This window comes from Paenibacillus sp. VCA1 (genome assembly GCF_031583795.1).
Classification (GTDB): Bacteria; Bacillota; Bacilli; order Paenibacillales; family Paenibacillaceae; genus Paenibacillus_AQ; species Paenibacillus_AQ albilobatus.
The window spans coordinates 1-115,343 of the sequence record NZ_JAVLSX010000003.1; the positions used below are offsets into that span (position 1 = coordinate 1).

Below are 115,343 nucleotides of genomic sequence, written 5' to 3' on the forward strand. Positions count from 1 at the left end.
GCCTTATAGAGGCTTCTGGAATACCCAACTCTTTCGCGACTCGCTTATATCCGAAGCCATGTTCGAGGTACATCTGAACAGCTTTATATTTCGATTCAGTTGAATGTGTGTGTTGGACTCTGGCCATATAAAAATCCCCTCCAAGTTAACAGTAAGAGTCAGTCTCTTATCTGTCTACCTAAAGGGGATAATATCAGGAAACCGCGCCAGCTCTCAGCTAGGTGTTTTTTTGAATATTTTTAAATCTAAATTATTTAAAAGTCTCTTATTGTATAATAATTAGCTGCTAGACTTTTTTTACTAGAGCTTCTAACCATTCCTGATTCTTTATATACCAATCAACTGTCTTTTTTATACCAACTTCAAAATTATACTTTGGTTCCCACCCAAGTTCAGTTCTTATCTTTGATGCATCAATTGCATAACGTCTATCGTGACCAAGCCGATCAGTAACAAAGGATATTAACTCGTTGTGATTTTTATTGATTTCATTTAGGATTGTATTTACAATTTGTAAATTGGTTCTTTCATTGTTCCCGCCAATATTATAAACCTCTCCGTCCTTCCCTTTATGAAGAACTAAGTCTATAGCACTGCAATGATCTTCAACATATAACCAGTCACGAACATTTAAACCATCACCATATACAGGTATTTTTTCATTTCTCAGTGCCTTGGTTAAAACCATTGGTATTAACTTTTCGGGAAACTGATATGGACCATAATTATTGGAACAACGTGTTATACTTACTGGAAAATGATATGTCTCGTAATAGGCCCTAGCTATCAAATCTCCCCCGGCTTTACTCGCAGAATAAGGACTATTAGGTGCAAGCGGTGTGTCCTCTGTAAATAGACCTTCTGCCCCCAAGGTACCATAGACCTCATCCGTTGAAATCTGTACAAATTTACTTACACCAAATTTTTTTGCTGACTCAAGTAATACATGAGTACCTAAAACATTTGTTTTCAAAAAAACGTCCGGATTTTGTATACTTCGATCTACGTGCGATTCAGCCGCGAAGTTTACCACCTTGTCTATTCCATTGGACATAATCTGTTCAACAATCTGTCTATCGGTTATATCTGCTTGAATAAAGGAGTAATTCGGATTGTTTTCAACACTAGCCAAATTTTGAATATTTCCGGCATATGTTAATGAATCCATATTTACAACTTCATAATTAGGATATTTATTCAACATATATAAGATAAAATTACTTCCAATAAATCCAGCTCCACCAGTGACTAAGATTCTCAAATAAAACAATCCTTTCTCCAATTATATTTTAAAATTAATTTCAGCATTAACTAATTCAGGATGATTCTTATCTTTGTCCGACAAAATTGGATTAGATACAGGCCAATCAATGCTAAGATTTATATCATTCCAAGCAATTCCTCTATCATGTTCCGGTGAGTAAAATTCATCAACCTTATATATTACTTGAGTGTTAGTTGTTAACGTGCAGTAACCGTGGGCAAATCCCTTAGGTATTAAGAGTTGACGTTTATTTTCTTCACTCAAAATAACTCCGATCCACTTTCCAAAAGTGTCAGATCCCTCTCTTATATCAACAACAACGTCATAAATCGCACCAGCAGTTGCTCTAATTAATTTAGTTTGCGCTTTTGGAGCTAACTGGTAATGTAACCCTCTAATTACCCCTGCCTCTCGAGAAAGCGCGTGATTATCTTGTATAAATTTATAATGCAGCCCTTTTTCTATAAATATCTGTTCATTATAGCTTTCCATAAAAAAACCTCTGGAATCCTGGTGAACAATTGGTTCGATTAAATATACTCCTTCAATTTCCATAGGTGTTATTTTCAAAACAAATCCCCTCTTCCTTATTTATTAAATACTCCTAAATCAATATATTCATCTTCACCTCTAATTTTACTTAATGCTCTAATATTCATATTTTTATCGGAAATTTTTATATAACCAATCCATCCATTATCATCCACATCCTTCTTTCCTAATGCTTCGGATAAACCCTTCCGATTAATACCATGGACCCCTGCTCCAATAACCATGTTCTTTTCATTTACAAAAACAATGTAATCAGGTTTTTCCTTTTGTGTAAGTAACCATCCTGAAGCTACAAATAAATCGCTTTTTACATTTGAAATAGTATCAAAATTGCCCAGTACTCCAGGATCTTTTTCTATTTTTGATGAGTCAATAATCTGATCTTCCTTATAGCTTGAATTCAAACTACTTCTAGTATAAAGATCTTCATATTCGTCTTTTAAAATTGATAGTATACTTTTATTTTCACTTGATGTACTTGAAACACTTAATGTTTCAGGATTAGTTTTGTGATGATTTTGAAATTCTGAATTTACAAGAATGATTAATAAATAGACTAATACTGCATTAAAAAGAAATAAGAGTATCTTAATTTTGGTTTTCATTGATTTTCCTCATTTATAATATCAAATTAGTCTTCCCGCAAAAACAGAACTTTTCTTCCTACCTAATTTGTCAAAAAGGACCCATTCATAAAGTTTTAAACCCCAAGTTTGAGGAGACATTCCTATAAATCTAATAATAAAATTTTTATTAGCTGAATTTTCAATATCTTCAAACACAATAGCTGTAGGCTCGTTATGTTTGATTTGTTGACTATCTAAAATAACAGTTCTTAATATTTGTTGGCTCTCACTTAAAACCTCAAACGCCAGATATTGACCCACATTATTCGTTTGGTAATTAACAAATATAGACTCTATACCATTCCAATTATTATGATTTGGAGTTACAGTATAATAAACTATTTTTTCATGTGATATTGATTCACCTAGGGTCAAAACGTGATCGTCTAAATTAGATTTCGAATGTATAATACTGTAATCAATAGTTTCCTTACATAATTCATTGATTTGGTTACTTAAATCTCCAGAACGGTTACTTCTCATTCGTCTTAATCGTTCAGTTAACCTTCTCCATTTACTGCCCATTAATAATTCATTCTGAACCCACAATTCACTAAGCTTCAGTTCAGTATTACTATCCGGTAGTAATAATTCATTTTCTTCATGAGTTGCAGCTGTTTCGGTACCTTGAATTATCTCTATGTTTTTTTCTAATAAGGACTGTAACGCAATATTATGAGAGGAGATATCTTTTAGATCTTTTACTTCTTCAGTTAATTTATTTATTTTTGCGAGTAATATTTCTTCCTTTTTTATAGAATTCTGTAAATTTGATAGTTGCTGGGATAGTTTATGAATTTGGGAGTTGGACTCTTCTCCTTCTTTATATAAATCTATTAATTTACCATTTAAGACTTCTATATCGGCAACAGCATCCTCATAACTTTCCTTTAATCTTCGAATAGTTACATGATGTGGTTCTTCTAATGGCGCTCTAGATAAGCTTATCAATTCCTCCTGTGATATTTGATCTTTTACAACAACCAAATGAATGAGAATTTGATCTACAATATTCATCGAACTCTGACGTAATTTAGCTTTTTCGTTTTTATCAAGTCTTCTATATTCGGGGAAGTAAAAATACTCTATTTTTAAACAACGAAAATCTATTTTCAAGTTACTATTATCGCTTGCCCCTAACCCCCACACTGGAGCGTGAGGAAAATAATAATCCTCCTCCGGTATAACTGAAAAAGAATCAGTTGTAAAAAATCTTGCGGTATGCTCATTAAAAACTTGCTTATGATATGGATTTGCTACATTTAGGCTTGTATTATAATAAGGAGCAGCAATGCATATAATCGCTTTATGTTTACATATACGATAAATCTCCTCCATTGTAGCCATTAAATCTTCGCAATGTTCCAAAAAATGGGATGCCATTACATACTCAACAGAATTATCTTCAAGAGGTATTCCTCTATCAATATCGCATACTATTTTGGTATCTGGTGTCTCAAATCGATCTATTCCAATGTATCCAGATTGCTTATTATACCCACATCCAATATCGATTTTCATGTAATACCTCCAACCTCAAAATTGATAAATTGCTTCCATCCCCATTAGTTTCACATGATCTTTTGTGATTCGAGATGTTTTATTTGTTTTTATACTGATGAGAAAGTCAATATTTTTAGCTTGATAAATGGGTTTATCAAACAATATCTCTTGATAAGAATTACCATTATTCTGATCAAAATAATGATTAAATGTTCTTAATACCATTGAACCTCTATTTGGCGTTCTTAATTCAAAAGACATTTCCAACCCATGTAATATGTCCAAATTATTGACACGAATCCCTGCCAGAGTATCTCCCAGACAAGTAAAGGTTAATGTTAAATCTTTCGAGTAGATTTGTATCTTATTTTCGTTTAAAGGAATAGATATTAGTTTATTAACAGCTTCTTTGCTACTGTGAGTTCTTGTAGTGTATTCATCTTCGAATTTATTATTAAATCTATTGATATGTTGAGTGTATAACTTTAACAATAGAGAGTAAATTTCTTTACCTCTAACTCCTTCGATCGAACACAATGTTTCAAATGAATTGTTTTGTAAATAAGGTAGACTTTCACGATAACAGTACCATTGAATCAAGTCATTATTGGTGAAGTCATGTATTAATCCAACTCTATTGTTGCTTGCAATTTGCACTATTTCTTCTATATTGCAGCTGTAATAATCCCAGTTGTTATCAACAGCCAATTTAATAATATCCTGGGAAAGTTTTTTTCCTAGCATTAAAATCGGTTCAATACCAAGTCTTGTAATTTCCTTTAATTGTTCAGGGTTAAAATTCTCACCAACAACGTATGCTACTTTTCGATTACTTGTAGAATAGTTAAACTTCACAAGTTCAATCATTTGTATGAATTTGTAAAAATTGGATTCAGTTGTGTATTCATTCTTAACAATGTCTAAGGCGTTTTTATGAATTTCTAAAAGTTTTTCATTGTCTAATTGAAGTATTTCTCGAACTTTTTTAATTAATTCGCCCGGTTTATTTGAAATCATAAAACCAGTTACTGTATCTGAAATCATCTCATAAACAATTTCGTTAGAATATATCCCCAATGCTCCCGAGGCTGTTGTTTCTAAAAATTTTATTGGGCTCTTGCTATTTTTAAAACTTGAATTCTCAATTACAGATACAATTATATCGAATGAATGATCCTTCAATGCCAATAAATACTCTTCATAATCATCTATTCTATTAATGAATTTATATTTTGATTGATCTACATTCTTTAGTGGGATACTCCCAATAAAATAGAATTCCACCTCATCTGAAAGCGACTTAGCTATTTCATCAATATCTTCCGAAAAAATTACTAACTCTTCTTCCCTTGACTCGTAACCGATCCAAGCCACTTTTAATTTCCCATTGCGTGGAGAAAAATCGTTTAATTTTTCTCCCAAAATATTAGTAGGGATTTGAAAAATGTTTTCGTTATAATTTTTAATTTTATGTGTCAAATTTTTATTGGGGGTTAGTATCAAATCACTTGACTTGAGATAATTAACAATTACTTTATAGTTCTCTGTATTTGGCTCAAATATTTTAAACTCTTCCCTTGGTAGTGTGTATAATTCCAATAAGTTATCATCCATAAGGTATATTGTTGGCTTTTTATTAATTAGTCTTTTCAATTCAGGTGTTATAATAGTCAATCGTTGCAAAATAACTACATCAGCATAATCAATTAATCTATGATCTAAATGATTTATCGAAACAAACATTGTATTGAACTTATTTTTGAGGAATTTAACAAAATTTGTAATCATTATATTAGTTGTCCCATTGTAGTCCTGTATTACTACTACTATTGTTTCTTTTCTAACAGATATAGGTTCAAATTGATCTGATATTTCCAACTTATTCCGATACCAAGGTAATAAATGTTCTACGTACAACAACTCTTTTAGAGAAGGTTTATCAACTATTTCTATACTATCCACGATACAATATTCGGTATTATCGACTCTTAATTGATAATTTCGCTCATCATTTTTGGTCTGTAGATATTTAAGAATTGATTGATCTAGAACGGCGGTTCTTCCCAAGGAATCAATCTGGTTTCCTTCTACCAAACTTACAATATGATCGACATGATGAATTGATATTTTTTCAGACCAACGAAGCCATAAATCCCAGTCACAAAGCCTTTTCATTGATACATGCATCTCATAGCCGCCATAGTCAAACGCTATTTGTCTGTGGTGAAGGACTGTGTTATTAGCTATAGTATTCGTGAGTCTTAACATATTGAAATTAAATTTTTCGCCAAAAATTATTTCGTGCTTTGAAAGAAGATCCACAAACTTACACTTGCCATACACTAGACAAGGTTCATCGAATTTGCTAATACTATTGAAAAGAACTTGCATAGCATCACTGTACCACTGGTCATCATCAAATTGATAAGCTATATATTTTCCCCTTGAATGCAAAATGCCTTGATTAACCCTTAGAGCAGGCAAACCAGAGTTCACATTATTGCGGATATACACAATTCTGTTATCCATACTCAAATATTCCATCACAACAGACCTAGTTTTATCTATAGATCCATCATCTACAATGATCAGTTCTAACTCTCTAAAAGATTGGTTTAAAACAGACTCGATAGATCTACTTAAAAGCCCATTGTCTCCCCGACAATAAGTAGGTAAGACTACACTAATTTTAGGATTATCAATTAAATTTTCGGATTGATAAATTTCTGTATCCTTTAAAAAATAGCTTGCTTCAATCATTGATGAGTCTCCTTATTTAATAAGCTATTTGAATTGGAAATATACGCATCTGCAACTTCTTGAGGAGTGCCCGTCATTTTAATCCCACCATTTTCCAGCCATATGCATTTATTGCAAAATTCAAAAGCAGATGCCATACTGTGTGTAACATAAACTAATATTTTCACCCTATCTACTAATTCATTTAACCTATTTTGGGCTTTTTTTAGAAACCTTGCATCACCTGCAGCAACAACTTCGTCTAAAAGGAGAATATCCGGTTCAATAGCTGTTGAAATTGAAAATGCTAACCTAATGAACATTCCAGAAGAATAGTACTTTACCGGAATATTTAAATGTTCCCCCAACTCACTAAACTCGGCAATTTCTTTCATTTTTCGTGAAATTTCTTTTGGGCTTTCGCCTAACATTAATCCTCTTAATTTAATATTTTCCCACCCTGTAGCTTCCATCTCAAAGCCAGTTGCAAGTTCGAATAAGCTTGCGATTCTACCCTCGACTTTTAGTGCTCCACTAGTAGGTGGATAGATACCAGCAACTACTTTTAAAAATGAACTTTTCCCGGCCCCATTATGTCCAATGATCGCTAGTCTATCCCCATCATATAAAGAAAGATTAATATTTTGTAATGCATGGATTGATTTTGCACCGGTAACTACAGATAGTCTCTTTTTTCTAGGTAATAATAAATCTTTAAGGCTATTATCTTTTAATATTTGATATTCCAGGTTAATGTTTTCCATCTCGATATAGCTCATATAATCACCACATCACAATCTAAATGTGATCTTTCTACCAATTTTATTAATTAGTAATATTGCAATCTGACAAAGTATAAGCGTTAAGATAACACTGATTCCCCAACTTTGAAGACTAGGCAGTTCTTTTCCCAACAACGGCCTTCTAATAATCTCCAACATATAGTAAAAAGGATTTAAAAGATATAACCATTGGAAGTTTTCAGAGTCCAACATTTCAGGTTTATAGATAATAGGACTTAAATAAAATAATCCTTGGATAATCAAAGATTGAAGAGGTTGGAAGTCCCGGATATACAGATTAACAATCGCGGAAATAGTAGCCCAGGCCGAGCAAAATAACAACCAAATTATTAACGCAGGAATTACCAGCAGCATATTAAGACCAAAATTATTGGGATTAATAAATATATAGATTAAGAAAAAGGCAATAATTGAAATCAACAGGTTAACAAAATTTACCAAACTAGCTCTGAGGGGAAATATTTCTATCGGCACTTGAGTTTGTTTTATATAACCCTGAGAACTAAGAAATGATAAAGATCCCCCTTCAGCGCTTGCGGTAAAAAATAGCCATGGTAATAACCCGGAAAACAAATAGGGAATAAGTTCTTCCATGGATGTCTTGAAAACTACTGAGTAAACTATTCCTATAATTAGGACAATCCCTAGTGGTGACAAGAAATTCCATGCTACACCTAATATTGAGTTTCTATACCTATTTTTTAAATCTTGTCTAGTAAGACTCACTAGAATATGCCTTGCAGAGATTAGATTTTTAAAATAATCCACAAGCAACTACCTCTCTACCATCTATTTATTTTAACTTCATAATAATTTTTTTGATTATGATATAAAAGGCACTTAAACCATGATTCTGAAAAATGCGTTTTATTTTAAACAAATACATATTGTTAGTTTCTCTTGTCAATTTAACTTCTTTTGATGAACAGTAAGGAGCTTTGTAAGAACAGATCTCAGGAATTTCAGATAGAACTTCTTCTGCTATCTTTTCTGAAGTAAAAGCTTCTTGCAACTGTTTATAACTTTGCTCTTTTATTTTTTCACTTAATTCTTTATTATTTATTAGGGATTCAATAGCCCTTAACCAATCCTCATAGTTATTATCTGATAGTAGCCCCGTTTTTCCTTCTTCTACTACAAAAACATAAGGTTCAACCTTTGAGTAAATTCCAGGAGTTCCAATTGCCCCGTACTCTAGATACTTATTGAAATATTTACATGAATGAAATTCTGTAGACTGAAGTGGAGCTAAACCAACATCCCAATTTCTTGATTTCATTATCTTTTTATATTCATCATAATTATTGGCATAAGGAATATGAAGGATACGATCGCTTAATTCAATAAAATCAGGCTTAGCTCCAAAAAATTCAAAATAAACATTGTTCGGATATAACTCTAATACATCAAATACAATCTGCTTAAGAAAATCATTTAGGTATGATCCGTGGTCGATACTACCAGCGAACCCGATAGTGATTTTATCGTCATTCTCTTTAGTAGGAAAAGATACCTTGTTCTCCAATAATAAAGATGGGGCGTTTATAGTAACTGCCGATTCTACATATGATTCATATTTTTTTAAAAGGTTAATATTTGTTGTCCATAAACAATTTGAAAGTTTTATTATTCCTAAAATATTATCTCTTATATGCGGAAGATCAAAGTATAACGCAGAAGCTGAATTTTTAGGAATATTCAATAAATCATCATCCATAAAGTATATAAGAAATTTCCCTAGTCGCTGCCCCTCCTTCATTATCTCACGTTCAATATTCTCACAGCCTCGGATACATACTATGATGTCGGCCCAAGCCACTTCCTGTTCAGTGACCGCCAATGTTTCCTTGAAACAAAAATCGATGTACCCCTTTTTTTCCAAAACATTAAGCGAAGATACAACACCTACAGTAGCAGATGGAATCTCTTTTAAGCAGAAAGCAAGTACTTTAGTTTTCTCCATCTCGCCCACCGAATAACACCATTTTTAAAACCTCTCGATTTTCACTGAAGTACTTATCGTATACAGTAAAACCAACTTTTTGATAAATATAAACAGCCTTATCGTTATCAGAAAACACTTCAAGAGTTATTTTTGATAATTTAAAATCATTAAAAGCAAATTTGCTCAATATTCGAAGTACTTTCTCTCCTATACTTTTACCCCTTGCCTCTTTTTCTGCAATCAGCAATCTTCCAAATTCAGCACTTCCTTCATCATGATTGACATGGTAAAGTGCTACTGTACCAACATCAATATTGTCTAATTCTATTATGAACATATAATCATCGGTTTTATTGATGTACGATTGGTACCATTTTTCTTGCTGCTCCGGGCTAATTATTTCACTGTTTAAAAAAAAAGACCTCGCCCAGTCAGAGTTTCTCCAAGATCTCATTTTCATAAGATCACTCGATAAGACTGGTCGAAGAGTTATTTCGTTAGATGTTATTCGGATTTTCTTCTTCATAATAAATCTCCTTATCGTAGTCAGCCCTTAATTCTTTTAACGTATTTCTCTAATGATTCTTCCCAATTGGGCATTCTAGCTTCTACATTAGATTCCAAAAAATGATTACTCAAAGCCGAAAAGCCCGGCCTTTTAGCCAAACTATTAAACTCTTGTGATGAAATTGAGTTTACCTTAGTTTGAATTCCCAATTGTTTTAATATGCTTTTAGCAAAATCATATTTTGAGCAATATCCGTTTCCGCTACAATGAAACAGACCAAACAATTGTTTTTTTAACAAGATTCTTATATGACTCACTAAATCAGGTAAATAAGTAGGATTCCCAACTTGATCATTGACAACATTAATCTGTTTATGTGTTCTAGCAAGATTTACTATGGAATTAAAAAAATTTTTTTTTGAACTTCCGTACAGCCAAGAGGTCCTGAGAATAATATATCGTTCACAAATCAGCTGGACAAAACGTTCACCATTTAATTTTGTTCGACCATAAACATTAATTGGATTAGTGGGACTAGTTTCATGGTATGGCACTCGTGTATTACCATCGAATACAAAGTCTGTAGATATATGCACCATCGTAATTCCATATTCATTAGAAATTTCAGCGATATTCCTAGGCCCAATTTCATTGACCATCATTGCAAGGTCAGGGTACTTTTCTGCATTATCAACATCATTATAAGCAGCGCAATTAATAATAATCTCTGGTCTTAATTCGTGAACTACTTTCTGAATATGATCTCTATTAGTTATGTCTAGTTGCCTTGAGTTTAGCCCAACCACTTCATTTTCGCTCATTAGTTCTTCAACAACCAGCCGTCCTAACTGTCCTTCTGAACCGGCTACTAAAATTTTCATCTTAGGACCCTACAAAAACTTCACTAATTAAGTTCTTCAAATATAGTCCGTAGTTCGTTTTCAACAATGGTTGTGCTAACTTTAACAATTGGTGCGAATCAATCCATCCATTTCTGTAGGCAATCTCTTCAATACAAGCAACATAATTCCCTTGCCGTTTCTGTACAGCCGCAACAAAATTAGATGCATCTAACATTGAATCATGAGTGCCTGTATCTAGCCAAGCCATTCCTCTACCCAACAGATTTACATTCAATTGGCCAGCCTCTAAGTAAAGGAGGTTCAAATCTGTAATTTCAAGTTCACCACGTCGTGATGGTTTCAATGATTTTGCTTTATCAGAGACTGAGTTATCATAAAAATATAACCCAGGTACAACATAATTTGATTTCGGTCGCTCTGGTTTTTCTTCTATTGACAACACTCTTCCAGAACGGTCAAATTCTACAACACCATAATGTTCAGGGTTTTGAACATAATATCCAAATATTGTTGCTCCTACATCTAAAGAAGATGCAAGTTTAAGGCTGTTCGTTAATCCGTGCCCCCAGAAAATATTATCTCCTAATACCATTGCAACATTTTCATTATTAATAAACTTTTCTCCTATAATGAAAGCTTCTGCCAAACCATTCGGAGATGGTTGAACAGCATATTGGAAATTCATCCCCAGATTTTCTCCATCTCCAAACAGTTCCATAAAGCCAGAAATATCCCTCTCTGTCGAAATAATTAAAACTTCTCTTATTCCAGCAAGCATCAAGGTAGAAAGAGGGTAATAGATCATAGGTTTATCATATACTGGTACCATTTGCTTAGACATTGCTTTGGTAATAGGATACAATCTAGTTCCAGATCCTCCAGCCAAAATTATGCCCTTCATTAAATTTACCTCCATTAGTTCAATATAATAGTCAATAAGCAACTGAAAGAATTGGAGCGACGAGCATGACTGTTAAACAGCCCCATAAACACCTAGATTGCTCGTCGCCCGATATAAACAACAGACTTTTTTGATTAAAAAACTTGAAAATTAATAGGTATATTTAATAACAGTCTCACTTATAAAGTCGATGTCTTGTTTTGTTAATTGCAGGTGCATCGGTAACGAAATTATTTTCTCAGAAATGTTGTGGCTATTTGGGCACGTTCCATGTGCATAATTATACATTGAGTAATCTGTGTTATCTCTGTAATGTACACCAGGGTAAATTCCGCTTTCATTTAATGCTAGCAATAACTCATCCCTATTATCAACAGCTATTACATATAGGTGTCTAGATGATTCGCAATTCTCGGCAACGAATACAGGTTTAATTTTCGAATGATATTCTTTGAAATTTTGGTTATACCATTCTGCCAATTGTCTTCGGTATGCATTATCCTGGTCTAGATATTTTAATTGAACTAGCCCAATGGCAGCCATAATTGAATTGCCGTGATATTTATAACCTACATATTCGACATCATACTTCCATTTATAAGCTCCCTTATCATTTGCTCTCGCATAAGTATCCTTATTAATACCTAACCAAGTCAGTTTTCTGCATAATTCATCAAGTTCAGACTCCTTAAAACAAATCATTCCAGAGTCAGCAGTAGGAAGGTTTTTTACGGCTTGGAAAGAATAAACAACAACATCTGCTTCTTTACCTGGTATGATACCGTTCAATCTTGTTCCAGCCATGTGGGCTGCGTCTAAAATCAATTTTAAATTATATTTCTCACACAGCTCGACAATTTCCATATAACGTCCTGTATTGCCCCCTAGCCCTACAAACATTATTGCTCTAGTTTTAGAGGTTATTTTTTTCTCAACATCTCTTGGGTCTAGACACAGATATTCATCGACATCAGCAAAAACCGGCTGAAGATTTTCGTACATAATGGCATGGTTTGTAGAAACAAACGTTAAAGGTGTAGTTATTACTTCATCTCCATCCTCCCATTTGTATTCCATTTTTAAAATTTTCAGTGCCAAACTTAGGCCAACCGTAGCTGAATTTAAAAAGTGTGCATTGGGAAGCCCGGTATATTCTTTCCACTTATTCTCAAACTCTACTGTTTTAAAACCGAGACCAGTCCACCCCTTTTCCAAACATTCTCTAATCTCTTCTAAGCATTCGTCTACGCGAAATGTAGGTGTGAATAATTGAATTGCCAATTTAATCCCTCTCATTCTTATTTAATGATAATCTTGATTAAACCCCTGACAACAGGGAAAGAGAATAATGCATCCAGTATACGGTAAAAGTATTTGTACGTCGAGATTCAGTCGAGAATGTTCTATATTTACAACAGTGGAATGCTCAGAGAATTTATAAGCTTTAACCATTTAGAAATGGTAACCAGTTGTTGCTAGATACTCTCGACTAAATTATGTTAAAATATTGTCGAATCTCACAAAAAGGAGAATGGAAACTTTGTCTAATCCAGTATACGGTAAACAGGCGAAAAGGTCGAGTAACGTCGAGAAAAAGCCTGCGCTTCTATTAGTGTTAATTGTTGCCATCATAGCATATTTAGTTTGGACTCCCTTTCAAGTAGCGCTTTTTAACGGTCAGATGCTAGAGTTTGAGAAGCCTTTGTTTTGGGCGATTGCCTTAGGATCAATATTGTTATTCCTGTGGATCGCCAACTACTATAAGAGTTTTAAGCTCGACGAACAGCGGGACTGGCTTCCTCTAGCGGTACTATTGCTCCCTATTACATACCTATTGTCGTATTTTGGAGCAGCTTCGCATTATTTGGCGATGAATATGGTGCTGATTGAATGCCTGTATGCCATCATGTTCATCATTAGCATCTACCTGCTCCAGGATCTGAGAGCGAATAAGATCATTCAAACGACGATCATGACGGTTGCTTATATTATCGTGTGGTTTGGTTTCCTGAACTGGTTCGGGCATGGGAAATTTGCAGGGACGCTTGTCGTTTGGTTTTCCAATGCCGTACTGAACGGAAAATACACGGATGCGGTGATGACGGATTCCAACGGTTTGCGTTTGACCTCCGTCTTCCAGTATGCCAATACATATGCGGCATTCCTCATGGCATTTTTGTTTGCTGCCGTATTCTGTCTGATTCGCTCGAAAAAATGGTACGGTCAGGCCATTCACGCCTTTATGCTGGTACCAATTATTGTGTCGATATTGCTCACGCTTTCCCGTGGCGGTTTGGTGATGCTGCCTGTTGTATTCGTTCTTTTGCTTCTTTTTATTAAGCCGGCTAAGCAAATTCTTTGGGTTGTATACTGCGCGATTGCAGGTATTGCTTCCCTCGCCATCTCCAAAGAGGTTACCGACCTGGGACTCCAACTGAACCAAAAATTCGAGGCTGGCGGAGCAGCCAAAGGATGGGCATTTCTCTTAATTACCTCTGCTGTTGTTGCTATCATCGGCTGGGTCATTCAAGCATTTCTTGCTCCTAAGATGGAACAAGGACTGGTTAAGGTTTCAGCTAAAAAGCTTGCCAATCTGTGGATTCCGGTCGGATCTGTTATCGTGGTGGGCATCGTTGCCTTTTTACTTATCGGAACCAGCGTACGCAATGTTTTGCCGCAAAACATCAGCACGCGCCTTGAGAATATTAACTTTAATCAGCACAGCGTGCTGGAGCGGATTACGTTTTATAAAGACGGCATGAAGGTTGTTAAAGATTACCCGGTTCTCGGTGCCGGCGGCGGCGCTTGGGCTGCATTATACGAGAAGTATCAGAACAACCCGTACACAAGCCGTCAGGCGCATAACTTCTTCGTTCAGTACTTGTTGGAAGTAGGGATTGTCGGTTTCGTTATTTTCATGGCATTTGTCCTGTTTATTTTCTATAAATATATTCGCGGATATATCCAATCGGATGGGGAAAGAAAAGAATCATATTTTCTGTACCTCATACTGACTTTGTCCATTCTTATTCACAGTATTCTGGACTTTAACATGAGTTACGTATTTATTGGGATGTTGGTGTTCATAGGACTTGGCGGCATGGCCGCTGCAATGGACAGCAAACCGCTGAAGAAGATTGCTTGGAAAACGGAGCACACAGGATGGATCTATAGTTTGGTGGTCGGCTTTTGCGGGATCATCGTGCTGATTACTTCTGTTCGATTTGCACAGGCAAGCAATGCCGGTCTGGAAGCCAAAAAAATAGCGCAAACAAGCACCTCTTATGAGGAAATCAAAGCGGCGCTGGATAAAGACTTAAAGATACGTCATAATCATCCGGATTCTGTGCTGCTGATGTCTTCGCTTTATCAATCGGTGTATAAACAGACTCAAAACGACGACTTTTACAATGCGGCGAATTCGCTCCTGACGGATGCGCTGAAAAAAGAGCCTTACAATAAAAGCATGATCAACCGCCTCATTACCAACTATCAGTTGAAAAATGAAAACGATAAGGCCTATGAAACTCTGGTTGCAAATGCACCGAAGTTCAACTGGGATATCGAATGGTATGAGAACATGATCACGCAAGGTTATGAACTTGGGTATGCGGCGCTTGGTCAAGGCGATACTGCTGAAAAAGAGAAGTACTTTAAATCAGGAATCGCCGCCTTTGAAAAGGTTCAGGCTGGTCTGAAGCATCTGGCTACCCTGCCAAAAGAGCAAATGGCTGGTCGTCCGTTTTCCAACTCGCCGGTTATGATCCTTGATACCGGAAAAATGTACTACATGACAAACCAACTGGATAAAGCTGCTGAAACGCTGAAGATGGGCGTTACCCAGGACTTTAGCGATGCGACGAACCGCGAAACTACTCGTTGGTATTTAGCAGCTTTGCTAAAGCAGGGCTCTAATGATCAGGCTGTTTATGACCAGTTCGTTAAAGCCGATCCAACAGAAAAAGAGTCGATTGAAAAATTAGTGCAGATTAATTTCTAATCTGGATCGAAAAAGAGCAGTCCACTTCAAAAGTGAGCTGCTCTTTTTATTAGAAAATTATCCATTCCAGCAGGACATTTACGCAACGCAAGTTATGTGTTCTGACAGCAAATTGAAGGCACACTGAAGACATTTCAAATGTACGCCAAATTTATATTAAACTATAAGGTAAATTTCCGATCCCTCTCCACAATCTCCCTCATAAACTCCAGCAAATCCTCCTTCAACTCCCCATGCTGCAGCGCGTAATGAATGGTTGTTTTGATGAATCCGAGCTTCTCGCCCACATCATGACGCAGTCCATCAAAATGATAAGCAAAGATCGATTCCGTCTCACTCAGCTTGGAGAGCGCATCCGTTAACTGGATTTCGCCATTGACGCCAACGGATTGCTCTTCTAGAATCGTGAAGATTTGTGGCGTCAGGATATACCGCCCCATAATTGCCAGATTGGATGGCGCCTCAGACGGCTGTGGTTTCTCCACAAGCGCGTTTGCACGGTAAACCCGGTCATTCACTCTCGCCGCATCGACCACGCCATAACGGGAAACCTCGGACCATTCCACAGGTTGCACGCCGACGATGGAAGATTCGTGTACGTTGTATATATCGATCATCTGTTTTAAACAAGGAACTTCAGACTCGACGATGTCGTCGCCGAGCAAAACCGCAAAAGGCTCGTCCCCAATAAATTTGCGCGCGCACCAGATGGCGTGGCCCAAGCCCTTAGGTTCTTTTTGCCGTATGTAATGGATGTCAGCCATTTCTGAAGACTTGCGGACCTCGTTCAGGAGATCCCATTTCTTTTTTGCGGTTAAGTTATGTTCGAGCTCAAAGGAATAGTCAAAATGGTCCTCGATCGCGCGTTTGCCCTTACCGGTAACGATGATGATATCTTCGATGCCGGAAGCAACGGCTTCTTCGATGATATATTGGATGGTGGGTTTATCGACGATCGGCAACATTTCTTTCGGCATCGCTTTTGTCGCCGGAAGAAAACGCGTGCCCAGGCCTGCCGCAGGAATGATGGCTTTTCTAATTTTCATCTATATACTCCTTATCCGGAAGTTCTATGTAACACACGATCTATTACCCTATTATATCGGACTTTGCTCAAATTCGCTTGAATGTAAAAAAAGCCCCCGCTTGATCAGAGACAAATGATCAATGCAGGGGCGATATCGTTTTTATTTCACCAATTGCCCGCGCGTTACCCCGAGCTGGTTGGTGGCTTTCAGTGTTTTCCATACCTGGGTGCCGCTGATTTCACCGCGAAGCGCGCGGTTATAGAGGTCGATGACCTCATGTACCTGTTCTTTCGTTTCCTCGAGGAATTCGACGCGGTAGTGGGATACGCCCAGGTCCATGAAGTTGGTCAGGTATTCGGCGCCGGATTGCTCGATGGCGTTATAGACCGTGTTGCGGCAGCCTTCGTCCACCCGGACCGGGTGGGACATGCCGATGCGGTCCTGCAGCGATACCCGGTGCTCTTCACACGGGCGGCCGCAGTTGGTGTAGTCCGTGCCTTCGCTCAGGAAGGTACAGTATACGCAGTGCTCGGTATGGAACATCGGCAAATGCTGATGGATGACGATTTCCAACCGCGAAGTTTCCGAGCGCTCAAGCAGATCGATCATCTGCTGAATGTTCAGGTCGTACGACGGCGTGACGATGTCGCAGCCGGCTTCGAGGAACAGGTTCACCGCTTTATGGTTGGCGATGTTCAGCGAGAAATCGCCGATCAGCTGCGGATGTTTCGCATCCGGGTTTTGCATCCGCTCGCGCAGGTAGAAATACAGCGCGCCGGTGTTGCGCACCAGCACGGCGTCCGGCTGGAGGCGCAGGATGTTTTTGTGGATGCCGTTCTCGATCGGCATATGGATGCGAGGCGTCACGAGCGCAATCCGCTTGCCGGCCGCATGAACGAGCTCCACCGCTTCCTTGAACTGCTTAATGAACTCGAAGTCGGCGTAGATGAATTCGACGCCGGCTTCCAGCGCAGCCTCCACCTGCGGGAGGCTGCGGCACAGCGCGGTGAGCTTCGCCTCACCGCGCGCCACTGGCGATGCGCTGCGCGCCGCATCGCCGAACACGTCCACCGCCCGTTTCACGTACACGGGCGGCTTCGGGCGCTCGCCGGCGAGCAGCTCCACCGCACGGCGGCGGATGCTGTTCAGCTCGCGCATGGGCACGATGACATCGCCTTGCAGGTCGACGTCCAGCTTCTCCAGCTGGAACACGGTGCCGCCCAAACGGCCGAACTGCTCTTCGAGCAGCGCATAATCCATCGGCCGTTTCTTGGCGACTTCCAGTTCCAGCTCCGAATCCACCTGGACCGTCGTGCCTTTCTGCACATCGGTCCAGATCGTCGTCAGCAGGCCGCCGGCATGGCCGAATGCTCTCACATGCACCGGAAAGACCCGGTACGGCTTATCCGTCTCGAACGTTTGACGCAGGCGCTTGTCCAGCGCCGGGTCGTTCGTTTTCCAGATGCGGTCGCCGACATGCACCTTATGCAGGTCCACGTCGCTGCGGCCTGGTACGATATCGACGATCCAGCCCTCGTCCGCTTCGCCTTCGATCTTGACGCCTTTGCGGCGCAGATCATAGATACGTCCGCCTTCTTCCGTCTTGGTCGGATCTCCGGCGTCAAACACGATGCCGTCGCCGCGCTTGAGCGGCGCTTCGATTTTGCACACGACGCCGTCGCGCAAAATTTTCTCCACGCGTCCGACATACACGCCGCGGCTTTTCGGGAACGTGCCGTCTACCAGCTTTTTATTGTTCGTGCCCTCCAGGAAGCCATGCGTAAACCCGCGCGAAAAGCTCTGCTGCAGCTCGCGCATCTCCTCCTTGCTCGGCTTCGTGTCGTCTCCTTCGAAGTAACGGTCGATCGCTTTGCGGTATTTGCTGACCACGTTCGCGACGTATTCCGGACTTTTGAGGCGCCCTTCGATCTTAAAGGAGGTAACCCCCGCTTCGATCAGCTCCGGCATCAAATCGATCGCCGCCAAATCCTTCGGCGAAAGCAGATACGCAACGTCGCCCATCGGCTTTTGCTCACCGTCGACCATCAGGTCGTACGGCAGACGGCATGCCTGCGCGCATTCGCCGCGGTTCGCCGAGCGTCCGCCCCACATTTCCGAAGTTAAGCACTGACCGGAGTAGGAAACGCAAAGCGCCCCGTGCACGAAAACCTCCATCGGCAGCTTCGCCTGCTCCCCGATTTTCTGGATTTGCTTCAAATTGTTTTCGCGGCCCAAAACGACGCGCTCCATACCCCAAGGTTTCGTAAACTCGACCGCCTCCGGCGAGGTGATCGTCATCTGCGTGGAGCCGTGAATCGGAAAGTCCGGAGAAATCTCGCGGATCATTTTGACGAGCCCCAGGTCTTGGACGATGACGGCGTCGACGCCCGCGTCGATGCAAGCATCGATCAGCTCTTTTGCATCCTCCAGCTCGTTTTCGAACACCAAAATGTTAAACGTCAAAAACCCTTTTACGCCGTAGCTGTGCAAAAACGACATGATTTCCGGAAGCTCGGCCATCAAAAAGTTGTTGGCGCGCGCCCGGGCGTTAAACTTCTCGACGCCGAAAAAGATCGCGTCCGCCCCGTTCGCCACCGCCGCCCGCATGCAATCCCAATCGCCGGCCGGCGCAAGCAGCTCCACATCTTCCCTGCGCAATGTTTTTGTACTCATGTATATCCTCCCAAACCGGACATTGCCGGTTGTTCCAGTTTTGTTTTTCCATCGAATGAATTAGACCATCGTTTATCTTTGAAATGATGTGAAAACTGCTTATGTTTCCCTGCAACTTTTTCACTTCATCTTCAACTTATCTAGTTTACCAGACATCCTGCAATCCTTCTACTACGTCGGAGCGATCTGTTGGTGGAGGATTTTGCAAACCTGTTTTCTATCATTTTGGTCAAAACAGAAGCCGGCCATTCGGGCGTCTGAAGGCGTGAGATAAAGAGGCTTTCACATAGGTCGAAGGATTCTGCCGCTGCCCCACCTCATAAGAAAAACGTCTTTCGACATACTTTCACGGAAGAAAAGCGTCTATCGACGTACTTTCAGAGAAGACTGACCGCGCTTAGCGGAAATTTTCCTTGAGATATAAGGGAGCCATCGCTCCGAACGAAGTCTCATATCATAAAAAACCGCAAACAGCCTTAATGTGAAGGCCGCTTGCGGTCATGCCAATATTTTATGAGAATGAGAGCATCTATAAGTATTATTTCGCTTTTTCCGTAAACGCAAAAGAATTCAGCGTCTGCTCCAGCGCAGTCTTTTGCGGTTCCGTCGCGTTCGCGTCGTTGAGGGACATGCTGATCGTATACACGATGTCGTCCTTTTGGAACAAAATCTGGCGCGCACTGTACGGAATGCCGTCCTTGACCTGATGCACCGTGATCGAGACGGCCGGTACGCCGGCGAACGTGATGTTCTCCGTTTTTTCCACCTTCAGATCCTTTTGGACTTTGGCCGCCTCGGCATAATACGTCTTCAGCTGGTTTACCGTCGAATCCAGGACGCCCGACTTCTCAGCCCCAATCCGGAATCTTCCGCCCACGAACTGATAGTCTACAGGCGATTTATCGAACTTATCCTGGTTGGCGGTCCAATACTGCGGGATATTGATTTTGTAGCCGAACGCCTTCGATTGTTTGGTCGTCGTTTTCGTTTTGCTGATCAGGAAGGCGTCTTCTTCCATTTTGCCAAACGTGTCGGAGACGACGTCAAAGTCGATTTCGATCGATTTCATCAAATCCTTGAATTTGTTCAAATCTTCTTTGTTTTTCTCCGGCACGGCATATTCCGCGTAATAGCGGTAGCCGTTATGCAGCACCATCACTTCGTATTCGGTCACCCAGCCATCGCCGTAGTTGTACCGAACCTCGTTCACGAGTCCTTTTTCCCCGGAAACCTCGATCGGCGACGTACCGACGATTTGGTAGGCGTCCTGCACAAACGACTCTTTCACCCATGTTTTTAACTCCTCGCTCCACTGCTCGAGGTTTTCGCCTTTTGGCGAAGAGGACACATCCAGCTTGAGATAGCTGCCCTTTTTGCTTTCGTAATACATGTTGCCATTGTCTACGTTCCAGCCTGCAGGCACGTCCAAGGAAACGCCGTAATCGTCATTCGATTCATGGCGCATGCCGTTTTTGACGGTAGACAGATCTTTGACCGTTTTATCCGAACCGCTGTAACCCGTGCTGAACGAATTGAGGAACCCGGCGTATCGTTTCAAGTCTTTGTAGTTTGTTGCTTTCAGGTCGGCAAAATACACCTCATATACCCGGTCATTCGCATAATACATGCGGTTTTCCCAGAACGTCCCGTCCCCGTCTTTGCTGATGATTCGCGCGTACGGCACGTTGGCCTGCGGGAAGCTTTCCCGGTCCACGACCAGCTCTCCGCCATCCTTCGCATCGCTGATGAGCTTTTCCAGCAGCTCGTCCGCCCCGAGTTTCACGTCCTGATCGATCGCGTGTACCTCGACGTAATAGGTGTTCTCCGCATCGCCAAACGACACGATGCTTTCATCCAGTTCGGAATCGCCCAGCAGCAGCCCGCTCGGGTAATTCATCGACCATTGATAATAGCTGTTGCCGATTTTCGTTTTGCCCTGGTCGGTATCGATTCCGGTATCGTCCGGCTCGACGGACGTGTCCGACGGGGTAAGGCTGACGACAACCGCACCCGTGCTCCCCGGCGCCAGTTCCGCCCCGATGCCTTCGGCCACCACCCTGAGCGGCACCATCAGCGTCCCCGAAACCATCGCCGGCGCGGCATCCAGCTTCACCTTACGTCCGTCCACCCAAGCGGTTTGGCTTCCGATCGTCATGGAGACCGTATGAGCCCCGTACATGACCTTAACGACGTTCCCGCCTTCAAGCCGAACCTGGCTGCCAAAAGCGCGCTTGAACAAACCCAGGGGGACCATCACTGTACCGTGATCCAGATACGGTTTGGCGATGGTTTCGTCTTTTCCGTTCATCCATGCCGAGGTGCTGCCCGTTTTGATCTTAAACGACAGTTTGTCCGCCGCATTGTCGGCCCATGCCGGCACCGCCGCCGAAAATACGATGCTGCCCGCCAAAAGCGCGGAGCTTACTTTGAAAAGCATATCTCTCTTCATCCGTGCATGTCCCTTTCCCTATTTAAAATTCATCCCCGGCGTCGCCCGCGGCCGCCTCATAAAGCGAATCCGCCCCATTGTCCAGCGACAGCACAAGCTTGCGCACCACGATATCCCCGTCGCTTTGCATCAGCAGCTTGACGGTTTGCCCCGGCATGTAAGACTTAAACAATTCATTGATGTCCACCACCGAAGTGACGCGTTTGCCGTCAATGCTGTATAATACGTCGTTTTCGCGTATGCCCGCTTTTTTTGCTTCGTCGGAGACGACTTTCGTGATGGTCAAAGGATCCTGCGTTGGCAGCCCCACGATGGCGGACCAGCTTTCCTCCATATTAAATCCAAGGCTTGGCCGCATGACTTCCCCGTACTTGAACAACTGGTTGATCACGTACTGTACGGTTTCCGACGGGATTGAAAATCCCATATTTTCCACGCCGATCGCTGAAAATTTCATGCTATTGATCCCCAGCACTTCGCCTTTCATATTGACCAAGGGTCCGCCGCTGTTGCCCGGGTTGATGGCTGTATCGCTTTGGATCAAGCGGTAAGAGGCGTTAATGGCCCGGTTCAAGCCGCTGACCACGCCCACGGTTGCAGAATTGCGAAAGGAGAAGGAAATCGGCGTGCCGATCGCCACAACCTTTTCACCGACCTGCGAGCTTTGCGCCGACTTGGCAAAAACGGCCGGCTTCAGGTTTGACGCATTGATTTTGATCAAGGCCAAATCGCTGATTTCATCCACATATGTATCGGTAATCTTATACGTTTTGCCGTCCGATGTGACGACGACCGTGCTTTGAAGTCCGTTGACGACATGGGCGTTGGTGACGATCCATCCGTTCGAACGAATGATAACGCCCGTACCATGCATCAAATTGTTGCGGTCCGCTGTGGTTTGCCCTGCCGGAGCCCGGCCGATGATGCCGACGACGGACGGCGAAATGTTTTTCACGATTTGCGGAACCGGATCCGCAGCCACCTGCATCTGATCGCTAGCCGCATTTTTTTGAGTTTTTGCCGCCGTTACAGCGGTTGTTGCCGCTTTCGTCTTCGCCGCCGCGGTCTGCTTGGTTGGGCTTTGCGCTCCGGCTTCGGCCGCCCCGCTGAGCAGCAGCAGGCTGCAAAGCAGCGTAATGACCCTCTTTTTCCCCATAGGCTTCATGTCCTCACCTAGCCTCTTTTTTCTATTTTTTCGCAATATTGGTGGTTCTCCCCTGAACCTTAATGCCAAATGTAACACAGAAATAGAAACTGGACAATTCATCCCAAGCCCTATCTTTTTGAAGCAAAAACAACAGGTAACGACAGCGTTAGCGCCCAATACGGCCGCTTGCCATGCATGAATATACCGGTTGGCCTCCATGAGATGTTTGCAGCGCTTTATGAATTTGATAGGAATAAAAAAAGACCCCTTTTTCGCTTCGGAGCGCAAGGTGTCTTCGTCTAACTTTTTTATGTCGTCCTAGCTCAGCCAGTTTTGAACCATGGCGTAGTCGGACAAAAGGAAAACCAACAAACAAACGATGCTGAATCCGATTGCAAACTTGTTTTTGACCGGCTGTCTGATCAAACGAATGGTTCCGATCAAAATAAGCAGCGTAAACAGTATCATAAAAATATCAAAGGTGTTGAATTTGGATGCAGCTGATGCAGCAGCTTCTGCAAGCAACATGATTGGACCTCCTCTATGAACGTTCGCTCGTTTTTACATATCTCTCTACATGTTATCCTTCCACAGTGACAGATGCAAGACTTTCCACACAAAAAATTGAAATTGTCATGAATTTGCCTATATTTGGTTGTTGACGCTGTGAGCGGTTGGGCTACAAAGAAGTTGAATATCGCTTTTATATAAGTATGAACGTATTCTTCCCAAAATATGTTCGGTAGCAGCTAAATAACGGGAAAAGCGGTGCCTTGGCTTCCAAGCCGATTCAGGTATTTTCGGATGAGTCAGATTTATAAAAGGATTTTATAAAAGGAATGAAAAAACCGCCGGAGTCATCCTCCGACGGTATTCTGGCATTTACAGCTTCAGCCTCCGTGCTCAGCTGCTTACTTGCAGCGCTTCTGTGCGGGCCGTATCCCGTTCCAAAACAGGTTTGAGATATTTCCCGGTATAGGAATCCTCCACTTTCACGAGCTGCTCCGGCGTTCCCGTCGCGATGATTGTTCCGCCGCCGCTGCCGCCTTCCGGCCCCAAATCGATCAAATAGTCGGCCGTCTTAATGACATCGAGATTGTGCTCGATCACAAGCACCGATTCGCCCGAATCGACCAAACGATGCAGCACGGTCAGCAAACGGTCGATGTCGTCCACGTGAAGCCCTGTCGTCGGCTCATCGAGGATGTACATCGTTTTGCCGGTGCTGCGGCGGTACAGCTCGGAAGCGAGCTTCACGCGCTGGGCTTCGCCCCCGGAAAGCGTCGTCGCCGGCTGGCCCAGCGTAATGTATCCAAGGCCCACGTCAAGCAGCGTCTGCAGCTTCCGGTGGATTTTCGGGATGTTTTTGAAAAACTCCGTCGCATCCTCGACCGTCATTTCCAGCACATCGGCGATGCTTTTGCCTTTATATTTGACTTCCAGCGTTTCGCGGTTATAACGTTTGCCTTTGCAAACTTCGCAAGGCACGTATACGTCCGGCAGGAAGTGCATTTCGATTTTTATGATCCCGTCCCCGCGGCAGGCTTCGCAGCGTCCGCCTTTGACGTTAAAACTGAAGCGGCCTTTTTTGTATCCGCGGATTTTCGCTTCGTTCGTTTGCGCGTAAATGTCGCGGATATCGTCAAACACGCCCGTATAGGTCGCAGGGTTCGAGCGCGGCGTCCGTCCGATCGGCGATTGGTCGATATCGATGACCTTCTCCAAATGCTCGAGGCCCCTAATTTCCTTATGCGCCCCTGGACGCACCTTAACGGCTTTGTTTAGCTCTTTCGCGAGCGTTTTATACAAAATCTCGTTGACCAGCGTCGATTTCCCGGAACCCGAGACACCCGTCACCGCCGTAAAGACGCCGACCGGTATTTTGACGTTCAGATTTTTGAGGTTATTCTCGCGCGCCCCGCGGACTTCCAGCCAACGTCCGTCCGGTTTTCTCCGGTTCGGGTTCACCGGGATGAATTTCCGGCCGCTCAAATATTGCCCGGTCAAGGAGTTCGGGTCGTTCATGATTTGCTTCGGCGTTCCTTGCGCGATGACGCGGCCGCCATGAATCCCCGCACCCGGCCCGATGTCGATGATGTAATCCGCGGCCAGCATCGTATCCTCGTCATGCTCGACGACGATCAGCGTGTTGCCGAGATCCCGCATATGCTCCAGCGTCGCGATCAGTCTGTCGTTGTCGCGCTGGTGCAAACCGATGCTCGGCTCGTCCAAAATGTACAATACGCCCATCAAGCTGGAGCCGATTTGCGTTGCCAGCCGGATCCGCTGCGCTTCCCCGCCGGACAAGGTGCCCGCCGCACGGCTGAGCGTCAGGTATTGCAGACCGACGTTTACGAGGAATCCGAGCCTGCTGTTGATTTCCTTCAAAATCAAATGTGCGATGGAGCGTTCCTTCTCGGACAGCTCCAGCGAATCGAACACCTGCATCGCTTCGCCGATCGACAAGCTGGTCACGTCGGCGATATTATGCCCGGAGACGGTAACCGCAAGCACTTCTTTTTTCAAACGATGTCCTTTGCACACCTCGCAAGGTTTGGCGCTCATGAAATTCTCGATGAATTCGCGGATTCCGTCCGAAGCCGTCTCACGGTATCGGCGCTCCAGGTTGGGGATGATGCCCTCGAATACGACATTCGCTTCCTTCCGCTGCCCGAAGTCATTTTCGTAACGGAAGCGGACTTTTTCGTTGCCTGTTCCGAACAGCAGCTTGTCCATGTCCTCTTTTTTCAGCTGGCTGACCGGAACGTCCTGCGGGATGCCGTAATGCTCGCATACCGAGCTCAGAAACTGCGGATAATAATTGGAGGTGCTACCCGTCCATGCCAAAAATGCCCCTTCTTCGATGGATTTCTCCATGTCCGGGATGAGCAGTTCCGGGTCGACGATCATTTTGACGCCGAGGCCGTCGCATTCCGTGCAGGCGCCAAACGGGCTGTTGAACGAAAACATGCGCGGGGACAGCTCTTCCATGCTGAATCCGCAAATCGGGCAGGCAAAATTGGAGCTGAAACGAAGCTCTTCCTGACCGATGATATCGACGAGAATCTGCCCGCCCGATAGCTTAAGCGCCGTTTCGATCGAGTCCGCAAGCCGGGTTTCGACGCCTTCCTTGATGACGATCCGGTCCACGACCACTTCGATCGTATGTTTTTTGTTTTTCTCCAGCTCGATCGTTTCGGAAAGATCGCGTATCTCCCCGTCGACGCGCACCCGGACGAAACCTTGCTTGGCCACGTCGGCGAACAGGTTTTTATGCTCGCCTTTGCGTCCCGAGACGATCGGCGCCATCAGCTGCAGCCTCGTTTTTTCCGGATACGACATGATCCGGTCGACCATTTGTTCCACGGTCTGGGACGTAATTTCAATGCCGTGCTCAGGGCAATGAGGATGCCCGACTCGGGCAAACAGCAGGCGCAGATAGTCGTAAATCTCCGTTACCGTTCCTACCGTGGAACGCGGGTTGCGGCTTGTCGTTTTCTGGTCGATGGAAATGGCCGGGGACAGGCCGTCGATCGAATCCACGTCCGGCTTCTCCATTTGGCCTAAAAATTGGCGCGCGTACGCGGACAGAGACTCCACGTAACGGCGCTGACCTTCGGCATAAATCGTATCAAAGGCCAGGGAGGATTTACCCGATCCGCTTAAGCCGGTCAGAACGACAAACTTATCCCGCGGAATGGTAATATCGATATTTTTCAGATTGTGAGCCCGTGCACCTTTGATGACGATATTTTCGCTTGCCAATGCTCGTTCATCTCCTTTGGTTCATAAAGCCGGCTTTCCGCCGGCTTTATGGCATCAGTTTGTGTATGATAACGCCAAATGACGTTTCTAATATCCACAAAGAGAACGACCTGAAAATATGGGCCGTTCTCTTCTCCATTCTGTCCTTGCAATTATTCCGCCTTCAGCTCCAGCAAAGCGTCGCGAAGTTCGGCGGCACGCTCGAACTGAAGGTTTTTGGCTGCTTCCTTCATCTCCGCCTCCAGACGCTGAATGACGGATTGACGTTCCTTCTTCGACATTTTGCCGGCCGCGTCCGTCAAATACTCCGCCTTCGACTCGGCGACCTTCGTCGCTTCGATGACGTCGCGCACTTTCTTCCGGATCGTCTGCGGCGTGATGCCGTGTTTTTCATTATACGCAATCTGCAGCCCGCGGCGGCGGGCCGTTTCCTTGATCGCTTTGTCCATCGACTCGGTAATCTGGTCCCCGTACATAAGGACGAAACCTTCCGAGTTCCGCGCCGCGCGGCCGATCGTCTGGATCAGGGACCGCTCGGAACGCAGGAAGCCTTCCTTGTCCGCATCGAGTATCGCCACAAGCGAAACCTCCGGCAAGTCCAAACCTTCCCGCAGCAGGTTGATGCCGATCAAGACATGGAACACGCCCAGGCGGAGATCCCGCAAAATCGCCATCCGCTCTAGCGTTTTGATATCCGAGTGCAAATAACGGACCTTGATGCCGATCTCTTTGAGGTAATCCGTCAAATCCTCGGCCATCTTCTTCGTAAGCGTCGTCACCAGCACGCGTTCGTCACGATCGATCCGCTCCCGGATTTCTCCGATCAGATCGTCGATTTGCCCTTCGGTCGGACGCACCTCGATAACCGGATCCAGCAGACCCGTCGGACGGATGATCTGCTCGACCATTGTATTGCAATGCTCCATTTCGTAAGGTCCCGGCGTGGCCGATACGTAAATGATCTGGTTCACTTTGTCCTCGAACTCCTCGAATTGAAGCGGACGGTTATCGAGGGCCGAAGGCAGCCGGAATCCGTGATCGACCAGCACCGTCTTCCGCGCCCGGTCCCCATTGTACATGGCCCGGATCTGCGGGATGGTGACGTGGGACTCGTCGACCACGATCAAAAAGTCGTCCGGGAAATAATCCAGCAGCGTATAAGGCGTTGCGCCGCGTTCGCGGAAAGTCAGCGGACCGGAATAGTTCTCGATCCCGGAGCAGAAACCGATCTCCTTCATCATCTCGATATCGTAACGCGTACGCTGCTCGAGCCGCTGAGCCTCCAGCAGCTTGCCCTCGGAACGGAAATATTCTAGCCGTTCTTCCAGCTCGCGCTCGATGTTTTTCAGCGCGACCCGCATCGTCTCCTCTTTCGTAACGAAGTGGGAGGCCGGAAAGATGGCGACATGCTCACGCTCTCCGATCAATTCACCCGTAAGGACGTCGATTTCCGTAATCCGCTCGATTTCGTCCCCGAAAAACTCGACCCGGATGGCGTGTTCGCCTTGCGACGCCGGGAAAATCTCAAGCACGTCACCGCGAACGCGGAACGTCCCCCGGACGAAGTTGATGTCGTTCCGCTGGTATTGAATATCGACAAGCCGGGACAGGATCTGGTTCCGCGGTTTCTCCATGCCGATGCGCAGCGACAGCAGGAGGCTGGAATATTCGGAAGGCGAACCGAGGCCGTATATGCAGGACACGCTGGCCACGATGATGACGTCGCGGCGTTCGAACAGCGAGCTCGTCGCAGAGTGCCGCAGTTTGTCGATTTCCTCGTTGATGCTCGAATCTTTTTCGATATAGGTATCGGATGATGGGATATAAGCTTCCGGCTGGTAATAGTCATAGTAGCTGACGAAATAGTCCACCGAATTGTTCGGGAAAAATTCCTTGAATTCGCTCGCCAGCTGGGCGGCCAGCGTTTTGTTATGGGCGATGACCAGCGTCGGGCGGTTTACCTTGGCGATCGTCTGCGCAATGGTAAACGTTTTGCCGGTCCCCGTCGCGCCAAGCAAAGTCTGATGTTTTTTCCCCTGCTCAAGCCCTTCTACCAGCTCCGCGATCGCCTTGGGCTGGTCGCCCTGCGGCTTGTAGTCCGATATCAGCTCAAACGGTTTCGTACTAACGACAATATCGCTCATTGCCCAACATCACCCTCATCATCTAAAATAGATATTCTAAACTATATGTCGAGATTTCCCGATAATATGAATAGGAAATCCTTGCTTAAATAGGAATGCTTGTTCCCGTCTATTATACTCTGAACGATTGCGCTATGCAAACCCTAACTCATGGATAGGAGTGGTAACGATAACATGGAAATTACAACGATCATTGGCATTCTGGCAGGCCTTGCCGCACTGGTGGGAGGCTTCTTATGGGAAGGGGGCCAAATTAATGGACTTATGCAGGGAGCGGCGGCGCTCATCGTATTCGGCGGCACCATCGCTGCCGTCGTTATCAGCTTCCCGTTGGCAAAGCTTAAAACGATTCCCAAAGCGCTGCGTTTTGCTTTCACCCGCCAGACGGACAATACCGAGCAGCTGATCGAGGACTTGGTCAACATGGCCACGTCGTCCCGGAGGAGCGGAGTTCTTTCCCTCGAAGGGCTGGTGGAGAACCATCCGAACCCCTTCCTTCGCGAAGGCATACAAATGGTCGTCGACGGAACGGAAGGAGCGCTGCTGCGGCAGATCATGGAATTCGAAATCGATGCCGTCGAGCACAAGCACGAAAGTTATGCCAAAATCTTCGAATCCGCCGGCGGGTACGCCCCGACGATGGGGATCATCGGCACGGTCATGGGTCTCATCCACGTGCTCGGAAGCTTGACCGAGCCAACGGAGCTCGGGCCTTCCATCGCGGTGGCTTTTACGGCCACGTTATACGGCGTCGCCATCGCCAATATTATCTTTTTACCCATTGCGTCAAAAATTAAGTCGCGAAGCGCCGATGAAATTCAAACGATGGAGCTGCTGATCGAAGGCATTTTGGCCGTGCAGAACGGCGAGCACCCGAACCTTGTACGCAAAAAACTGCTGTCCTTCACGCCCGAAGAACGTAATGCCGCTTCCGCGCCCGCGATGAAGGAGGGATTCCATGAGACAGCGGAGTAACCGGCGAAAACGGGATAAAGGCGGAGAAAACGGCCAGGACCGATGGCTGATTACCTACGCCGACCTGATCACGCTCCTGCTGATCTTCTTCGTGATGATGTTTGCGATGAGCCGGCTGGACACCGAAAAATACAAGGAAATTACGCAATCGCTCCAGCATACGTTCCGTAGCGGCGATTCGCTTCTGAGCCAAGGCTCGGGCATTACGGGCACCGCGGACAAATATACGCACAGAAATCCGGACACCGCACAGAAATCCGATCAGCAAAAAAAGGGGGCCGACCAGCTCTCGGACCGCGAGCTTGCCTTCCGCAAACAGGAGCAGGAGCTGCAAAACCTGATGAAGGTCATTTCCAAATACGTGAAGGACAACAAGCTCGAAGACCAAATTTTCGTCGCCGACCAGCCGAAGGGAATCTCGATTACGCTGAGCGACAAGCTGTTGTTCGACGTCGGCAAGGCCGATCTCAAGAAGGGGGCCATGCCCGTCATGGACAAGCTCGCCAGCTTGTTCAAGGAGCTGCACACCGTCATCAGCATCGAAGGACATACGGATAACCTGCCGATCGTTTATGCATCGCAATATAAAGACAATTGGGAGCTATCCGGCGCACGGGCGCTGTCCGTCCTTCGTTATTTCCTTGATGCAAAGCATTTGGACGCCAACAACTTTCAGTATGCGGGTTATGGAGATACCCGGCCGGCAGCCGACAACCGCACGGAGGCGGGCCGCCAGAAAAACCGGCGCGTGGAAATCATCGTGCTGCGGCAGTTAAAGGAATAGAAAAGGCGAGGAACTTCTTGTTCCTCGCCTTTTTAAGCTGCATGCCCCGCTCATCACATCTGAGCCGAATCCCCTTCATGCGGCTTGCCGAGCTGCACCTCGTTCGTTTTGTTTCTGGCCTGGACCTTCATGGCCAGGAGCTGAAAAATGCTGACCGGCTTCATGACCAGAACGACTCCGGCATCCGGGTCCGGCGCCAGGATGACGCCAAGCTGATGATGATCACCGGCATAAATCGCGCGCTGCAGAAACTTGCTTTCCCCCTGCAAATTGCGCACTTCGAGCTTGCAGAAGGCCGGATTTTTCCGGAGGGCGGCATGCATCTGTTCCTTCGACCGGATGCCGATGCCGTTGATTTTCACGACGGTTTCCCCGGCTTTGATACCCAGCTCATGGGCAGGACTGCCCGGAATGACGCCGAGCACCTTCAGCCCTTGCTGCGGGTGGACAAACATCGGGCTGTTCTGCTGTTCTTCCAGGCGGCTGTACCATAACAGCCCTTCATGAGCAAGGATGCTGACGACCGCGGCAACGATCGCCAGCGGCTTCCACCATGCGGCAAGCAGGCTGAGCCCCAGCAAAACGATGCTGTACGCAAGCAGCCGCTTGAACGTTTTTCCCGCCTTCACCTGCGGCAGCATGCTTTGGGTCATTTCGCTAAAGCCGATGACCACCGGCAGTGCCGCCATGCTGAACCCCGCGCTCCAGCCGTCTCCGCCAAGCAGCGGCGTCCACGGGAGCACCGCTCCGCCGGTGTGAGCCGGAATCAGCAAAAACAGCGGGATCGGCCAAAACGCCTGCATTTGATACGCCCCGACCAGCTTGCCGCGTTTGCTTTCCATAAACAGCGGGTTCGCAAAACCCGCGCCCTGCAGCTTCACGAGCAAAGCCTCGGCCAGGTGCAAAACGGCGACCAATGCCAGCAGCGCAGGGATGTCAAGCCCCCTAACCGTATCAACGGCCGTACCCGCAAGCCCCGCCGGACTGAATTCCGGGAAAAAGCCAAGGACGAATTGGATGACGCCCAAAACGCCGATCGAATAAGCAAAACATAAATACCTTACGCGGAAAAGCAGCAAAATGATCGCAACGATCCAAATGCAAACGACGGCTTCCTGCGAAAGCGAAATGCCGAGGAAAGCGATGACGAGCGACACCGAAATGCCTGCCAGCAATCCCCCGATAAAAGTACGCCATGTCTGAAGCCCCCAGCTGTGAAGCCTCACATGGAAAAGCTTGCGTTCCAGCAGCACCTGCCTGCGGTACATCAGCATCATAAACAGGATCGAAATATAGTAAAACGGCTGCAGCAGCAGCTGCACAAGTGCATCCGTAAAGTTCCATAACAATTCCAAAGCGACTTCCAAATGACGTCACTCTCCTTTCTGGATGATCCGAAACCTTCGATTTCAGCGGACATCGATAGCAAAGAAAAAAAGAAGGCTCAAGGAGCCTTCTTTAATGTTTCGACGCAACTGCCGTAATTTCCTTCTGAACCTCGGCAATCGCTGACTTCAGCTGATTATCGTATTTCGGGTCGCGGATTTTTTTGATCAATTCCGTCTCGAGCGCTTCGGCGGTTTTGGCGTCGACGGCGCCGGTTACCCCGAGCTTCTGCGCTTTCTGGAACGATTTGACCGCGGAAGCGGTTTTCTCGTCAAAATATCCGTCCTTGCGCCCCGGCTTGTAACCGAGGCCGTCAAGCATGACTTGCGCGTTCTTCACGTCGTCGCTGTTCATATTGAACTTCAACGTCGCATTTTTGTTGATCGGCGCCACCGAGAAATAGTCCGGCTGCGCTACCGCAATGTCGGGCTTGAGCCCTTTTTGATGGATCCAGCTTCCGTTTGGCGTCAGCCACTTGGCGATCGTGATTTTCAGCAGGCTGCCGTCGTCAAATTGCTTGTTAAAGCTTGTTTGCACCGTTCCTTTGCCGAAGGAGTTTTCGCCCATCAGCTTCGCTCCTGCCGACTGCTGGAGCGCTCCTGCCAAAATTTCGGACGCGCTGGCGCTTCCTTTGTTCATCAGCAGCGTCACCGGATACGGTTTGCCGCTTCCCTTCGAGAGGGTTTGATCCCGTTTTTTGTTTTTGTCTTCGACTTGAACGATCACTTTGCCTTTCGGCACAAACTGCTCTGCGATGTCGATGACGACGGATAATACGCCGCCCGGATCGTTGCGGACGTCGATGACCAGGCCTTTCATGCCTTCTTTTTCAAGCGTGGAGAGTTCCTGCTTGAAGCGTTCGCCCGTATTCAGCGAAAATTGGGTGATTTCGATGACACCGATCTTGCCCGGCTCCATGTGGGCCTTCACCGTCTCGACGTCGACGTCATCGCGGATAATCGTATATTCGATCGGCGCGGCCGAGCCGCTGCGTTTGATCGTCAGTTTGGCTTCGCTGCCTTTCGGGCCGCGGATTTTGGCTACCGCATCGTTCAGCTCCAGGCCGTGAAGCGATTCGCCGTTGACGGTCAGAATAATGTCTTTCGCACGGATGCCCGCTTTCTCCGCAGGCGAACCTTTGATCGGGGACACCACGACGACGTTGCCGTTTTCGGAAGAAACCTCGGCGCCGATGCCGCTGAACGAACCTTCGATCGTCTCCTCGAATTCTTCGGCCGTCTTTTTGCCCATATAAGAAGAATACGGGTCGTCAAGGGATTGCGTCATCCCGTTGATCGCGCCGTCGAGCAGTTTGGTGCGGTCCACGTCCTGATAATAATTCGACTGGATGAGGTCCAGGGCCGTGCCCAATTTTTTCACTTCATCCGGCTTCAGGCCGCTGGCTGCGCTTGCGAGCACGCCTTGCCCCAGCGCGGCCTGGTTGGCTAAGCTGGAACCCGTCAAAGCGAACGTGAGCCCGCTCCCGCATACCATCGCCAGAAGGACCAGTAATACGACCGTACGTTTTTTCATGTGTGATCACCGCCTTTTATTTTCCGGCCAAGCCTTGTAGGGACCAGTTCTAACCATTGTAGTATATGTCCGGCTTGTACGGAATATTTATGTTCTTACAAATAAGGCATCGGATTCACAGGCGTACCGTTCTCGCGGACCTCGAAATGCAGATGCGGACCCGTTACCCGTCCCGTCGATCCGGATTCGGCAATCACCTGGCCGCGGCTAACGTGTTCGCCGACCTTCACCTTGATGCCGCCGCTTCGGATGTGGCCGTAAAGCGTCCACATCCCGCCTCCATGATCGATAATAACACAGTATCCGTATCCGCTCCACCACTCCGCAAGCGTCACGGTTCCTTCATCGGCTGCGTGGATCGGCGTTCCTTCCGGAACCGCCAAATCGACGCCCGTATGCATTTTGCCGACTTCATGCGTCACCGGATGCACTCGTCGGCCGAATCCCGAGGATACCCGTGCTCCGCTTACCGGCATGTACAGCGGCCCGCCATTGCCGGAGAATCCTCCGGAGCTTGCGACGGATGTGCTGACCTTTTTCTTGGCCGCCGCGGCTCTTTTCGCCGCCGCTGCTTTCGCGGCTGCCGCGCGTTTGGCGGCTTCTTCGGCCTTCAGCTTGTTTTTCTCCTTCTGCAGCGTCGAACGTTTGCTGACCAGGCTTACGAGCAATGCGTCCTGTTCATCGCTGATCCCGTCGGATTCCTCGATCTGTTGATCGTATTTCGCGATCAGAATTTGCTTCTGCTTTTCGTTTTCGTCCAGGATGGCTTTTTGGTTCTCCATCTCGGCGTAAAGATCCTTAGCTTTCGCATACTGCCCTTCGAGCTCTTTTTTCTTTTCCAGCACGAGCGCCTTATCCTTCTTATGCTGCTCCAGCAAATCCTTGTCCTGGTCCACGAAGTTCTTGAGCGTGTCCGCCCGTTCCAGGAAATCGGAGAAGCTTGTCGAGGACAGAAGCACTTCCAGATAAGAAACGCTGCCGTCCGTGTACATCAGCCTGACGCGGGATTCCAGCATTTTTTCCCGGGACTGGATCCGGTCCTCCGCCGCGTCCAGCTGGGTTGCCGTCTCGCGCAGCCTGTCCTGGGTTTCGTCGATTTGGACCGAAATTTTGGTCATCTTGTTGCTGACCTGATCGATTTGGTTCAGCACGTATTGCAAATTTTGCGTCGTTTTATTTTTGTAATGCTGCGCTTCCTGCTTTTGCGACTCGGCCTTTTCCTTCTGGGCTTTGGCCGCCTGCGCCTGCTGTTGAAGCACTCTCATCTCATGTTCGATTTGGTCGACGGTTCTCTTCTTGGCGTAGCCCTCGGAGGGCTGGACAACGGCCGCCGCCAGCAAGACAACGGCAAGTACTGAAGCTATCTTTTTCAACTTGCGCTCCCCATCCTTTTTAAAATAATCTTCCGTATGGAGTCGCCCTAGGCTTGGGCTGTTTTCCCGCGTGAGTCGTCTAAACCTTCAAAAATTTGCGCATAGAAAGGGTTGTGCCCCACATGCCGATCAGGACGCCGAGGACGACCAACAGGCCTCCCCATTGCCAGAGCGCGCTTACGGGAAGCAGCGACATCTGCAGCGTGAAGTCGGAACCGATGGATGCGGCCAGACGGTCGTAACCGACAAACAGGATCGCAACGGTAATGATCGAACCGATCAAGCCGATCAGCGTCCCTTCAACGAAAAACGGCCAGCGGATAAACGTGTTCGTCGCGCCTACCAGCTTCATGATCCCGATTTCCCTGCGCCGCGCAAGGATGGTGACCCGGATCGTATTGGAAATGAGGAACATGGACATGACGGCAAGCCCGGCTACGAAAACAAATCCGATGTTGCGCACCATGCGCGTCACTTTGAACAGCGTTTCGATCGTGCCTTTGCCGTATTTCACCTTCATGATCGGCTGCTGGTCGGCATGGCTCGTATTCAGGGCTTCGATTTTTTTGGCGACGAACGGAACGGTCGTCGGCTCGTATACTTCGATCTTGAACGCGTCCGGAAGCGGATTGTTGTCCTTGTCGAAACCTTCGAGCAGTTCTTTGCCTTCATCGCCCATGCTGTTGCGGAAGTCATCAAGCCCCTGCTCTTTGGAAATGAAGTCGATCTTGCTGACCTCCGGCATGGCGGCAATTTCCTTCTGCACCGTTTCGCGCAGCTTCTGGTCCACGTTCAAATTCAGGTATGCCCGGATCTGGACCTGCTTGTCCGCTTTGTCAGCGAGGGCGTTTACATTAAGTACAAGCAGAATAAATACGCCCAAAATGAATAGAGATACGATAATGGATATAATCGATGCGACGGACATCCAGCCGTTGCGGAATATGTTTTTCGCCCCTTCCCGCAAATGCCGCAAGAAGGTGTTAAAAGTCATATCCGTATTCTCCTCTCAGCTGGTCGCGCACGATGTTGCCATGTTCGATCGCGATGACGCGCTTGCGCATCGTGTTCACGATATCCTTGTTATGGGTGGCCATGACGATGGTCGTTCCGCGGAAATTGATTTCGTCGAGCAGCTGCATGATGCCCCAGGACGTTTCGGGGTCGAGGTTGCCTGTAGGCTCGTCCGCAATGATAACCGAGGGATTGTTGACGATGGCGCGGGCAATGGCGATGCGCTGCTGCTCCCCGCCGGAGAGCTGGGCCGGTTGGCGGTTCGCTTTGGCCTTCAGGCCGACAAGGTCCAGCACTTCCATGACGCGTTTTTTCATTTGTCTTCTCGGGGCTTCGATGACTTCCATGGCAAACGCCACGTTTTCGTAAGCGGTAAGCTTCGGCAATAGGCGGAAATCCTGAAAAATAACGCCGATATTGCGTCTGACGTAAGGAATTTTGCGCTGCTTCAGCTTTCCTATATTAAACCCGTTTACGGAGATTTGCCCTTTGGTAGGGACCTCTTCGCGGTAAATAAGCTTCATGAATGTCGATTTTCCTGCGCCGGACGGGCCGACGACATAAACGAATTCATTGCGGTCAATCTTGACGGACACCCCTTGAAGCGCATGGGTTCCGTTCGGGTACGTCTTCCACACATCCTGCATTTCGATCACTTCATTATCACTTCCTAATTCCATAATCAGCCATTATAATTTCGACACATTCCAGCTAATTCCTTTAAAAATCTTTCGGAATCATCACGATGTTTTTTATTGTAACAAATTTGTTACCTTTTGAGTACCCGATATTTTTCCATTTTCTTTACATATATTTGAAAGACGGCATCAACTGCGTTTAATAAGAAGCGAAAAAGGTGGGAGCCATGAAAAAAATCCATTTGACGCTGATCGTCATCGCCGCGATCATGCTGGTCGGTTCCGTCGCTGCGGGAGGCATCCATATTTATATCGGCCAAAACACGATTCCTCAACAGGTCCGGATCGGCGGTTGGGACGTCGGCGGGATGAAAAAGGACGAGGTGCTCAAGGAGCTGGACACCCGAATCAAAGAGCTCGAGGAACAGCCCTTTACGCTAACAATAGCGGCTAAAAACGCGAGGGACGTCAACATGACCCTGAAAGAGGCGGGCGTCACATTCGAGGCGGATGCCTTCAAAAAAGCGGTTGCTTCCCTCTATGAAGGCAACTGGATGGACCGGCTCAAGGCGCGCAGGCAGTTTGGACAGGATTGGGCGCTGTCTCCGCACTGGAATCGGGGGGTGCTCAAAGAGCGATTTCATCCCGGATGGGAGGAAAAGCAATTCGGCAGCCCCGTCAACGCCTCGCGCCGCATTGCCAAAAACGACAAAGTGGTGTATACGCCGGAAGTATCGGTTTCCCGGATTGATTGGGATACCTTTACCCAAACGCTGACATCCCTCATCCCCAAAAGCTTCCCGGACCCGGATGACACGGGCGTGCCGCTTAAGATAAAGCTTCCTTTATATAGCTTGAAACCGAAAGTGACCATAGACAGCCTGAAGGGGGAAGGCATCGAAAGGAAAATCATCGAGTTCAGCACCGGACTCGGCTCCAGCGCCGAGGGACGGGTATACAATGTCGGTTCCGCCGCCAAGGCGATCGACGGGATGGTCCTGAAACCGGGGGAAATATTCGATTATGCCCAGGTGATCGCAAAAGCCGAGGCAAAATACGGTTTCCGCGAAGCCCCGGTCATTTTGAACGGAAAGCTGGTGCCGGGGATCGGCGGCGGTATCTGCCAGGTGTCCAGTACCGTATATAACGCGGCGCTGCGGACCGGACTCGAGATCGTCGAACGCCGCAACCACTCCTTGCCGGTCAGCTATCTCCCCAAGGGCCTTGACGCCACGTTCGCCGAAGGCTCCATCAATTTCCGTTTCAAAAATACGACCGGCAAGTCGCTGCTGATCCGCGCTTTCGTGGAAGGCAACAATTTAACCGTCAAATTTTTCGGCACGTTCCCGCAAAACACCGAATACGATCTGGAATCGCGAACCATCGAAACGCTCCCCGTTACGGAAAAATACGTCCAGAACAAAGACATTCCGGTCGGCGCCCAGGAAGTGCTCCAAGAAGGCAAGCCGGGGTATGTCGTGGAAACCTATCAGATCAAAAAAGTAAACGGCGAGATCGTTGACCGGAAGCGCGTCTCCCGGGACACCTACCGTCCGCAAAACCGGTTGATAGCCGTAAATTCCAAAGGCGCGGGCACGGACGGCGATTCTTCGGGCTCAAAGGAGCAGATCGTCGAGGACGGAATCAGCGGGCCGAATTTCTAGGCTGCACAGGAATCGGCTACGAAAAACGACAGGCGGCCTTTTGCTTGAAAGCGAAAAGGCCGCCTGTATTCGTTCCATATATAATACGCGGAATAAGTCCGGTCGAGCTATACGATCGTCATAGCGAATGTTCCCTAGCTTACGAGTTTTGCAGGCTGCCCGGCATCGCCAAGCAATTCGTGGTACTTTTGAATGGACAGTTCCAGCTCTTTGGAATACGCGCTCAGCGTTTCGGTCGCGTTTGAAATCTGCTCCATGATGGAGTGGTGCTCTTCTACGGCTTGCGTTACGCTGTTCATTTCCGACATCGTTTTGACCGCGATTTCTTCCGTTTTTTCCATGCTTACGACCAACTGCTCCGCCCCTGCCGCGATTTCTTCCACGGCCGAGGATACCTCCTGGATTTGCCCGGCGACCTCGCCGATCGAAAGCTTGATGAATTCGAAGGATTCTCCGGCTTGGTTGACGACTTTCAGCCCGTCGCCTACCTGCTCGGCTACAAGTTTGGTAGACGCCACCGCCTGAGTCGTTTCTTTCAGGATGACCGAAACGACCTGCGTGACCTGCTTGGCCGAATTGGACGATTGCTCCGCAAGATTCCGGATTTCGCTGGCAATGACGGAAAACCCTCTGCCCTCGTCCCCGAACCGCGCCGCTTCAATGGCCGCGTTCAAGGATAGCAGATGCGTTTGCTCGGCGATCTCCCGGATCATCGCCACGAACGATACGACCTCGCGGGAACTTTCATCAAGCCGGTTCATCATTTCGACCAGGGTATGGACCGTCGTGTTCGCTTCGTCCATCTGTTTCATGGCAGCCACAATCGCTTCCTGGCCTTCGGCGGACTTTTCGGACGATTCGCCCGCCGCCGCAGCGACTTCGTCGGCGCTCCCGGCGATATGCCGAATGGCGTTTACCACGTCTCCCACCGTATTGGAACTCGTCCGGATCATTTCGGTCTGTTGGCTTGCATCCCCGGATACGCCAAGCGTCGCTTCCTTGATCATGTCTGAAACATAAAAGCCCATCTCTGCGCTTGCTTTGACTTCATCGATGGTGCCGGCCATCCGTGAGATACGGGTATTGAACTCATCGGACAGTTCCTTGTATTGAAGCCCAAACTTATGTAAATGGTCTCCCGTACTTCCTGCGTGATGCTCTGCCGAATTTGCGCCGCCGCTTGCGAACAGGCCCTGCGACTGCCCGGCCCCTGCAGAACGCAGCAGCCATGCCGTAATGAAATAGCCGGCCAGCGCCCCGAGCACCAGGCTCGCGATCAACCCCGCCCATACGGGGAGTCCGCATAACAGGCAAATCAGGTTGATGACGACGACAGCCCCCGCAAAACATCCGGCGCCTTTCAGGCCGATCATTCTATACTGCTTTTGCAAGTCGGAATTTTCGACTTTCATGGTGCATCTCCCCCACCTATCCGGTTGCACCCGATGTCCGCGGGACATCGGGTGCGTAATCTATTTCAGGATTTTGCAAAATTCGATTCCGGCCGCTCTCGGGTACAATATATAGACGAACTAAACCGTTTTGCTCTATATATTGCTGATTGAAAGTCGCTCCTTGGATTTTTGCAAAATCCTCGTTTATTAATTTCTCAAAAATTCTTCCGCGTCTTCCATCTTCTCGAACGAATCGACCACTTCGCCGAACATCCGCTTCATTTGAAGCTTGGATACGGCAGATCCCGTATAATAAGCCCATTTAGTCAATCCTTTTTGAACGGAGAGCTCTCCCAGAGGGCTCAGCTTTTCAGCGACGTCCATCGTGAACAGCTTGCCTTCGCTCAAATCGGTCAAACCGGTAAATCCAGGCTTCACTTTTTCAAGCTCTTTTTGGAAGTCTTCGATATACTGGTTCACGTTGTCCTTGTTAATTTCGCTTACCTTGACGGTCACGCGGTTCAATCCAGCATCATAATTAATTGTGTACATGCTCTTCTCCCCCATTTTTGTCGGGACGTTGAACATCCCGAATAGAATATATTGGTTTTAGCATAAGCAAAAATAATAGATTTGTAAAGAAGAATTTACCGAATTATGTAGAATTATGTCGAATTAGATAAATCCTTCTTCTCTGCTATGCTTAAACATCCCATGGATCATTTGTTGATCAAGCGCACTCCACGAAAAGCCAAGTTTCGACAATATCTGCGTCGTTTTGGCCGTGAAGATGGTGAAAAATGTCGTGGAAAGGCTCTCCTCCATCCAGCCGTAATGAAGCATGATCTGTTCGATGATGCGTTTGAAACGGTCGTCGTCGTACCGCTCTCCCAAATAATCGACAAATTTGTCGAACGGCAGCAGCTCGACGGGCTTGCCGAACGGATTCTCCCGCAAAACGGCGCCGATATTCGCTTCATGCGGATTGGCGATATGGAACGTTTCGTTCCGGAGCGCCCCGCAATCGGCAAGAAGAAGGATCGCCTTGCTCGACTGGTCGACGTAGGTAAAGTCGAAGTCGCTAAGCTCTCCCGGCGCGATGCCAAGCTCCAGGAACGATTTCATCGTCGTATAGAACGCGTTGTCCGCGATATTTTGTTGGAATCTTCCCGTTTTGGAATGAAAGACGATGTTGCCGAGCCGGTATATGTTCGTAAAGATCCCCCGCTCCCGGGCAGCCGCCACGAGACGCTCCGCCTCATATTTCGTCTTGGCGTAATAATTTTCGAACCGCTGCCCTTTATCCAGGTCATATTCCGTAAAGCAGATATGCCGTTCCCCTTCCACGACGCCTGTCGCCACGCCGAGCGTGGAGATATGGTGCATATGCTTCGGACGGCCTTCGGCCGCAAAATCAAGCAGATGGGCCGTCGCTTTCACGTTCTGCAGCTCGAAATCGGCGTAACTTCCGTAATGTTTGACATTGGCGGCCGAATGAACGATTGCGTCCGTCCGCTGCGCCAGCGACGCATACGCAGCAGCCTCCAGCCCAAGGCGTTCTTTCGTGATGTCGCCCGCGTAAACCTTGATGCGGCCGCGATACCGATCGAACCAGTCGGGCCCGAAATAATAGTCGCATTTTTGTCTCAGCCGCTCTTCCGCTTCGCCGTCCGACGCGGCCCGGACGATCGCGTAAACGTCCCAATCTTTTTCGGTCATCGCCTCGCAGAGCAAATGGGCCCCCAAATATCCCGTGGCTCCCGTCAGAAGAATGCCGCGGTAACCGTTCACCGCTGCCGTATCGATCGGTTCGTAATCCCGATTACGCTCTTCATAAATGGTTTTATCGGCAGAAACGTCGATATTCTTTAAGCTGGCGTACAGCGCCTTCACTTGTTCCAGCCTGCTGTGCAGATGGCCCGTCTTCGGTTTGATTTTGCCTGCCAGCTCCGCAACGGTCTGATGCTCGAACATATCGTTCATGCCGATTTCGAACTGCTTCTGCAGCCTTGCGACGACAATGGTCGCCTTCAGCGAATGGCCGCCGAGCTCGAAGAAATTGTCGTGGATGCCGACGCGGTCCACTTGAAGCACGGCCTGCCATACCTCGGCCACGGCCCGCTCCGTCTTCGTTCTCGGCGCTGCGTAATCCCGGCTTCGGCCTTGGGACGCATCGGGTTCAGGCAAAGCCTTGCGGTCGATTTTTCCGTTCGGCGTCAGCGGCATCTCCGGCAGCTGCGTGAAGTAGGAAGGAATCATGTAATCCGGCAGGGATTTGCCGATATGCTCTCTCAGCTCGCCGACCGACATGTCGGACGCAGCCGTGAAATACGCGCATAAATAGTGGCCGCCTTTGCCGTCTTCCTTGGCCACGACGATCGTTTCCGACACCGCCGGGTGGTTCAGCAGACAGTTCTCGATTTCGCCCAGCTCGATGCGGAAACCGCGGATTTTGACCTGATGGTCGAGCCGGCCCAAAAATTCGATGGTGCCTTCCTTCGTCCATCTCGCCAAATCGCCGGTTTTGTACATGCGTTCGCCTTGGACGAATGGGCTCGGCACGTAGCGATCCCGGGTCATCTCCTCGTTGTTGTAATAACCCCGTCCGACGTTATGCCCGGCAATGTACAGCTCTCCGGCGACGCCGACGGGCTGCGGCTGCAGATGTTCGTTTACGATGTAAATCTGCGTATTGGCAATCGGTTTGCCGATCGGAGGCAGTTCCGGAATGACGCCGTTTGGATCGATCGTATGCGTCGTCACGACATGCGTTTCCGAAGGGCCGTAATGGTTATGCAAATACACGCCGCGTTTCTTCAGGTACGCCCGGAATTTTTCCGGCACGATCAGCTGCTCCCCGGCCGTGATGACATGTTTCACCGATGACGGGAAGCGGTCCGCATATTCTTTTTCGTTCAAAATGAACTTCAGGAACGATACCGGCATAAACAGGATTTCGATGCCCATGTTTTCGATATGGTCCAGCAAATCCCCGACGCTCATCCGCAGCTCGTTCGTAATCAAATGCAGCGTGCCGCCGGCCAGCAGCGTCGACCAAATTTCCTGGGAGCAGACGTCGAAGCTGATCGTGGTGAATTGAAGCACGTTGCCGCTGTAATCGACGTTGGTCGCCTCGTATTCAAAATGAAGCAGGTTCACGATGTTCCGGTGCTCGATCATGACGCCCTTCGGTTTTCCGGTCGTGCCCGATGTATAGATGACGTACAGCAGGTCGGACGGGCCGTTCACTTGCGGCAGGTTGTCCGTATGGTCGCCGTAAGCTTCTTCGCCGTCGATCAGCAGCGTTTCGCCCCCAAAGGACACTTGGCCGGCCAGATGCGTTTGCGTCAGCAGCAGCCGGGTGTTGCTGTTCTCCAGCATGTAGACGACGCGGTCCTGCGGATATTCGGGATCGATCGGCACATAGGCGCCGCCTGCCTTGAGAATGGCAAGCAGTCCGACGATCATCTCGAAGGAGCGGTCAACCATCAGCCCGACGACCTGATCCGGCACGACGCCTTTGGCGCGCAGCGTGTAAGCAAGCCGGTTGGCGCGTTCGTTCAATTCGCGGTAGGACATCTTGCGCGTGCCGAAAACAAGCGCCGGTTTGTCCGGGGTACGCCGGGCCTGTTCCTCGAACAACCCGTGAATCGTCATCTGGTCGCGGTAAGCGGAATCGGTTGCGTTCAGCCCTTTGACCAGGAATTCCCGTTCGTCCTCGCTCAAAATCTCGAGTTCGCACAGCATTTTGCCGGGATGAACCATCGCATCGTCCAACAGCTTCAGGAAACGGGCTCCAAAGGATTCAATGCTCTCCCGTTCGAACAAATCCGTGCAGTACTGCAAATCGATCCGGATGCCGCTCTCTTCCTCCGTCAAATCGACCATCAGGTCGTATTTCGAAATCGGGTGGACGTACGGATAAAGGGATGTTTCCGTTCCCTCAAGCGAAAGCTCAAGCTTGCCCGTATTTTGCATGACGAACAGCGTGTCGAACAGCAGGTTCCGGCTTGGATCGCGCGGGATATTCAAGGAGCGCACCAGCTCCTCCAGCTCGTAATCCTGATGCTCGAACGTTTCGAGCAGCGCCGTTTTTACTTCCTGAAGCAGCTGCATGAAAGGTTTGCGCTTCTCCGGATAACAGCGGACGGGCAGCGTGTTGACGAACATGCCGATCAGGGCGTGAAGCTCCTCGCGCAGCCGCCCCGCAACCGGAACGCCTGTAATGATGTCCTCCTGGTTCGTGTACCGGGAAAGCAGCGCATGATATCCCGCAAACAACACCATAAACGGCGTAACGCCCGAGTCGAGCGCGAATTTTTTCAGGCGGGCTGCATCTTCCGCTTGAAGCCTCAGCGTGACCGTGTCTCCCGCAAAGCTCTGCTTGGCTGGGCGTTCCCGGTCGGTCGGAAGCTGCAGGATCGGAAGCTCGCCGGACAGCGTTTTTTCCCAATAAGCTTTTTGACTTCCATTTGCCTGTCTTTGGGACGATTCCGCCTCCCACACGGCAAAATCGACAAACCCGATCGCCGGATCCTCGAGCGATTCGCCCCGGTACAAACGGGACAGCTCATCGAAAAAGACGTTCGCCGAAATGCCGTCGACGGCGATGTGGTGGAAATCGACCAGCAGCACGCAGCGGTCCCCATCGCCATAGCGGGTGAGCCATGCCCGCATGAGCGGCGCTTTTGCCAGGTCAAACGGCATGATAAGAGATTGAATGAGTTCATGCATGCCGTCCTCCGACGTTTCCTGCAGCACGAGCTCGAACGGGACCTCGTCATGCAGCCGCTGTACGATCTCTTCGTTTTCCCATTGGAAGGATGTGCGGAAGGCATCGTGTCTGGCGATCATCGCGCGGAATGCCCGTTCTAGACGCCGCTCGTCGACCTTCCCTTCGATCCGGAACGCAAACGGCGCATTGTAGGCGGTGCCGACCTGTTCCATCTGCTCGATGAAGTAAAGCCTTTTTTGGGCGGATGCGACGGGATAGCTGTCGCGCGCGGAAACTTTGAGAATGCGATCCTTGCTTGTGTCGGCCAGCTCGATCCCTGCCGCATGCTCGTTTTCTGAAGATGCGCTTCGAACCGCCTGCTCGATCCATTCGGCTTGCCCGCGGACCGTCGGCCGCTCGAACAGCAGCGTCACCGGGACGGATATGCCGAATTGCCGTTCAAGCTTGGCTTGCAGGAGGACGGCCTTCAGCGAATCCCCGCCCGACGTGAAAAACGATTCGCATGCGTCCACGCGGGCCAGTCCGAGCACTTCGCCCCATAATGCCGCCACTTCTTCCTCACGTTGGCCCACCGGCGCTTCGAAGTTTTCTTCATCGAATGAAACTTCCGGTGCCGGAAGCGCGCGCCGGTCGACTTTGCCGTTGGCCGTCAACGGGAGCTCCGGCAGCATCACCAGCTTGGAAGGCACCATGTAATCCGGCAGCTGCTCCGTCAAAAACGCCTTCATCTCGCCGTAAGAAAACGCTCCGTCCGCCACTGCGTACGCGCACAAATATTTGGCGCCCGAGGCGTCCTCGAGATCGATGACCACGGCTTCGGACACGTTCGGATGCTGCAGCAGCCGATGTTCGATTTCGCCCGTTTCGATCCGGAAGCCGCGGATTTTCACCTGATGGTCGATCCGTCCGAGGAACTCCATGACGCCGTCCTCCGTCCATCTCGCCAGATCGCCCGTGCGGTACAAACGTTCTTCTCCGGTTGTGCCTCCGGGAACAAACTTTTGCATCGTCAGCTCCGGCTGGTTCAAATAACCGCGCGCGAGCCCCTTTCCGGCGATGCACAGCTCGCCGGCGACGCCGACCGGCTGCGGATGGCCGTAGGCGTCCACGATGTAAACTCTCACATGATCGACCGGACGGCCGATCGGAATGTTCGCCGACAGCTCCGTCACCTTATAGGCAGTCGTCACCACCGTGTTTTCCGTCGGTCCGTAGCAGTTGTACAGGTCGTACGTTTGCTTGCTGAACGTCTTCAGTTTATCCCCTCCCGTCAGAAGGACCCGCAGCGTCGGGTGGTCCAGCGTCATGAAATGCTCGCAGAATTGGGTCGGCAAAAAGCTGATCGTAATTCCGTTCTGTTTGAAATATGTATGTAATCTTCCGGAGTCCAGCCGAATTTCTTCGGGAATGACGTGGATGGCCGCACCCGACACCAGATACGGGAACATCTCCCATACGGAGGCATCGAAGCCGAAACCCGCATATTTTGTCGCCCGGTCCCGGTCGGTCACGTTAAATTCCCGGATATGCCACGCGCACAGATTGACAAGCGAGCGATGCTCGACCGTCACGCCTTTCGGACGGCCCGTCGAACCTGACGTATAGATCACGTAAGCCAAATCATCCGGTCCCGGGTATTCACGGGCCTCTAGGGTTTCGACGCCTGCAGCCACCTCAGGAACTGTATCCACGGATGCCTGCGCCGCGCAGACCGTCTCGCCTTGGAAGCGGACTTGTCCGTCCAGCTTCACCTTGGGCTCGGTGACAAGCAGCTCCGTTCCGCTGTCTTCGAGCATGTATGAAATGCGGTCGGCCGGATAGGCGGGGTCGATCGGCATATAAGCCGCTCCCGATTTCAAGATCCCCAGCGTCCCGACGATCATTTCAAGGGACGGCGTCGCGATGATGCCGACGATTCGTTCCCGGCCCGCACCCTTGCGTGCCAATATCCGGGCCAATCTGTCCGCCCGCTCGTTCAGCTCGCCGTAAGTCAAAGATTCGCCTTTGTAAACCACGGCGACCCGATCCGGATTTTTTCGGGCATTCTCCTCAAACCATCCGTGGACCGTCCGGTCCAATCCGGCCGAAGCGGCCGTTTGATTCCAACCGGCCAACAGCGCTTCCTCATCTTCCGCAAGCAGCCGAACGCTGCCGATCGTCATGTCCGGAGCTTGGGCCCAGGCGGTCATGACGTTTTGCAGATGCACGCACATCCGGCGAATGAATTCGTCCGAAAACGCGCCGTCCGCATACCAAACTGCGAAACCGCCGGCACGTTCCCCGTTCAGCGAGACGGCCAGATCAAATTTCCCCTGCAATTCCTCATGTCGGAAGCCGTCACCCGTCAAAACGGCCGTATTGCACACAGCCGATCCTTCATCAGAGCCGGCGCATAGGGCGGCGATTTCCCCGAACGTCGACGATTTCAACTCATGCTCGGCCATGGCGGAGGATACCTGCGTCACGAGCGCTCCGAGCGATGTCGCCCCATCCGCTTTCGCAATGAACGGGTACGCCCGCTCCGCGGAACCGATCACGGCAAACGCCGCCTCCTCCCTCCGCAAATACCGGATCAGGAGAACGCTCCAGGCCGCGCTTAGCAGCGCGCTCGGATCAACCCCCGCGGTTTCGCATGCCTGGCGGATATTCCGACCTGCTTCCTCCGGCCAAGGATGCGTTACCTTCAGCATCGGAATGGACGCCTTTCCGGAATGAATGCGCAGGATCGTCCGTTCCTCGAGTTGGTTCACATACCATTTCCATTCATCCAAATTCGACTTTCCAGTTGTTAGCACCGTCATGTTCATCTTTCCTTTGCTTCTTCATAGGTTTGGATCGTTAAAAAATAAAAAACAAAAAAACTCTACTTGCCGAGAGTAGAGTTGCTTCGATTGCGAAAACATCTTCGGCAGCTGGCTGGCATGGCGTAAAGATCGGGAATCTTGACGCTCGAAGCCCCTTTAGCTTTGTGTCCCTGACTTTCGGCAGGTTTACCTTTAGCTTGAGTTTTCAAAGTACAATATTTCAGATTTTACAGAAAATAAAATGAAATATCTGAAAATACACTTTAAATATATCATGTTTAAATATAAAGTACAGGTTAGATCTTTCCATAAAGAGGTAATATAAGTGTCTATATCCCGAAATTATGGGAAATTCCATAGGTTATCAATGGAAGATGCGCCGTACATCGCTGTCTGAATGACCGTCAAACGACTTCATGCAAGCCAGCATCTCGTCCGGGAACAAACGGCGGCATTGGACCGTTCGCTCGTCGGCCGGCATGCAGACGGCACACTTGTAGTCGGGGTCCAGCGGAACAAGCCGCAGACGCAGCCCGGAATCGACCCGGCCTTGTCGCATGATATGCGCCGTCTCTTGATGCCGGATCGTTTCCAGCGAAGATAATCCGATCGAAAGCCCTTGGCCGACGGCCTTGGCATAACTTTCTTTGAGCGTCCATAACTCATAAAAGAAAGCATCCCTCCTCTCAGGGGGCTGCATCTTCCATTCCGCAAGCTCCCGCGGTGTGAAACACAGCTCGGCTGCTTCCGCTTCGGCGCCGCCGACGCGTTCAACATCAACGCCGATCATTCCTTTTGCGCTTGCGGCGCACACCACCCAATCCATGGAATGGGACACGTTAAAAAAATAGTCCGGAAAGCCCTTCAGGGATGGTTTTCCGAAACCATCCCTGAAGAGCTCGATCTCGTTGAGACGAAGACCGTTTTCCATGCAAGCCGCCACCCGCTTCAGCGCATCCGAAACGATCTGGCGGTCCGCATCCCGTTCCGACCTGTATGTTGCGGCCCGGGTCCTTACCTCGTCGGGCAAGTAGGCAAGCAGCCTCCGAATATGCGCCCCATCCTGCCAATCTTTAAGATTTACGGTATATATCGTTGCGATGCCTTCCACCTTCTTCGTATTTCTGCCGCTCCCGTGCGATCGTCGCCATGTCCCGTCAAGGAATCAGTTTGAGCTTGCGCGCCTGCTCCTCGGTCAAAATAAATTCCTCGGCCGGCCACACCTCATCTTCGTCATCCATGCCGAACATGCCCATGACTTCGGACCAAATTCCCTTTTCCACGGCTTCCTCTTGGGTAATGATAACCTTCATCCTTGACCAGCCTCCTACTGTTGACCGTATTTTATTCAAGTATTACCCAATCCGGAGCCCTTGTCGACCAGAAACCAATAACCGGAATGGAGAATAAGTTCAACGATCCCTTATGCCTTCGATTTCGACGACGCCGGCGAAGGCCCTTTGGCGAACTGCATCCGCCCCGCTCCCATCATCGACACCGATACCAGGGCAAAAAATACCGGGAGCAGCGCCCATAAAAATGCATGGTCGACGGAAAGCGACAGCGCCGCGCTGATTTTTTCCATGACCGGCTGCGGAATGAGCGCCCTCGTCTCGGGCGACAGCAAATGCTGCGGGTCGGCGCTTGCAGGCATCGCTTTTCCCGCGTCTCCCAGCTTTTCCGTCAGCTGGCTCTTGAAATCATTGCGCTGAATGATGCCGAAAATCGTGATCCCGATCGTCATCCCAAGCGAACGCAGGAAGGAAATGGTCGAGTTCGCCGAGCCGCGCTGCCGAGCCTCCATCCCCTGGATGGCCGACATGCTGAGCACGGAAAACGAGAAGCCGATGCCGAAACCGGTAATAATCATATACAGGGTGAGTAAGGTCCGGGACGTGTCAGGCGTAATGGTGGCAAGCAAATACATGCCGAGCAAAAACACGACGGCCGAAAAAACCATGATTCTGCGGAACGTCATTTTGGCGGAAAGCATGCCCCCGACCTGCGAAGCGACAACCGAACTCAGGGTAAGCGGAAGTAGTATCAGTCCGGAGTTAGTCGCACTTCCTCCCATGACGCCCTGGACGAAAATTGGAATGTACACCGCCGCCGTAATAAACGCCGCGCCGTAAAACAATGCAGCCGCGCTGCTTGCGGCGAAAAGCCTTTTCCGGAACATGTCGTACGAAATGATCGGTTCGGCCGCTTTGCGCTCAATGAGCAGGAAGACGATAAACAGCACGGCAAACGCCGCAAACAACCCTATAATGGCGAAAGAATCCCACGCATATTTGCTGCCGCCGAGCTCAAGCGCGAACATGAGGCTGACCACGGAGCCAATAAGCGTTGCCGCACCCCAGACGTCGATTTTTTGCCGCGAGTGCTCATGCGATTCCCGGTAAAAGAATACGACGAGGAAAAACGCGATCAACCCCAGCGGGACGTTAATATAGAAAATCCAGCGCCAATGCCAGTAATCCGTAATGTATGCCCCCATCAACGGACCGAACAGGTTGGCGATGCCGAATACCGCGCCGAACATCCCCGACATCTTGCCGCGCTGCTCCGGCGGAAAAATGTCAAAAATGATCGTGAACGTAATCGGGATGAGCGCGCCGCCCCCAATGCCCTGAATGGCGCGGTAGATGCTGAGCTCCGTAATCGAATGCGCAGTACCGCACAGCATGGAGCCGATCAGGAATATGACGATCCCGAAAATGAAAAACCTTTTCCTGCCATACATATCCGACAGCTTCCCGAAAATCGGCATACCCGCCATTTCGGCCACCATGTACGCCGAAGTCACCCAAACGAACTGGTCGAGCCCGCCCAAGTCCCCGATCATCGTTCCCATGGCGGTCGCCACGATCGTATTGTCGATGGCCGAGATCAAAATGCCGAGCAAAAGCCCGGCAACGATGAATCCCAGCCTGTTCTTTTTCACAGCAGCCATAAAAATGTTCTGCCCCTCCCCAAATTATCCGATTTTGACGGACTGTGAAACGACCGCTTCGCTGTCCTTTTTGAGATCGTCCTTGTACTCCACCAGCCCGATTCGGCAGCCGGCGCCGATAGTGACGCTGCGTCCGCGCACTACGGCTGCTTTGGTGTTTTCCAACACGACCGTATCCCCTTCGATCGTTTCCGCCGTAAGCACGCCGTCCGATCCCATGAACAAACTTCCGAGAAGAGACATGCCGCTTCCTCTCTTGACGGTGATCTGGCTTCCGACCAGCTCGCGCAGCCGGCTGTGCCCGTGTAGTTTGAAATCCGCCTGCTCGGCATTCAGCATGCCGTTTACGTCGACCATTCCCCGGACAGACAGCTCTTCCATCTGGCAATCCGAGTTCGCGCGCAGTTCCCCCGTAATTTTCGCCTTTTCCGCCGATACCCGTCCGCCGACCGTCAACTCGCCGGAGATGGAGACGCTTTGAACCGCCAAGTCGCCGCCGATCCGCAGATCGCCCTGCGTCCGGACGCTTCCGCCGCTTACGCTGCCCGCAACCTTAAGCGTGCCGTTGCAGGATACGCTTCCCGCCCGTAACGATCCCTTCACCTCAGAACCGCCCAGGCACTTGAACATTTCGCATTCCGTATCGTTATTGATGACGGCATCTCCCGTGATTTTGACGTTGCGGAAGAAACCGCCTCCCGATTGGGCGTTCCCGGTAATTTTCAAATCGCCGCGGGTTCCGTTTGGATTTCCGTTCATAGCCATATGTTTGTACCTCCTTGTTATATGAACACATATTACATCTGATGAGCCGTTCCGATCGTCGCATCGTCTTCCCGAATCAACCGGTCTTTATACTCCACGCGGCCGATTTTGCAGCCTTTGCCGATGCGGACGACATTCCCCCGGACGATATCCGCCTCCGTATATTCCAGGTCGATTTCGTCGCCTTCGATGACCTGCGCCTGAAGCCGGGCGGAAAACGCCGGAACAAACTGCTCGAGGACGCTTACTTTTTTGAACCGTTTCACCGAAATCGCATCCCCGCCGATCTCTTTGATTTTGCTGGGGATGCTCAGTTTGACGTCGATCATTCCGGCATTCAGCAAACCGTCGATATTGAATCCGCCGTGAACGTTAAACGTTTCGCACTGCACGCCGCCGCCCGATTTCAAACTGCCGAAGATTTCAACCTTCTCGCCGATCAGCCCGCCCGCGATCGACAGACGTCCGTTGGCCGAAAGCGTTTCATGGCAAACGGCTTGATCCTTAATGGTCACGAGCCCATCCAACATCATGCGGTTCGCGCTGGCCCGGCCTTCGATCTTCGCCGTTCCGTTCATCGTGACGGATTCGCTTTGCAGCGATCCCTCCACCGTTAACGTGCCGTTGCTGTCGAAGGAAATGCAGTCGGTGTCCCCGTTGATTTTGGCCATGCCGTCCACCCTGACATGCGAATAATATCCGCCTTGCGAATTGCCGATCCCGGAAATGCGCATTTCTGTTCTTTCCATCCTCATGCCTCCGTTTCGTTTAATTTCAGTTTCAATTCCTCAATGATGGCCGCAAGCGGCAGCCGAAAAATCCACTTTGTTTCCTGGTCGAAATAAACATGCTCCGCGGATTCCGCCAAAAACAGCAGCGGGACTCCCATTTTCCGCACGAGTGCGAGCTCGCACGGTTTGGCTGCAAGCGCTCCGTAATGCTCCCGCATGACGGCAATCAGCATCCGGCCTTCATCCCTTGTAATATCCCCGCCCTGCAGCAGCTTCTGCAGCACGTACACCGTCAAAATGTCGTTAAAGGGCAGCGTTTCCTGGCTCCCGGCCACTTCCTCAAACAAAGCCAGCGAAATGTTTGTAACAATGTTACGTTTTACAAGCTTTGCCGAAGACATCGACTGGACGTTCGAGCTTGGGGAAAACACGTCCGCCAGCTCATCCAGCGACAGGCCGTCTTTCATATTTTTAATGCGTTCGATTCGCTGCATGATTTTATCTTTCGGGAAAAAGGTTTCCTGCCCCGTAAAAGCCGACTTGCGGACGAACCACTCTTCGGGAATCAAATTTTTGCGCTTCCAGCGGTACAATTGTCCGTAGGAGATCCCCGTCAGCTCCAGCAGTTCCTTTTTCGAAATCAGATCCTCTTCGTTCATGACACCGCCTCCTCGCCTCATAATGTAACATAACATTGTTACGTTGTAAATGGGTTTAAAACATTTTTTATGATTTGCCGGATCGCGGCAATTAAAACCCAAGGAGCAAGGATAGCTTCAAACGAACGATTCGGTACCGGCGGGGTCCGCCCGAAATAGGGAACTCCTCCGAAAATAAAACAAAGAGCAGAATGATGAATTCTGCTCCACTTGCCCGCAGGACGCTGCAAACATCGCCTCCCATCGCTACCGGCTGCCGGTATACGAGCGAACGAAACCGTCCCGATCTCCGCTCTATATGCGCTGGATTGAAAACCTTTTGGGATGTTTGCAAAATCCTACCTTACAATATATTTTGGCGATCCGATGTTATGAGTCCGCTTGCGTCCGCCACACGACAGCCCCGGCACTCAGGGCCCGGCACCGGCCGATCGCTTCTTCCGCCGACCCGACGTCCTTGCTCCATTCGATGAAATAGCGGAATTCGTAAAACCCGCCCAGCGTCGCCTTAAAGTTGGTTTCCCAATAGTTGCTCATGGCCCACACGTAGAGGTGGCGTTCCGTCTCCTCGTTTTGCTGCGTATGAAGCAGCCGTTTCCCGTATTCAAGCGATCCTAACTGCATGAGCGGCGTATCCGGCGCGGCGATCATAATGGCACGGTTTTCTCCTACATAGGACAGTCCTTCCTGAATGCAATAGTAGTCCAGCAGCGTTCCCGGCAGCTGGTCGATCCACGGACGGACGGGCGCTCCGGCTTTATCCAGCCACAACGTTTCGGCTTGCGGCATTCCGGAAGTAAACGGCAATGAAATATAGACGTTTTCCGGTTCCCATACGCTGTCCTTGTGGAAACGAACGGAGACGTCGACCCGGCTCGACGCTGCATGAAGCTTCAGAAATACCGAATAACAGCTCATTCCGAGCGTTTCAAACTGCAGCTCCACCGCTCCATACAACGGGCCGTTTGAAACGGCCTTGGCCTTCGTGAGCCGACCCGCGGAACGCTGGACGTTCATCCCCTTGCGGTTTCGGCCCATCGCGCTGCGCACGGCATACATGCTTCCCGGATTCACGGGGCCATCCGCAGGAGTCACTTCATATACAGGCGTAAACGCGCCGTGTTTCCGGTCTTTGCGTATCAGATCCTCTCCCGTTTCTTTGATGACCCAGGATACGATCCCTTCTTCGTTCCAGCGGATGTTCACATACGGGGATTCAGCGCCATGCTGCGAAAAGACGCATGCGTCCTTCGCCTCGCCCGAAGGGTACATATCCTCGATGTCGTACACCGTATCGGCGCCGACCAGCTTGACGTTGCTTGTCGTTTTTGCCTTTGGCGGCGTTGTGGCGGGACGGATCAGGTATTGCTTCCGTTCCCCGGACATGAGATTCACATCAACCGTGGCGCACTGAACGCCAGGTTGGTGGGGAACAACCTGCCCCGTGCTTTCGTCAACCACTTCCATGCCGTCCTTGAAGCGTTCGTTTTCGAAGCCGTCCCATTCGAAATCCGCCAGCTGCCTTAATGCATGCCGCTCCGTATTGGCCACCCGGTAACGGAAGGGGCGTCCGGGATGAAGCAGAGACCCGCCCAAAGCGCGCTGCACTTTATCCAACGCCCGGTGCGCCAAGCGGCTGGCGTTCGCCGCAAAGGCAAGCTTGCGGGCTTCGAGCATCTGCACGTTCCAGTGCCAAGGCGAATGCACCGAGGCGTGAAATCCCCATGTATGCTCGGCATACATTACAAGCTCCTGCTCGATGTCGGCCAGTTCCTGGATGCTGACGATTTGCTGCCCGGGGTCCAAGCTTTTCACCTTCCGCAGCGTCCGCTGGGCATCCCTGAATAATTGGGTTTGCATCGGCGTGGAGCCGACCCCGTCCGACCACCAGTCCGGCCAATCCCCGCGGTACACCGGAATTTCCGCCTCCTGCTTCTTCAAATGGCTGAAAAACCGGCTTAACGTGGACATTTCCAATACGATTCCATCCCCATACCATTCATTCCACGCTTGAATCGCCCGCGCGATTTCGCCGTTAGGCGAGCCGTTGTCCGTCGCCAGTCCCGATACCATGACAGGAACGAAGTCGTATGGGTATCCTTCCTCTTCCAGCTTGCACAAATACCGTTCGATGCGCGTTTTCATGATCTCTTCCCGATTGTCCACGATCGCCGGCGTCCGGAATTCGTCCCGGATCATGTAGCTGCCGACACCGTCTGGGCACAGCCCCAGCTCGTTGCCGAACATGTAATGCTCCCCGTTCCATACGAGCAGCTTTCTGTCGTCCGGCGTTTCCCACCAGAACGGGGTCTGCTTGCGGCCCAGCGCAAACATGCCGTGATGCGTATGAATGCATGAAAACAGATGCGATATGCCCGCATCCAGCAAGCTTTGCGCATAACCCCAGCTGTAGCCGTTAATGTCGGCGGTCATCGCCGAGTCCACAGGACAGCCGATGGAGCGCCCGTACGCGGCCGCTTTGACATGGATGGAACGAAGCAAGTCCTCGTCGGCAAGCTCCGTCATGTTCAGGTAGGTGCCCGAAAGTTCAATGTCTCCCAGCCGCACCGCCTCCGCAAAATCCCGCTGTTCCTCGCCGCCGGCCTCCTTCAAAAACCGCTCTACCGCCCAAAACGTCTCGCAGGTCCATTTGAACCCTTTCCATTCTTCGCGTTTTCCGGACCGGATGTCTTTGGAAATGTTGACGGCCTGGCGGATAAAATCGACGTGGTACTGCTCGATCCGCTCCTGCCGATCGGTGTAACCGATGTCGGTATGCGAATGGTGAATCACAAACATGCGCCATTTTCGGGTTGGTTTATTCATGAGTACCTCTCCTATCATGAAGATTTTTTAATAAAATCGGAAGAACCGATCCCGTCCCTTCCGTGACTCTCGTTATTTTTAAATCACGAATGATGATGTTGAGCCGAAATTTAAGCATCTCATACCAAATTTCATTCAAAGAATCGGAGAAACTGAAGCGAATACTGCACCCTACATGTCGACAAAAAGCCGGCTTGCCCCTCTGAGGACGCTTATCGACGTATCCGCCGCAATTCGGACCGGAACGCCGCCGAGCTGATCTGAAACGAACAGGTCCGCCGATTTGGCGATTTGCCCGCCGATCACGACCGAATCGGGCCGAAAGGAGCGGAGCCAGGGAAGCAGCGCCTCCGACAGCCTTTCGCCAAAACGGTTGAACAATTGCACGGCCTGCGCTTCGCCGGCATACGCCCGCTCCGCCAAACGTTTCACGTCCTCTTCTCCGGACGTCATCCCTTGGATCCCCAACTCTTTGGCAAGCCGGACGATGCCCCTGCGCGAAATATAATCGTCCAGCACGCCGTCCCGGTAGGGGATCCGGTACAGCCAGCCGCCTTCGGGAACCCCGACGCCCCGTTTGACCAGCTTACCGCGGCTTAAGAAAGCGGAGCCAAGCCCCGTACCGATCGTTAGATACATCGTCCTTATCCCGGACCTTCCCGCGTCAAAAGCGTATTCGCCAAGCGCGAACAAAGCTGCGTCATTTTCAATAACAACCGCCGGGGCGCCGCTCCATTTCCCTTCCAGTTCCGGAATTGCAGCGATTCTGGCCGTTAATTCCTCCTTGAGATTGACACCGTACAAAGCCTCGAACTTGTTCAAGCCCCGGGTGAGACAGACCCCCCGTTCATAATCGAAAGGGCCTGGAAAAGCCAGCCCTACGCCCCGAATGGCGCATCCGTCAGGAATCCGCTTCCCCTGAGTCGCCACCAGCTTCGAAAAATACCGCAGCAGCGCCTCCTTCGGATCGCCGGATCTCGCGGGAAAAGAACGGAGAGGCTCGAACAAGCTCCCGTCGATTCCCACAATGCCCGCCTTCACGTACGTACCGCCGACATCAAAAGCCAACACGCCTTCATTCATCCGCATCCACCAAGCTGATGTTCCACGATTTCGAAACGCCCGCCTTGATCAGCTTGCACGGTCCTTCGCCCAAATTAACGATGGCATAGGCGCCAAACGAAGCCGGGATGATATAGGATTCCGCATAACGAAACTCGGCGTATACCGCTTCGTCCTCCAGCGAAACGATCCGCACGGATTCCCCTTCGACCAGGTTCAGCATGACAAACTCGTCGCCGGTGGCATCCTCCCAACGGTCGTTCAAATGGATGCGGTTGACGTAAAACAGCAGATCCTCCCTTTCGCCAAGCACGTATTCCTCGTTGCTTCCCTGGGTTCCCAGCAGCATCGGGCCCGGGATCAGGTTCTTCCGTACCCACTCCGCTGTTCGCGAAAAATCGATGTTCTCGAAGGCGTAATCGACGTTCAGCGGCCGCGGCTTGCCGTCCAGATCCTTTCGCGCGTAATCGTATATTTTGAACGTAAACCACCAGGTCGTCGCGGAAATTTCCAACACGAAATTGTCCTTTCCCGAGCAGTGGACCGTGCCTGTCGGAATGAGGTACAAGCCGCCTTTTTCGCTCGCCCATTCCTGCACGAAATCCGTGAATGCGATCGGTTCCCCGGTAACCTGGGAACGTTCGGCCGCTTCGCGAAACGCCTCCGGCGCGCATCCCTCCGTCAAACCGAGATAGATCTTGGCATCGCCCTGTTTTTCCATGACATAATACGACTCCTGCTGTTCCATAAACTCGTTGAACCGCTCCCGGATAAAGGGCTGCTTCGGGTGAACCTGGCAGGAGAGATTGTCGCCGTCCATCGTGTCCAGGTAGTCGAACCGCACGGGGAAATAATCGCCGAACAAGCGGACGTTGCGCGCTCCCATCATTTCCAGATGGGCATACGCCATCACAAGCAAAAACGGAATTTCCGCGACCCGCCCTTCATACGTCACGAGCAGCGAATTTTCCGGCGCGATCGGCTCGAAGTTCCAGGCGCAGTTGACCATGTCCTCCGGCAAATCCGCGAGCCGCTTCATGTATTGCCCGCCCCATACGCCCGGCATCATAAACGGCTTGACGCGCAGCGGATAACGCGCGACATCGCGGATAACGGCAAGCAGATCGCGAATCGTCAGCAGGACGGGCCGGTCGGGATCATTCATATCGACGTACAGGTCGAAGGCTTCCAAGCGTTCCTTGCGATAAGCCTCCAAGAGCGGCCATTCCACGAAATAAGCGATTTTGTAGGCTTCCACGGCATCCGCGTTCCACGCGAACCCGAAATTCAGCAGCCCTTGTTTATGGGCTTTCTCCTGGTACTCCCGGGAAACGTCGAGATACATCGATGCATCGCAGCGGCCGTCGCACACCCATAAAGCGCCCGGGCCAAAAACGACGAACAGCGTCGGCTCCGCTGCGGATTCCGATACCTCTGCCGCGTATGCCGCAAAGCGTTCCCTCGCATCGTTCGCGAAATATTCTTCGATGCTCCCTTCCGCGATATACCCGAAAGCACGGTTATCGGTGATGTTCCGCCGAAAGTGGTTCCGGAGCTCCGTGCCCGATTTCAAATAACCGTAGGTATCCGCGGCGGCAAAACGAAACCCTTGCTTTTCCGCGTAAGGGATCAAGCGTCTCAGCAGCGCCTGAAAGTCGGCCCCGTGCGTCCCGTCGATCGCAAGCGTGGCGACATAGCCGCTTTTGCCATGCGCTTGGAAAACCGCCCTCTCCAGCACGGCCTCGTATCCTTGCAGAATCCCGTCTTCAAGCACGGCTTGACGAACCGGGTTCAGCGGTCTTTTTTCAAACATATCGTTCCTTCCTTTCCCACCCGTTCTTTCGATCAAAATTCACATCGGCATCCGGCGCAAGCGCCGCGTTCCCACTTCCTTTTCTTTTTGCGCGATCATCCGGACTGCCGTATTTCAAACGAAAACGAACTCGTGTAACATTGTACAAAAGGACCTTGCGGGCGTCTTTGCATGAACGGGCCATCCTTTTGCAATAAACGGACCAACCCAATGCGCCGCCTTTCCGAATACATTTTAGGGGAGCTTCCTCATGTCCATCGAAACCAGCTTTCGCAAAGCCAACCACATATGCAACCGTCAGCTGACCCGAATCGAAACGGAGGACTTCAGTCTTTCGATTCTTTATTGGGGGTTTATGCCCAAACATTTCGACAATGCCCTGCATCGCCACTCGTTTTTCGAAGCCTGTTATGTCGTCGACGGCAGCGGTTCATACATTGATAACGGCACAGAGTATCCGATCAGCAAGGGGACATCTTTCCTGTCCTTGCCCGGCATATGGCATCAAATCCGAAGCGTCGCGGGACTCACGCTGGTCTATGTGGCCTTCGAGGTGGATGGGGAGCGCACCGGGGCAAGCGCCGTCGAAGATTATCGCCTGCTTATGGAGCGGGCAAAGCCCGTCGTGTACGGCGCGGATGCCGAACCTTTGGGCCATTTATGGGAAACGGTCATATCGATCTTCGATGAACAAAAACCTGTCGTCCCCGCCTTGCTGAAGCACGCCTCCGCTTCCCTGCTGCTGTCCATTCCGGCCCTTCACGGGCCTCAACGGGAAAGCGTTTTGCCGCACCCTGCAGATCATGCCTGGGAAGAAAACATCCTTTTCCGGCAGGCGAAGCTGTTTATTCACGACAATTTGAGCGAAGAGCTGACGCTGCCGAAGGTCGCGGGCCATCTTCATATTTCTCCCCGGCATCTGACGCGATTGTTTCAACGGCATACGAACCAAACCTTTGTCCACTATATCCAGGAACACAGGGTCCAACTCGCCTTGCAGTTGCTGTTACACGGGGATTTGTCCATCAAGGACATCGCTTCCCGGTGCGGATTCCAATCGGTCCACTACTTCACCCGGATTTTCACCCAAAAGCTCGGCGTATCCCCCGCCAAATTCAGGCGCGCGCAGTTTACGGAGGGACGTTCCGGAAAATCTCATTTTACGGAATAACGCCATGTTCCCCGCAAAAAAGAACCTTTGCCCGATGCAGCGCCAATGATGATTCGGACCTTCGCAAAACACGATATAAATTAAAAAGGCTGATACCGGATGATGAATCAGGGTCAGCCTTTTCACTCTGCGGTACGTATGCATCGCTTCCCTGAATCAATGCGGATCGCCTATTGACGACATTTTTAATAGGATTTTGCAAAAATCTATCGAGAGATTCTCGGGAAGACGATATATTAATCATGTGTACGTATTGATATATGCCGTCCTTAAGGCCACCGGCAATGGAGCCGCAAACGGTTGAGGGACGTCCATAAAACCGGGAAGGAAGTGCGCAAACGAGCAGCGTTTTAGAAACTTTCCATATTTTTCAGAAAATCGTAAAGGCAGGCTATCGAAAAGGAGGTGCTAGGACGATAAAAACTCGCCTTGCTCGACGAATCTTGGGCTTTCAGTACTCAAACTCTTTTATGCATAGGCAAGAGACTATATGAGAGGAAAATGACGATGAAGAAAACGTTTATGAAAAGCCGTATCGCTGCGTTGCTGTGCCTGATGCTGCTGCTTGCCCCCTTGTCTCTCCTTCAACCGTCGCAGGCGGAAGCAGCAGGAGCGGGTTTGATGTTCACTTCGGTGGCGACGGAACTGGATACGACGTTGGCGCTGGATTCGGGCGGCCGGATCTGGGCATGGGGCTCCAATCTTTCCGGTCAGTTCGGTAACGGAACAACGTCCGATTCTTACACCCCTCTTCAAATCAATGTAGTGGACAACGGGGTACCGGTGTCATTCAAGGAAATCAAAGCCGGTTTTAATCATGCGATAGCTCTGGACCGCAATGGCCGATTGTGGGGGGCCGGGCAAAACGTGCTAGGGCAGTTGGGACTAGGCCAAACAACGGCGAATGTGATCAACTGGACAAAGATCGACGTAACGGACGGAGGGGCCCCTGTCGAGTTTAAAGACATTGCCGCTACCCGTTCTTCTTCTTTTGCCCTGGACGTTCACGGCAAGTTATGGATATGGGGACAAAGAACGTATACGGCCGATCCAACCGTTCCAACCCAACAGCAGTTAACCTACGCCAACGGCGATCCGGTCGTCTTTGATGCCCTGGAGGGGAATGACGAGCTTGCGATCGCGCTCGACTCCCGGCAGCGCCTTTGGACCCTTTTTCAGCCCGACTATCGTCCTTCGCAGCATATTTTGATAGACGGCGGCCAAGAAGCGAAGTTCCAATCGATTTCTACGGGATCCACTTATGGGACGGGCCCGTTTTTAGGGTTGGCCATCGATACGGACGGAAACGTATGGTCATGGGGAGGCAACGATAAAGGCCAGCTTGGCGATAAAGGTCTCCCAGAAACCTGGATTCCAACCAAGCTCTCCATAACGGACAACGGAACCCCCGTCAAATTCGTCCGGGTTTCCGGGGGACTGAAGCATGTGCTGGCACTCGATGAGCATGGCGGCATGTGGACATGGGGTCTTAACGATTCCGGACAGCTAGGGGATGGCACAACCGTCAACGCCGCTCCCCATAAAGTGCAGGCCTTGGATAACGGAACTCCCGTCAAATTCGTCTCCGTTTATGGAGGTTACGGAGCATCCTATGGACTTGACGCGGACGGACGATTGTGGTCCTGGGGCAAGCAAAATCTCCTCGGAGACAATACTTTCGGGGGCGGCGCGCAAATGACGCCGAAAAAAATCCCCATGAAGCCGCAGCTATCGCTCACCTCGTCGGTGACGACATCCACTTATCTTGAGCCGATCACGTTTACGGGATCCGTGACAGGAGATTTCGGCGTACCTTCAGGCAGCATCACCTTTAGTGAAGGAAACCAGCCATTAGGCAACGTCATGCTGAACGACCAAGGTTACGCCCAATTGAAACTGACCTCCTTGCAGCCGGGACTTCATCATGTCACAGCCGCATATGAAGGGGACGGCCTATACCTGGCAGAGAAAACAAACCCGATCGGTATCACGGTCACCATGCCGGATGCGCCATCCGTCTCGATCCATCCATCGACGACAGGACCAACGACGGACCCTGTCATCATGACGGTTACGGTAGAGACCTACGGGAATTCGAATGCTCTGGCCAGCCTGAAGTGGCTTCCGGGGGACAATAACGCCGCCGCATTCGCGAACGCGGGAACGGATATCCTGATTCCCAAGAGCTTTGCCGCCGCCGGAAACGGTACATATTCCGTGTACGCCAAAGACCTGGCAGGCAACGAAACCGTGCAAAAAATCAATGTAACGAATATCGTGCCATTGCCTGACAACAGCGCGATCGATCCCGCGGTCGCCAGCTTCGATAAATACGAGGGCTCGGCGGCCAACGCTGATGTTACAACGACGCTAATACTAAACGGTAATACACTGAGCGGCATCGCCAATGGAGCAGCCCCGCTTGCGCCAGGTATCGATTACACGTTGTCCGGCGACACCGTTACGATTTCGAAGGCCTACTTGAACGCGCAGCCGGAGGGAACAACCCTGCTGACCTTTACGTTTAGCGGCGGAGCGGACCAGACGATGACCATCGCCGTATCCGATTCGACGCCTCGCAACAGCGCGATCAATCCTTCGGCAGCAACCTTTGACAAGTATGCCGGGGCGACGGACAACGCCGATGTGAAGACAACGTTGACATTAAACGGCAATACGCTGAGCGGCATCGCCAATGGAGCAGCCCCGCTTACGCCAGGTATCGATTACACGTTGTCCGGCGACACCGTTACGATTTCGAAGGCCTACTTGAACGCGCAGCCGACAGGTACGTCGGTCTTGACCTTTACGTTCAGCGGCGGAGCGGCTCAAACGATGACTATTCACGTATCCGATTCGACGCCTACGCCTTCGGGCAGCCATAATAATTCTGATTCAAGGCCGACAACGGGCACGGTAACCGTCCTGCCGAAATTTCAAGTCGCTTTGGAGCCAACCGGCAGTGTCGCCATTTTCGCCGACACCTCCGCCCTCATAAAGGAAAAGGCGGCAGACGGGACAATGACGCAAAAACTGATTGTACCGGCTGAGATCCTCGATCAGGCCCATAGACTGTTGAAGGATGCTTCAAAGAGCACCATCATCATAAAAGCAAACGACTCGGAGCCATCCGTTCAGGTACAGCTTCCCGGAGGGCCTCTTGCGGCGATCGCGGGCACGAATCCAAATGCCGCTATAGGCGTTGAATTGAACGAATCCAGCTTGGAATTCCAACTTAACGCATTGAATTTAGACGGCGCGGCTAAACGCCTGGGTGTTGCGGTATCCGATTTACAGATCACAGCGTCCATGGCACAGGTCAGCGACTCTGTCAAACAGAAGCTGGAACTATTGGGCACGAAGTTCGGTTTCCGGATGCTCAGCCATGCCGTGGATTTCAAAGTAACGGCCTCGGCCAAAGGTCAAACCGTCCAACTAAACGACTCTGTCGGCAAGGCGATCACCCGAGGCCTTGTATATAATGAGGGGACGAAAAACGGCACGGTCATTGCCGTTTATTATGACCCTGGCTCCAACACGGTTTCGTATGTTCCAAGCCGTCCGAGCTTAAGAAGCAGCGAAAAAAATGAAACAATGATAAATGCCTTGCATCATAGCACTTTCGCCGTCATCGAAACCGATAACCGTTCATTTACCGATATGAACGCCCATTGGGCCAAGCAAGATGTGGAGCAGCTTGCCTCAAGGCTGATCGTGGACGGCGTTTCCGCAGACCGGTTTGCTCCGGATGAAAGCATTACGCGCGCCGAGTTCGCTGCCCTGCTCGTCCGCGCGCTCGGCTTATCGAACGAACAGGACGGGGCTTATGGCGGATTTGAAGATGTGCCGTCATTCGCTTGGTATGCGCCTGCGGTGGAAGCGGCGGTTAAGGCCGGCCTGGTCGACGGCATGACAACCGGCTCCTTTATGCCGGACGAACGGATCAACCGGGAGCAAATGGCCGTCATGCTCGCCAGAGCGTTAAGCCTGACGCCTGAGGGAAATAACCTCCCGGATCATCATCAAGCGCTTGCCGTGTTTAAAGATCAAGACGCGATCTCTCCATGGGCGCAAGCTTCCGTGTCGCAAATCGTTCAAGCGGGCATCATCGGAGGAATGGGCGACGGCAATTTCGCGCCGGCCGACGATGCAACCCGCGCTCAAGCGGCAGCAATGCTGAAACGGTTTCTGCACGCCGTTCATTTTATCGAGTAACTTCCGGCACAAACCGGACCGAATCTTGGCAAAGGAGACCCTTCATGGAGGGTCTCTTTTTTGTGCCCCACTGAAAGAAAATGTGTGTTGTCATAATTGGTGAGAAAAACCAACAATGCTTGAATCAAATAAACAAAGCCGAATTCCATAACGAAATTCAGCTTTGTTTAATAATTACCAGTAAAACTGTAATACTGTAGGCAAAGGAACCAATTGAAAAACTTCCCTTGTCTGATTTCTTTCGGGGCTAGAAGTTTTTTGCTATTTCATGCGCTTGTTGGATTGCCTTTTCCTTGAATTCCTCAGCTCGTGCAGGAAACTCTTGTGTTCCTTCAACAAAAATGCCTTGGAAGTTCGTTATACCCAAAAAGTCCATAATGACTTTAACGTGACGGTGCCCCATTTCCCAAGCTTCGTATTTCCCTCCTGAACCTGGTGACAAGATGCTTCCAGACGCTTGAATATGAATGGCTTTTTTGTCGCTAAGGAAACTCATTCTGCTGCCGTCAGAATTATATTTAATCGTCCTTCCTGGAAGGACGATCGCATCAAGATAGTTCTTCAACTGTAGAGGATATGAAAAATTCCAAATCGGAGAGACGAAAATATATTTATCTGCAGCTACGAATTGATCAATAATTTGGAAAATACCACCCATTTTAGCTTGCTCCGCAGGGGTTAATTCACCGAAAGGTACACCTGCTCTCAGTTTGTCCCTCGCATTCAAAACATCACCATCGTGCTGAGGGATATCCATTTTAAACAAATCCAGATGAATGATCTCATCCTCTGGGTTAGTAGAACGATAAACTTGCAAAAATTCATTCCCTACTGTCATCGCATTGGAGCGTTCATCATTGCGCGGGTGAGCTGTGATATAGAGTGCTGTTGCCATAATTTAAGAAAACCCCCTCTTCGATGATTGGCAGCTGTCGAATTAATTGCGGACCAAAACGTCTGCATTTTGACGCGTTGAGACATTAAGCCGGTTGTAAAGGTTAGCAGTGGCGATACCAGCTATGAGTGTGGCGAGTGCCTGTTCATCATAGTGTCGAGCAGCTTCGTTATAGATCTCGTCCGGCACAGGGTCTGTTTGGTCGCTGATTCGGGTAACTGCCTCGCTAAGAGCTAGCGCAGCGCGTTCAGCGTCGTTGAAATTCGACGTTTCGCGCCATGCCGATACAGCAAACACCCGCTCTGTTGCTTCACCTGCCGCCAAGGCATTGTGTGAATGCAGATCAACACAGACACTGTCCCCATTGATTTGGCTTGCACGAAGATAGGCTAGAAACAGCGTTTGTTTCGGAACTCCGGTCTTCTCTGCGGATGCGAACAGGGCTTTGGCCAGATCCTGTAAGGCTTGAAATGCGTCGGGTAGCATCATTGCGGGATTATTCATTCTGGATTGCATTAGAAACACCCCTTCATTTATTCATTGAGGACAATTATTTGGCCCTCACAACGATGACGGATTGAACCTCAGGAAATGTGACAGATTTGCATAATCCCAATTCATTTTGTCGTTTTGTCACATTGACTGCATTTGATTCGTCAAATTTAATAGAGGCTATTTTTAGTTTGAGCAGGAAATAACTACATTTATTAAGATTAGACCGGAACTAAATTTCTTTATGAGAGGGACTTTGAAAAATGAGGGAACAAGATTGGTTGGCAGACCAATTCGAAACGTATCGAAAACATCTTCAGATGGTAGCATATCGTATGCTTGGTTCATTGAGTGAGGCAGATGACGCGGTACAGGAGACGTGGATGCGCCTTAGCCGATCAGATACGCGCGATATCGAGAATTTGGGAGGATGGCTGACCACCGTTGTCTCGCGGGTGTGTCTCGATATGCTGCGTTCACGAAAATCAAGACGCGAGGAATCGATAGGAGCCCATCTGCCCGAGACATTAGCGAGCTATGAGGATAGCAGCGATCCTGAACAAGAAGCCCTGTTGGCTGAATCTGTAGGGCTTGCACTCTTAGTCTTGCTCGACAATCTGAATCCTTCCGAACGCATCACTTTCGTGCTACACGAAGTTTTTGACATTCCATTTACAGAGATAGCCCCTATTGTGGGAAAATCCGAGGCGGCGACCAGGCAAATTGCAAGCCGGGCACGGAAAAAGATCCGTGGAGCAGGAGGAACACCCGAAGCCGCTCTTGCTAGTCAACGCTTAATTGTTGAGTCTTTCATTACTGCGGCGCGCATCGGCGATTTTGATAGCTTAGTAGCAGCGCTCGATCCGGACGTTGTGCTTCGGGACGATCGCAAGATAGGATCCTCAAGAGTAACCCGAGGTGCAAGTACTCTGGCTAAACAAATTTCGGGACGAGCAAAAGCGTCACAAGCAGCCCTCGTGAACGGATCAGTCGGAGTCATTGTAGCTCCTCTTGGAAGATTGCTCTATGTACTTGAATTCTCAATAAGGCATGGTAAAATCGCCGAGGTGGACTTGATCTCTAATCCCACACGCATACGCCAGCTCGACCTAGCTGTATTGGGTGATTAATCATCACCTTGGAGCAAATGGTTAAATAATGTTTACGATCAGCGCAGGTATATCAACATTGCTGTATTTGGAAAGCCGATGTTGCCAATACTGATTTCTTGCGGCGGCTTCAGAACAATCAATCGATATCCAGTACGAGCCGAAGATTCAATCGAATCAGTTACAGTAATCCATCAGCAAGCCGACAAAGCTTACGAATGGCCATCCTGAAAAGGAAACGGTACAAAAAAAGAAACCCTTTTCCTTTGATAAAAGGACCGGGTTTCTCAACAATCTGAGGAGCCAGTTGACTCCATTTTTTTGAAATAAAGGTATTTTATCTACTATTCGGCAAATCAATATACTCGATGCAAAACACGAAATACTATAGTCGAAATTATCTGTTTAGAGGTGACCAAAATTGATAGAAGAATGAAGAATTGCCGCTACCTATGCTCAAAAAGTTAGAATTAAATTAAAGACAGGTGAAGTAATAGAATGTAAGGCCCAATTATCAGGGGATCCGAGTCGGACAATAGTGCGCACTTATGATGGTCCATTATGGATATATTTGTTGAACGCTTAATAAAGCTGAATTGATTGGACCGCCTAATGGCGGTTTTTTTGATAACTTTTGTATGTAAATTTATGTATAATTATTCATTTTCTCATTAATTGTGAAAATATTTCTCATCAATTATGAAAAAAATCATCACTAATTATGACACCACACAGAAAAAGGTTGAATTCGGATTACATTTGCATATAATTAGTACCAAGTACTAATACTTGATATTAAAGTCAGTTGATCATCGTTTCATCGGCATTCCATCATGCAGAGGAGGAAAGATCATAATGAACAGCGTATCATCCAAAGCGGCCATAACGGCCATTGGCACGTACGTTCCCGACAAAAGGCTAACCAATGCAGATTTGGAAAAACTCGTGGAAACAAGCGATGAATGGATCGTGCAGCGGACCGGCATGAGGGAGCGCCGGATCAGCGCCGAGCAGGAGTTTACTTCGGATCTGTGCATCCGGGCGGTTGATGATTTAATACGGACCTACGGCAAAAATGTGGAGGATGTCGATTTGATCATCGTCGCCACCACGACGCCGGACTACCCGTTTCCCAGCGTGGCATGCCTCATCCAAGAGCATTTCAACATCCAAAGCACCGGAGCCTTCGATCTGAACGCGACTTGCGCGGGATTCGCTTACGGCCTGCATGTGGCGAACGGGCTCATCAGCGCCGGACTGCACCGCAAGGTACTGGTCGTCGGCGGCGAGACGTTATCCAAAGTCACGGACTATACGGACCGGACGACTTGCATTCTGTTCGGGGACGGCGCCGGAGCGGTGCTGGTTGAAGCGGACGAAGCCAACCCCGGCTTCATCGCCTCCATCCAAGGGACCGACGGCAGCGGCGGCATGCATCTCTATCGCGCAGGCATGGCAAACACGCTGCACGGCCTTCCGCTTGCAGGCGCAGGAAACATCGTGCAGAACGGCCGCGAAGTTTATAAATGGGCCGTGCGGACCGTCACCGCCGGAATCGAGGAGCTGCTGCCGCGCGCCGGCATGGCGATCGCGGATATCGACTGGTTCGTGCCGCACAGCGTCAACCTCCGGATGATCGAGTCGATTTGCGAGAAAACCGGCATTCCAATCGACAAAACGCTCTACAGCGTCGAATATATGGGGAATACTTCGGCGGCGTCCATTCCGCTGTCGCTTGGCCTCGGCGTACGGGAGGAAAAGCTGAAATACGGCGATACGCTGCTTCTTTACGGCTTCGGCGGCGGTTTGACCCATGCCGGCCTGGTTGTGCGATGGGGAGCGCAGCGGCCGCCTCGGTGAAGCGATGCGTTTTTCAAAACTGGCGGGGAGGGTTATTTTTCGTAAAACTCTTTAATATAGCTTCTCTTCGCAACCTGTTTTCGTTCGTAATCTGCTCCTGGCTTTTAAAGGCAACCTTTCGAGGCTTATTGACCGGAAACAGAATCACCTTTTTATTTTTCATCGCAAAAGACCACCCTTGCTCTTTTAGAATAAGGATGGTCTTTCTCTATCAAATCTATACAACTCTATTACATTATTTATCGCTTTTTTCTGTTTCTGCAGAGGCAGCAGCCTCGGTTTGTCCCTTGCGGATGATTTGGAGCGCCCTTAAAACATTTTGCCGACGCTCACGATTCGCCTCCGTTATCTCCTTTTGGGACGAAAATTCAAATTTGATAGGTTTTGTCATAGGAGTCGCCAATAGATGTCATCTCCTTTTTATGCATCATATCTTTCTGCAAAATCAAGCAAAATGCATGGACCAAACGGTACACTTCTCTAATATCAATAATATCATGGGAGAGTGTGAGGGACAACGCTCTGTCGTTGCTGTCATCAAAATGAAAATTCCAAATCCATACGGCATCATTAAACATGTTCATGCGATATGAAACGATGGTTCTGCCCGGAGAGGACAAATTATACCTCGGATCGCCGTCCGAAGACATCGCCGCATCGACGACAGCATAACGCAGCGCATTTTCCCTGCTGATCTCGTATTGTTCGGGGCTGCTGCCGGTCGTGCCTTTATCGACGATTCTGTACAGTTTGTCTCCTTTCATTTCATAGATCGTATACGCACAAATAAAATCAAGCTCCGAAAAGTTCATGACCCCGTTAGCGATTCTATAGATGGCCGTATTGATCGACTTCAATAAATCGATAAGATATAACACGTATTTTTCATTTTTTTCGATTTCGTCCAGTAAAAATGTTCGTTCTTCCTTGTATGTATCGATATTCGCCTGCAAAAAATCCTGTTGCCCCTTGGCATAATTCAAAATTTGATCGATGCTCACCTCCGTTTTGGGAGACTCGATCAGAAGCGGCGTCATCAAGGCATACAGCCCATTAAATGTGGCGCCGCTATGACGAAAAGAAGCCCACAACGCGTACTCTTTTGGTTTTTTGGCTTTAAAAGCGCCGACATGAAAGTTCTCGCTTGCGATCGACGTCATTTCATGAACGAATCTGCGGACAAGGATCCAGTAGGTTATCAAAATGATGAGGGCCGCTGCACCGATTATGCCCCAAAGGGGCATGTTGGCTAAGTAGCCGCCGATTCCCGCTATAACGGGCCCAATGAGCGGCAAACCCGCCCATTTGATCTTGGCTAAAGCCCCCGCCGACTTAAAGGTTTTCTTCAGCTTCTTTGCAGGCCCTTTCCAAGCTTGTCCCCTCCAACCATTGAAGTCCTGCTCCCGCATTTTCTTTATGATCGGGTCAAAGTCGTTTTTGATCTCTTCCAGGAAGCTATGATAATTTAGCCTGATATCCGGATCGCTCATATCATATGCACCGTTTTCTGAATTTTTATTGGAACGTAACCCAATATTATCCAAATTCAACAAAAGTTAAAAGTGTCTCCCGGCTTATTTTCAAAAAAGACAGGCTGTAACGAGCAAGCATTTCTCTTTACGGCATCAGGCGGCGATATTAGGCTTCGCATTCGTATAGCATTTGCTTTTAATCCGTTTATCAAAAAAAGCCGTCCTCCCGAATTGAGAGAACAGCTTTCCTTTTGCCCATGGCTTTATTGGTGTTCTTCAAGCCACTGCTCGGTCATCCGCAGCAGCACTTCGCTGCGCTTGATGGCGTCCGCCACCTGGTCCGTGGCCGTGCCGCCGTATACGTTGCGGGCGTTGACGACCGTTTCCGGCTGAAGCACTTGGTAGATGGCATCGTCAAACAATGGGGAGAATTGCTTGAACTCTTCCATCGTCAGATCAAGCAAATATTTTCCGTTCTGGATGCAGTACAGGACCGTTTTCCCGATCACCTCATGCGCCTGGCGGAACGGCAGTCCTTTGCCCACGAGGAAATCGGCGATGTCCGTCGCGTTGGAGAAGTCTTTGTTGACCGCTTCGCGCATCCGCGGTTTGTTCACCTTCATCGTGGCGATCATCGGAGCGAACAGCTGCAGGGCGCCTTCAAGCGTCGCCACCGTGTCGAACATGCCTTCCTTATCTTCCTGCATATCCTTGTTGTAAGCGAGCGGCAGCGACTTCAGCACCGTGAGAAGCCCCATCAGGTTGCCGTAGACGCGTCCCGTTTTGCCGCGGACAAGCTCCGGCACGTCCGGATTTTTTTTCTGCGGCATGATGCTGCTGCCTGTGCAGAACGCATCGTCCAGCTCAATGAAATTGAACTCCGTGCTGCTCCACAGCACAAGCTCCTCCGACAGGCGGGAAAGATGCATCATGATGATGGAAGCGTGGGACAAAAACTCCAGAATAAAGTCGCGGTCGCTGACGGCGTCCAGACTGTTTTCGTACACGCGGTCGAACTGCAGCTGCTCCGCCACGAAATGGCGGTCGATCGGGAACGTCGTTCCGGCCAGCGCCCCCGCTCCGAGCGGCAGCACGTTGATGCGCTTGTAACTGTCCATCAGCCGCTCAATGTCGCGCTGGAACATCGATACGTACGCCATCAGATGATGGGCGAACAAAATCGGCTGCGCCCGCTGCAGATGCGTGTACCCCGGAACGATCGTATCCAGGTTGTCGCGGGCTTGCCCGATCAGCGCTTTTTGCAGCTCATACAGCATCCCGGACAGCTCCACCACGCGTTTGCGGAGGTACAGGTGCATATCGGTCGCCACTTGGTCGTTGCGGCTGCGCCCCGTATGCAGCTTCCCGCCGACCGGACCGATTTCGGCAATCAGGTTTTTTTCCACGTTCATATGGATGTCTTCATCCGACACCGAAAACTCGATTTCACCCTTGCGGATTTTTTCAAGCACTTTATTCAGGCCGCCTTTGATCGTTTCCACGTCCTCCAGCGGCAAAATTCCGCATTTGCCCAGCATCGTCACATGCGCCAAGCTTCCTTGAATGTCTTCCTCGGCCAGCTTCTGGTCAAAACCGATCGAAGCGGTATACTCGTCCACCAAATGGTTGGTTTGCTTCGTAAAGCGCCCTCCCCACAGTTTGCTCACTTTGGGTCTCTCCTCTCTGATACGGCAGAGGGCCGCCCCTTCTCGCCCGGAAAAGGAACGGCCGTCACCACCCTGCCGCTATACGTTCATTCATGTATGGGTAATGCTGCGATTATTTGTTCTGCTCTACGCCCGTTCCTACCTTCAGACGAAGCGCGTTCAGGCGGATAAAGCCCGTTGCATCCCCTTGGTCGTACGCTTGCGTCGGATCGGCTTCCATCGTTGCGATATCAGGATTGTACAAGCTGACCGGGCTTTTGACGCCTGCAGCGATGATGTTGCCTTTATACAGCTTCACGCGCACCGTTCCCGTGACGTTCTTTTGGCTTTCGGTCACCAGTGCCTGCAAAGCGAGACGTTCCGGCGCAAACCAGAAGCCGTTGTATACGAGCGTGCTGTAGCGGGTGATGAGGCTGTCGCGCAGATTCATCACTTCGCGGTCCATCGTGATGGATTCCATTTTGCGGTGAGCCGTGAACAAAATCGTTCCGCCCGGCGTTTCGTACACCCCGCGGCTTTTCATGCCGACAAAACGGTTTTCCACCATGTCGACGCGGCCGATGCCGTGTTTGCCGCCAAGCTCGTTCAGTTTTTCCATCACCTGCAGCGGGTTCAGCTTCTCGCCGTTCAGCGCCACGCAATTGCCCTGGACGAACTCGAGTTCGAGGTATTCCGCTTCATCCGGCGCATCCTCCGGGGAGTTGCTGAGCAGGTACATCTCTTTGTTTTCCGGTGCGCTGGCATCAAACCAAGGATCTTCCAGCACGCCGCTCTCATAGCTGATATGCAGCAGGTTGCGGTCCATGGAGTAAGGTTTGGCGGCAGAGGCGGTAACCGGAATGCCGTGTTTTTCGGCAAAAGCGATCATTTCGGCGCGGCCCGGGAAGTCGTTGCGGAACTCCTCCAGACGCCACGGCGCGATCACTTCGATATCCGGAGCCAGCGCGGCTACGCCAAGCTCAAAACGGACCTGGTCGTTCCCTTTCCCGGTTGCCCCGTGCGCAATCGCGGTCGCGCCTTCGGCGCGGGCGATTTCGACCATGCGTTTGGCGATCAGCGGACGCGCGATGCTCGTGCCGAGCAGGTATTGCCCTTCGTACAGCGCGCCGGCCTGGAACATCGGATAGATGAAGTCCTTTGCGAACTCGTCGCGCAAATCGTCGATGTACACTTTGGAAGCGCCTGTTGCCAGCGCCTTGGCTTCCAGGCCGTCAAGCTCTTCCTTTTGGCCGATATCGGCCGTAAAAGCGATAATTTCCGCATCGTAGGTTTCTTTGAGCCACTTCAAAATTATGGATGTGTCCAGCCCGCCGGAATAGGCGAGCACGATTTTTTCTTTTGCCATCATGAACTTCCTTTCGTTTATGCTTCGTGATTCGATTATATCGTCGTTGGGGCTTAGCCCATAGCACATTTTCGTTCGTGTTGACCGCTCCGGGTACGGATCGTTCTTCCGATCGCTGTTGTCATCAGATTTTTTTGATCATATCCTCAAAGGAAAAAATCCGATGACAAAGGCGAACGCTGCCGCTTCTTCAGATCGATTCCGTCCCCTCCGGTGCCGCGAGTACAATGCACTATGCTAACCTTTAAGATCATAAATTAATTAGTTGGCCGTCTTCCTTTATGTCGAACTAACCCAATAGGAGCAACTCCAAGCATAATTCGCCGGTCGGTCAACCACAATTCCCCTAGCCTACCCCATCAACGCCGCCATCAACGCTTTCTGCGCGTGAAGGCGGTTTTCGGCCTGATCAAAAATAACGGAGTTTTTGCCGTCGATCACGCCCTCGCTGACTTCCTCCCCGCGGTGCGCAGGCAGGCAGTGCATGAACAGGTAATCGCTTTTGGCGCCTTTCGCCAGCTCTTCATCGACCTGAAAGTCTTTAAAAGCGGCCTCGCGGATTTTTTGCTCTTCCTCAAAGCCCATGCTCGCCCACACATCCGTATAGATGACATCGGCGTCTTTTACCGCTTCCTGCGGGCTGCGCGTCACGACGATTTCCGCTCCGGTTTCCTTCGCGATTTCGCGGCTGGCCTTCACGACTTCGGCATCGGGCTCATACCCTTCCGGACTGGCCACGGATACATGCACGCCGAGTTTTGCCCCGCCGATCATTAGGGAGTGCGCCATGTTGTTGCCGTCGCCGATGTACGCCAGCTTGAGGCCTTTCAGCTTGCCTTTATGTTCAAGGATCGTCTGGTAGTCGGCCAATACCTGGCACGGATGCGCCGAATCGCTAAGACCGTTAATGACCGGTACGGAAGCGTATTTGGCCAGATCAACGACGTTTTGATGTCCGAACGTACGAATCATGATGCCGTCGAGGTAACGGGAAAGTACCTGTGCGGTATCGCTGATGATTTCGCCGCGTCCGAGCTGGATGTCGTTTTTGCTCAAAAAGAGCGCGTGCGCTCCGAGCTGGAACGCGCCGACTTCAAAGGAAACCCGCGTGCGGGTGGAAGATTTTTCGAAAATAAGTCCGATCGTTTTGCCTTTCAGCGGCTGGTAAACCTCGCCGTTTTTTTGCTTGCGCTTCAGCTCGATCGCCAGATCGAGCAGGTACTGGATCTCTTCCGTGGTGTAGTCGTCCAGTTCAAGCAAGTCCCGGCCCTTCAGGTTCACTTGCTGCAGCTGCTCTGTTTGGGTCATGGGTGTTCCTCCTTTTTTTACATTAGGTTCTTATGTCGCATGGTAGCCGCCGCGGTACGGATCGTTCCGCCGATGACTTCCGGTTTTTCAGAACGATCCCGTGTCCGCCGTATCGCTATTTTGTCAGGTCATTAACGATGAAAATCATTTATCGTATTAATCCTTCTTTACGGCCGTATGGTAATGGATCACGCCGGCAAGGATGCTTACCGCCTGATCGATTTCTTCTTTCGTCACGTACAGGTTCGGCAGCAGCCGGATGACGTTAGGTCCTGCCGTAATAAACAGCAGCCCGCGTTTTTGCCCTTCAAGCACCAGGTCGTTCACCGGCTCCGCACATTCGATGCCGATCAGCAGGCCGAGGCCGCGGATGGCTTTGACATGAGGGTTGCCTGCAAGCTTTTCGGTCAGCTGCTCTTTCAGGTAAGCCCCCATTTCGGCCGCGCGTTGCGGTAGCCGGTCCTCCAGCATCGTTTCGATCGTGGCAATGACGGCGGCCGTCGCGATCGGCGTTCCGCCGAAGGTCGACCCGTGGCTGCCCGCCGAAAACGCATCCCGCAGGAAGGCTTTGCCGAGCATCGCACCGGTCGGAAACCCGCTGGCAATGCCTTTGGCGAGCGTAAAAATATCCGGCTCAATGCCGTAATGCTCATGCGCAAACAGCTTGCCCGTACGTCCCATGCCCGTCTGCACTTCGTCGATAATAAGCAGCAGGCCATGCTCCTTGCACAGCTCCTGAATGGCGCGGAGAAAATCCGCCTCCACCGGAAGCACGCCGCCTTCGGCCAGCACAAGCTCCAGCATGATCGCCGCCGTTTTATCCGTTACGGCTGCTTTCAAAGCGTCCAGATCGTGCAGAGGCACGCTTTTGAAGCCGGCAGGGAGCGGCAGGAAGCCGTCCTTCACTTTATCCTGTCCCGTCGCCGTCAAGGTCGCCAGCGTCCGTCCATGGAACGATTGGAAAAAGGTGATCACTTCGTAGCGGCCCGTGCCCTTCACCTTTTGATGGTAACGGCGGGCCAGCTTGATGGCCGCTTCATTCGCCTCCGCGCCGCTGTTGCAGAAGAACACTGCGTCGGCACAGCTGTTTGCCGTAAGAAGCGCCGCCGCTTTTTCCTGATTCGGAATATGGAACAAGTTCGAAACATGCCACAGCTCATCCAGCTGCGCTTTCAGCTTCGCCGTTACTTTTTCGGGGGCATGCCCGAGGTTGGTTACCGCAATGCCGCTCATGAAATCGAGGTATTTATGGCCTTGGTCGTCCCACAGCCAGCTGCCTTTGCCTTTGACCAGGGTGATCGGGTATCTGGCGTAGTTGGGAAACAGCGAACTGGATTGCCCTTCAGGGATACTCATGCAAAATCACTCCTATCCGAATCAATATTCGATCGTTTTACTACTGCACTTTTCACTCATTATTTCACGATTCTCGTCCCGATCGCTTCGCCCTGAAGCACCCGGCTCAGCACCTTCGGTTCGCTGCCGTTCACGATCACGACCTCCTGCACGTCGCCTTGAATGCAACTGACCGCCGCTTTGACCTTCGGGATCATCCCGCCGTATATCTCCCCGCTTTGAATCATGTCGTCAATCTGCTGCACGGTGACGACGGGAAGCACCTGCTTGACGCCGTCCAGCTCTTTCATAATGCCAGGAACGTCGGTCACGACGATCATCCGATCCGTCCCCAAATGTGAAGCGACGGCTCCCGCCGCCGTATCGGCATTGATGTTGTACCGCTGTCCGCTCTGATCAACGCCGACAGGCGCAATAACCGGCATATAGCCCATGTCCGTAATGCCTTGGATAATGTCGGACCGGACATGCGTCACGTCGCCGACCCAGCCAACCGTATCGCTATTTTCGACCGGCTGCGCTTCGATCAACCCGCCGTCGACGCCCGAGATGCCCAGCGCCTGGCCTCCGGTCTGCTGAATGCGTCTGACGATCTGCTTGTTGATGCTGCCTGCAAGCACCATTTCTACCACGTCGAGCACCGCCTCCGTCGTCCTGCGCAAACCGTTCACGAATTCCGTTTCGATGCCAAGCTTCTCCAGGTTTTCCGAAATGGCCGGTCCGCCGCCGTGTACGATCACGGGCTGAACCCCGGAAGCCTGCAGCTGCTTCAGATCCTCGAAAAAAGAATCCGGCAGCGCCGCCAGCGTACTGCCGCCGCATTTCATCACGAAGCTTTGCAGGCCTGCATTATTTTCAGCCGTTCCGGCCTCACTCCGTTCCAAAGTTTCCACCGCGTCCCTCTCCCTATCTTCCGATCTATTTACGTCCGGTAAGCCGCATTAATGCGGACATAGTCATACGTCAGGTCACAGCCCCAGGCCGTCGCGATCCCGTCTCCCTGATGGAGATCAACGGTAATCCGGACGGTATCGCCCTTCAAATATTGCAAGGCTGCGTCCTCATCGAACGCTACCGGACGGGAGCCTTCCAGAACCGAAATATCGCCGATATGAATATCCACCGTTTCCGGATTTACGGGCTCTCCCGCACGTCCGACCGCTGCAATGACCCTTCCCCAGTTCGCATCCGCGCCGAATACCGCCGATTTCACGAGGCTCGAACCGATCACGGTTTTGGCGATGGCTCGCGCCGACAAATCGCTGACCGCTCCGCTCACCTGCACTTCGACCAGCTTCGTTGCCCCTTCACCGTCGCGGGCAATCGCTTGAGCAAGTATCTGGCACACGTAAGTGAATCCTTCCGCAAAAGCCTCCCAATCCGGATGGGCCGGATGCAGCGCGTCATTGCCGGCCAACCCGCTCGCCATTGCGATGAGCATATCGTTTGTGCTTGTATCCCCGTCGACCGTAATCATGTTGAAGGTTACGTCGGTCGCCTGGCGCAGAAGCTGCTGCAGCGCGTCCGCTTCGATCGCAGCATCCGTCGTCATAAACGCCAGCATCGTCGCCATGTTCGGATGAATCATGCCCGATCCTTTGGCCGCTCCGGCGATCGTTACGTCCTTGCCGTCCACGCGGACCGAAACGCATGCTTCCTTTTTCACCAAATCGGTCGTCAAAATCGCCTGCGAAAAATCCTCCGCCCCGGATGCTTCGCTGCTCAGCCGCTTCGGCAAACCGGCGATGCCCGCCGTGACGCAGTCCATTTTGAGCAGTTCCCCAATCACACCCGTCGACGCCACCGCCACATCCTGCTCCGCCACGCCGAGATGACGGGCAGCTTCCGCCCGCATCGTATACGCATCTTCTTCCCCTTGTTTCCCGGTGCAGGCGTTGGCGTTGCCGCTGTTAACGACAACAGCCTGCAGTCTGCCGTCCTGCAGGCTTTCGCGCGTCACCTTCAGCGGTGCCGCCTGGATCAGGTTTGTCGTATACACGGCCGCAGCGACGGCCGGCACTTCGCAATAAATGGCGCCGAGGTCATGACGTTCGGACTTTTTGAGCCCGCAATGCAACCCGCCTGCGGAAAAACCTTTTGGAGTTATAATCGAACCGCCTTGCACCGCGGTAAATTTCATTTGTCCCATATGCTGTCATCCCTTTCCTTACGGATACACCGGCGTGTATCCCAGTCCGAGATTTTCCTCCCATCCCATCATCAAATTCAGGTTTTGTATCGCTTGGCCTGCGGCGCCCTTCACGATATTGTCGATCACGGAAATAATCGTCACGCGTCCCGTCCGTTCGTCTGCGGCAAAGCCGACATCGCAGTAGTTGGAACCGTACACCTCTTTTGTCGCCGGCCAAATGCCTTTATCGCGTACACGCACGAATGGCCGATCCTTATAATGCTGCCGGTACAGCTCTATGAAATCCTCATCGCGGTATGCTCCGTTCATCTGCACGTACATCGTGCTCATGATCCCGCGCGTCATCGGAACGAGTTGCGTCGTAAAAGTCACCGTCACCGGTTCGCCGGCAACCCGGCTCAGCACCTGTTCGATTTCAGGAATATGCTGATGTTTGTTTACCTTGTATGCTTTAAAGTTTTCATTGATTTCCGAATAATGCGAAGTCAGACTTGTGCCCCGGCCTGAGCCGGATACGCCGGATTTGGCGTCGATGATGATGCTTTTCGGATCAACCCATCCGGCTTTGACCGCCGGAACGAGACCAATCAGCGTCGCTGTCGGATAACAGCCCGGATTCGAAACAAAGTCGACGCCGGCAGCTTCCTCGCCGAATATTTCGCATAATCCGTATACCGCTTTTTCCAAATAACGCTCCTCGGGCGCCGGATGCTTATACCATTTTTCATAAGTGCCTCCGTCCTTAATCCGGAAGTCGCCCGACAGGTCAATGACCTTAAGCCCCGCTTCCAGCAGTTCCGGAACCAGCTTCGAGCTGACGCCGGATGGCGTCGCGGTAAATACGACATCCGCTTTTTCCGCGATTTCCGCGGAATTCACGCCGTCCAGATGTTGCGCGATAATATTCGTTAAATGCGGAAAACCGTCCGAAATCGGCACTCCCGCGCTTGAAGATGAAATAACCGACGTGATCTCCGCCCGCGGATGGGCCTGCAGCAATCGGATCAATTCCACCCCGCCGTAGCCCGTCGAGCCGACAATCGCGATTCTGATTTTATGGGTTTCCCCTTGTTCACCTGGCATCTCTCTGTTCTCCTCTCTCCCCGTCTGACTTGCATCCCTCTCATAAATATGTATTATTATACGACCCTATTTATATAAATACAACACTTCAAGCTGAATTTGCACATGTCCCCAGCGGTTTTATTTTCACATCTCAAAGATGCCGCTCAGCATTTCGAAACCTTAGTATGCAAAAAGGACCTTCGCAGGCCCTTTTTCATAAAAATTTGAATATCCCAATCATGTTGTCATTTCCCCGGTTTACCTTACTTCTTTACCCCGGTAACGATGCGGACCGGAGGAAACATCGCAAAATGCCATTTGGATATCTGCACCTGCTCCAGGCCCGATTGGATCATCACCTGCGCGTATTCGCCGGTATGCTGAAAATCAAGCAACGCGACTTTGCCCGCCGGCTTTAACACCCGGACGATTTCCGCGATGGCTTTCTGCCGTTCCGCCGGATGCGAAATGTTGTGGATGGCCAGGCTTGAAGCCACGATATCAAACGTCCCGTCTTCGAACGGCAGCTGCCGCGCATCGGCCTGCAAGATTTCGACGCGCTCCGTCACCCCTTCCGCTTCCGCATTGCGCAGCGTGACGGTCGGGTGGTTTCCGGATTGGTCTTCGGCGTTCCAGATATCGATCCCCGTCGCTTTCCCGTGTGGAACCTGTTTCGCCAACGAATGCAGCAGAAAACCCCTCCCGCACCCGACGTCGAGAACGCGGTCCGTTTCCTGAACATTCAATTTTTCGATTAACGCTTTAACGACGTAAGCTTTGCCTTTTTTGCTGCTCCATATCATCAAGACCCCTTCCGCCAAACAAACGATGCCGCCGAACAGCAGCAGTATCGCCGCAATCATGCCGATGATCCCGCCAAACCGCAAAACCACAACGCCGACAGCAGCCAAAATGATTCCGATCGTCAGCAAGTTTCGAATCACTTTAGGCGCATCGATCCCATAGGCACCTTTGCCGGCGATCTCCCCTTTCAATGTAGCCATTAGACAGGTCCCTCCTTTTCAGTAGATATATTTGCCGCCTGCGCAATCTATACCTCCTCATCACGAGCAAGACTGTTGTTTATCGGCAAAAGGAGGCTGATCAACCATCCATGATGGCGACCGCCTCCCATTTCCCGTAACTTCTATTTCATCACTCCAAATCCATAACTTCAATTCCGCAACTTCGTTATGCCTCCAGTTTAAATCCTTCCCCGAGCACCTCGTGGGCGCTGCTGATAATGACAAACGCTTTGGGATCGACGGAACGGACCAGCGTTTTGAGGCGCGTCGCCTCGCTTTGACCGATGACGACCATCAGCACGGTACGGTCATCCCCGGTGTAACCGCCCTGGGCATTCAACTTCGTCAACCCCCGGTCAAGCTCATGCAAAACAGCCTCGCTGATCCGATCCGTGTGATTGGATATAATGTACGCCACTTTGGAGTAGCTGAAGCCAAGCTCCACCGCATCAATGACCTTTCCCGAGACGTAAAGGCCTACAAGCGCATACAGCGCTTTTTCGAGGGATAACGTGCAGGCCGCCAACAAAATGACGCTGCCGTCAAGCATCACCACGCACAGGGAAAAATTGAGCCCGCTGTACTTCTGGATAATCTGGGCGACGGTCGCCAGCCCCCCGGTCGATCCTCTGCCGCGATACACGATGCCGATGCCCAGACCCACGGCGATCCCCCCGTAGATCGAAGCGAGGATCGGGTTATCCGTCGGCAGCGGCCAATCCTTCGTCACATAGACGAACAGCGGCAGCACGATGCTGCCAAGCAGCGAACGAACGGCATAATTTTTGCCGAGCAGCAAGAAGCCTAATATAAACACCGGAATATTCAGCGCCCACTGCGTATACGCAGGCTCCAGGCCAAACCACGCATCAAACAGCACCGAGATCCCCGACACGCCGCCGGAGGCAATGCCGTTGGGCAGGAAAAACAAATTAAACCCTAAAGCGATCACAAATGAACCGATGATGATCAGGGCAATATCCGCCGTATGGCGGAGGGGTCCCGATGGTGGGAGGATGGGGGCCTTTCTGCGGCCCGAAACTTCTGCATGCGACATATTCTTTTTTCTCTCCTTGGTCAAAAAAATGATAACTGCTCACGGGCGTGATGAATCAGCCCAATCATGGCGTTGAACGCAAAAAAATTCCTACAACGATACAGGTGAACTTAAGAAAAATAATCCTTCGTTCAATCTATATAGCGTGTAGGAATTTTTAGGTTTTATTCGGTATCCACTTTAATTTGGCTGCGCAAATAACCGTCGATGAACAGGTCCAGATCCCCGTCCATCACGGCGCCGACGTTGCCGGTCTCTACTGATGTGCGGTGGTCCTTTACCATACTATAGGGATGAAATACGTAGGAGCGGATCTGGCTGCCCCAGGCAATATCCGACTGTTCTCCTCGGATTTCATCCAGCTCTTTTTGCTGTTCTTCGATTTTGCGCTCGTACAGCTTGGAACGGAGCATCGTCATCGCCCGCTCTCGGTTTTTGATCTGCGACCGTTCGTTTTGGCAGGTCACCACGATGCCCGTCGGGATGTGGGTGATCCGCACGGCCGAGTCCGTCGTGTTGATGTGCTGGCCGCCCGCGCCGCTGGCCCGGTACGTATCGATCTTCAGATCCTCGGTCCGGATTTCGATCTCGACGTCATCCGTAATTTCAGGCACGACGTCGCAAGATACGAACGAGGTATGGCGCCGGCCCGACGAATCGAACGGCGAGATCCGCACCAAACGGTGAACGCCTTTTTCGGCTTTCAAATATCCGTAAGCATTGAAGCCCTTGATCAGGAGCGTGACGCTTTTAATGCCCGCTTCGTCGCCAGGCAGATAGTCGAGCACTTCGACCTTGTACCCTCTTTTTTCCGCCCATCGCGTATACATCCGCAGCAGCATTTGGCCCCAGTCCTGAGACTCCGTACCGCCCGCTCCCGGATGCAGCTCCAGAATGGCATTCATTTTGTCATACGGCTGATTCAGCAGCAGATTCAGCTCAAAATCCTCAAGTTTTTTCTTAAGATTCGTGACTGCTTCGGTGATTTCCCCGATAAGCGACTCGTCGCCTTCCTCTTCGGCCAACTCGACCATCATGGAGGCGTCGTCGTATTCCTGCTTCAGCTTTTCGTATTGGTCTACGGAAGATTTGACCGCGTTCATCTCGGCAATGATGCCTTGCGCCTTTTCGTTGTCATCCCAAAAATCGGGCGCCGACATCTTTTCCTCGAAGTTGGCGATCATTTCCTGTTTGAGATCTAAGTCAAAGAGACCCCCTAAGGTTGGTTAATTTGGTTGCGATTTCCCGCAAATCATGTTTGACAGATGCATCGATCATGATTGTTCTTCACCTCTTCTATCGACATAAACTCCCTTAAACAAAGGAGCTTGGCGCACCACGCTTCGTGATGCCCAAGGCCTTTGATTCAAGGGAGTCTGTTTCCTTATACATTCTATCCTCTTAAAATGAACCAAAGTTTATTGTCCCTAATCTTCAGTTCAATTTATTCAGTTCCGGTTATTCTTGCCCGTGACAGTGCTTGTATTTTTTGCCGCTGCCGCATGGGCAAGGATCATTGCGCCCGATCTGTTCCCCGACATGCACCGGTTTTTTCTCCGTAGGTTCGCCGTTGGTGGAAATTTTGCTTTCTTCCACGACCGCCTGGCGCTCCTGGTTTGCTTCGATATGAGCTTTCATCACGTAAGTGGCCACTTCTTCCTGAATGCTGGCCGTCATCTCGTTGAACATTTCGAAGCCTTCAAACTGGTACTCGCGAAGCGGATCCGTGCCGCCGTAAGCGCGAAGGTGAATACCTTGGCGAAGCTGGTCCATGGCGTCGATGTGATCCATCCATTTGCTGTCCACGGAACGGAGCACGATGACCTTCTCGAATTCGCGCACGAGTTCGGAGCCGATGCGTTCTTCGCGTTCGTCGTATTTGGTTTTGACTTTTTCGAAGATGAGCTCTTCCATCTCCGGAATTTCTTTGCCCCACAAATCGTCGCGGGTGAGGGAACCTTCATCCAGCAGCTTGCTGTTGACGTAGTCGGCAACCTCCTGCAGCTCCCAGTTTTCCGGAATATCGTCCTGGCAGTGCGCTTCGACGACGCGGTCGATGACCGGCTTGATCATGTCCATGACGATTTCCTTGATGTTGTCGGATTCCAAAATTTCGCGGCGCTGCTTGTAAATGATTTCACGCTGCTGGTTCATGACGTCGTCGTACTGGAGGACGACCTTACGCAGATCGAAGTTGTTGCCTTCGACGCGTTTTTGCGCGGATTCGATCGCGCGCGTGATCATTTTGCTTTCGATCGGCTGGTCTTCTTCAAAACCGAGACGCTCCATCATGTTCAGCACGTTGTCCGCACCGAAGCGTTTCATCAGCTCGTCGCCCAGCGACAGGTAGAATTGCGTGGAGCCCGGGTCGCCCTGGCGTCCCGCGCGTCCGCGAAGCTGGTTATCGATCCGGCGGGATTCATGGCGTTCCGTACCGATGATGTGCAGACCGCCCAGTTCGGCTACGCCTTCGCCCAGCAAAATGTCCGTACCGCGGCCCGCCATGTTGGTGGCGATCGTAACGGCTCCCGGTTGTCCGGCGCCGGCAATGATTTCGGCTTCTTCAGCGTGGTATTTGGCGTTCAGCACCTGGTGCTTGACGCCTTTGCGCTTCAGCATATCCGAAATGAGCTCGGAGTTTTCGATGGATACCGTACCGACCAGAACCGGCTGGTTTTTCTTATGGCGTTCTACGATTTCATCGACAACCGCCTTGAATTTGCCGTTGACGCTCTTATACACCACGTCCGGCATATCGACCCGCTGGTTCGGTTTATTCGTAGGCACCTGGAGCACTTCCAGGCCGTAAATTTTCTTGAATTCTTCTTCCTCGGTTTTCGCCGTACCGGTCATGCCCGCCAGCTTACGGTACATCCGGAAGTAGTTCTGGAACGTAATCGTGGCCAGCGTCATGCTTTCGTTCTGTACCTCGATGCCTTCCTTCGCTTCGATCGCCTGGTGCAGCCCGTCGCTGTAACGGCGTCCGGCCATCAGACGGCCCGTAAATTCGTCGACGATGACGACTTCGTCTTCGGTCACGACATAATCCACATCGCGGCGCATGATAACATTGGCTTTCAGAGCCTGCACGATGTGGTGGTTAAGCGTCACGTGTGCGTGGTCGTACAGGTTCTCGATGCCAAAAGCGCGTTCCGCTTTCGCTACGCCTTTTTCGGTGAGCGCAACGGATTTGACCTTAATATCGACCGTATAATCCTCTTCCGCCTGGAGAGTCTTCACGAAGCGGTCGGCGACGTAGTAAAGCTGCGTCGATTTTTGAGCTTGTCCCGAGATGATCAGCGGCGTACGGGCTTCGTCGATCAAAATGGAGTCCACTTCGTCGATCGTACAGAAGTACAGCGGGCGCTGCACCATCTGTTCTTTATACAGCACCATGTTGTCGCGCAGATAGTCGAAGCCGAACTCGTTGTTCGTGCCGTACGTAATATCGCAGGCATAAGCGGCTTGTTTGTCGGCATGGTCCATTCCGTTCAGGTTCACCCCGACGGTCATGCCCAAAAATTCGTAAATTTGGCCCATTTCCTGGCTGTCGCGCTGCGCAAGGTAGTCGTTGACCGTAACGACGTGCACGCCTTGGCCAAGGAGAGCGTTCAGATATACCGGCAGCGTGCCGACGAGGGTTTTACCTTCACCGGTTTTCATCTCGGCAATGCGGCCCTCGTGAAGCGCCATACCCCCGATCAGCTGGACATCGTAATGTCTTTTGCCGAGAACGCGCTTGGAGGCCTCACGGACGGTCGCAAACGCTTCGGGAAGGAGCTCATCGAGCGTTTCCCCTTTTTCGATGCGCGCGCGGAATTCCGCCGTTTTGGCTTTCAGCTGCTCATCGGTCAGCTTTTCGAAATCCGGTTCTAGTTTGTTAATGATATCGACCGTTTTCATCAAACGTTTGACGTCGCGGTCATTCGTGTCACCAAAGATTTTTTTAACAAGTCCTAGCATGGTTAACCCCTTTCACGCAAAACAAATGTTAAATTAACTTCAAGAAATCAGGGTTATCAACAAATGAAATCGATCCGGAGAACCCACCCTCACAGACATGCGCTGGATGACGGGATTCGCTGACGAACCGATTCATACAGAAATGCAGGTGATTGTCTGAATGAAATTATCCGTAAAACAGAATCGACTTCACCCAGACCGTTATTACGGTTTGAAGTTAATTCGTTGAACTTCTGGATATTGCCAAATCCTTTGGATCATATTCAAGCCTCTACTTATAAAATCCTGAAAATGGCGTTTGCATAAATTGTAACAGTTTGTAAGTAAAGCCGCAACAGTGCGGACGACAATGCACGGGCCGTTTTTGGCCCTACGATCTATATACGTAAGAAGAGCCCAATCCGTTGCAGGATTTGAGCTCTTTTTCGTTATATTCGGATATTAATTTTTACATCATTTGCAAAAATGTACCTTTCAAAGCGGTGCTGCTTAATACGTATCGGGTTCCGTTTGTTCGATCAAACCGTACTTGCCGTCATTACGTTTGTAAACAACGCTCACTTCCTGGGTGTCCACATTGGAAAATACAAAGAAATTGTGTCCGACCATGTTCATTTGCAAAATGGCCTCCTCCACATTCATCGGCTTGAACGTAAAGCGCTTGATGCGGACCACTTCGAAATCCTCATGATCTTCGTCCGTCTGCTGCTCGGATGGTGCCACGCCCGTTGTTGCGGCCGCCTCATCAGCAAACAGCGTCTTCAGGCTGCCTTCTTGACGGAACTTTCGGTTCAGTTTGGTCTTATGTTTGCGGATTTGGCGTTCCAACTTGTCCACAACGGCATCAATGGATGCATACATGTCGTCGCTGCGGTCTTCGGCCCGAAGCATAACGCCCGGGAGAGGAATCGTCACTTCCACGGTGTGCAAACCTCGAACGACACTCAAAGTTACATATCCTTCTGAGGCAAGGGGTGCATCAAAGTACTTCTCAAGTCTGCGGAGCTTCTTGTCAACGTAGTCTTTCAAAGCATCCGTCACATCGATCTGTTGACCTCGAACACTTAAATTCATATGGCACTCCTCCTTTGCAATTCCATTATATCACATTTGTTAACGCAATGTAAAAAGGCATTTCTGTGTACAACGACGCGGCTGTAAGCACTTATGTTTTTACTACTCAGCTTATTGCGAAGGCATGTGCTTTTTACAAAACGAGCGAAATGAACCTAAGGAGGGCATTAAAAAAACCCCGGATTTCTCCGGGGTTTGATGCTATCGTTTTCCAATTACTTAACCATCTAACCGTATATGTAGGTCGGCCTTGCCGGATGATTATAGTTTGATTACGTTAGCAGCTTGAGGTCCGCGAGCGCCTTCGACGATGTCGAATTCAACGTCTTGACCTTCTTCCAAAGTTTTGAAACCTTCGGATTGAATTGCGGAGAAGTGTACGAATACGTCGCCGCCTTCAGCAGTTTCGATAAAGCCATACCCTTTTTCTGCGTTGAACCATTTAACTTTTCCTTGCATGCACAAACATTCCCTTCGTCATCAAATAAAGTGTGACTTTCGTCCACATTCCTGAATATACCACTGAGGCTTGTTTGTTGTCAATTGGAAAGGAAAATGGTTTATTGTAAATTAATTGAAAACGTGAAATATAATTGTTGTATTGATATTGTTATCCCGGTTTAATGGGCCTCGGGATCAAAGGGAGGGGTCTCTGGAATACTTGTCCCTGTATTATAACCATTAACTTCAAACGTAATAATTTTATCAAAGAATACATAATCTTTACGATTTACGAATGGTCCCTTATTATTATTGTGCTTATCTATGGCATACATTGTAGTTCCAGTTCCGTTAGCGCGTCCTTCATACCAGTTAATGAAGGAAACGACTTCAGACATGGATAAGTCATATTCCTTTTCGATTCCATTAATGAGAATAATACGCAGTAAAGCCCGTTCTCCTTCTGGACCTGGAATAGGAGGATTTACAACATCAGCTCTTGGAGTAGCGGAAGCTTCGTTCGAGTTTGCACTTTCTCCTGCTGCTGAGACAGCTGTGACGACATAAAAATAGGTAGTTCCATTGACTACATTATTATCTATGTAGCTATAAGTATCTCCCGTAACGCTGCCAATTACACTATACGGACCACCAGATACCGTAGCACGTTTTACATTAAAACTCATAGCGACATTGCCTGAGTTGTTCCAATTCAATACAACACTTTTGTTACCAGCCGCTGCGGTCAAGTTTGACGGCGCCTCTGGAGGAAGTTCTCCACCTTTTCCAAAAACGTTCCATTCATAGACTCTGGCACTACTTCCTGTGTACTTTAATGCAACGGTCGAGACATTCTGTATTGGAGCAGGGAGTGTCTGAATCTCATCACTTTTCGATAATTCATACCTCTGCAGCAAGTTATTGTTTGAATCATAGAATTCAACCGCTACTGGGTTCAAATATTTCGCTATGACCGCCGAAATTTCTACCGGCGAAGAAAACGTATACCATACAAAATTCCCACCGCTTAAATCGGTAAGAGTGGTCGGGTTATTATCCGTTAAATTCCGAGTAGTGCTTGTCGGAGAGGAAATTGATTTACCGACTTGCAGGGTAAGCCAATCAAGTAGTCCCCCCGTATATTTGGTTGCATCCGGCTTAATCCCTTTTTCGGGGGAATTAGCACTTTCTCCCGCCCGGTTCACTGTTGTAATCACATAATAGTATGTTGTTCCATTGGTTACAGTCGTATCGGAATAAGTTGTGTCTTTTACATTTGCAAGCAATATGTATGGCCCGCCAGGAGAAGTGGCACGCTTCACATTATACGATTCCGCTCCAGTCGCAGCCCAATCCAGTTTGACGATCTGATCACCACTTTGGATCCAATTGATCGTTGTAGGTAACGGTGCAGTTGACGGAGTAGTAAAGACGTTCCATTCGTAGACTCTGGCACTGCTTCCTGTGTACTTTAATGCAACGGTCGAAACATTCTGTACCGGGGCAGGGAGCGTCTGAACCCCATCATTATTCAATAATTCATACCTTTGCAGCAAGTTATTGTTTGAATCATAGAATTCAACCGCTACTGGGTTCAAAGATTTCGCTATGACCGCTGAAATTTTTACTGGCGAAGAAAACGTATACCATACAAAATTCCCACCGCTTAGGTCGGTAAGAGTGGTCGGGTTATTATCCGTTAAATTCCGAGTAGTGCTTGTCGGAGAGGAAATTGATTTACCCACTTGCAGGGTAAGCCAATCAAGTAGTCCCCCCGTATACTTGGTTGCATCCGGCTTAATCCCTTTTTCGGGGGAATTAGCACTTTCTCCCGCCCGGTTCACTGTTGTAATCACATAATAGTATGTTGTTCCATTGGTTACAGTCGTATCGGAATAAGTTGTGTCTTTTACATTTGCAAGCAATATGTATGGCCCGCCAGGAGAAGTGGCACGCTTCACATTATACGATTCCGCTCCAGTCGCAGCCCAATCCAGTTTGACGATCTGATCACCACTTTGGATCCAGTTGATCGTTGTAGGTAACGGTGCAGTTGACGGAGTAGTAAAGACGTTCCATTCGTAGACTCTGGCACTGCTTCCTGTGTACTTTAATGCAACGGTCGAAACATTCTGTACCGGGGCAGGGAGCGTCTGAACCCCATCATTATTCAATAATTCATACCTTTGCAGCAAGTTATTGTTTGAATCATAGAATTCAACCACTACTGGGTTCAAAGATTTCGCAACGACTGCTGAAATTTCTACCGGCGAAGAAAATGTGTACCAAGCAAACTTTCCTCCACTTAAATCGGTGTAAGTAGACGGATTGTTGTCCGATAACTGTGAAGCCACACTTAATGGTTGGCCAATTACGGTTCCTACTTGAATCGGCTCTCCATCCAATAGCCCACCTGTATATTGTGATGCCGCCTGTGCCCCTGACGGGCTAACAAATACTGTACTTAAAACAAAAACAGCAAGTAGTAAAAAATAACTAATTTTTTTCAACTTTTATCCTCCTTTGGATATAAATATGATCCCCCTGCACTAGTAATCTACCATTTATGTTATAATGTGTCCATGAAATAATTTGATATTTATTACTTTTGTAGCAATAATTTGATTTAATTGTTATTCTATAATGGTGCCCTAGTAAAATACCAACTTAATATTGTATTTCCCTATCCACACCTTCAATCGACTGATGTCCGCAATCCCCAATTCTTTGGCTAATGCCGCTGTTGTCATGCCCACTAATCGCATTTGTATTGCTTTTTTTTTTAACTCCTCACTGTAGGTTTCATGTTTCTGTCCCCTTTTTTGTATGATTAAAAGCACCCCTTATAGTATTTCATCGGATTATCACCAGGGTGTTTTTCAACTCCACTATAAGGTACATTCATATTACTTGGGATTCAATTATCGAAAAAAAAGGTACAGCCTCTTCAACTTTCTTGAAGGACTGTACCTTTTTCTATGAAACGGACTTTTTCAGTGACCTGGTTTCCTAGGGTTTCATTGCTTGCGACTCTAATTGTTAACCATCATACATTATTTGTACAGGTCGGCCCAAACAATGCCGGATAATTATAAATTTGATTACGTCAGCCGCTTGTGGTCCACATGCTCCGTTGACGATTTCGAATTCTTCGGATTGGCTTTCTTTCAAAAAGCCTTCACGATTAAAATTCAATGAGCACAAAAGGAAAAAACTCAAAATTAGAAACTTCCTTTAGGGTAGTTGCCACAGGCTCTCCTTCCTGATTTAACAAATAGAGGCGCCCACCGAAACTGTTTAAAATTTCACTTATCAACAGCAGGAATTTTTCGGTATCTTCTCCTAACATAGGTGGATTCCACTCAAAAGTAACTTTCTTTATCTTTTGTTCCTGTAGCAAGCCCATCATCCCTAAGAAAGCGTGGTATTCACCGCCTTCGATGTCGATTTTCACCAGATCGATAGAATCTATATTCTTAAGTTCGTTATCCAAAGCAACAGCTTCGACTTCTTTAGTCGTAAACGTATCCTGTACGTTTTCATCACTTGGCTTTTCATGAAGGGAAGAGTATGCAATAAATCGTTCGGAACTAAGAAACTTCAATAATTTACTTTCAGAGTAAACAGCCTTATTAATGACTTTTACGTTTTCAGTCGTCCAGTTCATCGCCAGATTATCCTTTAGCATCGAAGCAGTTTTTGAATCGGCTTCATACGCAAAAACCTTTCCCGAGCTGCCCACCAATTTTGAAGCAAGTACCGTAAAATAACCGACATTGGCCCCAACATCCACAATGTTATAACCCTGCTTAACATGGCTTAAAAAGTATTTTGTTAGAGGCACCTCAAACATCCCCGTTGTTACAAAAGTAGGCATAAGGCTTAAATCATCGGCCGGAACCGTAATCATCGCATTGTAAGCCAGTTTCACTAACATTTTATTATTTCCGATATATGTGCCGTTCAAGATGCCTCATCCTCTCAAAATGTTGTAATTGTCTGAAGAGATGCTTTGACTTGCTTTTCAGCTAACAAGGCCGTGTCTATGAAAAACTCGGGATAATGAACAGCATCTCCCAAAATTTGAGTAATTCCGACTATATCATCCAAGTCCCCTCTTCCTAATAGTGTGGAAGCTACTATATATAAATAGTAAAAATCAGCATGGTCTGAATAAACTTGAAGTGTTTTTCCGATTAGTTGAAGCGCCTCATGGTCCTTCTCTTGTTCCAAAAGACAAAGGATCAGCCATCGAATATAGGTCGGCCGCATATCCTCTGAGGCTTCATCTAATAATTCTGAAAATATATGGAAAGATTGTTCGTAAAGGCCTGTCTGTAATCCGTAGATGGCCTCGCCGTATGAGCCTTCTATTTTATTGCTGGTTCTCACAAAATATAACGCCCGATCAACAGGTAACCTGTTTTTGTCGCTCCTTTTTCTTCTAGCAGCCGTTTCCCACCTACCGATCCGATGATTTTCAAAAACTTCATAAATTACAGGCAATTGAACTTCGTCACGCTGACTCTGCAAAAGTCGACTTATAAAACGCAAATAGTCATCCATGTGTTCAAACGAATCCTGTGTAACGAATATATCCCAGTCATCTAACGTATTCATTGCTTCTACTTCATGTTCGGCTAAAGTACTATAATAGGCTTCAATCTTTGGAATAATTACCTCCCAAGTGAACGCGGAGGAGGTTTCTAAACCATTTTTGATCAATTCTTCTCTTAATTGGCTATCGTTTATTAAATCAACCATTTGTTCAAATAGACTTCCAGGGTCCTTAATCTCAGCTAATAGGGCATTTTCTCTATGTTTTGCGTACTCCAACACGCCCAAATTATTTGTTGTTATAACAGGGCATCCGCACATCATCGCTTCCATGACTGGTAGAGAAAAAGACTCATAGTGGGAGCCGGATACGAAAAATAGAGCCCCTCTGTACAAGCTGGCAATCTCGGATTGAGACGGGTTTACAACAATTTTACTAATCCATGGGACGTTTCTAATTTCTTCTGCAGGTTCAGTCGGTGTAATCCAAATTAGATCAACTCTATGATGATTTAAACGAAGCATTTGGTAGGCTTCCCATATATCTGATACTCCTTTAAAAGTGGTACTCACATCCCCCATCATTAACATATACGGGTTAGGCCACTCATACTTAGGAACCTCTACGTTAAATCTAGATGAATCCAACCCATTATGAATTACTTTTGCCTCACAGCTATAATGCTGTTTTAGTGATTTGGCTGTTTGTTCTGAAACAGTGTAAACCGCATCTGCAAATGAGATCTGCTTTCGTACATAATGGAGGTCATCCGTACTCATACGATTATTATCAAATAAATGAAAATCTCCTTGCTCAAAATAAACGACCGGAGCAATCCCCGTTCTAATGCAATCGTAGATATGGGTATAGTAGGTGGCTACAATTAAATCGCATTTTGGAATTCCGTCCCCTAAACTCGAGCCGGCAGGTAATTGAATATATGTTGCATTTAAAGGGAACCACTCGGGGCGCGGAAACCACGAAGCAATCGTTATTTGGTAACCCAACAATGTCAAGCGGTTCGCCTGTTCAAAAATGATTTTGACTCCACCGCATATGCTTACATGATTCATTACATAAACAATATGGAAGGTCCCGGTTTTACTGGTTGGCTTTGGGTATAGGTTTCTCTTGTAAAAAGAAATGGTTTTGAAATCTTCAACTTGTTTATGGTGTTGAATTGCTAAGACTTGTCGAAGTATGATAATCCCCCCTTCTGAAACATGGTTGTCGCCACTTCAGTGTCGCTCAGTTTATATTACTGAAGATCTTATAAGTTTTATTAAACCATAATGACTTGGGTTCAAGACTCATAAGTTCTGATTGGACTTCTCTTGCCTCAACGATCTGATTGCAGGTTTCAAGTAACTTTAATAGTTGATAGCCGTTACTATAATTAGGCAAGACGCCATATGCTTGTTTCGCATAATACAATGCATCATCTGCATTCCCCAAATCTCTAAGTATGTCTCTTACCAACGCGTAGATTTCAACATTTTCAGATGGTTCAGAGGATTCAACGATAATGTCAAGGGCTATTTCTTTAAAGCCTTTTTTATTTAATTGATCCGCAATAATAAATCTAAATATAGGCTGACTTGAGGCATGTATTAACTGCTCTAAACTTGCAAATTGCTCCAGCCTGATGAGGATGTTCACCAATTGAATGAGCTGTTCCCTCATTTCTTTTGAGAAAGGCATTTCTGGAAGCTCCTCACCGCAAACAAGACTATTCCACCATCTCCATTCCCTGTTCCTTAAACTAAATACCTGGCGATTCTGTATTAATGGATCAGGATCATGACTCAAAACGCCAAGCAAGATTAAATCCCCGAAAAAGGCATCTCTAACATGCTCAATTTCACTCCAAATTCGTTTCGCCGAAGTGTAGTCCCCTTCCAATGTTGCTGCCCAACCTTCGAATTCCACTGGAACTTTCACCTTATAGCACCGGACAAGATCTAATGCTCCCGGGTGACGAAGACTATACAGTACAGAAACCATTTGCTCTACTCTCTTTAAATCGTTAAATGGCCATATTTTGAATAAGGCATCCACAAATTCGTTTCCTCTTAAACTAGGGAATAACTCAATAAATACCTGTATCAAGAAAGAAAGGTCGGGCGCTTCTTGAACAGCCTTCAAAAAGTGTTTTTTAGCTAACTCATGCTGGCCATTACGTAGGTACAATTCCGCTAGTTTCCCATGTGCAAGATAAGATGCCGTACCCTCATAATGGTTAAATTGTAACGCATTTCTTGCTTCTCCTATTTCCAAGCATTTCAGGAAACACTGTTCCGCATCTTTGTCATAACCAACATTTTCGTATATAAGACCAAGCCGATATTGAAAGTCAGCATGATCGGCATATAAAATTGCGCTGTCTTCCCCTACTGCAACGGCCTCTTCGTTTCTCCCCATTTCGGATAAACTTTTCATTATAAACATCAAAATACGCGGAGCATAGGAAGTCCCTTTCCCAAGACTGTACGCCTTCTGAAATGCTTTTAATGCTTCTGTATGCCGATCTTCAAGAGAAAACTGAACACCAAGATTAAAATAATTAAACGCGTTAGGTTTTTTCTTGACTTCATCTTGAATGATTTTCATATTGCGCTTCTTCTTGGACTTTTCTCGTACAATATCCTCCAAGTAACCATCATGGTAGATGACCGCATCAATTAATCCTGGTTTTAAATGCGGGTGTTTTGACATGTCTACCTGCTCATGCAAAGCTCCCTCATAACGAAGTACGGGATCGTTTCGAAACAGCCGTATAAATCGATGAACTTCGGCCACACCATGGCCAAGGTCGTTTCGAATTCTTACGTAATAATAGTCTTGGTCCAAAGGCATTAACAGGGACTCCTTATTTTTGCCTATATATTCGTCCGCATCGAGATGAAGGATAAAGTCACCAGTAGCATGCTGCAGTGCGTAATTTCTGGCATCGGAAAAATCATTGGTCCATTCGTAATGATATACGTGATCCGTATATTTTTTTGCAATATCTAAAGTGCTGTCCGTAGATCCGGTGTCTACAATGATGATCTCACTTACAACATCCTTAACGCTTTCCAGACATCTTTCTAGACAACGTTCTTCATTTTTTACTATCATGCAAAGGGATATTTTTGATAAGGTCATATTAAGAACTCCAATACTATTGAATTAGTGTATTCAACCTTACTCCGGCCGAGTCGTAGCCAAGTTCCTTGCTTTGGCTGTAATGGTATACAGCTTTGGATATAGTTCCTGTTATTTCAAAATACAGTCCCAGGTTATAATGAGCCAGGAAGCTGCCTACTCCTTTCGTCGTTTCGTATTTTCTGCCATCAGCTTCACCTAGCGAAAGGCAACTCTCAAAAATTTGAGGAATAGCAGGGAACCACTCCACGTTTTGAGATTCAATCACTGCAGTTCCATATATATAATATAAATCGGTATAATCCGGATAAATTTCGAGTGCATAATGAATTATTTCTAAAAATAGATCCCAATTCTTTAAATAAATAAGACATTTTAGCAAATGCAATAGCAAAGTACTATGATAATGAGGAAAAACTGTGCCGCTGATTCTCTCTACAGCTTTATGGTAGTAATAGGACGCAAGTTCCCATTGTCGGTTCTGTTCATATGTTCGGGCCACTTGAAAGTTTATATAAGGATCAATTGGATTGTTTTCAAGTTCCGACATCAGCAGTTTTAAATTCCGTTCGATTTTTTGTTTGCTTTGAATTTGATTATTTAGATAACCATAGTGCTTTAACTTAATAGGAGTATCCCATGTAGGAAATGTCCCCCCACCTGCAAGAAGTTGTTCATGAATACGTCCATGATAACGAAATTCCGGTAGGTTTGGAAATAATCTAGTAGCCCATGTAATGACAGAACCATTATTTGTAACGTTCTGAATCTCTAATCTAGCAGCTGTACCTGGATGATCTCTCATTTGTCTACAAGCTGCATGGAGTGACTCCAAATCGGAGTCCAATGTCTCGTCTGCATCCATTATTAAAATGTAGGGATGATTAGCCTTTGTAATGCTAAAATTTCGAGCCGCTGCAAAATCGTCTTTCCATGGCTGTCTGAAAACTATAGCTCCTGCTTCTTTGGCTAGATAGGGTGTTAAGTCCGTTGAATTATGGTCTACCACAATGATCTCTTCTACAAATGGCCTTACGGAACTTATTGCCCTCGCGATGTAGTTCTCTTCATTTTTTGTGATCATACATACACTTATTGAAATATTATCCATTTTTCAACCACCTTATGAATTAACGGGTGCCGCTTAGGACACCCGTTAATTTCAGTATCATCATTTAATTGTACGTAAATCCGTTAACTGCCTCGAAAATCTGTCCGTCTGCATTTTCTACTTTAATCGTGACTGGCCCCGTTACAGATGAGGCAGGCACTCTGATTAATAATTGTGTTGCACCATAAAATGTAGAAGGAGCAATAACATTATTTACATATACTTTCGTTGTGCTTGCAAAATTGGTACCGTAAACATTGATAATATAGCCGCCTGCTTTGGAACCATTGTTCGGAGAAATTGAAGTAATGGTTGGCCCAGGTTTCGGCGCTGGGGCTTTATAGGTTAACCCCCCTGTTGCCACCACAAACTGACCATCATTAACATTGATTACCTTTACATCTACCGGGCCTACCACTGTCGATGCAGGCACTCTCGCACGCAAATCCGTAGAACTGTAAAGTGTGGTTGCTGCTTCCACATTATTGATAAATACCTTGCTTGATGAATTAAAGTTCGAACCGGCAATAGCAATGATATCTCCACCCGTATTCACAGCAGAATTTGGAGTTATCGAGGAAATCACCGGCGGAGGTCCTAAAACAAACTTCAAACCTCCATTCAACACCCCGATTTGATTATCTGGATTTTGCACGGTGACGTCAACAGCTTCCGGTTGGGCCCACACAGGAGTTTTAATAGCCAGTTGAGTTGAACTCATAAAAGTAACTGCCACATTGGTATTTCCTAACTTTACCTTCGCACCATTGACAAAATTTTTACCTGTAATGGTAACAATCGTTCCACCCGTAATGGCCACTTCTGAAGGCGAAACAGATTGTACAACCGGTGCTGGAGGCGGAGGTGGCAGGATGAAAGTAAATCCGCCCGTTAAAATGGCCTCTTGATTATCGGGGTTTACGACCTTAATGTTGACAGACTCTGCTTTTGGCCAAACAGGCGTTTTCACTTTTAGCGTTGTTGAGTTATAGAATGTCGTGGCAGCTAAGGTGTCATTAAAATATACCTTTGTACCTGATTCAAAATTCTGCCCCGTTACATCAATGATCTGTCCACCCGTTGTTTCACCTTCGGAAGGTTTGACCTCAATAATGATTGGCTCAGGTTTCTTTGGCGGTGCATTATAAGTAAAGGCATCTTTTAGCATGACTTCCTGTTGATCCGGATTCACGACTCTGATATCAACGGACTCAGCTGTTGTCCACGCCGGACTACGTACAATCAACTGCGAAGAACTATTTAGAGTGGTTGCTACAGAAATACTATCAAAGTAGACTTTCGCCCCACTGACAAAATTGGAACCATTAATATATACAAGAGTTCCACCAGCCATTTCACCGTTATCCGGCGTAATGTTTGAGATAACCGGCGCCGGAGGCGGAGGTGGAGTTTCAAACGTATAACCTTTCTCCAGCACAGCTTTCTGCCCATCCGGGTTTGTAACTATAATGTCAACCGATTCTCCTGTACTCCACGCCGGGGTTTTGAATTGAAGTTGGGCTGCAGATACAAAAGTTACTGTAACGTCCTTGGCTCCTAATTTCAATGTAGCCCCGTTCACAAAATTTTTACCTTGAAGCGCTACAACTGTTCCTCCTGCAACAGGCCCTTTATTCGGGGTGACCGTTGTTATTTCAGGTGCAGGCAACGGGTCATAGGTAAATGCCTGATCCAGTACAGCAAACAGATTGTCAGGGTTTACGACTTTAACAGATACAGATTCTGCCTTGGTCCAGGCAGGCGTTTTGAGATATATCAAAGTTTTGCTGCTAAATGTTGAGCCAGATGTTACATCCTTATCATTGAGATAAACCTTTGCCCCACTAACAAAATCGGAACCGTTAATGCTTACTAAAGTTCCTCCAGCTTGAGGTCCCGAATTAGGAGTTACGCTCAAAATCTTAGGTGCTGGTGGAGGAGGTGGTGCCAAGTATTCAAAAGCATCCGTTAGAATTGATTCCTGACCATAGTTATCAACTACTTTAATATCCACTTTTTCTGCAGTTGTCCATTTCGGTGTTGTCAGCGTGACTTTGGTATCCGTTAAGGAACTTGTGCTGACTAATGTACTATCAAAATAAACCTTCAATCCTGCACGGAATCCGGCACCGGTCAGGGTTACTACAGTTCCCCCAGCCTGAGGACCTTCAGCAGGAGAAATCGAATCTAGCTTTGGCGGTGCAGGCAGTTGGTAAGTGAATCCGTCAGCCAATACTGCATCTTGACCATCTGGATTCACGACCCTCACATCAACAGCCTCGCCCTTGTTCCATGCAGGGGTTCTAACTAGAATCTCATTACTGTTTGTAAAAGTGGTTTGTGTCAGTAGCGTATTATCAAAATAAACTTTGGCCCCACTTAGAAAACCTTTACCGTAAATATGCATCAAGGTTCCGCCAAACACCGATCCGCTGTTTGGATCGACCGAAGTAATTTCCGGCTTCGGATAAGTATAAGTGTATCCGTTGGCAAGCTCGGTTTGCTGTCCATCCGGATTAACGACTTTAACTTTGACTGACCCCGCTTTTGGCCACTGTGGAGTTACTATTTTAAGCATTGCAGGCGAAACAAAGACAGCCGGCACTTCGGTGCTGTCAAAATATACTTTTGCTCCATCAATGAACTTTTCACCTGCAACGGTGACTTCCTGCCCTCCCGTGGTCAATCCTTGATTCGGCGTCAAAGACGTAATTTGCGGTCCGGAGACATACGAATACGCCTTGAAAGATACAGCCTCTGTTCGATCTTCATTTACAACTCTAACATCCACCGATTTTTCAGTTGCAGACGCAGGAGCCTTTACGACAATTTTTGTTGGCGTTATCGAAGAAACGACTGCTTGCTGGTCTCCGAACCATACGGTTGCTCCTGCCATGAAGTAATTTCCTTCAATCGTGACCGTATTTTCACCTTTCAATGGCCCTTGATTTGGCGTAACGGAGGTAATGACTGGATCCGCATAATATCTGTATTTTGCCGTCGCGAACTGCCCATCCTTGTTCGTAACCTTAAGATCTACGGAGCCCTGCGTTCCGCTTGGTGCAGTCACGATCAGTTTTGTGGAGTCGACATATTGAACTGAGCCGGCTGGGGTTGTGCCGAATAGCACTACCGAATCAGGGAGAAAGTATTTGCCGTTAATCACGACTGATTCACCGCCGGCAATTTTCCCATGATCCTCAACGACGGAAGTGATTTCCGGCGCGTGATAAGATACCGTTATTGTTGGGTTTGCAATATCAGTTTCGTGAGGCTGCCCAAGATAATCGTCATATTTTACATGAACGTCCTTTTCCCCAACGGAAAGAACACCTACCCTGGCACCTGTTTTGTGTTTAATTTTGTAATTAAACGTAAGCATGTCTTTTTTCAGTTCATTGAATTTCCAAGTCAAAGTATTTCCAGACACGACAGGCTGAGGAATGTTGTCTTTGTATGAATCCGGAACGATTTCAAATTCCGGAGCAACCGTATCTGTAACAGTAACATTATAAGCACTCGATAAACCGATCTCTTGAACGATTGCTGCGTATATTTCAGCCAAACCAACGGAACCGAGTACAAAATGATGATGCTGGGCGGTCGTAGCCATTTCCTTCATCAGTAGGTTAGGCGCACTCTTTTCAGGGTCCTCATTGGGCTGTAAAAGCGCAATCGTATAGAAAATAACTCCTTCATTTTTGGCATTATTAGCTTGTTCCAAAGCTACTTGCCGGGCATAATCATTTGGAGCTGGCTCCGTAGCCTCACCGTCCGTCATCAGAATGATGACCGGCTGAGCATCTGGTCTATGATTTTTAAGCAAATCCTGGGCTTTAGCAATAGCGGCTTTTGTGCCAGTACCACCGTTTGCTGTAATTTTGTCGATATAGGATTTCAAGTCGGAAGGATTTGTCGATAAATCCTTATAGCTGATATTGCTTGCAAAATCAACAACGCCAACCCGATGTTTGGAAAAATCAACCAAATCAATAAACCCTTTGGCTGCATCTTTCGCATTTTTCATTTTATCTTCGCCTTTGTTTGGACCATAGGTTGGGGCCATACTTCCTGAACGGTCGATGATCAAAATGATATCATTGGGTTTAATAATGTTTACATCCGGCGAACCTTGGATGTTCAATGTCACCTTTGCCTCTTCACCTTCAAAAATTTTGGCAGGATCTATGGTTTTGGCAACTTGCACGCCGGTATCCGAAGCTGCGGCTACGTTGGACGTCCAAGGGAATGGTGCTGCAACGAGTACAAAAATGAGAAGAAAATAAATATATTTAGATATTCCCTTCATGGAGAGCCTCCTATTAGACTATTTACTTTTAAAATCCACAAAAAAAGCGCCGACATCATAAGTATTCGACAACTTTCCATAGTAGTTTGTAGCCTGCTTTTTTTTCTCAAACATGATGATTTCCTGACTCAACATTACTTTTTCGTTTAAAATGACCTGAATGACCTGTTCATTCAAATCGAGGATTTGTGCGATTTTAACTTTATCCTCGGAAGTGATGGGTTGATTTTTAACATCTTCATAAAGTCGGTCCAACCTATTAGCGTTTTCTTCATACATTTTAAAAGAAGGGTTCCGAAGAATGTTTTGATAAATTAAAAGAATTTCATCAATAGAGTTGCCCAGGTTAACATTCTTATCAACCATCGTTTAATTTCCACCCTTTTTTAATGAAAGAAGCGCTTTTTTCCAGGTTTCGACCATCCCTTGTGCAAACTCAATGACATCGTCCAGCATTTTTTCGTCTCTTTGAATCATAAAGTCTGCGATATGTCGAATGTAAAAATCATATAATTGATGCAAGTTCTGTGCAATTTCGTATTTCATGTTCAGCGTTATAATCAATTCGTTTAAAATTGCCCGTACCTTATGAAGTGATTCATTCATTTCCTCGAATTGATTTTGAGCATACAAACGTTTGGCTATCAGCAAGGATTTGTTCATTTCCTGATATAACATTAACGTCAATTCGCCAGGACTCGCCGTCTCAACCTGAACCTTCAAATATTGCTGTTGTACCGCGTTTTGCATTGTTACCCTCTCCATCAGTCATTTTATTGTCAGTAAATGTTGAGTCAGTGCACTTAACCGCCAAGCAAAGATGCAAAAGAAGATTGCTGTGAATTCAGCTTTTGAATAGCCTGCTCCATTGCTGAAAATTGTTTATAATATCGGTCTTCGATGTCTTGGAGCTTGGATTTCCACTTTGCTTCCTGCTCGGAAAGCTCCTTAAGCTGTTTCCCCATGACACTATCGTCCAAAGCGTCGATCGAACCCAGGCCGATTTTCTTTTTAATCGCATCCATTTGATCATTAACGATATTGTACAAACGGTCTGCAATCCCAAGGTTGCTTTTACCCGCTACTTCCGGCCCGGAGGAAGACATAACAAACAACTGTTTCACCTGATCGAAATTCGTATTGATGGCTGCTTCCAATTTGGCTTCGTCAATTTCAAGCTTGCCGTTCTCACGCCAGTCCGATTTTACGGTGATGCCGATTTCCGAAAGCATGGAAATTTGACCCTTTGGCACGTTTAACGGCATATTTAAGGCTTGTCGCATATTTGAAAGAGAATCTTTCAAAATTGAATCATTATAAAGCGTGCCTTCCCTTGCTGTTTTCTCCCACTTTTCAATCTGGGATTCAGACATCGCATCCCGTTGTTCATCCGTTAACGGCTCGTAATTGCGGTTTTGTTTAGTAGTATAAGCTTTGTAAAACGTGTCGATCAAAGAATTGTATTGCTCTACGAATTTTTTAATATCGTCAATAATGCTGCTTCTGTCAGCCTTGCTTCCAATTGACGCAGTCCCAATACCGCTTAGCATCACTTGAGCTCCACCAATAGTGACATTGTTGGAACTAGCGGTGATTTTAGTGCCGTTTACTGTATACTCTGCGTCTTTCCCGCTTGCGCTTGTGCCAGTTAGGTTAAAAAGGGAGGAAAATTCTGCACCAGTAACATTGACCTTGGATTTCGCCCCGGTACTCGTTGAAGTCAAAAACAATCGTCCACTGCTCTGATCAAAGCTGGCTGTAACACCTGTCAAAGCAGATTTGCTGTTAATATCTTTCATAATGGAATCAATGGTCGATTGACCGGAGGTAAATGTAACATCCGTACTTCCCAAAGCCCCTTCAATTGTTACCGTCCCCGACACGTTAACAGTGTCTGAAGATTTTGCGGATACTACTCCGCCGATCAATGTAGCAGACTCTGCCAGTTGCGTAACCGTAACATTGCTTGTTCCAACATTTGTCCCGTTGGATGTAATGCTAATAACAGAAGTGTTCGAAGAGGTTGCCGTGACCTTTTCAAAATTTTTCTCGAAACGCAAATTATTTACCGTGTTGCGGAATGAAAGCAGCGTAGTATTCATCGTCTGATAATCTTCACGTTTCCATAACGTGAACTGCTTTTTTTTCTGGACATTATCTAACGGCAACCGCTCTGCCTTCATTAATTTTTGGATCAGGCTTTCCGTATCCAACGTCCCGCTAAAACCCGTTAATCGGGTAGGGCTTGAGATTCCAGCCATGCTTTCTCCCTCCCCTTACATTTTCTCATCTAAAAAAACCCCAACCTTATTGCTGAGATTATACATGATATCCAGCATCTTCTCGCTTGGAATTTCTCGAATGACCTCATTCGTTTCATCTCTCATCACAAGAACCATGATTGTATTGGTCTTGTCATGAATCTTCACTTGGATATGAGTTCCCAACTGTTCAAGCTTTTTGTTTACTTGTTCAGCCAGTTCAACTGCCGACTTCTCCTGCTTGTGGTGAATCCTATCTGATTTAACGTCCAATGAAGCTTCGTCTGCAAGATTTACGAACCACGGAACCAAGGATCGAGGAGCATAGCCCGAATTCGAGTCAATTCTCATCCTTATCCTCTCCCGCCACCTCTAATTATTTGTTCATATGAAAAAAGCCGGCCGGGAAACCGGCCGGCAGCTAATCATATTAGCGAAGCAGTTGCAGAATGCCTTGAGGTTGCTGGTTAGCCTGAGCCAACATTGCAGTTGCAGCCTGTTGAAGGATGTTGTTTTTAGTGAATTCGGACATTTCCTTCGCCATATCTGTGTCACGGATACGGGATTCTGCTGCTTGCAGGTTTTCAGAGGTCGTTCCCAGGTTGTTGATCGTATGTTCCAGACGGTTTTGAACAGCCCCCAAATTGGAGCGAATGTCGGAAACCTTGTTGATAGCCGATTGAACGGTTGTCAAGTTGGAAGCAGCTGTAACGTTCAAGCTAGCTGCAGCCGACAAGGATTGAAGGCCTGTTGCGCCGCCAAAATCAACGCTCAAAGATGTTGCAAGCGCAGCGTTAAGATCCAAAGTAATCGTTTCGCCAGCGTTCGCGCCCACTTGGAAGATTACGCTACTTACAGATCCATCCAACAGTTTTTTCGTGTTGAATTGGGTTTGTGTTGCAATGTCATTAATTTGAGCGGACAATTGGCTAACTTCGGCGTCGATCTTAGCTGCGTCAGTAGTTGTCAACACTTCGTTCGCACCTTGTACGTACAGTTCAGCCATACGTTGCAACATGGCATGAGTTTCGTTGAGCGCACCTTCAGCAGTTTGGATCAGCGAGATGCCGTCAAGAGAGTTCTTGGAAGCTTGCTCCAAACCACGGATTTGGTTGCGCATTTTTTCGGAGATTGCCAGGCCAGCAGCATCGTCAGCCGCGCGGTTGATTCTGAAACCGGAAGACAATTTCTCCAGAGATTTGGAAGAAGCATTGTTGTTAGCAGTCAATTGACGCTGAGTGTTGTAAGAGCTGATATTGTGGTTAATACGCATGTTAAATTCCTCCTTGGAATGTCGACGGCGCTTCCATGCGCCATCCTCTATTAGATTGATAGAACCGGGTTTACGGCCGTTGAAACCTTGCTATCATCTCTTAATTTATATATCGGACGAACCAAGATTTTCTTTTATAGCTAAACGCATATTATTTTTCATTTTTCTTATTTTTTAAAACCTGACTTAATAATTGCTGAGCATTGTCTTGAATGGTGGCGGCGCTTCGATTTTGGTCCTGCAGTGCTTTATAGATTTCCTCGCGATACACCGTGACATGCGCGGGAGCATCAATCCCGATTCGTACATGGTCGCCGGACACTTCCAAAATTGTCAATACGATATCATTATTAATGACGATTTTTTCACCTTTATTCCTGGATAGTACTAGCATTTACTTCTCCCCTCCTAGCAAGGAATGCTGAATGGAATACGGGGAGTTGTCCAATACGATTTGTACGGCATTTTTATTCCTGGTATTGAATATAATCGGCGCCTTCAGGTTCGCGGTAATGTCGTTTTGGGATCTGACCGTCAGAATCACTTTCACTTCAATGTCCTCGGCCGAGTCAATGGAGAGGCGTTTCTTCCACACGTCATTCAAATCAAATTCATATTCCGGAAATAAGGTGAAGGGGTCGACGACAATGAACGTAAGGTCGGGTTCGCCGACCGCCTGCAAATATTCAAAAACATCCTCCGATTCTTGGTGGATCACAATATATTCACGAAGCTTAGGAAAGCCGAATAAAGGTTCGATGAATCGATAGACTTGCTGCTGCGGGACATCCAGTTCGCCGAACCGGGTCGACGTCACGATCATGGTTAATACCTCCATATAAAAAGATAGTCGTACTTGAGCGGCTGCCAAATTACAACTATCTTATCATCATTTACACCACTGCATCCAAGGATTGGCCAGTGCTGCTCATAAATATATAATTTTTCTGGATCAGGTAAGGATTGACCTTGCCCGGATAATAGTCTACGACAGGTTTGCTTGTTTTGACGTCGAAAGTAACGGAACCAGGAGTATAATTGGTGCTTAATCTAGACGGAGTATAGGTAATATCCACGTTATCATATCCCGGATCGCCGCAAATTTCGATGGGGAATTCCTGAAAAACCTTGTCTCGGGCAATTTCCCCAAAGGCTCTTTCCTTTTGTTGAATTTGCATCATTCGATCTCCGTCGCTTGCAATGTTGCCGATATTTTGATATGAAATCCGCAATGCGTTTTGAGCTATCCGGTCGGTTATTTCGGCAAAGCGAGCCATACCGAGTGCAGACCATGCCTTACGCGAATCAATTTCAAGCGAGGACTTCTCCGTGCTTAACTCCAACCGTCCGGGTTCCTGCATTATGGTCAATTCCGGCTTCGGCTGCTCGATGCTGTATTGTCCCCGTGTCGTTTCCAGGCCAATTTTACTGTAACCCTGCTGAATTTGAATACGGGGGATATTCATTGGCTACCTGACTCCTATCTCAGAAAATCCATCAGGCTCGGTCTAATGATACGTGCCATGGTATCCAAGGAAGCTTGATAAATGCTCTCCGCAGTCTTCAGATCGGAAATGACGGACGGCATATCGACGTCCTCTACTTTGGATTGAAGACTAGTATAGTTCAAGTTCAAGTCATCCAGGCGATTCAGCGTAAATTCAAGACGGTTTTGTTTTCCGCCTACTTCTGCTTGGGTCGTAATGATTTTTTCGAGGGACTTTTGCAAAGCGGGTATTGCAGCCTGAATTCCTGTAGTACTATCGCCCAACAATGCCTGCTTTAAGTTATCTACAACTTTAAATAATCCACTCGGATCGCCCGAAGCACCGAAAATTTTATCTCCGTTTGTATTGACCCCGACATAAATGCCTGCACCGATTTGGTATTCGACCTCGCCTTGGTCCAGGCTGTAGGTTTGGTTCGCAGGGTCGTCAGGATAAGGTTGCTCGTTTACCCGTTCGCCATTAAAAATATATTTCCCCTTAAACTGCGAATTCCCGAGCGAAACGAGCTGCTTATACAATTCGTCCACTTCTTGGGCAATATTCTTCCGCGCGTCGGGCGGAACCGTATCCGTTCCGCCTTCCACGGCCAGTTCCGACAGCCTTTGCACGATTTGGGTCGCTTCCGTCATGACGGTGTCGCTGAACTTCATCCAGGAATCCGCATCCTGGACGTTTTCGTTAAACTGCGTGGTCGAGCTGATTTCAGCTCTGTATTTCAAGGCGCTGGACACCCCCACCGGATCGTCGGAAGGACGGTTCAGGCGGCGCTGGGTCATCAGCTGCTCCTGCGTCTTATCCAATCTGCGATAGTTGGATTGCAAATTGTTCATCATCGAGCTGCTCATCATCGATTGTGTGATCCGCATCAGTGTTCATCTCCTATCTACCGGCAATCTTATCTACCGACTACGCCGGTTCCGTTAATCAATTTATCCAGCATTTCATCCATGGTCGTGATAATCCGGGAAGACGCGCTGTAAGCGTGCTGGAATTTAATGAGGTCGGACATTTCTTCGTCCAGGGAAACGCTGCTGATCGATTGGCGCAGGCTGTCCGCGTGCTGGACAAGCAGGTTGCCGTTCTCCGTCATTTTCGCGGCATGATCCGTGTCGGTTCCAAGCTGGGCGATCACGGATTGCAAATAACCGCCGAACGTTCCCTCCGCTGTAATGGCTCCGTTATTGTTGTTCGGATTAAAATTAAATTTCTTCTCGGCAAGTCCGGCAATAAGAAGCGCCAGATCCCCGTTTCCTTGAAGAACTTTGTTTTGCGTCACACCGTTCGCGGTGACCGATTCCGTCCGCATCGATGCGGCGATGTTTTTCAAATCGGCAAGGATCTCCGAGTTGACCCGAATGTTTGCCGCAGTGAAGGTATTCGAGTTATCCGAAGTTACGAAGAAATCTTTGCCCGGCGTTGCCGGATCCGCGAGCGTGTACCCGAGTTTATGCAGACCGTTCAGCCCGTCAACCGTATATTTCACATCGGCAGCAAGCTTGCCGGGTACGGTTGGATCGTATTGCGCGTTCGGGATGGTGACGCCGGGAGGGATAATCGACCCTGCAGGAAGGGTCACCTCAACTTTTCCGGTAGCGAGCGTATTGGCCATAATATCGAGCTGCTTAGCATATTCGGCTACATGGACGTCCCTGGACTGGAAGTAACCCGCGATTTCTCCTTTGGTAAGGTTGGCCGCATCGGCTACCGTGATTTGGGCGGATGTTTGCCCATCGACCACAACCGTCGTGCCAAACATCAACTGATAGTTGTCGTCGGTTTCGGTCACTTGAACGTTGCCGAGCTTGGACAGCTGGTCCACAAGCAAATCCCGCTTGTCGCGAAGATCGTTGGCGTTATCCCCAAGCCCTTCGATCCGGCTGATCATCAGGCTTAAATCGGAGATTTGATTGATATAGTTGTTCGCCTCGTTAACCTTCACGTTGATTTTTTCCGTAATATTATCCCTTAACATGCTCAGTTGGGATGCGATATGGTTGAAGGTTTCGGTTAAAGCGACAGCTTTTTGCTGCACCACGGTGCGCGCCGACAAGTCGGTAGCGCTCGGGTTTTTGCTGAGCTGCTGCCAAGCATTCCAAAATTCGGAGATGCTCGTCGCGATGCTGTCCTCCGAAGGTTCGTTAATGATCCCCTCGATGTTGGACAACGTTTCCTGCTTGACCGCCCACGTGGCTTGGTCCGTGCTTTGATTGCGGTACTGGACATCCAGCAGCAAGTCCCTGACACGCGTAATGCTTGTCGCTTCCACACCCATGCCCAGCTGCGCTGGTGCCGTGGACATCAGAAGACCCGGATAATACAGCGGGCGGGAAGCTTCCAAGTGAACCGTTTGCCTCGAATATCCCGGAGTGTTGGCGTTTGTCACGTTTTGCCCTGTCGTGTTCAGAGCCGTCTGCTGCGCCAAAATCCCCCTTTTACCAACTTCAATGGAATGAAACGTTGACGTCATCCTTTTTTCCCCCGCTTCTTACGCTCTGGCATCAAAAAATCCGCGATTGTTGCCGCCCGTCGTTTTTTGCTGCGCCGGATTCTTATACAGCATGTCATCCTCAGGGCGACTGACAACCAGATTCAACGAATAATCGATAAATGCCAAGGATTGATCTATGAGCTCTTTGTTAATTTGATTTATATTTTTCAAGGCTACAAGCGTTTCCGTCAGTCGTTTCTGGGCATCAATCAAACTTTGCTTTTCTTCGGGCTCGAACACGAGACGCGTCATCTCCGTGATCGTCAGTTGAAGTTTGGAGCGGATCCCTTTCTCGCGCAAAAATGCTTGCATGGCCTCTTCGCGTTCCGCATCGTATTCGGCGATTTGCTTCAGAAGCCGGGTTTCCCGCGTCATGATCTGGGTGAGGGCTTGGATGTCATTTTTAATAATGACCTGCTGTTTCTCCTCGCCGGCCTGAATCATTTCGCTGTACGCCCCGTTTAACTGATCCATTGTAACGATGACTTGTTGTACGCTCACTCTTTGTCACCTGATTTACTGTAGGATTTGAAATACGGCAGCAGCTTTTCGGCAAGCTTGCCCGCTTCCACATGATAGGTTCCCGTTGCGACCGATTCTTTCAACTGCTGGATCCGTTTGGCGCGTTCCGGGTCTTGGGCCCGCTTCGCGTCATCCAGCATTTCGAGAGCTTCCGGCGAAAAAGATACCTTGTCTGTTTGGCGTTTCTTTTTCTCAACATGATATTCGCGTGATTCCACATTTCGCTGGTATGGATTAATACCGCCTAACCGTCCTGTGTCGTTCACTTTCATGTTTGTTCACCTCACTTTAAATAAAAAACGTCTATCAATGCGTCTTAACTGTAGACAGAACGCTTTTAGCAGAAGTTCCCCCGTGAAATGGCGGCTTGCTCGGCTTCATCGAACCCGCGGCACATTTCAAAAGGATAACATCCCGTTTGTATTCTCTCGGAAGACCGCTTTTTGCATGTTGTTTTTTTACGGATATAAAATCCTTTGGTTTCGCAAACAACAAAAGATTTCATACCTAAAAAGACAACCGATAAGCTTTACTAAGTTTATCGGTCGTCGCAGAAACATTGTTAATAGCTTATATTGTTTTTAGGCTAATGGTACCGTCATTTATGGAATTTATCGACGACGCGATAGGCTCCTTCGCCTGCTTCTCCCGTGCCTAACGTCTTATTCGACTCTCCGTTCGCGGCCCGGGTCAGCTCTTTCGTCAACCGAGTGCGACAAGAGTCGCACATATGCCCCTCTCGAATCAGGGTTCCGCAGACTTCGCACGGATACATCAAATTCGGCGCGTTCATGACCGAAATACGGCCCTCGCGGATAAACCGGGTGATCTGCTTGACCGAAACTCCAGTGGCCTCGGAAAGCTCCTGAATCGTTGCCCCTCTCTCTTCACGCAAATATTGAACGCAAATCTCGTACTCATGTTCAATATCCTTGATGCAGCTTGGGCATATGTCTCTGAAATTAGCCGCAAACAATTTACCGCAGCGGGGACAATTCGCCAGATTCATGATTATGACCTCCCGTGTTCCTCAAAAGGATCACCCCCTTCGATACAACATCGTTCGAATTTCGGGATCCTTAAAGTACAACAAAATATAATATACCACTAGATTACCTTATTCTCCCTCGTTTCGTCCATCCCTCAAATCATCCGAGCGATTTCCGTCACATATGGCAAAAGTATTTTCAGGATCAGGGAGCTCTCTTCTAAAAAAATTCCTATAAAACGAACACGTCGTTCACCCGCCACTGTCTTCATTCATGCTCCCCCAGAGAAAAAGGCCCGTTACGAACGAGCCCAGGTCAAACTGTAGATTTCGGGATCGGCACCAACCTTCTGCCCGGCGTATTGCCGGATCGCCTCCGCACAAGCGTTGATCGTCCCTCCCGTTGTATAAATATCATCTATAATGAGAATCCGAATCCTTCCCGGCGCTGCGTGATCAGTTCCACTCCCTCCCATTTCGTAAATACGAAAATTCTCGGGTATGCATTCAAAAGCATTTCTCATCGATTGGATTCGCTCGAGCCTGGTTTTGAAGCTTTGTTTTTCGGTATGCATGCTCCGCATCAGCAATTCGGCAACCGGCAGCCGATGAAGCCGACCCAGTCCTTCCGCGAAAACTTGAGCCTGGTTGAACCCGCGCTCTGCCAAACGGGCTTCACTTACGGGTACGTATGTAATCAGATCAGGCCGCCATAGCCCGCCTTTTCGCGGACCCGGATGCTGCTGCAAGTAAGTTATCTCCTGCTGCATGCGTACAAAAGCTTGGCCGAGCATTTGGACGATTAACGACGCGTACCTTTCATGTCCCCGGTATTTATATTGGGCAAGCCATTCTCTCATGACTTCGTCATACCTGACGGCGCTGCGGTTCATAACAAACGACCGCTGCCGCGCATCCGGCCGCAAGCAATCCGGGCATCCGATCCCTCTCCCGCAATACTGGCAGCGGGGGCGCATGATCCAGGGAATCGCCTCGGCGCAGCGCCGACATATTCCCGGCCATTCCCGAACGAGTTTGGTTTTGCTGCCGCATGTCAGGCATACCTCGCCCGGGGGAGCCAACAGCTCGCGAACGAATCGTGAAAAAGAGGAACTGAAAGAGCTCATAACAAAAAAACCTCCCAGCTTATATCAATTAGGTCTCTCCAGTCGCCTACTCCGGCAACAAAAAATAGCGGTAGCAATTCTTTAGAAAGAGCACCCTTATATCTCTAAAAACGCCAAACCGTACACCTTGTCCCACCGATTTCGAAAGCCTTAAAAAGATGGACCGTGGCGGTTTCATCACAGATACCCGAGTTTTCGCGCAATCCGGTTCATGCTTTTAATTTGTTGAACGGCACGTTTCTGCGAAACCGTCCACTGCGGCGAAGCAAAAACGACTTTTCCCGCCGGGTCTTCGGCGGAGCGACCTGCCCGACCGGCCATCTGCACAAGCGAAGCTTCGTCAAAAAGACTGCTGTCCGCGTCCGCGATAAAAACATCGCTGCGAGGCACCGTCACCCCGCGTTCCAAAATCGTCGTCGTCACCAGCAATCGAATATCGCGCCGGCGAAACTTGGCGACCTTCTCCGCGCGAAAGGGATCCTCCGAGGATGTGCCTTCGACGCAAACCCCGCCGATGATGCGGCGAAGAATATCCACCAGCGGATCAATGTGCCGGATGCGGGAAACGAACAGGAACACTTGCGCCCCCCGTTCCAACGACAACTTAAGTTCATACGACAAACGCTTCAGCAGCAGCGGCTGGCGCAAGCATTGCTCGATGCTTTTGAGCGCGATCCGCTTCGGAACCGGCAGCGGATGTCCGTGAAACCGTACGGGCACTCTTGCATGCGGCAAACGGCCCCTCGCCGCTTCTTTTTGCAGCGGGCGCGGCGGCGTTGCGGAAAGATAAATGAATTTCCCGTCCGGTTTGCAGGCGTTCTGGGCGGCGTAAGCCAGCATTGGGTCGTTGTGGTAGGGGAAGGCGTCCAGCTCGTCGATGACGACCAGATCAAAAGCTTGGTAAAAGCGCATCAGCTGATGCGTCGTCGCCAGCGTCAATTCGCCCGCCTGCCACCGTTCCGTGCTGCCCCCGTACAAGGTGACGATCCGCGTATCCGGAAAAGCTTTGCCCAGCCGGGGCGCAAGCTCCAGCACGACGTCCCGCCGGGGAGTGGCGACCAGCACGCGCCCGCCGTTTTCCAAAATTGCCCCGAGCAGCGGAAAGATCATCTCGGTTTTGCCCGCGCCGGTGACGGCCCATAGGAGGAACCGGGCATGGCCGGCGGGCGGCCGCTCCGCTCGGCCGCCCGGTTTGGCGGAGCCCCTGCGGGGCGGCTCCGCCAGGAACCCCAGCGCGGCACAGGCGGCATCGCCCTGTGCTGCGCTTAAGCCCCACCGCCCGCGCACTGCGGCGGTGGATTGCCCGGCCGCTGCGCGTACGGCCGGGTCCCTCGCTGCTGAGCGGAGCAGCAGCGAACAGGCGCGGCTGCGCCCTAGAGCGAGGCAGGCCTCGCAATAGGCGCAGTTCGCGCGGCCGCACGCGGCGCATGGCGTGCGGCCGGTGGCTTCGCTGCCGCAGCGCCGGCAGCGGGGGAGACTTTGGCGGCCCATGCGCAGCAGGCCGCCTCCCCGCGGGCCGGCATCCGCAAGGCCCGCGACAAGCGCCAGCCGGCCCTGCAGGCTGGCCAGCTGGGCGGCGCTGTGCCAGGCGCCTGCAAGGCCCGGCGCCATCTCCTGCAGCAGCGCGTCCACCTCCGCTGCAAGCAGCGACCTGCCCTGCACCAGCTTGGTCAGCGCATCCGCTTGCTCGCTCAGTTCCGCCGCAGCGGACGCCATAGTCATAGTCATCGTCAGGCCGATCCGTCCCGGCCCTGCAGGTCCAGCTAACAGCCGCTGAACCGGCTCGGGCATAGACTTATGGATATCCCAGAGCCACTGATCTGATCTGCCGTTTCGTAAGGTTTGCCCCTCATGGATTTCCCCCCTCCTTCCCGCTCCTTCTTCATCTTCTAACTGTCCGCGAAGCCAAAGATTCCATTTCCGCAAATCCCACCCGTTCATGTCAGACCGCTGCTCGAAACAACGTTCCAACCGAACGGCCACACTTAACGCGATCGCTTCGGACAGAAGCACCATCCGACCGATACTCGACTTATCACGAAGCATTTGCCTCCACCACAACACATCCACGCGCAAATCCAAAGAACGATAAAACCTCCATTCCCCTTCAAACCAGATAACATACACCGCCACCTGCACGCAAAAGAACCTCCTTCATGTAGATTCCCATCGTGGGTTACTTTTCACCATGATGCTGTCCATGCTCTACGCCGGATAAAGTACTCGCATAAGATAAAAGCGCTTCTGCTAGGCGCTATTAAAATCAGGCTTGCCACATCCAACCAACCGGCAACTTTTAAGCAACCTTGACCGTCTAGATCATGGAACGCCGTATCCCATTCAAACAAAAAAGCACACCCCTGAACGGTTTCCCGTAAAGAAGTGTGCTTCACATCGAAATTCTCCATATGCCGCCATGCGCAGGCGCGGTCCTATACATAAGGAATCTGCCTCGCTTCATGCGGATTTCGCAAATCAATGATGGTTGCATCCGAATCGCCAGCACGGCTCAAGACCGAATCATCGGTCGTCACGGACAAATCGATGCCCGCAAGCCCCTCAAGTCGCCGCACGATGCCAAGCGTCGCATCGTCTGAATCGAGATCCAGCACCGTTAGCTGAATTCTGATGCCCGTCACCCAGGCGTACAATCCCAAAGCTCGGACATACCATTCGATCTGGCGTTCATGGTTGGACGTGATCAACAGATAATGAATGTGGCGCCGGTCCCGGCGCTTTTGCCAGGCATGATAGGCATGAACCGCCGCAACCGCTGCGGCATACACCAGAAGGATGGACAATAACGAGGTCAACATGCTGACTCACCTCCCTGATACCAACAATATATGCTGATCGAATCAGGTCGGTGAATGAAAGCGTATCATAAGCCCGCACCCTTTTATATGGTCACGTCCATCGCCTATATCCCGTGGAAATTTTCACAATCATTGGCAGCTGGAACGAAATGTTCCAAAGCCCCATCGTTTTATTAAAGCGTAACCCAGCCGTATTTGATCGAGTTGATAACGGCCTGCGTACGGTCGTCGACTTCCATCTTCTGCAAAATGCTGCTGACATGGTTTTTGACCGTTTTTTCGCTAATGAAGAGATATTCCCCGATCATTTTGTTGCTCTTGCCTTCGGCCATCAAACGTAAAACCTCGGCTTCGCGGCGGGTTAACGGATTATTTTCTCCAGCGACGAATTTAACTCCCGCTTCCCGGACGCCGCTTTCCGCCATGGCCCCCGTTTCGTTCAGGAAGGTCATGCGGCGCAGCTGCTGAATCAATTTGCCGGTGACCTTCGGATGGATAAAGGCATATCCTTCCTGTACCGAACGAATCGCGTTGATCAGCGACTCCGCCTCCATGTCCTTCAACAGGTAGCCATTGGCACCTTTGCGAAGCGTTTCGAATACATAACTTTCGTCATCATGAATGGACAGAATGATTACCTTCACGTCCGGAAACAGCTCGCGCAGCTTCTCGGTTGCCTCTACGCCGTTTTCGACCGGCATGTTGATATCCATGAGCACGATATCCGGTTTTTCTTCGTTGCAAAATTCCAATACTTGAATGCCGTCACCGCATTCTCCGATGACTTCAATGTCATCCTCCATGTTCAAAATGCGCTTCAGACCCTCGCGAAACAATTGATGATCGTCAGCCAAGAGGACTTTAATGGTTGTTTTGCCAGAATCCTTGTTTTCCATCCTGTTACTCCTTTCCCTTCTCCACGTTCGTTGGGATATGGATTACGATCTTTGTACCCTGGTTCTCTGCGGATTCAAGTTCCATTCTTCCTTCAAGTAGCTCTACTCTCTCACGCATCCCGATCAGCCCGAAATGATCCTTGGACTTCTGTTCCAGAAGTTCCACCTTGAAACCGAGCCCGTTATCCTGGACAACGATTTTCACCATCTGGGCCTGGTATGTAATTTCGACTAAAACATAAGTAGGGTAGGCATGCTTGGCCGCATTGCTGAGAGCTTCCTGCACCAAGCGGTATATGGCCGCTTCCATGGCGGAAGACAGACGGTGTTCTTTGCCCCGCGTTTCGAAGATCGTACGGATTTTCGTTTTTTCCTCGTAATCGTGTACGTATTTCCGGAGCGTCGGGATCAGACCCAAGTCATCAAGGGCCATCGGCCTGAGGTTGAATATCACCTTCCGCATTTCTTCCAGGCTGGAGCGCACTTGTCCCTTCAAATCTAATATTTCGTCCTGCACCATCTTAAATTCCTGCTTCATCAGCATTCTTTCCACAATTTCCGTGCGAAGAACCAGATTGGCAAGCAGCTGTGCCGGGCCGTCATGGATTTCGCGGGCAATTCGTTTGCGTTCCTCTTCCTGAGCCAGTATGATTTTCAGACCGATCAGCTGACGGTTTTTCGCCGTTTCGATAATCCGAGTCACCTGTCCCAGTTCGCCTGACAAGTACTCCAGTACCACACCCATTTGTGATCCGATGGATTCAGCACGTTCAACAGAGTTTTCAACATTTCGGACTCTTTTTTGCAATTCATCGCGTCTTGCCTTCAGGTACATTTCCTTCTCGCGATAAATCATTACATCGAGCTGCAGCTGCGTAGCTTTCTCGTACGCCTGCCTGATGTCATCCTCTTTGTAGCGGACGAAGTCCCGGCTGACTTCCGTCAGCCGGATGCGCGAACGCTTGTAGTTCAGCTCCAGCTGATCCACCTTTTGCAGCGTTTCGATCGTTTCCTTCATCACATATTGCAGCTCCTGATTCAATGAGGCAAGCTCGTCCCGGGCCGCCTCCAGAATCTCAAACATCTGATACTTGCTGTTTTCCATCACCTGAATGGCGTTCTTAATGACGCGGTCTATCGCATCGGCTTGAAAATCCACGTATTTCTACTCCATTTCTTACCATTACAGTTCTATATAGAATGAGCTACGAGTCGATCCGAGCGTACACAGTAACTTATATATCGCAAGGGACTGACTCCTGTGATCCGTTTTCATTAGTTCATTTCTATACATATCATACCATATCATGATTCGATAGTGACGGTCTTCGTGTTTTGTTCCCATTTTACATTTAATCCTAATTGCTCGGATACGAGACGAAGTGGGACTAAAGTACGACCACTACTAATATATGGAGCAACGCTTGCGCCTTTGCGCTTTCCGTTTAGGATAAAATCCGTGTTTCCTACCGTCAAATCCATGACCTTTCCACCACGGGTCACGGTGATTCTTTGATTGGCGGCATCCCATGTTGCCTGGCCTCCGAACGTATCAAGCACGTATTTGATAGGAATATAGGTGCTGCTGCCTTTCATGACAGGAGCAGCTTCCATCGTTTTCGACTGTCCGTTCGATGTGAAGGACTTTTGGCCGATCGTCATCATGACTTTTCCGGTAGGCAGGCCAGCATCGCTTGAGAGCGAAGGCATCGTGAATTGGATGTTGTCGAATGCGACCGTGCCTGTTTTTGCCCGTTCGTCCTGACCCTCTTCCACGTTCACGACGTAAATGCGTTTGAGTTGGGCAGGGAAAGCAATACCTTTATCGCTTAAATCGATGTCGAGCGTTTTCCAGCCGTCCCAATCGATCGTCTTGGCCAGATCCACATAGACGGTTTGACCGTTATTGTCTTTCAGCTCGGCTCGAGCCCAGTTCAGGCTGTGATCTCCCATCATATCGATCGACATCCGTGTGGCCGGCGCCGCAATCGTTTTGCCGGCTGTGCCGTTCAGTTCCGCGTATGCGTACATTTTGCCTGTTCCCGCCGTCATGTCGTATGTCAGCTGCAGAACCTTGGATTTGGCGTGGTCTCCCGTTCCTTGCGTTACGGCAGCCGTGCCGCTCACTTGCGGGTTGTTGCTCGTAAACTGAACCGGATAGGAGACATTTTCGAAGTTTTCCCACATGTCCTCGCCGGCAGCCGACAGGATCACCGCCGTGCTGAATCCGTTATAACGGGCGATCGCATATCCGACTTTGACGTTCGGATCCACGGATGCAACGGTCAGCTTGCCATTTTGCACGCTGCCTTTAAAACCGATGAATTCCCACTTCAGCGCGCTTTCAGGCACATCGATCTTCTGCCCGTCCTTCGTGACGGTCGTAACCGGCACGGACACCGTACTGCCTGCTTGCAGCTGTCCCGTCTGGGATCCTGCATTGAGCTCGGTCAAATCATCGGCTCCAAGAACTTTAACCTCCATGCTTGCGCTTGCTTTGCCGCTGACGGCGGTAATGGTCGAGGTTCCCGGTTTCACCCCGGTAACGGTTTGTCCGCTTACTTTAATATTGCCGTTGCTGGATTTCAATGTTGGCGTAAGGCCGGAAGTATCCACCGGATTGAAGTAGGTATCGTAACCCTTCAATTTAAAC

The 115,343-nt window shown here is 49.1% G+C and carries 86 protein-coding genes and 1 riboswitch (1 of these 87 running past the window's edge); of the genes, 8 read left to right on the top strand and 78 right to left on the bottom strand.

Annotated elements, in window-relative coordinates; genetic code table 11:
• From RJP21_RS31435 to RJP21_RS06840, 13 genes are all read right to left on the bottom strand, one after another.
• Nucleotides 1–127: transposase (locus tag RJP21_RS31435; protein ID WP_483874783.1), on the bottom strand; the 127-nt coding region annotated here is incomplete at its 3' end.
• 159 nt (nucleotides 128–286) lie between these two features.
• On the bottom strand, nucleotides 287–1,261 hold the full coding sequence (gene rfbB, locus RJP21_RS06785) for a dTDP-glucose 4,6-dehydratase (RefSeq protein ID WP_310858628.1): 975 nt from the start codon (nucleotides 1,259–1,261) through the stop codon (nucleotides 287–289).
• A gap of 21 nt (nucleotides 1,262–1,282) precedes the next feature.
• Nucleotides 1,283–1,834: a dTDP-4-dehydrorhamnose 3,5-epimerase gene (rfbC, locus tag RJP21_RS06790; protein WP_310858629.1), complete on the bottom strand. Its 552-nt coding sequence runs from the start codon at nucleotides 1,832–1,834 to the stop codon at nucleotides 1,283–1,285.
• Nucleotides 1,835–1,851: 17 nt separating this feature from the next.
• Nucleotides 1,852–2,421, bottom strand: a complete 570-nt coding sequence (locus tag RJP21_RS06795) for a hypothetical protein (protein WP_310858630.1) — start codon at nucleotides 2,419–2,421, stop codon at nucleotides 1,852–1,854.
• 21 nt (nucleotides 2,422–2,442) lie between these two features.
• Entirely contained in the window at nucleotides 2,443–3,963 is a 1,521-nt protein-coding gene (locus tag RJP21_RS06800) for a methyltransferase domain-containing protein (RefSeq protein ID WP_310858631.1), read from the bottom strand.
• Nucleotides 3,964–3,978: 15 nt separating this feature from the next.
• Nucleotides 3,979–6,705 (bottom strand): glycosyltransferase, encoded by a 2,727-nt coding sequence (locus RJP21_RS06805; RefSeq protein ID WP_310858632.1) that lies wholly within the window; start codon nucleotides 6,703–6,705, stop codon nucleotides 3,979–3,981.
• On the bottom strand, nucleotides 6,702–7,463 hold the full coding sequence (locus tag RJP21_RS06810) for an ABC transporter ATP-binding protein (RefSeq protein ID WP_310858633.1): 762 nt from the start codon (nucleotides 7,461–7,463) through the stop codon (nucleotides 6,702–6,704). Before RJP21_RS06810 ends, RJP21_RS06805 begins: the two co-directional genes overlap by 4 nt.
• A gap of 12 nt (nucleotides 7,464–7,475) precedes the next feature.
• Nucleotides 7,476–8,255, bottom strand: a complete 780-nt coding sequence (locus tag RJP21_RS06815; protein WP_310858634.1) for an ABC transporter permease — start codon at nucleotides 8,253–8,255, stop codon at nucleotides 7,476–7,478.
• Between the two features lie 25 nt (nucleotides 8,256–8,280).
• Nucleotides 8,281–9,450, bottom strand: a complete 1,170-nt coding sequence (locus RJP21_RS06820; RefSeq protein ID WP_310858635.1) for a glycosyltransferase — start codon at nucleotides 9,448–9,450, stop codon at nucleotides 8,281–8,283.
• Nucleotides 9,437–9,958, bottom strand: coding sequence for a GNAT family N-acetyltransferase (locus tag RJP21_RS06825; RefSeq protein WP_310858636.1), 522 nt, complete (start codon nucleotides 9,956–9,958; stop codon nucleotides 9,437–9,439). The genes RJP21_RS06820 and RJP21_RS06825 overlap by 14 nt, the downstream gene beginning before the upstream one ends.
• 20 nt (nucleotides 9,959–9,978) lie before the next feature.
• Complete coding sequence (rfbD, locus tag RJP21_RS06830; RefSeq protein ID WP_310858637.1) at nucleotides 9,979–10,821, bottom strand: dTDP-4-dehydrorhamnose reductase; 843 nt, start codon at nucleotides 10,819–10,821, stop codon at nucleotides 9,979–9,981.
• A gap of 1 nt (nucleotide 10,822) precedes the next feature.
• Entirely contained in the window at nucleotides 10,823–11,704 is an 882-nt protein-coding gene (gene rfbA / locus RJP21_RS06835) for a glucose-1-phosphate thymidylyltransferase RfbA (RefSeq protein WP_310858638.1), read from the bottom strand.
• Nucleotides 11,705–11,854: 150 nt separating this feature from the next.
• Entirely contained in the window at nucleotides 11,855–12,985 is a 1,131-nt protein-coding gene (locus RJP21_RS06840) for a DegT/DnrJ/EryC1/StrS family aminotransferase (protein WP_310858639.1), read from the bottom strand.
• A gap of 259 nt (nucleotides 12,986–13,244) precedes the next feature.
• Here RJP21_RS06840 and RJP21_RS06845 point away from each other — a divergent pair, with 259 nt between their 5' ends.
• Nucleotides 13,245–15,704, top strand: coding sequence for an O-antigen ligase family protein (locus RJP21_RS06845; protein ID WP_310858640.1), 2,460 nt, complete (start codon nucleotides 13,245–13,247; stop codon nucleotides 15,702–15,704).
• Between the two features lie 161 nt (nucleotides 15,705–15,865).
• Here the strand turns inward: RJP21_RS06845 and galU are convergent, their stop codons facing one another.
• The 7 genes from galU to uvrB form a co-directional block, all read right to left on the bottom strand.
• Complete coding sequence (gene galU, locus RJP21_RS06850) at nucleotides 15,866–16,750, bottom strand: UTP--glucose-1-phosphate uridylyltransferase GalU (RefSeq protein WP_310858641.1); 885 nt, start codon at nucleotides 16,748–16,750, stop codon at nucleotides 15,866–15,868.
• Between the two features lie 141 nt (nucleotides 16,751–16,891).
• Entirely contained in the window at nucleotides 16,892–19,405 is a 2,514-nt protein-coding gene (locus RJP21_RS06855) for a U32 family peptidase (protein WP_310858642.1), read from the bottom strand.
• Between the two features lie 538 nt (nucleotides 19,406–19,943).
• Nucleotides 19,944–21,842 (bottom strand): stalk domain-containing protein, encoded by a 1,899-nt coding sequence (locus tag RJP21_RS06860; RefSeq protein ID WP_310858643.1) that lies wholly within the window; start codon nucleotides 21,840–21,842, stop codon nucleotides 19,944–19,946.
• Between the two features lie 34 nt (nucleotides 21,843–21,876).
• Nucleotides 21,877–23,019: a S1C family serine protease gene (locus RJP21_RS06865; protein ID WP_310858644.1), complete on the bottom strand. Its 1,143-nt coding sequence runs from the start codon at nucleotides 23,017–23,019 to the stop codon at nucleotides 21,877–21,879.
• 300 nt (nucleotides 23,020–23,319) lie between these two features.
• Nucleotides 23,320–23,529, bottom strand: coding sequence for a hypothetical protein (locus tag RJP21_RS06870; RefSeq protein WP_160044136.1), 210 nt, complete (start codon nucleotides 23,527–23,529; stop codon nucleotides 23,320–23,322).
• Between the two features lie 375 nt (nucleotides 23,530–23,904).
• Nucleotides 23,905–26,766, bottom strand: coding sequence for an excinuclease ABC subunit UvrA (uvrA, locus tag RJP21_RS06875; RefSeq protein WP_160044135.1), 2,862 nt, complete (start codon nucleotides 26,764–26,766; stop codon nucleotides 23,905–23,907).
• Nucleotides 26,767–26,918: 152 nt separating this feature from the next.
• The gene (gene uvrB / locus RJP21_RS06880) at nucleotides 26,919–28,910 is read right to left on the bottom strand and encodes an excinuclease ABC subunit UvrB (protein ID WP_310858645.1); all 1,992 of its coding nucleotides are present in this window, start codon (nucleotides 28,908–28,910) and stop codon (nucleotides 26,919–26,921) included.
• 174 nt (nucleotides 28,911–29,084) lie between these two features.
• On the opposite strand from uvrB, the gene RJP21_RS06885 reads away from it, so the two are divergent.
• A complete protein-coding gene (locus RJP21_RS06885; protein WP_160044133.1) occupies nucleotides 29,085–29,885 on the top strand; it encodes a flagellar motor protein in 801 nt (266 codons plus the stop codon).
• Nucleotides 29,869–30,669, top strand: a complete 801-nt coding sequence (locus tag RJP21_RS06890) for a flagellar motor protein MotB (protein ID WP_310858646.1) — start codon at nucleotides 29,869–29,871, stop codon at nucleotides 30,667–30,669. Before RJP21_RS06885 ends, RJP21_RS06890 begins: the two co-directional genes overlap by 17 nt.
• A gap of 53 nt (nucleotides 30,670–30,722) precedes the next feature.
• Here RJP21_RS06890 and RJP21_RS06895 read toward each other — a convergent pair whose 3' ends face one another.
• The 5 genes from RJP21_RS06895 to ftsE all read right to left on the bottom strand — a co-directional run bounded on the left by RJP21_RS06895 (nucleotide 30,723) and on the right by ftsE (nucleotide 36,631).
• Entirely contained in the window at nucleotides 30,723–32,036 is a 1,314-nt protein-coding gene (locus RJP21_RS06895; RefSeq protein ID WP_310858647.1) for a PDZ domain-containing protein, read from the bottom strand.
• Nucleotides 32,037–32,127: 91 nt separating this feature from the next.
• Nucleotides 32,128–33,588: a S41 family peptidase gene (locus RJP21_RS06900; protein WP_310858648.1), complete on the bottom strand. Its 1,461-nt coding sequence runs from the start codon at nucleotides 33,586–33,588 to the stop codon at nucleotides 32,128–32,130.
• A gap of 95 nt (nucleotides 33,589–33,683) precedes the next feature.
• On the bottom strand, nucleotides 33,684–34,961 hold the full coding sequence (locus tag RJP21_RS06905; RefSeq protein WP_310858649.1) for a murein hydrolase activator EnvC family protein: 1,278 nt from the start codon (nucleotides 34,959–34,961) through the stop codon (nucleotides 33,684–33,686).
• A 79-nt stretch (nucleotides 34,962–35,040) separates the two neighbouring features.
• Nucleotides 35,041–35,955, bottom strand: a complete 915-nt coding sequence (gene ftsX / locus RJP21_RS06910; RefSeq protein ID WP_310858650.1) for a permease-like cell division protein FtsX — start codon at nucleotides 35,953–35,955, stop codon at nucleotides 35,041–35,043.
• Nucleotides 35,945–36,631, bottom strand: coding sequence for a cell division ATP-binding protein FtsE (gene ftsE / locus RJP21_RS06915; protein ID WP_160044128.1), 687 nt, complete (start codon nucleotides 36,629–36,631; stop codon nucleotides 35,945–35,947). The genes ftsX and ftsE overlap by 11 nt, the downstream gene beginning before the upstream one ends.
• A gap of 209 nt (nucleotides 36,632–36,840) precedes the next feature.
• Between ftsE and RJP21_RS06920 the strand changes: the two genes are divergently transcribed.
• Nucleotides 36,841–38,277, top strand: a complete 1,437-nt coding sequence (locus RJP21_RS06920; RefSeq protein ID WP_310858651.1) for a VanW family protein — start codon at nucleotides 36,841–36,843, stop codon at nucleotides 38,275–38,277.
• A gap of 134 nt (nucleotides 38,278–38,411) precedes the next feature.
• Here RJP21_RS06920 and RJP21_RS06925 read toward each other — a convergent pair whose 3' ends face one another.
• The 12 genes from RJP21_RS06925 to RJP21_RS06980 all read right to left on the bottom strand — a co-directional run bounded on the left by RJP21_RS06925 (nucleotide 38,412) and on the right by RJP21_RS06980 (nucleotide 58,019).
• Nucleotides 38,412–39,689, bottom strand: coding sequence for a methyl-accepting chemotaxis protein (locus RJP21_RS06925; RefSeq protein ID WP_310858652.1), 1,278 nt, complete (start codon nucleotides 39,687–39,689; stop codon nucleotides 38,412–38,414).
• Nucleotides 39,690–39,878: 189 nt separating this feature from the next.
• Nucleotides 39,879–40,223, bottom strand: a complete 345-nt coding sequence (locus RJP21_RS06930; protein ID WP_310858653.1) for a hypothetical protein — start codon at nucleotides 40,221–40,223, stop codon at nucleotides 39,879–39,881.
• A 123-nt stretch (nucleotides 40,224–40,346) separates the two neighbouring features.
• A complete protein-coding gene (locus RJP21_RS06935) occupies nucleotides 40,347–47,207 on the bottom strand; it encodes a non-ribosomal peptide synthetase (RefSeq protein ID WP_310858654.1) in 6,861 nt (2,286 codons plus the stop codon).
• 103 nt (nucleotides 47,208–47,310) lie between these two features.
• Nucleotides 47,311–47,411: riboswitch (cyclic di-GMP riboswitch) on the bottom strand.
• 163 nt (nucleotides 47,412–47,574) lie between these two features.
• Complete coding sequence (locus tag RJP21_RS06940; protein ID WP_310858655.1) at nucleotides 47,575–48,321, bottom strand: 4'-phosphopantetheinyl transferase family protein; 747 nt, start codon at nucleotides 48,319–48,321, stop codon at nucleotides 47,575–47,577.
• A 46-nt stretch (nucleotides 48,322–48,367) separates the two neighbouring features.
• A complete protein-coding gene (locus RJP21_RS06945; RefSeq protein ID WP_201452213.1) occupies nucleotides 48,368–48,523 on the bottom strand; it encodes a hypothetical protein in 156 nt (51 codons plus the stop codon).
• A gap of 110 nt (nucleotides 48,524–48,633) precedes the next feature.
• Entirely contained in the window at nucleotides 48,634–50,163 is a 1,530-nt protein-coding gene (locus RJP21_RS06950; RefSeq protein WP_310858656.1) for an MDR family MFS transporter, read from the bottom strand.
• Nucleotides 50,164–50,187: 24 nt separating this feature from the next.
• Nucleotides 50,188–50,928: a cytoplasmic protein gene (locus RJP21_RS06955; RefSeq protein WP_310858657.1), complete on the bottom strand. Its 741-nt coding sequence runs from the start codon at nucleotides 50,926–50,928 to the stop codon at nucleotides 50,188–50,190.
• Between the two features lie 32 nt (nucleotides 50,929–50,960).
• Complete coding sequence (locus tag RJP21_RS06960) at nucleotides 50,961–51,677, bottom strand: hypothetical protein (RefSeq protein WP_310858658.1); 717 nt, start codon at nucleotides 51,675–51,677, stop codon at nucleotides 50,961–50,963.
• 2 nt (nucleotides 51,678–51,679) lie between these two features.
• Nucleotides 51,680–52,318, bottom strand: coding sequence for a YhbD family protein (locus tag RJP21_RS06965; protein ID WP_310858659.1), 639 nt, complete (start codon nucleotides 52,316–52,318; stop codon nucleotides 51,680–51,682).
• 369 nt (nucleotides 52,319–52,687) lie between these two features.
• The gene (locus tag RJP21_RS06970) at nucleotides 52,688–55,144 is read right to left on the bottom strand and encodes a glycoside hydrolase family 38 N-terminal domain-containing protein (RefSeq protein ID WP_310858660.1); all 2,457 of its coding nucleotides are present in this window, start codon (nucleotides 55,142–55,144) and stop codon (nucleotides 52,688–52,690) included.
• Between the two features lie 171 nt (nucleotides 55,145–55,315).
• Entirely contained in the window at nucleotides 55,316–56,227 is a 912-nt protein-coding gene (locus RJP21_RS06975) for an ROK family protein (RefSeq protein ID WP_310858661.1), read from the bottom strand.
• The gene (locus tag RJP21_RS06980; protein ID WP_310858662.1) at nucleotides 56,220–58,019 is read right to left on the bottom strand and encodes a class I mannose-6-phosphate isomerase; all 1,800 of its coding nucleotides are present in this window, start codon (nucleotides 58,017–58,019) and stop codon (nucleotides 56,220–56,222) included. The genes RJP21_RS06975 and RJP21_RS06980 overlap by 8 nt, the downstream gene beginning before the upstream one ends.
• A gap of 250 nt (nucleotides 58,020–58,269) precedes the next feature.
• Between RJP21_RS06980 and RJP21_RS06985 the strand changes: the two genes are divergently transcribed.
• Nucleotides 58,270–59,190, top strand: coding sequence for a helix-turn-helix domain-containing protein (locus RJP21_RS06985; protein ID WP_310858663.1), 921 nt, complete (start codon nucleotides 58,270–58,272; stop codon nucleotides 59,188–59,190).
• 507 nt (nucleotides 59,191–59,697) lie between these two features.
• Nucleotides 59,698–63,405, top strand: coding sequence for a X2-like carbohydrate binding domain-containing protein (locus RJP21_RS06990; RefSeq protein ID WP_310858664.1), 3,708 nt, complete (start codon nucleotides 59,698–59,700; stop codon nucleotides 63,403–63,405).
• Nucleotides 63,406–63,652: 247 nt separating this feature from the next.
• Here RJP21_RS06990 and RJP21_RS06995 read toward each other — a convergent pair whose 3' ends face one another.
• Together RJP21_RS06995 and RJP21_RS07000 are read right to left on the bottom strand one after the other, a co-directional pair.
• Nucleotides 63,653–64,300, bottom strand: a complete 648-nt coding sequence (locus RJP21_RS06995) for an FMN-dependent NADH-azoreductase (RefSeq protein WP_310858665.1) — start codon at nucleotides 64,298–64,300, stop codon at nucleotides 63,653–63,655.
• A gap of 42 nt (nucleotides 64,301–64,342) precedes the next feature.
• The gene (locus RJP21_RS07000) at nucleotides 64,343–64,816 is read right to left on the bottom strand and encodes a carboxymuconolactone decarboxylase family protein (RefSeq protein ID WP_310858666.1); all 474 of its coding nucleotides are present in this window, start codon (nucleotides 64,814–64,816) and stop codon (nucleotides 64,343–64,345) included.
• Nucleotides 64,817–65,055: 239 nt separating this feature from the next.
• Here RJP21_RS07000 and RJP21_RS07005 point away from each other — a divergent pair, with 239 nt between their 5' ends.
• Both RJP21_RS07005 and RJP21_RS07010 read left to right on the top strand, forming a co-directional pair.
• Nucleotides 65,056–65,922: a sigma-70 family RNA polymerase sigma factor gene (locus RJP21_RS07005; RefSeq protein WP_310858667.1), complete on the top strand. Its 867-nt coding sequence runs from the start codon at nucleotides 65,056–65,058 to the stop codon at nucleotides 65,920–65,922.
• 834 nt (nucleotides 65,923–66,756) lie between these two features.
• Nucleotides 66,757–67,761, top strand: coding sequence for a ketoacyl-ACP synthase III (locus RJP21_RS07010; RefSeq protein ID WP_310858668.1), 1,005 nt, complete (start codon nucleotides 66,757–66,759; stop codon nucleotides 67,759–67,761).
• A gap of 368 nt (nucleotides 67,762–68,129) precedes the next feature.
• Here RJP21_RS07010 and RJP21_RS07015 read toward each other — a convergent pair whose 3' ends face one another.
• The 39 genes from RJP21_RS07015 to RJP21_RS07210 form a co-directional block, all read right to left on the bottom strand.
• Nucleotides 68,130–69,251: a hypothetical protein gene (locus RJP21_RS07015; protein ID WP_310858669.1), complete on the bottom strand. Its 1,122-nt coding sequence runs from the start codon at nucleotides 69,249–69,251 to the stop codon at nucleotides 68,130–68,132.
• Nucleotides 69,252–69,496: 245 nt separating this feature from the next.
• Nucleotides 69,497–70,900 (bottom strand): argininosuccinate lyase, encoded by a 1,404-nt coding sequence (argH, locus tag RJP21_RS07020; protein WP_310858670.1) that lies wholly within the window; start codon nucleotides 70,898–70,900, stop codon nucleotides 69,497–69,499.
• Between the two features lie 112 nt (nucleotides 70,901–71,012).
• A complete protein-coding gene (locus RJP21_RS07025; protein WP_310858671.1) occupies nucleotides 71,013–72,245 on the bottom strand; it encodes an argininosuccinate synthase in 1,233 nt (410 codons plus the stop codon).
• Between the two features lie 351 nt (nucleotides 72,246–72,596).
• A complete protein-coding gene (gene argF / locus RJP21_RS07030) occupies nucleotides 72,597–73,553 on the bottom strand; it encodes an ornithine carbamoyltransferase (protein ID WP_310858672.1) in 957 nt (318 codons plus the stop codon).
• Between the two features lie 156 nt (nucleotides 73,554–73,709).
• Nucleotides 73,710–74,909 (bottom strand): acetylornithine transaminase, encoded by a 1,200-nt coding sequence (locus tag RJP21_RS07035; RefSeq protein ID WP_310858673.1) that lies wholly within the window; start codon nucleotides 74,907–74,909, stop codon nucleotides 73,710–73,712.
• 59 nt (nucleotides 74,910–74,968) lie between these two features.
• Nucleotides 74,969–75,736: an acetylglutamate kinase gene (argB, locus tag RJP21_RS07040; RefSeq protein WP_310858993.1), complete on the bottom strand. Its 768-nt coding sequence runs from the start codon at nucleotides 75,734–75,736 to the stop codon at nucleotides 74,969–74,971.
• A gap of 95 nt (nucleotides 75,737–75,831) precedes the next feature.
• A complete protein-coding gene (gene argJ / locus RJP21_RS07045) occupies nucleotides 75,832–77,058 on the bottom strand; it encodes a bifunctional glutamate N-acetyltransferase/amino-acid acetyltransferase ArgJ (RefSeq protein WP_310858674.1) in 1,227 nt (408 codons plus the stop codon).
• 18 nt (nucleotides 77,059–77,076) lie between these two features.
• The gene (argC, locus tag RJP21_RS07050; RefSeq protein WP_310858675.1) at nucleotides 77,077–78,144 is read right to left on the bottom strand and encodes an N-acetyl-gamma-glutamyl-phosphate reductase; all 1,068 of its coding nucleotides are present in this window, start codon (nucleotides 78,142–78,144) and stop codon (nucleotides 77,077–77,079) included.
• 245 nt (nucleotides 78,145–78,389) lie between these two features.
• Nucleotides 78,390–79,130 (bottom strand): class I SAM-dependent methyltransferase, encoded by a 741-nt coding sequence (locus RJP21_RS07055; protein WP_310858676.1) that lies wholly within the window; start codon nucleotides 79,128–79,130, stop codon nucleotides 78,390–78,392.
• A 187-nt stretch (nucleotides 79,131–79,317) separates the two neighbouring features.
• Nucleotides 79,318–80,208 carry a YitT family protein gene (locus tag RJP21_RS07060; RefSeq protein ID WP_310858677.1) on the bottom strand — a complete coding sequence of 297 codons (891 nt, stop codon included), beginning with the start codon at nucleotides 80,206–80,208 and terminating at the stop codon, nucleotides 79,318–79,320.
• 164 nt (nucleotides 80,209–80,372) lie between these two features.
• Nucleotides 80,373–81,486 (bottom strand): peptide chain release factor 2 gene (gene prfB / locus RJP21_RS07065; RefSeq protein ID WP_310858678.1). Its coding sequence is split into 2 segments (ribosomal slippage): nucleotides 80,373–81,413 and nucleotides 81,415–81,486, totalling 1,113 coding nucleotides; the frame shifts between segments, so codons are not numbered across the junction.
• Between the two features lie 180 nt (nucleotides 81,487–81,666).
• Nucleotides 81,667–84,171, bottom strand: coding sequence for a preprotein translocase subunit SecA (secA, locus tag RJP21_RS07070; RefSeq protein WP_310858679.1), 2,505 nt, complete (start codon nucleotides 84,169–84,171; stop codon nucleotides 81,667–81,669).
• Nucleotides 84,172–84,660: 489 nt separating this feature from the next.
• The gene (gene hpf, locus RJP21_RS07075) at nucleotides 84,661–85,245 is read right to left on the bottom strand and encodes a ribosome hibernation-promoting factor, HPF/YfiA family (RefSeq protein WP_160044103.1); all 585 of its coding nucleotides are present in this window, start codon (nucleotides 85,243–85,245) and stop codon (nucleotides 84,661–84,663) included.
• Between the two features lie 261 nt (nucleotides 85,246–85,506).
• Nucleotides 85,507–85,704: a cold shock domain-containing protein gene (locus RJP21_RS07080; RefSeq protein ID WP_018887618.1), complete on the bottom strand. Its 198-nt coding sequence runs from the start codon at nucleotides 85,702–85,704 to the stop codon at nucleotides 85,507–85,509.
• Nucleotides 85,705–85,865: 161 nt separating this feature from the next.
• On the bottom strand, nucleotides 85,866–88,196 hold the full coding sequence (locus RJP21_RS07085) for a fibronectin type III domain-containing protein (RefSeq protein ID WP_310858680.1): 2,331 nt from the start codon (nucleotides 88,194–88,196) through the stop codon (nucleotides 85,866–85,868).
• 674 nt (nucleotides 88,197–88,870) lie between these two features.
• A complete protein-coding gene (locus RJP21_RS07095) occupies nucleotides 88,871–89,653 on the bottom strand; it encodes an FkbM family methyltransferase (RefSeq protein ID WP_310858681.1) in 783 nt (260 codons plus the stop codon).
• Nucleotides 89,654–89,667: 14 nt separating this feature from the next.
• A complete protein-coding gene (locus tag RJP21_RS07100; protein ID WP_310858682.1) occupies nucleotides 89,668–91,260 on the bottom strand; it encodes a glycosyltransferase family 4 protein in 1,593 nt (530 codons plus the stop codon).
• A 232-nt stretch (nucleotides 91,261–91,492) separates the two neighbouring features.
• Nucleotides 91,493–93,391, bottom strand: coding sequence for a glycosyltransferase (locus tag RJP21_RS07105; RefSeq protein WP_310858683.1), 1,899 nt, complete (start codon nucleotides 93,389–93,391; stop codon nucleotides 91,493–91,495).
• Between the two features lie 16 nt (nucleotides 93,392–93,407).
• Nucleotides 93,408–94,502 carry a tetratricopeptide repeat-containing glycosyltransferase family 2 protein gene (locus RJP21_RS07110; protein WP_310858684.1) on the bottom strand — a complete coding sequence of 365 codons (1,095 nt, stop codon included), beginning with the start codon at nucleotides 94,500–94,502 and terminating at the stop codon, nucleotides 93,408–93,410.
• Between the two features lie 64 nt (nucleotides 94,503–94,566).
• The gene (locus tag RJP21_RS07115; protein ID WP_310858685.1) at nucleotides 94,567–98,811 is read right to left on the bottom strand and encodes an IPT/TIG domain-containing protein; all 4,245 of its coding nucleotides are present in this window, start codon (nucleotides 98,809–98,811) and stop codon (nucleotides 94,567–94,569) included.
• A gap of 18 nt (nucleotides 98,812–98,829) precedes the next feature.
• Nucleotides 98,830–99,177: a hypothetical protein gene (locus RJP21_RS07120; RefSeq protein WP_310858686.1), complete on the bottom strand. Its 348-nt coding sequence runs from the start codon at nucleotides 99,175–99,177 to the stop codon at nucleotides 98,830–98,832.
• 3 nt (nucleotides 99,178–99,180) lie between these two features.
• Nucleotides 99,181–99,561 (bottom strand): flagellar export chaperone FliS, encoded by a 381-nt coding sequence (gene fliS / locus RJP21_RS07125; protein WP_310858687.1) that lies wholly within the window; start codon nucleotides 99,559–99,561, stop codon nucleotides 99,181–99,183.
• 53 nt (nucleotides 99,562–99,614) lie between these two features.
• On the bottom strand, nucleotides 99,615–101,072 hold the full coding sequence (fliD, locus tag RJP21_RS07130; protein ID WP_310858688.1) for a flagellar filament capping protein FliD: 1,458 nt from the start codon (nucleotides 101,070–101,072) through the stop codon (nucleotides 99,615–99,617).
• A 15-nt stretch (nucleotides 101,073–101,087) separates the two neighbouring features.
• Nucleotides 101,088–101,423, bottom strand: coding sequence for a flagellar protein FlaG (locus RJP21_RS07135; RefSeq protein ID WP_310858689.1), 336 nt, complete (start codon nucleotides 101,421–101,423; stop codon nucleotides 101,088–101,090).
• 79 nt (nucleotides 101,424–101,502) lie between these two features.
• Nucleotides 101,503–102,345, bottom strand: a complete 843-nt coding sequence (locus tag RJP21_RS07140) for a flagellin N-terminal helical domain-containing protein (protein WP_160044092.1) — start codon at nucleotides 102,343–102,345, stop codon at nucleotides 101,503–101,505.
• Between the two features lie 151 nt (nucleotides 102,346–102,496).
• Complete coding sequence (csrA, locus tag RJP21_RS07145) at nucleotides 102,497–102,739, bottom strand: carbon storage regulator CsrA (protein WP_310858690.1); 243 nt, start codon at nucleotides 102,737–102,739, stop codon at nucleotides 102,497–102,499.
• A complete protein-coding gene (fliW, locus tag RJP21_RS07150) occupies nucleotides 102,740–103,168 on the bottom strand; it encodes a flagellar assembly protein FliW (RefSeq protein WP_310858691.1) in 429 nt (142 codons plus the stop codon).
• Between the two features lie 70 nt (nucleotides 103,169–103,238).
• Nucleotides 103,239–103,811 (bottom strand): DUF6470 family protein, encoded by a 573-nt coding sequence (locus RJP21_RS07155; RefSeq protein ID WP_310858692.1) that lies wholly within the window; start codon nucleotides 103,809–103,811, stop codon nucleotides 103,239–103,241.
• Nucleotides 103,812–103,825: 14 nt separating this feature from the next.
• Nucleotides 103,826–104,719: a flagellar hook-associated protein FlgL gene (gene flgL / locus RJP21_RS07160; RefSeq protein ID WP_310858693.1), complete on the bottom strand. Its 894-nt coding sequence runs from the start codon at nucleotides 104,717–104,719 to the stop codon at nucleotides 103,826–103,828.
• 29 nt (nucleotides 104,720–104,748) lie between these two features.
• Entirely contained in the window at nucleotides 104,749–106,320 is a 1,572-nt protein-coding gene (gene flgK, locus RJP21_RS07165; protein WP_310858694.1) for a flagellar hook-associated protein FlgK, read from the bottom strand.
• A gap of 18 nt (nucleotides 106,321–106,338) precedes the next feature.
• Entirely contained in the window at nucleotides 106,339–106,842 is a 504-nt protein-coding gene (locus RJP21_RS07170) for a flagellar protein FlgN (RefSeq protein ID WP_310858695.1), read from the bottom strand.
• Nucleotides 106,839–107,135 (bottom strand): flagellar biosynthesis anti-sigma factor FlgM, encoded by a 297-nt coding sequence (flgM, locus tag RJP21_RS07175; RefSeq protein ID WP_310858696.1) that lies wholly within the window; start codon nucleotides 107,133–107,135, stop codon nucleotides 106,839–106,841. Before flgM ends, RJP21_RS07170 begins: the two co-directional genes overlap by 4 nt.
• Nucleotides 107,136–107,461: 326 nt before the next feature.
• Complete coding sequence (locus tag RJP21_RS07180; protein WP_160044084.1) at nucleotides 107,462–107,872, bottom strand: TIGR03826 family flagellar region protein; 411 nt, start codon at nucleotides 107,870–107,872, stop codon at nucleotides 107,462–107,464.
• A gap of 278 nt (nucleotides 107,873–108,150) precedes the next feature.
• Nucleotides 108,151–108,978, bottom strand: a complete 828-nt coding sequence (locus RJP21_RS07185; RefSeq protein ID WP_310858697.1) for a ComFC family protein — start codon at nucleotides 108,976–108,978, stop codon at nucleotides 108,151–108,153.
• A 177-nt stretch (nucleotides 108,979–109,155) separates the two neighbouring features.
• A complete protein-coding gene (locus tag RJP21_RS07190; RefSeq protein WP_310858698.1) occupies nucleotides 109,156–111,117 on the bottom strand; it encodes an ATP-dependent helicase ComFA in 1,962 nt (653 codons plus the stop codon).
• 293 nt (nucleotides 111,118–111,410) lie between these two features.
• Nucleotides 111,411–111,794, bottom strand: a complete 384-nt coding sequence (locus RJP21_RS07195) for a hypothetical protein (RefSeq protein WP_160044081.1) — start codon at nucleotides 111,792–111,794, stop codon at nucleotides 111,411–111,413.
• A gap of 173 nt (nucleotides 111,795–111,967) precedes the next feature.
• The gene (locus tag RJP21_RS07200; protein WP_160044080.1) at nucleotides 111,968–112,690 is read right to left on the bottom strand and encodes a response regulator transcription factor; all 723 of its coding nucleotides are present in this window, start codon (nucleotides 112,688–112,690) and stop codon (nucleotides 111,968–111,970) included.
• A 4-nt stretch (nucleotides 112,691–112,694) separates the two neighbouring features.
• Nucleotides 112,695–113,849, bottom strand: coding sequence for a sensor histidine kinase (locus RJP21_RS07205; protein ID WP_160044079.1), 1,155 nt, complete (start codon nucleotides 113,847–113,849; stop codon nucleotides 112,695–112,697).
• Nucleotides 113,850–113,995: 146 nt separating this feature from the next.
• Nucleotides 113,996–115,343 carry the end of a stalk domain-containing protein gene (locus RJP21_RS07210; protein ID WP_310858699.1) on the bottom strand. It continues 1,364 nt past the right edge of the window, so 1,348 of the gene's 2,712 nt are visible here — the last part of the coding sequence; the start codon falls outside the window, past its right edge; it ends in the stop codon at nucleotides 113,996–113,998.

What these genes read in the sequence shown, in the direction of transcription:
- RJP21_RS06795 (WP_310858630.1), bottom strand. Translation starts at nt 2,421, where the DNA reads ATGAAAACCAAAATTAAGATACTCTTATTTCTTTTTAATGCAGTATTA.
- RJP21_RS06800 (WP_310858631.1), bottom strand. Translation starts at nt 3,963, where the DNA reads ATGAAAATCGATATTGGATGTGGGTATAATAAGCAATCTGGATACATT.
- RJP21_RS06805 (WP_310858632.1), bottom strand. Translation starts at nt 6,705, where the DNA reads ATGATTGAAGCAAGCTATTTTTTAAAGGATACAGAAATTTATCAATCC.
- RJP21_RS06810 (WP_310858633.1), bottom strand. Translation starts at nt 7,463, where the DNA reads ATGAGCTATATCGAGATGGAAAACATTAACCTGGAATATCAAATATTA.
- RJP21_RS06820 (WP_310858635.1), bottom strand. Translation starts at nt 9,450, where the DNA reads ATGGAGAAAACTAAAGTACTTGCTTTCTGCTTAAAAGAGATTCCATCT.
- RJP21_RS06825 (WP_310858636.1), bottom strand. Translation starts at nt 9,958, where the DNA reads ATGAAGAAGAAAATCCGAATAACATCTAACGAAATAACTCTTCGACCA.
- rfbD (WP_310858637.1), bottom strand. Translation starts at nt 10,821, where the DNA reads ATGAAAATTTTAGTAGCCGGTTCAGAAGGACAGTTAGGACGGCTGGTT.
- rfbA (WP_310858638.1), bottom strand. Translation starts at nt 11,704, where the DNA reads ATGAAGGGCATAATTTTGGCTGGAGGATCTGGAACTAGATTGTATCCT.
- galU (WP_310858641.1), bottom strand. Translation starts at nt 16,750, where the DNA reads ATGAAAATTAGAAAAGCCATCATTCCTGCGGCAGGCCTGGGCACGCGT.
- RJP21_RS06855 (WP_310858642.1), bottom strand. Translation starts at nt 19,405, where the DNA reads ATGAGTACAAAAACATTGCGCAGGGAAGATGTGGAGCTGCTTGCGCCG.
- RJP21_RS06860 (WP_310858643.1), bottom strand. Translation starts at nt 21,842, where the DNA reads ATGCTTTTCAAAGTAAGCTCCGCGCTTTTGGCGGGCAGCATCGTATTT.
- RJP21_RS06865 (WP_310858644.1), bottom strand. Translation starts at nt 23,019, where the DNA reads ATGAAGCCTATGGGGAAAAAGAGGGTCATTACGCTGCTTTGCAGCCTG.
- RJP21_RS06870 (WP_160044136.1), bottom strand. Translation starts at nt 23,529, where the DNA reads ATGTTGCTTGCAGAAGCTGCTGCATCAGCTGCATCCAAATTCAACACC.
- uvrB (WP_310858645.1), bottom strand. Translation starts at nt 28,910, where the DNA reads ATGAGCGATATTGTCGTTAGTACGAAACCGTTTGAGCTGATATCGGAC.
- RJP21_RS06885 (WP_160044133.1), top strand. Translation starts at nt 29,085, where the DNA reads ATGGAAATTACAACGATCATTGGCATTCTGGCAGGCCTTGCCGCACTG.
- RJP21_RS06890 (WP_310858646.1), top strand. Translation starts at nt 29,869, where the DNA reads ATGAGACAGCGGAGTAACCGGCGAAAACGGGATAAAGGCGGAGAAAAC.
- RJP21_RS06900 (WP_310858648.1), bottom strand. Translation starts at nt 33,588, where the DNA reads ATGAAAAAACGTACGGTCGTATTACTGGTCCTTCTGGCGATGGTATGC.
- ftsX (WP_310858650.1), bottom strand. Translation starts at nt 35,955, where the DNA reads ATGACTTTTAACACCTTCTTGCGGCATTTGCGGGAAGGGGCGAAAAAC.
- RJP21_RS06920 (WP_310858651.1), top strand. Translation starts at nt 36,841, where the DNA reads ATGAAAAAAATCCATTTGACGCTGATCGTCATCGCCGCGATCATGCTG.
- RJP21_RS06925 (WP_310858652.1), bottom strand. Translation starts at nt 39,689, where the DNA reads ATGAAAGTCGAAAATTCCGACTTGCAAAAGCAGTATAGAATGATCGGC.
- RJP21_RS06930 (WP_310858653.1), bottom strand. Translation starts at nt 40,223, where the DNA reads ATGTACACAATTAATTATGATGCTGGATTGAACCGCGTGACCGTCAAG.
- RJP21_RS06935 (WP_310858654.1), bottom strand. Translation starts at nt 47,207, where the DNA reads ATGACGGTGCTAACAACTGGAAAGTCGAATTTGGATGAATGGAAATGG.
- RJP21_RS06945 (WP_201452213.1), bottom strand. Translation starts at nt 48,523, where the DNA reads ATGAAGGTTATCATTACCCAAGAGGAAGCCGTGGAAAAGGGAATTTGG.
- RJP21_RS06950 (WP_310858656.1), bottom strand. Translation starts at nt 50,163, where the DNA reads ATGGCTGCTGTGAAAAAGAACAGGCTGGGATTCATCGTTGCCGGGCTT.
- RJP21_RS06955 (WP_310858657.1), bottom strand. Translation starts at nt 50,928, where the DNA reads ATGGCTATGAACGGAAATCCAAACGGAACCCGCGGCGATTTGAAAATT.
- RJP21_RS06960 (WP_310858658.1), bottom strand. Translation starts at nt 51,677, where the DNA reads ATGGAAAGAACAGAAATGCGCATTTCCGGGATCGGCAATTCGCAAGGC.
- RJP21_RS06965 (WP_310858659.1), bottom strand. Translation starts at nt 52,318, where the DNA reads ATGAACGAAGAGGATCTGATTTCGAAAAAGGAACTGCTGGAGCTGACG.
- RJP21_RS06970 (WP_310858660.1), bottom strand. Translation starts at nt 55,144, where the DNA reads ATGAATAAACCAACCCGAAAATGGCGCATGTTTGTGATTCACCATTCG.
- RJP21_RS06975 (WP_310858661.1), bottom strand. Translation starts at nt 56,227, where the DNA reads ATGAATGAAGGCGTGTTGGCTTTTGATGTCGGCGGTACGTACGTGAAG.
- RJP21_RS06980 (WP_310858662.1), bottom strand. Translation starts at nt 58,019, where the DNA reads ATGTTTGAAAAAAGACCGCTGAACCCGGTTCGTCAAGCCGTGCTTGAA.
- RJP21_RS06985 (WP_310858663.1), top strand. Translation starts at nt 58,270, where the DNA reads ATGTCCATCGAAACCAGCTTTCGCAAAGCCAACCACATATGCAACCGT.
- RJP21_RS06990 (WP_310858664.1), top strand. Translation starts at nt 59,698, where the DNA reads ATGAAGAAAACGTTTATGAAAAGCCGTATCGCTGCGTTGCTGTGCCTG.
- RJP21_RS06995 (WP_310858665.1), bottom strand. Translation starts at nt 64,300, where the DNA reads ATGGCAACAGCACTCTATATCACAGCTCACCCGCGCAATGATGAACGC.
- RJP21_RS07000 (WP_310858666.1), bottom strand. Translation starts at nt 64,816, where the DNA reads ATGCAATCCAGAATGAATAATCCCGCAATGATGCTACCCGACGCATTT.
- RJP21_RS07005 (WP_310858667.1), top strand. Translation starts at nt 65,056, where the DNA reads ATGAGGGAACAAGATTGGTTGGCAGACCAATTCGAAACGTATCGAAAA.
- RJP21_RS07010 (WP_310858668.1), top strand. Translation starts at nt 66,757, where the DNA reads ATGAACAGCGTATCATCCAAAGCGGCCATAACGGCCATTGGCACGTAC.
- RJP21_RS07015 (WP_310858669.1), bottom strand. Translation starts at nt 69,251, where the DNA reads ATGAGCGATCCGGATATCAGGCTAAATTATCATAGCTTCCTGGAAGAG.
- RJP21_RS07025 (WP_310858671.1), bottom strand. Translation starts at nt 72,245, where the DNA reads ATGGCAAAAGAAAAAATCGTGCTCGCCTATTCCGGCGGGCTGGACACA.
- argF (WP_310858672.1), bottom strand. Translation starts at nt 73,553, where the DNA reads ATGACCCAAACAGAGCAGCTGCAGCAAGTGAACCTGAAGGGCCGGGAC.
- RJP21_RS07035 (WP_310858673.1), bottom strand. Translation starts at nt 74,909, where the DNA reads ATGAGTATCCCTGAAGGGCAATCCAGTTCGCTGTTTCCCAACTACGCC.
- argB (WP_310858993.1), bottom strand. Translation starts at nt 75,736, where the DNA reads ATGAAATGCGGCGGCAGTACGCTGGCGGCGCTGCCGGATTCTTTTTTC.
- argJ (WP_310858674.1), bottom strand. Translation starts at nt 77,058, where the DNA reads ATGGGACAAATGAAATTTACCGCGGTGCAAGGCGGTTCGATTATAACT.
- argC (WP_310858675.1), bottom strand. Translation starts at nt 78,144, where the DNA reads ATGCCAGGTGAACAAGGGGAAACCCATAAAATCAGAATCGCGATTGTC.
- RJP21_RS07055 (WP_310858676.1), bottom strand. Translation starts at nt 79,130, where the DNA reads ATGGCTACATTGAAAGGGGAGATCGCCGGCAAAGGTGCCTATGGGATC.
- RJP21_RS07060 (WP_310858677.1), bottom strand. Translation starts at nt 80,208, where the DNA reads ATGTCGCATGCAGAAGTTTCGGGCCGCAGAAAGGCCCCCATCCTCCCA.
- secA (WP_310858679.1), bottom strand. Translation starts at nt 84,171, where the DNA reads ATGCTAGGACTTGTTAAAAAAATCTTTGGTGACACGAATGACCGCGAC.
- hpf (WP_160044103.1), bottom strand. Translation starts at nt 85,245, where the DNA reads ATGAATTTAAGTGTTCGAGGTCAACAGATCGATGTGACGGATGCTTTG.
- RJP21_RS07080 (WP_018887618.1), bottom strand. Translation starts at nt 85,704, where the DNA reads ATGCAAGGAAAAGTTAAATGGTTCAACGCAGAAAAAGGGTATGGCTTT.
- RJP21_RS07105 (WP_310858683.1), bottom strand. Translation starts at nt 93,391, where the DNA reads ATGACCTTATCAAAAATATCCCTTTGCATGATAGTAAAAAATGAAGAA.
- RJP21_RS07110 (WP_310858684.1), bottom strand. Translation starts at nt 94,502, where the DNA reads ATGGATAATATTTCAATAAGTGTATGTATGATCACAAAAAATGAAGAG.
- RJP21_RS07115 (WP_310858685.1), bottom strand. Translation starts at nt 98,811, where the DNA reads ATGAAGGGAATATCTAAATATATTTATTTTCTTCTCATTTTTGTACTC.
- RJP21_RS07120 (WP_310858686.1), bottom strand. Translation starts at nt 99,177, where the DNA reads ATGGTTGATAAGAATGTTAACCTGGGCAACTCTATTGATGAAATTCTT.
- fliS (WP_310858687.1), bottom strand. Translation starts at nt 99,561, where the DNA reads ATGCAAAACGCGGTACAACAGCAATATTTGAAGGTTCAGGTTGAGACG.
- fliD (WP_310858688.1), bottom strand. Translation starts at nt 101,072, where the DNA reads ATGGCTGGAATCTCAAGCCCTACCCGATTAACGGGTTTTAGCGGGACG.
- RJP21_RS07135 (WP_310858689.1), bottom strand. Translation starts at nt 101,423, where the DNA reads ATGAGAATTGACTCGAATTCGGGCTATGCTCCTCGATCCTTGGTTCCG.
- RJP21_RS07140 (WP_160044092.1), bottom strand. Translation starts at nt 102,345, where the DNA reads ATGCGTATTAACCACAATATCAGCTCTTACAACACTCAGCGTCAATTG.
- csrA (WP_310858690.1), bottom strand. Translation starts at nt 102,739, where the DNA reads ATGCTAGTACTATCCAGGAATAAAGGTGAAAAAATCGTCATTAATAAT.
- fliW (WP_310858691.1), bottom strand. Translation starts at nt 103,168, where the DNA reads ATGATCGTGACGTCGACCCGGTTCGGCGAACTGGATGTCCCGCAGCAG.
- RJP21_RS07155 (WP_310858692.1), bottom strand. Translation starts at nt 103,811, where the DNA reads ATGAATATCCCCCGTATTCAAATTCAGCAGGGTTACAGTAAAATTGGC.
- flgL (WP_310858693.1), bottom strand. Translation starts at nt 104,719, where the DNA reads ATGCGGATCACACAATCGATGATGAGCAGCTCGATGATGAACAATTTG.
- flgK (WP_310858694.1), bottom strand. Translation starts at nt 106,320, where the DNA reads ATGACGTCAACGTTTCATTCCATTGAAGTTGGTAAAAGGGGGATTTTG.
- flgM (WP_310858696.1), bottom strand. Translation starts at nt 107,135, where the DNA reads ATGAAAGTGAACGACACAGGACGGTTAGGCGGTATTAATCCATACCAG.
- RJP21_RS07180 (WP_160044084.1), bottom strand. Translation starts at nt 107,872, where the DNA reads ATGAATCTGGCGAATTGTCCCCGCTGCGGTAAATTGTTTGCGGCTAAT.
- RJP21_RS07185 (WP_310858697.1), bottom strand. Translation starts at nt 108,978, where the DNA reads ATGAGCTCTTTCAGTTCCTCTTTTTCACGATTCGTTCGCGAGCTGTTG.
- RJP21_RS07195 (WP_160044081.1), bottom strand. Translation starts at nt 111,794, where the DNA reads ATGTTGACCTCGTTATTGTCCATCCTTCTGGTGTATGCCGCAGCGGTT.
- RJP21_RS07200 (WP_160044080.1), bottom strand. Translation starts at nt 112,690, where the DNA reads ATGGAAAACAAGGATTCTGGCAAAACAACCATTAAAGTCCTCTTGGCT.